Raw genomic sequence first — 115,343 nt, 5'->3', positions numbered from 1 at the left:
CACTTAATTGAGCCGGAAGAGTTATGCCGTCATAATAACCATCCATCAAATGAATAACACCGCCCGGTTCAACGCTATTAACAGCCGTTTCGAAATCAACCGGTGATTGTTTGGTACCTTTATTATCCTTTTTACCTTCTGGCGAAACAATAATATTAGATAAATTTTCAATCGATGATTTATTTAGATTAATTGTAAAAATTTGAGTATTATTTTTAGCATTATCAGTAAACTCAACAGTAAAGGTATTAGTTCCATCTTTTAGCTGAGCTGGAAACTGTAATAACTTACCAACTTCCGCATTCAACGTTTTATTAATTTCTTTAACAAATACGGTACCTGAAGTATTTGGAAAAAATTGTAATGTATAATTTTTACTATATACATCATTTGGTGATGATAAAATTAACGTTGGTTTAACATCAACAATTACCTCAGGTTTAGCGGGTAATTTATCATAATCAACCGTTATATCACTGAGGGTTAATTTAGAATTTTTGAACTCAACTTTTGCGTTTCTAGAAGCAAAAAAGCCGACATAAATATTTTTGTTATCTTGTTGATTTAAGAATCCTGAATAATCATTGGTTGCCCACTGTTTCTCTTCACCAGTCGCATTATTTTTCATCGATAAGATAAATTGATCTGCCGTTCTGGTCATTGTTAAATGCATACTTTTAACATCAACATAATTAACATTTTCAACATAACCAACTTTCTCAATTGATATGCCTTCATTACCCCATGCTTTTTTTACACCATCACGTACTAAGCCGGTTACTTTTACTAAATTATCATTTTTTTGATTTTGAGTAATTAATGCATTCATAATTACATTTGAAGCATTTGGAAACTCCTCATAACCAGCCGGCTGAGGATCACTTCTAGCTACACCAATAGTATCACGAGCAAATAAACCAACCGCTTCTTGAGCGGCAGGCGTTTTTCCATCCACTTCAGGTCCTATTTGCTCTAAGGTAACATCACTTTCTAAAGTAAAAGTTTGATTAACGGGTAATTGAGTATAAAAAACCACCATTCCATCATGCGAGTTAGCAATTTTACCGCCTCGACTTTCTAAATAGAAATCTGACGGCAATTGATAAGGTTGATTTGGAACTAAATAATCTTTTTGACCAGCTATCCATGCATTATTGGTTCCCACTTTTTCAGGCTTGATAAGTGAGGCAAAATTTAAGTCAGTCGATTGGCCAAATGCTATCGCTTTCCACTCTTGTGCAGAAGCTGCGCTAACATAAAGCGAAGACAGACAAAGTATTGAAGTTAATATTTTTTTCATTGTGGGTCCTAACATTTTTGTTTATTTCAATAATTCTAAAGCTTTCCACTACCGACTAATCGTCTATAGTTTTTACTAAATTGCTTAATATCATCCACGCTATATTGATAAGGCACAGACCAATTCAAATTATCAACAAAACCACATGATGATAATTTCAACTTAGATTGATTAAATAGAGAATTATTATCCCGAAGGTTATCGCCTTTAAACTGTTTAGCTACTTTGCAGTTATCTTTTAAACCATCAATCATAAATTGATTATTTTCCGAAAGCACGCTGCCTTTATAGCCTAAGCCAATAGAGTATTGATATGGGTATACAGTTTTAGATTTATTAACCGATCCTTTAAACAGGTTGTTATACATGTGGATTTTGCCGAACCTTACTCTTGGTGCGCGTTGAGTGATGTCTAAAAAAACATTATGATGAAGCGTGATATTTAACTTATTCTCATCCTGATCAGCATTTTTATCACTATGGCCAATTAACATAGTTTTATCATGGTTTTCAAATAGACAATAAGAGATAGTAATGAAATCACTACCACGCTTAATATCCAATAAACCATCATGTTGTACATATTTCCAGCCATCTTTTTCCTGGTACATATCATCGGTAAATTTACCATCAGTTAGAGTGACATGATCAATCCAAACATAAGTTGAGGTAATAATATTAATCCCATCCCATTCAGCATTCCATCCATCTCCCTCTTCAAATTTTGGCGCAACATCAATTGGTGCTTCAATTTTTAAATTTCGAATAATGACATTATTTACTTTAGACAACATAAGTGAACCATTGATAAAACCAGCATTATTACCAACACCAATTAATGTGGTATCACTAGGAATTTTGATCAACGAACGAGATTTTTGATCATCAAAGTCTTTGTAAGGTTTGCCTTCACTAATATCTATAATCCCAGAGACTTGAATAATACGAGGCTGATTTTTATTGATCGCAATCGCATCTAAAAGATCTTTTTTGTTATTCACCATAAAGATCATTTTTTCATTTGCTTTAGCGCCACCGATCGTGCCCGTATTTGTCGTTAAATCATAACCACCAAAACCGTCTCTAGGTGCAACATCACGAGCTTCTCTAATTTTGATAGGAGACGGAGATAATGCATGACATGCAGCAATAGATGAATTAATTGCCAAAGGAACTAATAGCGCAATGATTAATTTTTTCATTTAACAAATACCTTTTTATTAGTTAATCTGAGTTTGATCGAAAGTGATTCCTTGCTGTAACCAAGGATCGTTGTTTATGGCATTAGCAATAATTTTGGCGATAGCTAATGCGCCTTTTTCTTGAAAATGCGTTGCATCAGGATTGTTAATCACGCCAGAAGTTTGATTTTTATAATAAGGATATTTAGGATCATTAGGATCTACAGCTAACCAGTAAGACTGCCAGTCATCTTTGTGTTGGTTCGCAAAATCAATACTAAATGACTCCAAATCAATTAAAGCAACTTGATTAACTTTTGCCGTATGTTTAATCGTATTCGAATAATCTCCCCAATAAGCAAAACCTGGTTTATTGGCGGTATAATGCATATGACTAACAGGATTAGTATTTTGATAAGCAATGTTATTATTCTTATCTTTATAACGGGTGACTGGTGTCATTAAAATTGGCGTCATATCCAACGCTTTTGCCACAGAGAGATAACCTTCTAAAGAGGATTGGAATGACATATTTTCTTGCGTTGATGGATACTGTTTTTGGTTATTATCATCATTAGGATAAGTGCATAAATTAGCAACATCCACTTTACCTCGTTTCGGATTGTTACCGTTACATTTTTCATCATTATGTCCAAAAGCGATGATCATATAATCGCCTTTTTTCATTAAAGGGATCAGTAAATCTAACCATCCTTCAGTTTTGAAACTACGGCTTGAACGGCCTGACTGTGCGCCATTGATGACAACCGTATCAGCCTTATCATCAATAAACTGATCAAAAACTTGGCCCCATCCCATTCTTGGATAAACTTTTTTATCATAATTGGACGCAGTCGAATCACCTAAAATAAAAATACGTTGCTTAGCATTTATATTTCTTTCTTTTTGCTTAACTGCCTGATCATAATCAAAAGGTGAATCTTGGCTAATGGGTCTTAAACGCATATCAAACAATACAGTACCACTTACTTTACCAGTAGAAGAATCGTATCCACGATTAAAGTACATTACATTAAGTAACTTGTTAATATCTGGATTTTCGGTGGTAAGTGGATCAAAAGAATTAGCAATAATACCTACTTGGCGTAATGCTTTATCAAACAGCAAATGATAATTTTTATAAGCATGGCTTAATGCAGCATCATCTATTGAAAAAGATAATTGATTATCAGTAAATTGTTCTGGGCCTAGAAGATTGATTTGTTTAGCTAGTTCACTAGTTAAAAAATCAGTTAATGGATTAATATTAACAGTATTTTTTTCATCTTTTTGTAAGGTATGAACGTATGAAACCAAACAATTACCGTTACACATTTGCCCTTCATCCGCTTTTCGGGCAAGTGAGTTTTCATTACTAAAAACAATTAGTGGTGGAGTCAGTTCAGAAACATCTTGTTGATAAAACCCATCGCTATTAGTCGCCGTTTTTAAAATTTTATTATTCACATCACGGACTATCACCGATGAAACAACTGGTTTATTAACATAAACATAACCTTGTATTACAGTACTTGCCAATACTTGATTGATTGAAGTGACAACCAATAAAAATCCGAAAAAAATTTTCTTTATCATTTTTTCACCACTAACTGTTTTTAACACTTTTATCGATTAAAACAAATAAGATAATCCTAGTGCTAACTTAGCTTCCCTTGCGTCAGAATGAACACTTTTTGCCACATCTTCTGCAGCAAAGTTAACTTGCCAAACTTTGGTTGCTTGCCAATTTATATCCAGTTCTTGTTGATAATCATGCTTTTTATCATTGTGTAATACATAGTTCCCTTTTAAGTATGAGAAGCGATAGCCAATGTTCCAATCAGGAGTTAGATTAATATCAGTACCTATATCAAAACGATTGCGCGCTCGATTATCGACATAACCTTGAATACTATCTTCGCGTTTACTTCTTGAAACTTTGCGATATTCAAATCGATATTGGCCATAAAAAGATAGATCATCACTTTGTAACCAAGTCAATTTTAAAGCGGGAGAATAACGAACACCTGGACGTTGTGAATCACTTACATCACCTAACTGATAATGGGGTAAGTTTTCTTTACTTTTAGCTTTATAACCACCACCTGAATAGAATCTAACTTCCATATTTGGTGTTAGTACCCAATTATCAGCTAAATAAAAATTGTAACCTCCATAAATTTGATAATGACTAGAAACAATATCATCAAAGAATAATCTATTTTTTAATTGGTTATAGGTATTTACACTTAGACCAACATAGCCTTTTTTATCAAAATCTGTATAAAGACCAAAACTATCACCATGGTAATGTGAAGTTAAACCATAATGATGCGCATATTTGAAATAGGTTTTATAAGCGAAATTAGAATCTTTGCTATTTGATTGACCGAATGCGTAATTGAAACCAACTTTAAACTTAGCTTGTCGAGTATTTGTGGTTTTATTTTTTGATACATCAGAAATGGAAAAATAAGGACGGAACAATTTTGAATAATTATAGGTAATTTTAAATTCTTGCTCATAATCAGTTTTTTTATTGTTATAAGCTTTATATTCATTTTTAGAAAAACCTTTTTTCAAGGCTTTATAAGAATTGTTAGTATAATCACCAATATAATAGTTAAAGGTATAGGCAAAATTAAATGCTTTTATACCAGAATACATTAATGCCCAATCTAAACGATTCCTTCCTGTATTACTACTAGCAACATATTTAACTTGTTTGCCAGCTATTTTGGCTCTTTTATAACGTTCAGCATGAGATATTTTTTTCCATTCATAACGATAGCGCAAACTTGTTGACCAATCACTATTAATTTTATAACTATATTTCAATCCTGGTTGATAAAGAGTTGAATCCTTGCTAAAACCTAATTCTAATGATGGAATAATCGATCCCCAGCCATCATCAAGCGTAAATGTTTTTTGAATAACGACACCACCTGATCCACCTTGCATATCATCATATAAAACATCACGTTTGTTCCCGCCACCTTCAGTAACACCAAATTTAAATTCATATTGCCAATTATCGTCGGTTTTATGGATTAACTTAATTGTATCCCCATGAATCCTATCCATAGATTTCCAGTTATGTTCATATTGAAAAGTTGTTTGACCAGCAAAAGAATAAATAGGAAAGGTAGACAGAAACATTAAAAGCGGTATTTTTTTTAATTTAAATTGACTCATTATTGTTTTCCTAAATTTTTAAATTTATTTTTGAAATACTGTTTTATATTTTTTATTATTTTATTAATTTTTTCTGTTAATAAGATCACAGTTTCAGAAAACAATTCAAAAAAAACAATAACTACATGATATATTTAGTTTTTGTTTAAAATAATATTAATATATATACCTTAAAAATCAAAATAATTTGTTACCAACGTCACATTTCTAAAAAAAAATTAAAATTAATTTGTATAAATTTAGTATTATTTCAATAATAATTTTAAAACAGTATTTCATAATTATTAAAGGAAATAGATTTATGGCTGATAATCAGAAAAAAATAACCACACTCACTCGATTTTCGTATGGTAGTGGTAATTTGATAGGAAGTGGTGCTCTAGCAATTAGTGCCGCTTGGTTACTATACTTTTATACAACATTTTGTGGACTTTCGGCATTTCAAGCAACGTTAATTTTTTCTATAGCTACCTATTTAGATGTAATTTTAAATCCACTAATGGGTTTTATTACTGATAACTTTAACCATACAAAACTTGGACGTCGATTTGGTCGCCGTCGATTCTTCATCCTATTTGCTATTCCATGTATGATTATTTACCCATTACTTTGGGTAGATGGGATGAATTTCTGGTACTACTTAACTACTTATATTTTATTTGAATTCATCTATACCATGATTATGATTCCATACAATACTTTACCGGTAGAGATGACTAAAAACTTCGATCAAAGAACTTACCTAGCAGGTTCCAAAGCGATGTTTGGTAAAGTAGCAAACTTCTTAGCTGCAGCTATTCCTGGTGTATTTTTCTATCTATTTGATGGTAAAGACTCTCCACTACCATTCTTATTAACAGGTATTACTTATGCATCTATTATGGCGATAGCACTAATTTTGCTTTATTTTAATAGCTGGGAAAAATCAGTTGATGAAATTGAAGATGAAACAACTTCTGGCCTTTGGGAAAGTATTGTTAAATTATTTTCAGATGTTTTTTCAACTTTCCGTTTAAAAACTTTTAGAAACCATTTAGGTATGTATCTATTTGGCTTTGGTGCTGAATGGTTATTTGCAGCAACATTTACTTATTTTGTGGTATTTAACTTAGGCCAACCCAAAACCTTCGTTTCACAAATGAACAGTTTAAGTAGTATTTGCCAATTAATCTCAACAGCCTTTTTCATGGCTTGGTGTGTCAAACGTGGATTCAAAAGACCATTTGTTATTGCAATATTGATAGTAATATCTTCGGTAATCGGCTATATCGGTGTCTACTACTTTAATATGCCTCATGTTACATGGATTGTAATTGGTATTACTATTTGGTTTGGATTAGGAACGGGTGGTGTTTATTATATTCCTTGGAGTGTATACACATTCTTAGCAGATATCGATGAAGTACTAACAGGAAGACGTCGCGAAGGTATTTATGCTGGTGCTATGACCATGGCCGGTAAATTAATGCGTGCAACTATCGTCTTTGTCTTAGGTATTGTATTGAAATATTCTGGTTTTGTGTCTGGCGTAGATGCTGTTCAACCAGAGAGTGCCGTTACTGCAATTAACTTAGTATTAATCTTCGGTGTGTGTGGAATGGCACTATTAGGTATCTTCTTCACATATCGTATGAAATTAGATAAATCGACTCATGCACTTATTATTCAAGAACTTGATAGATTAAAAAATGGTGGCAAAAAACAAGATGCAACACCAGAAATAAGAAGTTTAGTTAAAGAGTTAACAGGCTTTGAGTATGACAACTGTTTTGGTAATAATAATGTAGGCTTTAAACAACACCACTAAACAAAAGTAATATAATTAAACTTAAAATCATCTAATCTAAACAATTAGATGATTTTTTTTATCTTAAATTAATCCAAACTTTTTCAATGCCTTCGCTATGCCATCATTATTATTGGTATCAGTGACATATTCAGCTTTTTCTTTTAGCTGATCAACCGCATTGCTCATTGCTACAGGATGGTCAACGGTTAGGAACATTTCAAAATCATTCATACCATCACCAAAGGCATAAGTAGGCACGTCATTAAAACCTTTAGTTTTTAATAATTCTTTAATGCCATTACCTTTAGAACCGCCATGATTAAAAACATCAACACAATAATGTGTATTACGGATAAACGTCAATTCAGGAAAAACTTCTCTATAAGGTGATTCGCTTTGTTCACAAAGCAGTAATAACATTTGAATCGGTTCTTTTAAGTAAATTTGATCATCAACAGGAGGTACTTGTTGTTTTAAAGAAGTATAGAATTTTTGAGCTGGAAGACTGTTTTCACTCACTCGCATAGTCTTATAGCTATAGAAAGATAATGGAATATTCATCTTTTCTCTTGAATATTCATATAATCGAGTAATGAGATTTTTATCAATATTGTTTGTGAAAACGACCTCTTTTTCATAAATAACTACTTGGCCATTCATACCAATAATTGAATCTATACCAGTATCCCTCATCAAATCAACCGCTTCAGGTGGTGTTCTACCAGTTGCAATTATTGGTACAATATTATTTTGTTTTAGTTTTCTAATTGCATCATAAGAACTAGGTAACACATCTATATCTTTATTAAATAAGGTTCCATCTAAATCGAAAAAAACAATAGCTTCAGGTTTCTTTTTCATTTCATAAATCCAAAATATGTTTAATAAAAGGAATGGTTAATTTGCGTTGTTGAGCTAACGTAGCTACTTCAAACTCTTCCATTAGAGAAAATAAAGTTCGCATATCGCGATTAACACGTTTTAACAAAAATAATCCAACTTCCGTTGATAGCTCAAATCCACTTAGCTTAGCCCTAAGTTGTAAAGCTTTTAATTTATCCTCATCACTTAACTCTTTTAACTGATAAACTTGCCCCCACGTTAACCTTGATACCAAATCAGGTAGTATAAAAGGAACTTGTTTTGGAGGGGCACTGGCAGTTATCAATAATTTACTAACGTTTTTTTCGGTTAAACGATTAAAAAGATCAAATATTGCTTCTTCCCAATCACGATGACCTGCTATCGCATCAATATCATCTAAACAAACCAAATCATAATTATCTAAACCTTGTAAAATCTCAGGTACAAGTAGAACATGCTGTTTTAAAGGAATATAGCTTGCTAACTTATTTTGACATGAAGCATGTAATAGATGAGTACGACCAGCGGCACTTGCTGACCATATATAAAAGACGTTGAAGCCTTCCTTATCAAGTAAGGTTTGCAAAGATTCAAACAATAATTGATTATTACCTACATAAAAACTATCAAATGTTTCGTTATTAGGTAATATAAAAGGTAAAGGCAACTGTGAAAGAGTAATAAAATAACCTCACAATAAAAATATAATCTTACTAAGTATAAATTTGCTTTTACAAAAATCAATCACTTTTACAGCAAACAAATAAGTTAACGAAAGTAACTATCAAAAATTAATATATCAATTCTAAAAAACTAAATAATAACCTAATTAAAAATTCATTTAGATATAGAAATTAACCCATTTTATTATTATCTAACACTTAAAAAAACATTTTAACCTTTTCCTAAATAGCTTTTAATAAGTACTATTATTTTAAGTGATGATGGTACTGCCACCTCACAGCACTTCCGAATTAAAAGAAACAAATATTTATAATCCTACTTTTAAACATTAGTTACATTAGCTTTCTACTAAAAACACCAATATCTTTTAGAAAAATCTCTTTTTCAGGTATTTTAAAAAATTAATAAAATGATAATTAATTACCCTATTCTTAGTTATTTTTAAAATTTAAATTAATAAAATAAATGTCGCTAAGTATGATCAAAGATCATATTTCGAACTTTATAATGATCATTAAAACTCATAATTACATTTTTATTGATCATAATATTTAAGATGTATAACTTTTTTAACCAAAATGATCTAAATAATTAAGATTAAATTATAGACAATAAAAGATAAAATTTAAGCAAACAAATTTATTTTTTGTGGATAACTCTGTGATAAACCCACTATATAAGCTGTTATAATCATATTAATAACCTTAAAAGGAAAAAAGGTTGTGGATAAAAATAAGAGTTATAAACAGGATTAACTAAAAAAAGATCCGATCAATTAACAGCATTAGACGATCATTAAGATCCTATAAAATAATCATAAAAAAGAGTTATCAACAAAAATGATCCAAACTAATAATAGTAAAAATAAAAAAGATCACAAAAAGATCTTATTTAATTTAAATGATGATCAAAATAGATCATTTGACGTAATAAAAAAGATGAGTAAAATTCCTTACGCTAAATAAAACCAAATCACCTGATCAAAATAATGATCATCTATCTGTAAAATAAAAAACGAGGCTTTATATGTTTTATCCAGATCTTTTTGATGTCATCGTCGTTGGTGGTGGCCATGCCGGAACAGAAGCAGCAATGGCATCAGCAAGAATGGGCCGAAAAACATTACTTTTAACCCATAATATCAATACGTTAGGACAAATGTCATGTAACCCTGCTATTGGTGGTATTGGTAAGGGACATTTAGTAAAAGAAATTGATGCAATGGGTGGATTAATGGCACATGCTATTGATCTTTCTGGGATCCAATTTAGGATCTTAAACAGCAGCAAAGGTCCTGCTGTAAGAGCAACACGAGCTCAAGCGGATCGATCTTTATATCGTAAAGTAATACGAACAACCCTTGAAAACCAAGAAAACTTAATGTTATTTCAACAATCAGTTGAAGATGTGATCATTGAAAACGATCAGATCACAGGCGTGGTTACACAAATGGGTGTTTCATTTAAAGCAAGATCTGTTGTATTAACTACAGGCACTTTCTTAGATGGCAAGATCCATATAGGACTTGATAATTATAGTGGCGGTAGAACTGGTGATCCTGCTTCGATAGGTCTTTCCAAATCGCTGCATCAATACCCATTTAGAATGGGTCGTTTAAAAACAGGAACGCCACCTCGTATCGATGCAAGAACCATAGATTTTTCTAAATTAGGTACACAATACGGTGATGATCCTGTGCCTGTATTTTCATTTTTAGGTGATGCTAAACAGCATCCTAGACAGATTCCTTGTTATATAACAAGTACTAATGAAACCACACATGATATTATTCGAAACAGCTTAGATCGTAGCCCTATGTATACAGGTGTTATTGAAGGTGTAGGTCCACGATATTGTCCATCAATCGAAGATAAAATAATGCGTTTTGCTGATCGTAACTCGCACCAGATCTATTTAGAACCGGAAGGTTTAGACAGTAATGAAATTTATCCAAATGGAATATCAACAAGTTTACCTTTTGACACACAATTAGCTTTTGTTCGCAGTATGAAAGGACTGGAAAATGCCAATATAGTCAGACCAGGTTATGCGATTGAATATGATTACTTTGATCCTCGTGATCTCAAACCTACTCTTGAAAGTAAAGTGATCAAAGGCTTGTTTTTAGCAGGACAGATCAATGGTACTACAGGTTATGAAGAAGCCGCTGCTCAAGGTATGCTGGCAGGATTAAATGCAGCTCGTTTTGTTTATGATCAAGATCAATGGTATCCAACGCGTGATCAAGCTTATTTAGGGGTTTTGGTTGATGATCTTTGTACTTTAGGTACTAATGAACCTTATCGTATGTTTACTTCACGAGCTGAATATCGCTTAATGTTACGTGAAGATAATGCAGATATTCGTTTAACAGAAATTGGACGACAACTTGGAATGGTTGATGATTACCGTTGGCAACGTTTTAACGAAAAATTTGAAGCTATTGAACAAGAAAGAGCACGTCTTCGTGACATTTGGGTTCATCCTCACATTGAAACAATTGATGAAGTTAATGCGGTATTAAGCGCTAACCTTACCAAAGAAGCCAATGGAGAAGAGCTGCTTAAACGCCCTGAAATGAGCTACAAAACTCTACAATCCTTGTCTTTATTTGCACCAGGGCTAAGTGATGATCAAGCAGCAGAACAAGTTGAAATTCAAGTTAAGTATGACGGCTATATAAAACTACAAATTGAAGAAATAGAAAGACAAAAACGAAATGAGGAAACTCTCATACCTGAACATATAGATTATGCTGAAATATCAGGGTTATCTAACGAAGTTGTTGCTAAATTAAAACAACATAAGCCGGTTTCAATTGGCCAAGCTTCACGTATTTCAGGTATTACACCAGCTGCAATTTCAATGTTATTAGTTTATTTAAAAAAGAAGAACTATGTTAAAAAAGAAACTCATTAATCTTATTGATCAAACGGATCTTCCAATCAATTGTCAGCAAATTGATCAACTGATCAATTACGTTGAAATGCTTAATAAATGGAATAAAGCTTACAACCTAACAGCGGTGCGTGATCCTAATGAAATGTTAATAAAACATATTATGGATAGCTTAGTTGTTTCACCTTATTTAGTTGGTAGCACGTTTATTGATGTAGGTACAGGCCCTGGATTACCAGGGATTCCTTTAGCAATTATCAATCCAGACAAACAATTTGATCTCGTTGACAGTTTAGGTAAAAGGATCCGTTTTTTAAAACAAGTTCAATTTGAATTAAAGCTAGCAAATATTCAACCAATTCAAAGCCGTATTGAAGAATATAATCAAAAAAAATTCGATGGGGTAATAAGTCGAGCATTTGCTTCTTTACAAGATATGTTAACCTGGTGTAAACATCTTCCTAATGAACAAGGATTATTTTATGCGTTAAAAGGCAGTGATCTTGATCCTATCCCTGAAGGATTTACACTGAAACAAGATATAAAACTTACTATACCTGAATTGAATGCTGAAAGACGATTAATGATCATTGAATAAAAAACAAATTGATCTAATCACTTTTTAGATCAATTTTTACGTCTTTTCAAATAATCCTTAATACCATCAACTATGGCTTTAGAAACCTGATTTTGGAAGGCTGCTGTTTTAAGTTTTTGCTCTTCAGCTATATTACTAATAAAGGCTGTTTCAACTAAAACTGATGGAATATCTGGCGCTTTTAACACTGCAAAACCTGCTTTTTCTATCGATGGTTTATGTAATTTATTCACATTTTTCATTCGATTTAAAATAGCACTTCCTAATAATACACCATTAGAAAGGGTTGTTTTTTGAACTAAATCTAAAATAGTGTTATCTAAATATTTATCACCACTTCGACTAACACCACCTATTTGGTCTGCATCATTTTGAGTTTGGGCTAAATAACTTGCAGCAGAACTACTAGCTCCACGTGTTGATAAAGCAAATACAGATGACCCTCTAACAGATCGACTCGCAAAAGCATCAGCATGGATAGAGACAAATAGATCCGCATGTAAAGATCTCGCTTTCGCTACTCGAACTTTTAATGGAATAAAAACATCTTCATTACGAGTCATATAAACTTTTATATTTGGTTCTTTTTTTAGCAAACTATATGTTCGTCTGGCAATTTGCAAAACAATGTCTTTTTCTCGTGTTCTTTTGTAGCCAATCGCACCAGGATCCTCACCACCATGACCAGGATCGAGCATAACAATAACAGGCGAGTTTTTATTTTTATTCGTTGGCGATTTTATTTGCGCTTGTTTTTTATTTAGATCCCCTTTTTGATACTCTTCTAAAAGAGCAAGTAAAGGATCATCATTAGCTGTAGCCGGTTTAGACGGATAAAGATCAACGACTAATCGATGTTTAAATTCAGCAATCGGTGGTAATGTAAATGTATTAGGATCAATACCCTGTTTTAATTCGATCATAATACGTACAGTTTTAGGATCTAACTGTAATGCACGTATAGATTTAATAAAAGGATCACGGCTTAAAACTTTTGTCGAAACGGCTTTTAATATTGGATTTAAATTGAGATTATCAATATCAATCACCATACGATCAGGGTTATATAATTGTGCGCTTTTATAATTAAGCTTAACGTTTGATTCTAACGTTATTCGTGTATAGGTTGATGAAGGCCAAACACGCACAGCCACAACTTGAGCCATTGCCGCAGCAAAGCCAACTCGTGTAACAGATAATAGACAAGTAGCAATAATGCCTTTGATCAAAAAGCGCTTTGTTGGACTAAAAGTTTTCGACATACCTAGACACTTTTATATTAGTAATATTAATAGGCCAAGAATAATAGCATAAAATAAAACGATATTAAAAAGAATGATTATCATAATCAGTTGTTTTTTCGATAGATTAATTACTAATTAGACATTATTTTCTAAATAAAGCATATAAATATAGTTTTTTATATTAATTATAGACCCTACAATCACAAAGGATTACAATATGGCACGCTAAAATCACGGATTTAAACCCGTTTTCATTTTAACAATTAAATATAGCTGAGTTATTGATGAGCAAAAAATTACATATCAAAACTTGGGGTTGCCAAATGAATGAATATGATTCAACAAAAATGGCAGATCTCCTTGAATCCACCCATGGTTTAACTTTAACAGAAAATGCCGAAGAAGCAGATATTTTACTATTAAATACTTGCTCTATTCGAGAAAAAGCCCAAGAAAAAGTCTTTCATCAACTAGGCCGTTGGAAAAATTTAAAACAACATAACCCTGATATCATCATTGGTGTAGGTGGTTGCGTAGCATCACAAGAAGGTGCACATATCCGTAAGCGTGCTCCTTTTGTTGATATTATTTTTGGACCACAAACTTTTCATCGTTTACCCGAGATGATTGAACAAATTCGTAGTGGTAATGGCCATCATGTGGTTGATGTTAGTTTTCCTGAAATTGAAAAATTTGACCGTTTACCCGAACCTCGCAGTGAAGGTCCAACAGCTTTTGTTTCAATTATGGAAGGATGTAATAAATACTGTACTTATTGTGTGGTACCTTACACCCGTGGTGAAGAGGTGAGCCGACCTTGTGATGATGTAATTTATGAAATAGCTCAACTTGCTGAACAAGGTGTACGCGAAGTTAATTTACTGGGTCAAAATGTAAATGCTTATCGAGGGCCAACTTTCGATGGTGATATTTGTTCTTTCGCTGAACTACTACGCTTAGTTGCTGCTATTGATGGTATTGATCGCATTCGCTTTACAACCAGCCATCCAATTGAATTTACTGATGATATCATCGATGTATATCGTGATACGCCAGAACTGGTTAACTTTTTACATTTGCCGGTACAAAGTGGTTCTGACCGAGTGTTAAATTTAATGAAACGCACTCATACAGCAATTGAATATAAATCAATCATTCGCAAATTACGCAAAGTTCGTCCTGACATTCAAATTAGTTCAGACTTTATTGTTGGATTCCCTGGTGAAACCCAAGAAGATTTTGAACAAACCATGAAACTCATTGCTGATGTTAATTTTGATTTAAGTTATAGCTTTGTCTATTCAGCACGACCAGGTACACCTGCTGCTGAAATGGAGGATAACGTTTCTGAAGAAGAGAAAAAACAAAGGCTCTATATTCTCCAAGAACGAATCAATCAACAAGCAATGCAATTTAGTCGTCGCATGTTAAATACTGTGCAACGTATTTTAGTTGAAGGTCCTTCTAAAAAGGATCTTATGGAATTAACTGGACGAACAGAAAATAATCGTATTGTTAATTTTGAAGGTAGTCCGGATATGATTGGTAAATTTGTTGATGTTGAAATTACCGATGTTTATCCTAACTCATTGCGTGGTAAAGTAGTAAGAACAGAGGATCAGATGAATTTACGTGTAAGTGAATCACCAATATCGGTCATCTCTCGTACCCGTAAAGAAAACGATTTAGGTGTGGCTATCTATCAACCATAATTAAATAATGATTGAAATAATAATATATAACATGTTGATAAATTTTGGCTCAAAAGAACGTGTTTAAAATAAACGATTTGGGGACATATCTTTGAATATTACGACATATGAAACAATGCTTGAACCAGCAGATAATCAGCGGCTTAATAGTCTTTGTGGTCCTTATGATGACAATATCAAACAACTTGAACGACGATTAGGATTAGAAATAAACCATCGGGGTAATCAATTTGCTATTACTGGCGATACAATTTGCGCAAAAGCGGCAACTGAGATTTTACAATCGCTGTATAAACAAACTAAAGTAAAAGACAGTATTGTCGATATAGAACCAGAGCAGATACATTTAGCTATTAAAGAATCAGGTGCGTTAGAAAAAGCTAATGAACACGCACCTAGTTATGTTGATCTGCATGGTAGCAAACAAGTGATGATAAAGACCAAGCGAGGAGTAATAAAACCCCGCACGCCTAATCAAGCACAATATATTGCTCATGTATTAGATTATGACATCTCTTTTGGTATCGGTCCTGCTGGTACAGGTAAAACCTATTTAGCTGTAGCTGCCGCAGTTGATGCACTTGAAAAACAACAAGTTAGACGAATTGTATTAACACGCCCTGCAGTTGAAGCCGGTGAAAAATTGGGTTTTTTACCAGGTGATTTAAGCCAAAAAGTCGATCCTTATTTGCGTCCGCTTTACGATGCTTTATTTGAAATGCTTGGTTTTGAAAAAGTCGAAAAACTAATTGAAAAAAGTGTGATTGAAGTTGCACCGTTAGCTTATATGCGTGGGCGTACACTCAATGATGCATTTATTATTCTTGATGAAAGCCAAAACACAACAATAGAACAAATGAAAATGTTTTTAACGCGCATTGGTTTTAATTCTAAAGCGGTAATAACGGGAGATATAACCCAAATAGATTTACCTCGTCATCAAAAATCTGGGTTACGTCACGCAATAGAAGTATTAAATGAAGTTGAAGATATTAGTTTTAATTTTTTCAAGAGTGAAGATGTAGTTCGCCATCCTGTGGTAGCTAGAATTGTTAATGCTTATGAAAAATGGGAACAAAAAGAACATCTATAAACAGAATTTAGAGGAGTTAGATTATCTCTATTTCAGGTAAAACAAAAAAAGGCTATATTCGCGATCACTCCGCAGAAACAAACTTATTTTTGCGTAGAGCACTGTTTGCATTTGTCGTAATTATACTACTAATTTTTGTATTATTAGCCAATTTAGCTGATTTGCAAATATCGAATTTTAGTTATTACAGCACCAAATCGAACAATAATCGTATTGAAATTATCCCTATTCCTCCAAGTCGCGGTATGATTTATGATCGTAATGGCACGCCATTAGCGATAAATAATATTACCTATCAACTTAATATTGTTCCTGACAAAACTAAAAACCTTAATGAGCAATTTGAACAATTAAAAAAGATTGTTGATTTAACTGATGAAGATATTGAAAACTTCCAAAAGGAGCGACGAAATTATCGATCTCATCGTCCTGTACCACTTAAAGAAAACTTAACCGAAAAACAAATTGCTCGGTTTATTGTTGATCAGCATCGATTTCCTTTTGTATCGATTGTAAAAATTCAACATCGATATTATCCATACGGTGCTTCACTTACTCATATTCTTGGTTATATATCTAAAATAAACAGTCAAGATAAGCAACGTCTAGAAGAAGAAAATAAAGCTAGCAATTACGTGGCTACCTTTAATATTGGAAAAATGGGGATTGAACGATATTACGAAGATGTTTTACATGGCACGGCGGGTAACGAAAAGGTTGAAGTCAATAGCCGAGGTCGTATTGTTCGCTTACTTGAACAACATCCACCACAAGCGGGTGAAGATATCTATTTATCCATTAATCTCAAATTACAACTCTATATTGAATCACTGCTTGCTGGCCGTAAAGCATCGGTTGTTGCTATTAATCCAAATAATGGTGAAATATTAGCAATGGTATCAAGCCCAAGTTATGATTCAAACGACTTTGTAGGTGGTATTTCAAGTAAGAAATATAGTGAGTTACTTAATGATCCAAGTAAACCACTATTTAACCGTGCCTTGCTCGGTGCTTATCCCCCAGCTTCAACTGTTAAACCATTTATTTCGATAGCAGCATTAAGTGAAGGCGTTGTTTCACCAAAAAGTGTGGTTAACGATCCGGGTTGGTGGCAATTACCGGGTACTGAAAGACGTTATCGAGACTGGTTAAAATGGGGACATGGTCATGTCGATGTATTACGAGCGATAGAAGAATCAGTAGATACCTATTTTTACCAAGTTGCATATGACATGGGGATAGATCGCTTAAATTTATGGATGACTAAGTTTGGTTATGGCCAGCGAACAGGCATTGATATCTCACCTAGTGAAGAGACACGAGCTGTCATGCCAAGTCGTGAATGGAAATTAAAACGCCATAAAAAATCTTGGTTACAAGGAGACACTATTCCTGTCGGTATAGGTCAAGGTTATTGGACAGCAACGCCAATGCAAATGGCTAAAGCATTAACTACACTAATTAATAATGGTAAAACCTATACACCACACTTTTTATTATATAAAAAGAGCGACATTATTAATACCAATCAAAATCAACCACTGATTGATCCATCAAAATATATTGAAAAAAACAGTCTTGTTGATGTTAATCCAACCTATTGGGCATTAGCAAAAGAAGGTATGCACCGAGTAATGTTTGGTGCTCGAGGCACCGCGCGTAAAGTTTATGCAGGCGCTAAATATCAAGCCGCGGGTAAATCAGGTACTGCTCAAGTTTATGGTTTAAAAGAAAACGAAACCTATAACGCACATAGAATACCTGAACATTTACGCGATCATGCTTTATTTATTGCTTACGCACCTTACGATAAACCGAAAATAGCCTTAGCGATTGTTCTGGAAAATGGGGGAGGAGGAAGCTCCAACGGTGGTGCAGTCGCACGTAAGATACTAGATTATTATCTTGAAGGTGATAACTCAACGGAATTAAACGATGAATCACCTAATACAGGACATGAAGATTAATGATGAATAATATTAAGAAATCTTTTTGGCAAAAGATACATATCGATCCGCTTTTTTGCTTATTTATCTCTTTACTACTTGGTTATAGCCTTTATATTCTATGGAGTGCTAGCGGCCAAGATATAGATATGATGCAAAAAAGAGTGATCCAAATATTACTTGGTTTTTTTGTGATGATTGTCTTTGCACAGTTTTCACCAAGAAGTTATGAACAGTGGGCACCTTATCTTTATATTGCCTGTATTTTTATATTACTATTGGTTGATATTTTTGGCTACACCAGTAAAGGCGCTCAACGCTGGTTAGACTTAGGAGTTATTCGTTTTCAACCCTCAGAAATTGCTAAAATTGCTGTTCCTTTAATGGTAGCTAAATTTATTCATCGTGATGGTTGCCCTCCACCGCTAAAAACCACCTTACAAACATTAGCTATTATCGGTGTGCCAACACTATTAGTGGCAATGCAACCCGATTTGGGAACTGCTATTTTAATTGTCATGTCTGGTATTTTTATTATCTTTTTGGCTGGTATTAATTGGCGATTTATTCTTGTTGCTTTGATATTGTTGGCTATCTTTGTACCGATTATGTGGTTCTACTTAATGCACGATTATCAACGTGAACGAGTATTAACGCTAATTAATCCTGAACGTGACCCTAATGGTACTGGCTATCATATTCTTCAATCTAAAACAGCAATTGGATCAGGTGGAATATGGGGCAAAGGCTGGCTAGAAGGTACCCAGTCACAGTTAGAATTTTTACCTGAACGCCATACTGATTTCATTTTTTCAGTCATCGCAGAAGAGTTTGGCTTTATTGGCTCGATTATTTTGCTAGTCTTATTCTTATGCTTAATAATTAGAGGTTTGATTATTGCCTCTCAAGCACAAACGACTTTTGGCCGAATCCTTTCTGGTGGTTTAATTTTGGTCTTTTTTGTCTATGTATTTATTAATATCGGTATGGTCAGTGGAATATTGCCAGTAGTTGGTGTACCATTACCACTAATAAGTTATGGTGGCTCATCATTAGTCGTTTTAATGGCAAGTTTTGGCATTATGATGTCTATTCACACTCATCGATATATGTTATCTAAAAACATTTAACGGAATTTTTATAAATGAAAAAGAAATTTAAATTATCTTTTGGATTATTAGTGCTCGCAATATGTTCTTCTGCTTCTGCGGAAATGGCTTTTCCTATACCGGCTATTCCACAACTAGATGCTGAAGCGTATATCTTAATGGATGCCAAATCTGGCGAAATTTTAGCGCAATATAATGCGGAACAACAACGCGATCCAGCAAGTTTAACTAAAATGATGACAAGTTATGTTGTTGGTCAAGCCTTAGAATCAGGCCGAATTAAAAATGATGATATGGTATTAGTGAGTAAAGATGCGTGGGCAACAGGTAACCCAGTATTAAAAGGCTCATCATTAATGTTTTTAGAAGTCGGTAAGACTGTTTCGGTCTCTGATTTAAATAAAGGTATCATTATTCAATCGGGTAACGACGCATGTATTGCTATGGCTGAACATGTTGCAGGTAGCCAAGGTGCTTTCGTTAATTTGATGAATGAATATGCGAAAAAAATTGGATTACAACACACTCATTTTGAAACTGTGCACGGACTTGATGCACCGGGTCAATATACCACAGCTAAAGATATGGCATTGTTAGGTCAGGCTTTAATCCGTGACTTACCAAAAGAATATGCAATTTATAAAGAAAAAGAATTTACCTACAATCTTTCTAAACCTCAAATGAATCGTAATGGATTACTTTGGGATACTACATTAAATGTAGATGGAATTAAAACTGGACATACTAACGCAGCCGGTTATAACCTTGTTGCTTCTGCTGTTGATGGTAATACACGTTTAATTTCAGCGGTATTGGGTGGTCGAACATTTAAAGGTCGTGAAGAAGAAAGTAAAAAATTACTTACGTGGGGATTCAGATTCTTTGAAACGGCAAATCCAGTAAAACCCAATGATCCACTCGCGATTGAGTCAATTTGGTATGGTGATGAAAATAAAGTTAAATTAGGTGCGATCAATGGCGCTTATATCACAGTGCCGAAAGGTCGTTCAGCAGATGTTAAAGTGCAATATACCATTGATGATTATATTTATGCACCAATAACCAAAGGAACCGCGGTTGGTAAAATTCAATTTTTATTGGATGATAAAGTTATCAATGAACAATCTTTAGTTGCGCTTGAAAATATTGAGGAAACTGGATTCTTCGGCGGCATTTGGGATTGGATATGTTTACAATTCCATAAATTATTTAATTAATTTTTTCTTAATAACCGCTGTGTGACTTTTGTTTACGCAGCGGTTTTTTATTTTAAGCAAAATTTGATTTTATCAAGCATTAATTATCTCTAATTTAGGCGTTCAAAAACCCCGTTCCTCAACTTTTTTTACTAAGTAGATACATCAGCAAGATAGATTAAGATTCGAGAAATTGTTGAAAAGATCTGTTCTAAAATTGATTCGACAAACAATGGTAAAGCAGAAAATAGATACGATAACATCGTTAGCCCACATAATAATGTAAGCGGGTAGCCGACCACAAAAATTGATAGTTGCGGTGTAAATCTATTTAATAAGCCCAATGACAGATTAATAATAAGTAATAATGTCATTAATGGTAATGCCAACATAATACCGTTATTAAATAATAGACCCGTTATTTCGATTAAGGCTAAATAGCCGTTTTGTTTTAAAGGATAGACCGTAATAGGAATGATATCAAAACTGTTAGCTAATCCGTAAAGTAACCATAAATGACCATCTAAACTAAGAAATATCAACATAGCAATAATATTAATTAAACGTGATAATACCGAGGTTGATGGACCGCTGATAGGATCATAAAAAGTGGCCATTCCTAATCCCATTTGCATACTAATTAACTCCCCCGAAAATCTAACCGTCATAAAGGTAAGTTGTATTGCAAAACCAATTAGGATGCCAATCATGATTTGCTGAGCAATAATCCAGATGCCCATTAATGAATAAAGGGTAAGGTTGTCGTCTAACTTTGGTAAAGGTAACACAATGACAATAAGTATTGCTAAACCTATTTTTACACGGTTTGGTACTTCTTTTTCGCCAGTGATTGGTGCGACCATAATTAAAGCTAAAATACGAACAAAAGGGAGAAAACTTGATTGAACCCAAGCAAAAAAATCAATATTCAATAGATCGACAATAGCTAAATCCATTAAGGTTAACTTGTTAGGTTGGGAATGCTAGTGATGACAAGGCGAATATAGTCGATCATTGTGGTTAGCATTGATGGACCTAAAATAATTAATACTAGGATAACAGCCAAAATTTTTGGGATGAAAGATAACGTCATCTCATTAATTTGGGTTGCTGCTTGTAGTAAACTGATAATTAATCCTGTGACCAGTGCCGCTATTAATAAAGGACCAGCAAGCGATGCTGCAACCTTGATGGCTTGTATGGCGAAATGGCTAATATATTCAGATGGCATTATATTCCTTTACTTTAACTAAAAAAACTTTGTGCTAACGAACCTAATAGTAAGTGCCAGCCATCAGCTAATACAAACAACATAATTTTAAATGGTAGAGATACCGTTGCGGGTGGGACCATCATCATCCCTAACGCCATTAAGGTACTGGCGACAACTAAATCAATTACTAAGAAAGGAATAAACAGTGTAAAGCCAATTTGAAAAGCGGTTTTGAGTTCACTAACGATAAAAGCCGGCACCAAAATTCGTAGTGGGATATCTTCACGAGTTTGAATTTCATTCGTATGAGACATATTTACAAATAACCCTAAATCGCTTTCACGAGTCTGAGAGAGCATAAATTCACGAAGCGGTTTTGTTGCTTCATTTAACCCTTCTTGCATGGTGATTTGTTGTTTCGAATAAGGCACATACGCCTCTTGATATATTTTATCGAGTGTTGGTGACATGATAAAAAATGTCATAAATAACGCAATGCCTATTATCACTTGATTAGGTGGTGCAGATTGTGTGCCAAGTGCACTTCGCAATAATCCTAATACAATAATGATCCGAGTAAAACTCGTCATTAGTAGTAGAATAATAGGGATAAAAGTGAGTAAAGTTAAAAAGACTAAGGTTTCAACAGGTAAAGACCAACTTTGTCCTTCTTGATAGGGTGTTTGAGAAACAATTGTTAATGGTGATAATTGAGCAAAACTACATTGACTAAAAAACAGTACGTTTAGCAAAATAATATGTATTAACCGCACTATCTTACCTCTTGTCTAACACAGATTGTAATATCTGATTAAACAGGTTACTTTTTGACAATTGCTCAACCTCAGCGGGCTCAGCTAATAACATTTCAGTGCGTTGTTCATTTATGGTATGCAGTAATGTCATTTGTTGTGCAGTAACACCAACTACCAGTAATTGATGATCAACATAAACCAGAAGAATGCGCTCTTTAGCACTTATATTATAAGTTGCTTTAATATCAATGAATTGTTTGGTAGACTTTTTCCAACCAATTCGTTTTATTATCCATGCTAAAAATAAGATAACAGCAATTACACAAAAAAATGCCATGCCGATCTGGCTATATAGGCTTGATTCTACTGGAATGGCGGATAAAGTTTGGTTCATGGTTATCTCATTTTTAACGGCTTAATCTACGAACACGTTCTGATGGAGTAATAATATCGGTAATTCGTACTCCATAATTATCGCCAACTACAACGATTTCACCTTGCGCAATTAAATAGCCATTAATAAGGATGTCTAAAGGTTCACCAGCTAAACCGTCTAAGGCTATAACTGAACCCTGAGTTAAATTTAAAAGATCTTTAATGGCCATTTTGGTTCGACCAAGTTCTACGCTTAGATTAACTGGAATATCTAGGATAAGGTTAATATCTTGCTTTTTTACGTCTGTTGGTTGTGGTGAAAGGGTTTCGAAAATAGCTTCTTTCATTACTGATTCATCACTAATATTTAGTTGGCTATCATCACTTGGTATATCACTCATTGAACACTCCTTCATTCAATTGTTCTAAAACTGGATTGCTTATCTGATCTACTTGGATTGCATACTGTTTATTTACGCTACCATAATGACCTTTTAATACTGGTACACCGCCAATGGTGACATCAAGGCTTGTTGGTTTTTCGATATCCAAAATATCACTGACTTTTAATGCTAATAATTTGGCAACAGTTGTTTGAATGTTTGTAAAGTTTGCGACTAACTCAACGGTTGATTGTTTAATACCACTCGTCAGTGAGCTCATCCACACGTTATCATCTTGGTGAGTTTGGTTTTCTATCGGTGGTTTAATTAATAGCTCTTTAATTGGTTCAACCATTGCATAAGGAATACATATGCAAAATGTTCCTTTAAAATTACCAATTTCGACTAAAAATGATGAAGTTAACACAACATCGTCAGGCGAGCTGGTAATGTTGGTAAATTTGCTTTCTACTTCAGAGCGGATGTATTCGGTTTCAATATTGTATACATCAATCCAGGAGCTTTGATAAGTTGTTAAAGCAAGACTTAATACTCGTCGAATAATCTCTTGCTCAGTATGAGTAAACTCTCGTCCTTCAGTATCAACATTAGTAGTATGGCCATCCCCACCAAAAAGAGTATCAACAACAATAAATACTAATTCAGGTGAAAATGAAAATAAGCAACTTCCCCGCAAAGGGTTAAGATGAACTAAATTTAAATGATTGGTTGCTGAAACATGTGAAAACTCTTTAAACGTTTGAGGCTCAATGGGTGAGGTTATAACATCAGTATTTCGGCGTAATAAATTAAATAATCCAATTCTAAATTGACGCGCAAAGCGTTCATTAATAATCTCTAACGCGGTTAGTCTTTCTGGGATAAAGCTATGTTTAACTGATATATCATAAGGCTTAACTTCAGTCCGTTTACTTTGTTGTAAATGATAATTTTGCTCAACATCATTTTTTATACTGGCTGAATTATTTTGTGAATGCAAAGATTCACTTTTATCGGTATTAGGTTGAAGCTTATCAGACATGATAATTACCTTACAATGAAATCAGTAAATAGAACTTCATCAATTTTTACTGAATGTTTTGCATCATATTGGCGAGATAATGCCATTTTTATCTGCTCTTGTAATTCAAGTTTGCCTGACTCTTTCTTTAAATTATTAACGTACTGTTTTGAAGTTAACAAAAGTACGTCACTTCTTACTTCAGGAAGATAATCTAATAAAACGGTTTTTTGTTCTTCATCAGCGACGCGTAACACCATACCAACGTATAGAATTTTATTGATTTCTAAATTTTCTTTAGATGGTGGAAGTGAAATTGTGAAAGGTTTTAATGTTAAAAAAACCGGTGATAACACTTCTGGTTCTACATGGGGCGTCGTTTTAGGAGAGTCTTGTAACCATAAATAAGCAGCAAAACCTGTTGCTAAAAGGGTAATTAAAATAAGTACTAGATTTAAAATACTTATTTTTTTCTTGGTAGTTTGCATATTTATTATTGTCTCAATGAAAATTAATGAAATGTCTATTTAAATAGCCAAAAATTACCAAAATAATAAATCATGCTTTGAGAATTAATTGGAAGAATAGGCAGTAAAAATATGACCTATTCAACCTTTTTAATCTCTAGCTATCAAAACATAGTACTGTTTTAAATACTATTATTTAGGCAAAAATACTTAATCCTGATTGAACAATGTTTGATGGATGATCAAGTTCATGAAGTGTTTGATTTTTATCGCCCATTAATTGCTCTATTTCAAACTCTTGTTTATAAGGTGATGAGGAGTCATTCATCATTGAAAAATCACTAATATCGGTCTGCTCTAACATAATACCTTGTTCTTCCAATGAAGTTCTTAATTGCGGTAAAGCTGATTCTAACACGCTTTTAACCATATTATGTGCAACAGCCATGTGAAGATTCATTTTGTCATCAACTATTGCCAATTTAATATGCAGCGAACCCAATTCTTCAGGGTGTAATTTGATTTCCGCATTTTGGATACCTTGACGACAAACGAGACTAATTTTTTCGTTTAATGTTTTTTGCCATTCAGTAATATCCATTGGCATAGGCAAATTTATATTTAACGTTTTTTGACTTTCAATTAATGGTGTTGATGTGGTTAATTGATTTGGGCTATGGACTAGTAATGTAGGTTCTTGTTCAAAGTGGTTAATATCAAAATTGGTGATAGGTAAATCGATATTATTATTTTGAGTATTAGTAAGAGTTGGTAATGGTTGATTTGAGGTTTTAACTGAATTTATATTGGTTGATATATTATGTTCATCATTCGTTAGCAAGCTTGTTTGTTCATTTGCTTTAATGATCACTTGTTCACTACTATTAATAATAGTGAGTATTTCTGCTGCTTTTTCATCTACATTGATATCATCAGAAACTGGTGCCTTTAAAAGTATATCATTAGCTGTAGTATTAATTTTTAATTCACGTATTGCTGGCTGTTCAGTATGATTATGCTCATTATTAATTATAGGCTCTTCATCGACTTGCAAAGTTAGTGGAAATAGTGTGAATAATTCATCACTATCTTCCTCTTCTTGATCATCTAATTGATGATCGAGTTTGCTCTCGAGAATATTAGCTTTGGCTAGGCTATTATTTTCGCCTTGTTTTTCATTAAACTGTAATAAAAGCTGAAAAAAATCGTCTTCAATAATTGATACTTCATTCAATTCTATAGGTGATATTAATGGGATATCACTAAATTGATTAATATTCATTCAACATTCTCCTTGCTAACTGCTGCTGTGCAAATTCATCGGTTAATTTTTGTTGTAAACGGCTTTGCTGTAGCAGTCGTTTTTTATCTTGTTTATCCAATAATGTGGTGTAAGTATTGAGACTTTTTTGTGATTGATTTAGCTCATTGGTGATCTGTTTTTGTTTAATTTCTAAAGTTAACAATAACTTTTTTTGTTGTGTGATCCCTTGCTCAATAGCAGTAATAAAAGCATTAAAATTGTTCAGTTCTGATCCCGTAATGCCAACTGATAATGCTTTATTCAAGCGCTGTTGGTACTCATTATAGTAATCATTTAATACATTTAGTTGTGATTGAGCATTACGCTTATTATCATGCGCATTTTTTAATTTAATCAATTTGTCGTCGACTGATTTTTCAGCTAACTTTTTTAATGTTAAAAAGGCAAATTTACCATTATATTGATTGGCCATTGTTCTTTCCTAAGTTTGAATCAACAATTCTTGCTAACTGTTGATAAGCGTCTTGATAACTACAATGTTCATAAATTCCTTGTTGTAAAAATTGTTGCATAGCAGGAAAAAGCGTTATTGCCTTATCTAATAAAGGATCGGTTCCTGCTACATAAGCGCCAACATTTATTAAGTCACGATTTCGTTGGAAACTTGAAAATAATTGCTTAAATAACCGTGATTTTTTTTCGTCTTTGGTTAGTTCTGTCATCACGCGACTTATTGATGCTTCAATATCAATAGCTGGATAATGACCTGATTCGGCAAGAGAACGGGATAAAACAATATGTCCGTCGAGAATTGCTCTAGCTGAGTCAGCGATAGGATCTTGCTGGTCATCACCTTCGGTTAGCACGGTATAAAAAGCGGTAATAGCGCCTTTGCCTTCTGCGTCATTACCGGCTCTTTCAACTAATGCTGGTAATTTTGCAAATACTGAAGGAGGATATCCTTTAGTCGCTGGTGGTTCACCGATCGCTAAGGCTATTTCACGTTGTGCCATGGCGTATCGTGTTAATGAATCCATAATGAGTAATACATTAAATCCTTGGTCACGAAATTTTTCAGCAATTTTAGTCGCGTAGGCTGCACCTTGTAGACGTAATAATGGCGATACATCAGCAGGCGCGGCAACAACAACAGATCGAGCTAAGCCCTCTTTACCTAAAATATTTTCAATAAAATCTTTTACTTCTCGACCTCGCTCACCGATTAAACCAACCACAATAATATCGGCTTTGGTGTATCTTGCCATCATGCCAAGTAAAACACTTTTACCAACGCCTGAACCTGCAAAAAGCCCCATTCGCTGACCTTGACCAACGGTTAATAATGCATTGATTGCACGAATGCCAACATCGAGAACTTGATGAATTGGTGTTCGGGTTAGCGGATTTAGTGTTTTATTAATTAATCCTTCATATTCGATATCTTCAGGTAATGGTTTGCCATCGAGAGGTTTTCCCATTGCATCGACAACTCGGCCTAATAACCCCATACCAATTGGTAAAACTTTGTGGCTAAAATGTGTTAAATCATATTGTGATGTATAAACTCTTGCATCGAGTAATATACCGTCTGTTGATTCAAACGGCATGAGGTATAGTGTTTTTCCCTTAAAACCAATTACTTCACACTCAACGGCTTGGATTTTTCCATCTAATTGTCGTTCAACAAAACAGTTGGACCCTAATGGTAGTTTTAAACCAATAGCTTCTAGAACAAGACCAGACGCTTTAACCAATCGACCATATTGACGAATTAAAGATGCAGACTCTAATTTCTGTTTAGCACTATCAATTTTAGTTGCCCATTGCGTACAAAAGCTCACCTTAACGCTCATCTCCATGCACTGTGTCTGAAATAATTTGCCAGTGATTGGTTATACTTGCGTCGATCTCATTTGTTTCAGTAAATATTTTGCAGCCACCTAATTCTATATTTGCATCGGCAATAAATTGCCATTCGTTTTTTAGTTGATCATCTAGCAGTGGCTCTAGCCATAAAAAATCATTCGGATTGATTCGAACCACAATCGGTGTAATTGTATTTTGTTCAATTAATGACTTGATCGAATGCATTAATTGCTTTTGTTTTACTTTGGATAACGAACCAACAGTTTTTTCAGCGGCAAGTAAAGCGAGATCAAATAGCTTTGGTACAATTTTTTCATCAATTTGATTAAGTGACTGCTGAAAATGAATTGCTAGATTTTTGATGGATTCAACAGTATTTAATTTTTCTTCGTTTATCTGTTGTTCTATTTTCTCCAGCCCTTCTTGTTGGCCTATTGTTAACCCTTCCTCATACCCTGTTTGTTTACCAATATTGAAACCTTCTTCTTTACCTAGATTAAAGCCTTCTTGATAGGCTTCTTCTTGTGCTTGTTGTTTGATATTTTCAAGTTCTAGCGTTATTTCAGGGCTATTAATATCAATAAAATTGGTATCGGCCTCATCGACTATTTCAAGTTCTGGTTCACTCTCTTCTAGCTCATCGGTTTCTGGTATAAGTGGTGATGATTCTGCTAAATCTTGAAAGTGTAATGGTTTCCAAGTTAAGGTACTAGCTTGATTATACATATTCATCATCACCGCTACTTAAGATCATCTCACCAGTTTCAGCTAAACGACGAGCAATAACCAAAATTTTCTTCTGTTCGGTTTCAACTTGTGACAAGCGCACTGGTGGTCTGTTTTCTAAATCTTCACGTAATATAGATGCAGCACGTTGCGACATATTCGATAATAATTTTTCCCGTAATGGTTCTGTCGCACCTTTCAGGGCAATAATTAAGGTTTCATTATCCACATCTTTGAGTAGACGTTGGATACTTCTATCATCCACATCAACCAGATTTTCGAATAAGAACATTTCATCAATGATTTTTTGAGCTAACTCATTGTCATAATCACGTAATGCATTGATAACCAATTCTTCTTGTTGTGATTTCATCAGGTTGATGATTTCTGCTGCGGTGCGGATACCACCCATATTATTAAGTTTAATATTTTGTCCATGTAGTAAAGTTGATAACGATGTTGATAAAACTTCTAACGCTGAAGGCTCTACTCCACCGAAGGTTGCAATACGTAGCATTACATCATTACGCAGATCATCATCAAATAGATTTAATATCTCAGCAGCTAAGTCACGATTTAAGTGAACTAAAATTGTGGCGATAATTTGTGGATGCTCTTTCTTAACCAAATCAACAGCTCTGGCCGCATCAACAAAGTTAAGCATTTTTAAGCCATCGGTAGTATCTTCAATATCGGTATCTAACAGTTCATCAAGTAGACGGCTGGCTTTATCACTACCAATTGATTTTTCGAGAACTTTTCGTAGATAGCCATTAGTATCGGTATTTAATACGGCACAATCATCAAGTGTGGTTTGACAATCATTAAGAATATTTTTGAGTTGTTCTTGGGTTAATTGTGGTAATCCCATCATGGCACTACTAATTTGTTGTACCTCTTTATGGTCTAAAAATTGCATTACTTTTGCAGCTAATTCTTCACCTAAAATCATTAAAATTGTCGCTGCTTTTTGAGATTCACTTAAATTCATTACTCGGTGTCCTTCTTGTTCATCCAACCACGAATAATGAGAGCCATTACACGAGGATCTTTTTCGACAATTTTTCGGATGTATTGCTGTTGTTGCATATTATCTTCAAAAATTTTCTGTTGCAGTTTACTGTGTGCTTTATAATCAAGCTTATCTTCAGCGCCCATCGTGCCGTCAGATTTATCCGTATTGAGGTATTGTCTTTGAATCTTAATCCATACCGAACGCAGTACTTTTCGCCATGCATACCATATTATTAATATATAAATTAGATATTTAATTGCCGTTTTCAGCATGTTGTAAACTTCATGTTTTTGTAAAAAGGTGATGGCGTCATTTTCATCATCTATTTGATCTGTAAATTTCAAATTTGCCACCGTTAATGAATCACCGCGCAAGTCTGAAAATCCCATAGCTTGACGTGCTAGCGCCTCAATATGAGTAAGCTCTTCTTTATCGAGTTTTACCCATTTTTCGACCGCTTCATTTTTTTGATTTTCTTCATTTGACGATGCAACTTCATTGATTGTCGCAAATTTGTAATTAACTAGAACCGCGACAGATAAGCGCTTGATACGACCTTCAGGAATTTTGCTATGAATAATTTGACGATTAACTTCAAAGTTCAACGTATTATTGGATTGTAAATGATACATTTTTTGCTTGTCGTCTTTATCTTTTACTTCATTCTCTCCATCAATTGGTGCACTTGGTGTTGGTACTGGTTGGTTAGATAAAGCCCCTGGTACACCACCAATAGCATTGCTTGATGCTAATTGACGGTTTTCAACTTGCTGCTTACTGCGAATGGTTTGATTGTTAACATCGCTATTAGGATCATAGATTTCGGATGTTGATTCCTGACGGCTAAAGTCAATGTCAGCATTAACTTGAACTTTAACATTTTGTTTACCTAAAATCGGTATAATGATTTTTTCTACGCGTTCACGCACCAAATTTTCGATTCGTTCACTATATTCTAATTGGGCAACATTAACGTTAGTATCGCGGTATTTTTCTCCAGTCAATAAATTACCGTTTTGATCGATGATAGTGACTTTATCCGCTTGTAATTCCGGCACACTACTTGAAATTAAGTGGATAATAGCGTCAATTTGACCTTGAGATAGCGAGCGACCCGGTAATAAAGTTAATGCGACTGATGCAGAAGGGAATTTTCTTTCTCTAACAAATAAAGAGGGTTTTGGCATAGCCAAATGCACTCTGGCATCATCAACACTACTAATGATTGAAATTGTTCTGGATAATTCGCCTTCTAATGCTCGTTGATAATTGATTTGTTCATTGAACTGGCTCATTCCAAAGCTTTCTTTATCGAGTAGTTCAAAACCGATAGCACCGCCTTTAGGTAAACCTTGTTGAGCAATTCGTAGGCGAGTATCATAAATTTTATTTTCGGGAATTAAGATCGTTGTACCGGATGATGAAAACTTATAAGGAATATTCATTTTATCAAGTTGGCTAATGATTTCACCGCCATCTTTATCATTCAAATTACTAAATAGCACACCGTAAGCATCACTCTTAAGCCATAAATAGGTGATACTACTTATAGCTATTACGATCACTCCTACAATAAGGAGCAGCATTTTTCGATTTTGTTTTAATTGATTGATAAATGGTAACTTATTCAATATTGATTCGCCTTTGTTACCTACTGACTGGCTATCCATATGTATCCTAATTCTAAACAGGTTAGATTAATTCTAGGGTCTATTATCTGTGTATTTATAAAAATCAATAGCTAAAAAAGCACATGCTTTACCCTTTAGTTATCGCTTTTAGATTGTTATCTTTGTGATAATTTAAGCGGTAATTTTATTAAGATGAATATAATTAATATGATGAACAGTATCGAGGCTTTTAATCCGGCAACTAAATTGGATTTTTCTTCGAATCAACAGGTAAGTAAAGAGCAAAATTTTGTTGCTGAATTAAAAATGGCATTAGATAAAATTAGCCAAACTCAAATTGAGGCAAGTAAGCAAGCTAAAGCGTTTGAGATGGGTGAACCTAATGTTTCATTAAATGAAGTAATGGTTAATATGCAAAAGTCTTCGGTTTCATTGCAATTTGGCGTGCAAGTTAGAAATAAGTTAGTAGCAGCGTATCAAGAAATCATGAATATGAATGTTTAATTTATTAATGATTCTATTTGTTTAAAAATCGTCATTCATTAGCTGCCAATTCTTATCAAAAATTGGTTTTCATCTATATTGTTAAAAAGTCAGCCTACTATTCACCTTTTATAACCTTAACAAGTTTAATTTAATAATAAAAAAAGTTTGAGGAGCGGGGTTTTTAGCGATTCTAATATGCAAAAAACCCCGCTCCTCAATTATTTTTAGTCGATCTTTTTGATTACTTAGTGAATTATGCTAGGTTGGCAATTTTTTGGTAACTATCTATTTTAGTTTGATAATTAACCTGCTCGCCAATGAGTCTGGTAAGTTCACCATGCCGTAGATGTATTAATTGTTCTAATTGCTCTTGATAACCCAAAATATTATTGATATACATTCGAATAATATCTTGCTGAGGTAATGCTATAGTATCTGTAACATTTAGTTGGATATCTTTAGATAATTGGTGGTATTGAGCTTGCCAGCTGATTAATGATTCCCAGTTTTCTTTTTGTGCATTAATTAGCATTTGCTCAACAACATAATTAAGCTTTTCATATTGTTCTAATAATAAATTATTATTTAAAACTGATATTCCCATAACTATGCTATCTCCCGCCAAGCTTGAGCAATGTTATCAAGCAAATTAAAACAGACTTGCAGTTTGTCTTTATCATTATGTAAATTGGCTAAAACCAACTGCTGACTGATGTATTGATATAATTGATCTAAATTTTCGGCAATTTCACCACCTTGCTCTAGATCAAGTGAACTCTTAAGTCCATTATCTATAATATTAATTGCTTTCGAAATGGCTTGCCCTTTGCCTGCAATATTCCCTTTTTCTATATATAACTCAGCTAAACGAATAGCATTAAGTGCGCCCTCGAATAATAAAACAATAAGCTGATGTGGCGAAGCCTGATTAACACTCGTTTCTAAATTAACTTGCTTATAAGCTTGAACTCCCATTTTTATATTCCTTATTTTTTCATGTTCGCCATCATTTCGAATTGTGTGGTTAAGTAATTGCTCATACCATTTAATTCATTGATCAAGATATCTAATTTAGTAAACTGTACACGATAACGTTCAATAGTTTGGTCAATAGAGTTGTTAACTTGATCATAGCGTTTATCTAATGATTTTAAGGTTGAGTTTAAGCCGTTAGTTGCGGTATCAATCATGCCATCACTATCAATGAAGCTACTCACTTTGGCACATACTTCGTTAGCTATGCCTGTCGTTTCACCATCACCAATAAATAGCATGGCGACTGCTTCACTGTTTTCTTTGAGGGCTTTTTCTAATTCGTTTTCTTTAATAATTAGCTTGCCATTACTATCCATATTGATACCGATTTGAGCCAATACAGAGATTTCACCAGCTTGACCTTTCGAAAAGATAGATCGGATACTTTGATCTATATTACGTAGTGTTGAATCACCAACCAGTGGTCCATTATTACTATTTAATTCATCTGAATTGGCATCACTAGCAGTAAATTGAGTTAAGGTTGATATCGTTGATTGTAATTGATTAAATGCCTCCACCCACTCTTTAAGTGCCTCTTGGGTTTTTTCGTTATCTGCGTTAATAGTTAAATTTTGCGATGTGGTGGTTACTGCTTTTAAAGTGATATCAACGCCAGGGATGACATCTTTAACGGTATTTGATGCACTATTGACGGTAATACCATTAAAACTAAATTTAGCATCTTGCGCTTTAGCGACTTCGCTCATTGCTGATGAATCAGCTTGATTAATATCAAAACCAACTAATGAATTGAGTTTTTCATCATCGGATGATATTGAAGTTATAGTTTGTTGTTCACCCGTTTCTTTAGATGTGATAACCAGTTGATAGCTATCGGTTCCTGAACGAACAATTGTTGCATTAACGGGAGATTCACTGATTGAACCATCTTCATTAACCACTTTAGCTTGGTTAATTGCATTTGCGATTGATTCTAAGGATGTTTCATCTTTACCTAAAGTGACATTTAATTTTTGACCATTAGCTTGTTCGATGGTGATTGTTCGCGTTTCATTATTGTTACCTAACGCTGTTTGTTTATCGTTTATTGTATTAGTAGCAACGCTGTGTGCGCTTGCAAGTTGTTGCACACTCACTGCATAATTACCTAATTGAGCATTGCTACTTACGTTAGTAGTAAAGTAGTTGTCATTGCCCGATACTGTTCTAGCTTGGAACAGCTCTTTTTTTTGTAGTTTTGCTGTTGCGCTATTAAATGTTGATAATGCACTTTTTAATTTGCCAAAACCGCTTATTTTATTATTAATTGTTTTTTGCTGTGCTTTTATTGGCGTAAGACGGTTTTTTTCTACCGCTTCTAATTGATCTAATACTTCATTTAAATCAATACCAGAACCAATCCCCAATATACTCATTGCCATGTTTTATTATCCTATTATAAATTCTTTCATCTCTTGTTTTATCGACTGATGTAATAAAAAGTTTAGATATTTTTACTAATAAATAATTAGGTTTTGGCAATGCATATATTGCTAGGCGATTTTATCTATTCAAAAACCAGTTATTTATTCAGTTATCAATGTTATATCCATATCAATTTTGCTCTGTAAAAAGATGTAGGTGACTTATCGCTGCTGGAGTTATAAATTATCTTTTTAATCAATGAGCTTTGATATTCCAGAGTGTTAAAAGCTAAATGTTTTTCTAAATGGTTTTAAGGATGGCAGTCGTAATTTAAAAATAAAATTAAGTAGTGATCTTTCTAATATAATTTCTATTATTAGTAAATATATTGCAATTATTTAAATAGATAGGAGGTTAGGCACTTTTGCCGCGGCCTTTATTAAATAAGGCTATCAACTGTTTTTTACCGATTAATTTACATATAAAAATGTATTAGGACCTCTGATCGTTTTATCAAACTTAATTAGTTATTCGGTTTTATTCGACGACATAAAATAAAAATTAAAAAAATATTAAAGTTTCTTTTTTTAATACCGATAACTAAATCATCAGCAAAAGTATTGAATAATATTTTCAATATCTCGTTGATCTAACTAATCATATTAAAGGAGATAAAAATGGCACAGGTAATTAATACCAATACTATGTCTTTAATGGCAAGAAACAATCTGAATAATTCTCAAAGTGTTCTTGGAACTGCAATTGAGCGTCTATCATCAGGTATGCGTATCAACAGCGCTAAAGATGATGCAGCAGGTCAAGCAATCGCTAATCGTTTTTCTTCAAATATTCGTGGTTTAACTCAAGCTGCACGTAATGCAAATGACGGTATCTCTTTAGCTCAAACAACTGAAGGTGCATTAAACGAAATTAATAACAACGTTCAACGTATTCGTGAATTGACTGTTCAAGCGGCAAATGGTACAAACTCTCAAAGCGATTTAGAATCAATTCAAAACGAAATTGATCAACGTTTAGAAGAGATAGACCGTGTATCTAAACAAACTGATTTCAATGGTACTAAAGTATTATCTGCTGATAAAACACTTAAAATACAAGTGGGTGCAAATGATGGTGAAACTATTGAAATCAATTTGAAAAAAATTGACAGTACTGAACTCGGTTTAGCTTCATTTAATGTTTCTTCAAGCCCAACAGCAGATCCTTTAAAAACACTTGATGCTGCATTATCAAAAATTGATGAATTACGTGGTGAGCTTGGTGCGGTACAAAATCGTTTTGAGTCAACTGTGACTAACATCAACAATACAGTAAATAACTTAAGCTCAGCGCGTAGCCGTATTGAAGATGCAGATTATGCTGAAGAAGTATCTAATATGACTCGTGGTCAAATTTTACAACAAGCAGGTACTTCAGTATTAGCACAAGCTAACCAAGTACCTCAATCTGTACTGTCTTTATTACAATAAAGTATATCTCTAAAATTTTACTTTAATTTTTATACTATAGTAATAATGGTATTTTTTAATACCATTATTGCTAATAATGTTAATTACCTATTTTTTAATACTTTATTCTTGCCATTAACTCAGTCAATTATCGTCATAATATTCCTTAGCATTTTTTACAATGGTTTAGGAAATGAGTGATAACCTGTATAACTCTCAGGGTGTAGTGAATCAAATCGATTGGCAACAATATATCTATTTAGTTCGTAATGAAGCGTTGAAATTAGCTGTTCGTTTACCAACGACGATTGAGCTTGATGACTTGTTACAAGTTGGTTATATCGGTTTATTAGAATGCATAAAACGTTATGATGCAGCACAAGGTTATACTTTTACTACATTTGCTATTCCTAGAATAAAGGGAGCAATGTTAGATGAGTTGCGTAGTCGTGACTGGCTACCAAGGCAAACCCGAAAAAAAATTAAAGATGTCACTAACGCCATTAATGAATTGGAACAAATTCTAGGTGTCCCACCTAATGATCACCAGATAGCTGCACATCTGCAATTGTCTCTTACTGAATATCGCAAGGTGTTATTAGATTCAAATTATAGCCAAATCTGTTCTTACGATGAGATACAAAAAAAACTCGGCGATAATTTGGATGCGCTGATTGAGCCTGATTCCGATAACAATCCTTTTGCTTTTATTATTAATGATGAAATTCGCAATATTATTGTTCAACAAATTGATAACTTACCTGAAAAAGAAAAAATGGTTTTAGCGCTCTATTATCAAGAAGAGTTGAATTTAAAAGAGATTGGAAAAGTGTTAGATATTAGCGAATCTCGCGTAAGTCAATTACATAGCCAAGCAATAAAACGAATACAAAGTAAAATTAATATATAAAAAACAGAATAAAACAGTAAAACATGAAAAAATAAATTGAAAATAAATCGAAATGATTTTTTTATTGACCTTTTGCTTTTAAAAATGTAACTTTAAGTGAAAAAAAACGAATTAAGATATTTTTTACTGATTTCGCATTTTTTTATGCGAGAAAAATATAAATTTTGGTGAGTAAATTGGGAAATATACAAGAAGACGATATTTTGAAATGTATACATCATTTAAATCTTTCAACGCTTTTATTAAGCCAAAGAATGATAGAGAAAGATAAAGTGATGGCAATGTATCGATTAGGAATTGATGAAAAAACCGCTGATATTTTGAGTAATTTAAGTGCTTCTCAAATGTTGGTTTTATCTGAAACCAATCAATTAACGTTTCAATTTCGATTTAAAAATTCAGCAATGATGGAAAAATTAACTGAAGAGTCTCGCGTTAGTGATATAAAGCAGATGCATACAGGGATCCTTCTATCAAGCTTACTTTTAGATTCTATTAATAAGTAGGTAAATGATAAAAATGAGTAGCAAAAGCATTATCCAAAAATATAAAGAAGTCCAATTAGCTATTCGATTAATTACACTCGGCGCTAGAATTCAAATGTTGGAAAGTGAAACCAATTTAAGCCGTGGAAAGCTGATTAAATTATATAAAGAAATCCAAGGATGCCCACCACCTAAAGGTTTACTTCCTTTTTCTACCACGTGGTTTATGACTTGGGAGCCTAATATTCATTCAAGCATGTTTTATAATGCTTACCGATTTTTAGTCAAGCATGGTACTAAATCTGGAGTTCATGCAATTGTTAAAGCTTATCAACTTTATTTAGAGCAATGTTCCCTTCATCACGATGAAGAGCCGGTTTTAGGCTTAACTCGTGCATGGATTTTAGTTAAATTTGTTGAAAGTAATGTTATGCAGCAATCGTGTTGCAAAGAGTGTAAAGGGCGATTTATTACACACGCTTACCAGCCACATAATAGTTTTGTTTGCAGTTTATGCCAACCGCCATCAAGGGCCGAAAAAAATAATAAAACGCATAAAGAAAGCCAAGCAAAATGCTTACAAGTTTTATCAATACCTAGTGCATTCAACTTAGTCACCGCAAATCAGGTAACGGTTTAGATAAGCAATTAATTAAAAAAGTTTAGTTACATTTTATAGAGATAAAGGAAAGCCAATGCTAATAATTATAGGATATATTGTTGTTATCGCTTCTGCTTTAGTTGGTTATGTGCTAAGTGGAGGGTATTTGGCAGTACTTTTTCAACCATTAGAGTTTTTGATAATTGGTGGTACAGCTATTGGTGCTTTCATTGTAAGTAATGAAAAGAAAGCAATAATTGCTACACTTAAATCGTTAGGTAGTTTATTTAAAACATCAAAATATAATAAAACTCTTTATTTAACATTAATTAATTTAATGTACACCATTTTAACTAAGATACGTCAAAATGGGGGGTTATCTATTGAAGAAGATATTGATAATCCAAAAGAGAGTGAGTTATTTAAAAAGTATCCACTTATTCTTGCCAATCCACAAATATGCGATTTTATCACTGATTATTTACGCTTAATGATTAGCGGAAATATGGAAGTTTATGAAATTGAAGCATTAATGAATGAAGAAATTGAGACGTATACCCATGAATTAGAAAAACCTGCAGATGCGATTTCTAGTGTGGGCGATGGGTTACCTGCTTTTGGGATTGTGGCTGCGGTTATGGGAGTGATTAACACATTAGCACAAGCAGATAGGCCTGCTAGCGAGTTGGGTGAACTTATTGCACATGCTATGGTTGGAACCTTTTTAGGAATTTTACTGGCTTATGGGTTTGTTTCGCCACTAGCTGCTTTATTAAGACAGAAGAATGCTGATACAGTAAAAATTTTAGAATGTACTAAAGTTATTCTTATTGCCAGTATGCATGATTATGCTCCACAGATTTGTATTGAGTTTGGTCGAAAAACTATTTTTTCGCATGAGCGACCATCTTTCTTTGAATTAGAAAAATATATTCAAGAAGTGAAAGATAAAAATGCTAACCCAACAGAAAATAATGAATAATGAAAGATAAGCCAGTAAGAATAATTATTTCTAAAAAAAAGTCAGGGCATGGCGGTGGCCATCATGGTGGTTCGTGGAAGATTGCTTATGCAGATTTCATGACTGCTATGATGGCACTTTTTTTAGTCATGTGGTTGATAGCCAAATCCAGCCCACAAGAATTACAAGGAATTGCCGAATATTTCAGAACGCCATTAATACTAGGTCAAAATGGTGGTAAAAATATTAGCGATAGCGAAAGCCCTATTCCTGGTGGTGGCGATGATGTCAGTAAAAGTTTGGGCGAAGAGCAACAGAGCATAATAAATGAACAACCAATAGATCCCAATATAGTTGAAAGAAATCAATTGATCGAAACTGCTCGTAAAATTTATGAGGCGTTTGAACTTGATCCTCGACTGCAAAAATTAGCGGCTAATCTTATTGTTGAACTAACTGAAATGGGGTTAAGAATTCAGATTTTAGCAACTGATGATAAACCAATGTTTGATGTTGGTAGTGCAGTTATTCATCCTAATATGCAAGAAATTCTTCACGCTCTAGCACCAATAATAAACGATTTACCCAATAAAATGACCTTATCAGGGCATACTGATGAGCGTCAATATATAACAGGTGATAGAGGTTATAGTAACTGGGAGTTATCTGCTGATAGAGCAAATTCGTCAAGACGAGAACTTATCGCTGCTGGATTAGATTCAAGCAAAATTATTCGAATTATTGGTTTAGCTGATACGGTAGGTTTAAACAATCCTAATTATAGTAAAGATGCTAATCGCCGTATTAGTATTTTAATTTTGAATAAGTCAGCTCAAAAATATATTGAAGATGAAAATACAATGACGGGAATAGATTTTTTAAAACAAGCAACTAAATCTGAAAAATAGCATTGGAATTACACAGGTTAAGCCTGTTAAAAAATTAAATTTCAATTATTTTCTAAAAATAACTAAAGTTTTATCTTTTTTATCCGATATAAGAATAACCCTTTAAGTTAATAATTTGATTATTGACTAAATATATTTAGGAGCTTTTATGTCAAATTCATTGATGAATACCGGTATTAGTGGATTAAATGCTGCGCAAAATATGCTTAATGTTATAAGCAATAATATCAGTAATGCGCATACCGTTGGTTACAATCGTCAACAACAAATTTTGCAACAAGCAAATGGCACTAAATATAATTATGGTTTTGTTGGTAACGGTGTATCTGTATCATCAGTTAATCGGGCATATAATAGTTTTGTGGTTGGTCAATTACGTCAATCTCAATCACAAAATGGCTCTATAAAGGCTTATTACAATGAGTTGTCAAAAGTCGATAATTTATTAGCGGAGAATGATAATAGTATTTCCTCGCAACTAAATAGTCTGTTTGCAAGTTTAAATAAACTTTCTTCAAATGCGGGTGATGCCGCTTCCAAGCAAACAGTAATAAATGATCTTAGCTCGTTAGTCAGTCAGTTTAATAAAACGGAATTGAATTTAAAAAATCAGATTGCCAATATCAATACTGAAATTGTTAATAATGTTGATACCATTAACTCTTATACCCAACAAATTGCTGATCTTAACCAAAAAATAGCAAGATTACAGGCAGTAAGTGGTGGTCATGAGCCGAATGCATTGCTTGATGAACGCGATCAACTGGTTAATGAATTAAGCGAGATGATAGGCATCACTGTTACTGAGCAAAATGGACAATACAATATTTCACTACCTAATGGTTTAAGTTTAGTGCAAGGGTCATCGGCAACTCAGTTATCTGTACAGCCGTCTAAAGATGATCCTGCTTTAAATACAATTATTTACACTCATAATTCTGGTGCGACTCAAGAACTATCAAGTCAAAATATCGCATCAGGCCGATTAAATGGATTATTAGCTTTTCGTGATGGACCACTCCTAGAAGCTCGCAACCAATTAGGTTTGATTGCGTTAAATCTAGCAGAACGATTTAATGAAGTACACATGTCAGGGGTTGATATTAATGGCGAACCAGGTCAGAAATTATTTGATTATCATAGCCCAACTAGTATTGCTAACGCCCAAAATCAAGGTAATGCCACTGCTAAAATTAACTATAACTCAGTGACAGACGTCAAAGCATCTGATTATAAAATTGAGTTTGATGGTAACGATTGGGTCGTAACCAGATTATCTGATAACAAGCAAATTACCCCTCAAGTTGAAGATGGTAAGTTGTTGTTTGATGGGTTATCTATTGAAATAAATGGTGATCCAGTAGCGGGTGATAGTATCTTACTTAAACCTGTTGCAGATGTAGCATCATCACTCCAGCTACTAGTTAAGGATGTCAACAAACTAGCAACAGGTATTAATGATGATGAAAATGGTAATGGCGATAATCGTAATGTAGCTAAATTGCTTGATATCCAAAATGAAAAATTAATTAATGGCACTAAAACGTTAAATAGTGCTTATAACGCCTTAGTTAGTTATGTGGGAAGTGAAACACAGACAGCTAAAATTTCAGCGCAATCTAGTCATAATATTACTCAAGAAATTTATGAGCAAAATCAATCAATATCAGGCGTTAATATTGAAGAAGAATATATCTCTATGCAGGTTTATATGCAGTATTACCAAGCTAATGCAAAGATTATTGATGCGGCAACCACAATATTCGATACCATTTTAGGTTTAGCTAAATAATAGAAGGGTTTAAATATGCGTGTTAGTACTAATGCAATGTATCAAAAAAATTTAACGAGTATTTTAAATACCAACAGTAAATGGCAAAAATCAGGATTGCATTTAGCAACCGGTAAAAAAATCTTATCACCTTCTGATGATCCTATGGGGTCATCGCAAGCATTAATTTTAAAACAGGCTCAATCAAGAAATACTCAGTATCAATCAGCTCGTGAAAGTGTTAATAACTCGTTAAGTCGCCAAGATACAGTACTAAAAGAAGCGAATACTGTTATCCAATCAATTCAAGAGACACTAGTTTATGCGGGTAATGAGACGTTAAACGATGAAAATAGACGTGACTTAGCCAATAAATTACAAGGATTAAAAGATCAATTAATCTCGTTAGCTAATGCTAAAGACACAAATGGTAATTATATCTTTGCTGGAAATAAAAATGATACACCTCCTTTTGTTGTGGATGAATCAGGTAAAGTTAATTATGTCGGCGGTTCTACAACGATTAATATTTTTATTGATGATACGCGTGAAGTGTCATTAAGTTTCACTGGTGATCAGATTTTTATGTCAGGCGCCAATAGTTCTGTGGAAAGTGATGTTTTTGCTAGCATTGACTATGCATTAGAAGTACTGCAAATCGGGTTAGATGATAATGACCATGATGCGATTACGCAATTCAGAGAAGGTTTATCGAAAGCTAGTCAAGGCGTTGATAATTCGTTTGAAAATATCTCAACAGTTAGGGCTGCAGGTGGTAATGTGTTGTCGGAAGTTGAGCGATTAACTGCACTAGGTAAAACCTTGGACATTGATTTTCAAACACAAATTAGCCAAATTGAAGATGTTGATTGGTATGAAGCCATTGCAGATTATGTGATGTTACAGGCGAATTTACAAGCAGCTCAATATACTTTTATGAATATGCAAAATATGTCCTTATTTCAAATGAAATAACTTTCTGTCATCACTTATTTAAATCGTTAATAAACAGGAGGCTTATGCCTCCTATTTATTAACTTCATTAAAACTTAGTTAATTTATTTAGTTATTATTTAAAGGCAATTTGTCTAAAACCTGATATTGATTTTTGCGGTGTATTTCTAGCAATTTCTTCAATTCGACTAATAATTTGAATTAACTTTTCGCTATAGTTAGGATCGGTTGCATAGTGTGCATCTTGCAGTGCTTTGGCTGCGGTTCTTGCATCAGGTGCGTTAACAACGGCACGATAACGTGGGCTTTTGGTAAGTAAATCAAGATAATCTGCTAATGCATGTTGTTTACTTTTATAAACTCTAAATTCATCTTGAATCTTAACCATATTGTTATTTAAAAATTCTCGTGTTGTTAACCGAGTTGAATTGCCTTTCCATGATGATGTCGCTTTTATGCCAAAATAGTTGTGACTTGGTTGATTGTCGGCTGTTTTTATCTGCTTTTTACCCCAACCTGTTTCTAAGGCCGCTTGTGCAATGATAACCTCATAAGGAATACCTGACATTTTGGATGCCTTTTTAGCTGGCTCAAACCACTCGACTATAAATTGCGTGATATGGTCTTTATCAAAATCATTAACTGCTGGTGGTAATGGTTTGACGTTAGTATTAGTTAATTTATTCGTTTGCTGGTAAAGCATTTGACCTAATGCCGCAGGCGATGAATTTGAATCACTAAATAAAGATTGTGCTAATTCTATATTATTAGCCTGAGATTGTGGGGTAATAGATCTATTTGGCTGATTATTTAATTGTTTGGCAATAATATTGGCAAGACCTAATCCTTTACCTGCAGCCTGTTGAGCAATTTGCTGATCAAACATCGAAGTAAATAACTGCATTGCAGATTGATTAAATAATCCACCATTAGGAACGGCTTTTCGCATAGATTGCATCATCATATTGACGAATAGTGTTTCAAACTGATCGGCAACTTGCTTGACACTTTCACTTGATCCACTAACAGCGTTACGCCTTAATTGGCCAATGCTCGAAAAATCATAAGCAAAGCGATTAATAGACTGATTAACTAGGTTTTTCATAATAATTATGCTTTAAATCGTTTCTAATGCAGCGTGCAAACAACCAGCGGTTTTTAATGCCTCAAGTATCGACATTAATTCTGTTGGATTTGCGCCTAATAAATTAAGTGAGCTAATTACTCGGTTTAAATCAGCGCCAGAAGCTAAATTATGTAATGCTCCGCCATCTTGTTCGATGCTAACCTCATCATCAGGAACAACTACGGTTTGTCCTCCGGCTAACGGAGTGTTAGGCTGGCTAACTTTTAATTTGTTATTGACCACCACAGACAAATTACCATGAGCAACGGCACAATTGTCTAATTGAACTTTTTGATTCATCACCACCACGCCAGTGCGTGTATTAATGACTACTTTTGCTGAAATTGGTGAAGCACTAATTTGTAGGTTTTGAATCTTCGATAATAATTTAACTCTTGCCTGACTATCTTGTGGCATGTTCAATTTAACCGTCATACCATCTAAAGCAACTGCGATATTTTTTTGTACCTTGTTAATTGCTTCAGCGATTTTTGATGCCATGGTAAAGTCAAAATGGTTAAGGTGTAAGTGAATGGAACTTTTTTCATCTAAGCGGGTTGTTAATTCCCTCTCAATTGTCGCTCCACTCGGGATAGTTGCACCAGCCATTTGATTAACTGTTACACTACTCCCTTTGCTGCTTGCGCCCATACCACCAACAAAAAGATTACCTTGAGCAATGGCATAAACTTGATTGTCGGCACCTTTCAATGGCGTCATAATCAATGTGCCACCGCGAAGGCTTTTGGCATTACCTAATGAAGAGACAACAACATCAATTTGTTGCCCAACTCGTGCATAAGATGGTAATTTAGCCGTAACCATTACCGCAGCAACATTCTTTAATTGCATGTTACTACCTGATGGTACGGTAATACCTAATTGCGAAAGCATGTTGGTTATACTTTGAATGGTAAATGGTGTTTGTGAAGTTTGGTCTCCAGTACCATCTAGCCCAACAACAATTCCATAGCCTACTAAGGCGTTTTCACGCACGCCTTGAATAGTTACTAAATCCCTTATTCGTTCGGCATAACTATAGGGTGTGCCCACTATCATTATTAAAATAATAAAAGTTCGTAATTTATTAAGCATAATCAGATTCATTAAAAAGGTGAAAGATTAAAAAACAGGCGTTGTAACCAACCCATAGTTTGAGCTTCATCAATGTAGCCATTACCTACATATTCAATGCGAGCATCGGCAACTTGAGTTGAAATAACGGTATTGTTACCACTTATTGTCCTTGGGTTAACAACGCCTGAAAATCGAATAAATTCTGTTCCCTGATTTATTGCAATTTGTTTTTCACCAATTACTTTTAAATTGCCATTAATCATGACATCTTGAACGGTGACGGTGATGGTTCCACTAAATGTATTTTTTGCATTAGCGCCACCAGAACCTTTAAAATCGTTACTGCCTGAGATATCAGTATCTACTTTGCCTCGACCAACTAGCCCATCTAAAAAGTGAGGAACAGTTTTTACACCTAAATTTACCCCACCATTACGGCCAGCATTAATAGATGAACTTTTGCTCGCACTCACATTTTCTTGTAATACAATAGTTAATACATCACCAATATTGCGAGGTCTACGATCTTCAAACATTGGTTGATAGCCAAAACTACTTGGTTGTGATGCTTGATATATTGAGCCACTTGAATTAACAATTTCTGGCATTTGAGGAACAATACTGGTTTGCCCTTCAACTAATGCTTTTTTAGGTAATTGGCTACAACCGACTAATAACATCATTACTAAAATATAAAGATATCTCATTATCATAGTTTTATAACTGATTTAAACGTTGCAACATTTGGTCAGACGCTGATATTGCTTTACTGTTAATTTCGTAAGCACGTTGTACTTGAATCATGTTAACTAACTCTTCTGCGACATTTACGTTAGAGGTTTCGATATAACCTTGATACAGCAATCCAGCACCATTTAATCCCGGTGTATTTTCAGTTGGAGCACCAGAGCTTTCGGTTTCTAAATAGAGATTTTCCCCAACACTTTCTAACCCAGTGTCATTAATAAAAGTATGTAATGTTAATTGACCAACTTGCACTTGAGTTGATTGATTGGCTAAGGTCACACTAACAATACCATCCCGTGCCACGGTCATTTTTATCGCATTTGATGGAATGTTGATGGTTGGTTGAATTTCGTAACCAGCAGCCGTAACTAATTGACCATTTTGGTTAACTTGAAAAGCACCACTTCGAGTATAAGCTAGCGTTCCATCAGGCATCAGAACTTGGAAAAAACCTTGTCCATTAATAGCGATATCACTGCTATTATCAGTTAATTCTAAATTTCCTTGGCTATGGATTCGTTCGGTAGCTACAGGCCTAACACCGGTACCAATTTGTAATCCAGAAGGTAGTGTTGTTTGTTCAGATGATTGAGCGCCAGGTTGGCGAATAGTTTGATATAACAGATCTTCAAAAACAGCACGTTGGCGTTTAAAGCCACCAGTACTAACGTTGGCTAAATTATTGGAAATTATATCCATATTCATTTGTTGTGCAGTTAGCCCAGTTTTTGCAATCCATAATGATTTAATCATTGCTTTTTCCTATTTTAATTATGTTAACGATAATATTTGATTGGCTCTTTGTGCATTTTCATCTGCTGTAGTAATTTGCTTCATCTGCATTTCAAATTGACGAGAATGGCTAATCAAATTCACCATTGCAGTAACAGGATTAACATTACTGCCTTCTAATACTCCAGACATCAGTTTTGCGTTAGGATTATCTATTAATACTGCACCACGATTGTTAACAGTTGTTGCATGAAAAAAACCGTCATCGCCACGTACCAACTCATTAGGTTCAAGGTGAACTTTCTTTATTTTTCCAACTTGAGCAATGGTTGTGCGTTTATCACCTGCACCTAACGCTGATAAAGTTCCGTCGGCACTGATACTAACTTGTGAACGCTGAGGAACTGTTAATACGCCATTATCACCAAGTAATGGATGACCTTGGATATTAAGCGTGCCATTTTCATCAATTTGAATCGCACCATTACGGGTATATGCTTCACTACCATCAGCTAATTGTACAGCTAGCCAATCATCTTCAGATAAAGCAACGTCTAAATCTCGCCCAGTGTAATTAAATGCACCCATTGTTGAATCATAGGTAGGCGTGGTTGCTGCAACCATGGTCCTTGTTGGCATACTATTACCCACAATAGGAACGGCTTTCATTGCCGTTAATTGAGCACGAAAGCCTGCTGTTGATACATTAGCTAAGTTATGACTGGTTATGGATTGTTGATTTAATGTTTGGCTAGCGCCAGACATGGCAGTATAAATAACGCGATCCATACATATTCCTTAAATTATCTTAAATTAACTAATGTATTAAGAATTTGATCTTGTGTCTTAATGGTTTGAGAATTAGATTGATAATTACGTTGGGCAACAATCATATTGACTAATTCTTGGCTCATATCAACATTGGATGATTCAACGGCACCACTGGCTAATGATCCAAAAGTACCAGTATTGGCTGAGCCTAATACTTCACCACCAGAATTTAGTGTTGAACGCCAGTTATTATTCCCTGCTGACTCTAATCCATTAACATTGGCAAAATCAGCCATGGCAATTTGACCTAATAACATGGTTTGTTGGTTGGAATAAACACCATAAATAGTGCCATCATTGTTAATACTATAACCAACTAAATCACCTGCTGCATAACCATCTACGATAGGCGTTTTTATGCTACCGACTTCTTTACCCATATTTTGTTGCGTACTGTTTGCAAGTGATAATGTAAAGCTATTATCTTCTGATCCATTTATGCCATTAATATTGATAGTCATTTCGGGATCGCTGATTAATTTGCCTGATGAATCAAATTCCATTTTTCCTAATGCTTGTAGAGTTGCATTAGGATCGCTACTATCAAGGTAATGAACATCCCATTGGTTATCTGCTGTTTTTACATAAAAAAGCTGAACATTACGTTGATTACCTAATGAATCATAAGTGGTGATAGTGGTTGAATAATTGAATGTGTCAGCATCTGTTGCATTAATCGGTTGTTTTTCAGGAACTTTACTATTTGAATTTAGATTTGTTTGCAAAGCAGCTTTATTGGTTGCTGATGCATTTAACATTTCTTGTGAAATTTTTAATGGGCCTGGTGCTGAACCTTGTTGAATTTGTGGTGGAGTACCTGTCGCAAGATAACCAGTCAAGTTGAAACCGTCAGCAGATACGATATTACGTTCAGCATCTAATTGAAACTGACCATTACGGGTATAGTAGATTTGTCCACTACTATCAACTAATCTGAAAAATCCATTACCTGAAATCGCTACATCTAAACTGTTGTTGGTTGAGGTTGTTGTCCCGTCATTAAAATTTTGCATAACAGCAGCAACTTTAACACCCATCCCTACTTTTGAACCGGCATAGATATCAGCAAATGAAATACTAGCACTTTTAAAGCCAACTGTTGCAGAATTGGCAATATTATTACCAATAACATCTAATTGTTTAGAAGCGGCATTCATACCACTGATTGCTTGAGAAAATCCCATATAAACTTATTCCCCTTTAAAGAATTTGACGCACTTCGTCAATACTAATTGAACCAAGTATCCCTAAATCAAGTAATACTTTATTATTAACTTTGCTATTAATTACTCCGTAAACAACAGAGTAAGCTAATGGTGTTGATGTGACTTTTTGCCCCTCGTAAGTAGCATTAACTGAAAACGTGTAGCTACCATCTGGAGCTAAAGTTCCATCGTTAAGTTCTCCATCCCAAGTAAAAGAGCTGACACCAGCAGGGATGGATCCAAGATCGACTTCTCGTACAACATTACCATTTTCATCTTTTATGGTGATAACAACTGAATCAGCATCACGCATAAGTTCAAAACCAAACGGCGTAGTAATGGTCTCTTTATCACTTTTTGAACCATCTATTTCTGAAGTTGCGACTAATATTTTATTACCAGGAACCATAACGCCTTTACCAATCATATTGCTCGCGTTGACTGATAAACTATCGTCAATCTGGCCTGAAACCATACCTAACGTTGTATTAAGTCGTTCAATGCCTGCTAATGTATTAATTTGCGCCAATTGCGAGGTTAACTGACTATTATCCATTGGATTAGTTGGATCTTGATTCTTCATTTGGGCAATAAGTAATGTTAAAAAGTTATCTTGTAATTCCTGACTAGAATTACCATCAGATGAACCTTTCCTCACTGCTTGTGGACTAGCCATATTTGACGATTCTGAAACTGGTACATTCGAAATACCCATGAATTAAGCCCCTTTATTGCCCTAAGGTAAGTGTTTTAAGCATTAAGCTTTTTACGGTATTAATGACTTCCACATTTGCTTGGTAGCTACGAGATGCTGAAATGGTATTGACCATCTCTGCCACTACATCTACATTAGGTTTTTGAATGTAACCTTTCTCATCAGCTAAAGGGTGCTTAGGGTCATAGACTAAATTCATTGGTGATGGGTCTTCGATGACCTCAGATACTTTTACTCCAGCTATGCTATTGGGATAATTGTTATCATCGACTTGGAAAATAACTTGTTTAGCTCGATAAGCTTGACCTGAAGTACTTGTAACACTATCAGCATTTGCTAAATTACTCGCACTAACATTCATTCGTTGAGTTTGTGCCATTAATGCAGAACCAGAGATAGAAAAAATAGAGAAGCTCATAATGGTTATCCTTGCTGTAATACGGATACTACATTTTTAAATTGTTCACCTAAAAATGTTAAATTACTTTGATAATGGATACTGTTATCCATAAAAGCTGTTCTTTCTTGATCCATTTCAACAGTATTACCATCAGCAGATGATTGATAAGGAATGCGATACAGAAGTTGATAATCTGCTGAGCCGATGGTTTGGATATGCTTTGCTGATGTTATATTAAGCTTTATATTATTAAGCGTATGTTGATTATTGATAGCTTTTTTTAATTCAATATTAAAATCAATATCTCTAGCTTGATAATTAGGCGTATCACTATTGGCAATATTGGTCGCAAGTATATTTTGTCGTTTTTCACGAACACTTAATGCTTGTTGATGAAAGTTAACAAAAGTATCTAATTTATTTAGCATAAAATCATCTCATCTTTTTTTATGTAGAGAATTTTAAGCAAATCAAAAAAAAATCATCGTATAAATAACGATAAAAATTGCCCTTATTTCAACATTCAATAAATAAGCTGATAAAGTAAAATTTAGTTACCAATAATGTTGTGAACAAATATGTCTCAGTTTATAAAATATCTAAGCCTTTTAGGTGTGTTGTGTAGCTCAAAAATAGCTTTGGCTAACTCAATGGAAAAACAGATTAGCGATCTAATCTATCAACAAATTAGCGAAACTAATATTGATAATATTGCTATTGATTACCTCACTTTGAAACCTCAGTTAAATTGTGATTCACCAACATTTGCGATTTTAAATAAAAATAAGCAGTGGGGTAATTTAACCATCACTGCTAAATGTGAAAATATCACTAAATATATTCAAGTTTATGTTGCTGTTACTGGGAGTTATGTTATGGCGAATCAGCCGATAAGTGCAGGAACATTAATGACAGAGCAGCAAGTGAAAATGCAATCTGGGCGGTTAGATAAATTACCACCTGCTGTAATTTTGAATAAATCAGAGGTTATCAATCATATTGCTTTAAGAAATATTAATAATGGTGAGCCAATTAAAAATTCAATGTTACAGAAAAATTGGCATGTTAAAGCAGGTCAAACTGTAAAAGTAATTGTTAATGGTGAGGGTTATTCAATTGCTGCTAATGGCAAAACACTAAGCAATGGTGCCTTGGGTGAATTAATAAATATCAAACTTAATACAGGTAATATTGTTCAGGGTGTTGTTACAGAAAAAGGTATCATAATTTTAAACAAATAAAATTAATGATTTTCTAATTTTTGCCGATAATTAGATTAAACCTCCCCTATAAACCTCAACGTTAATTGAAGGAATTTTATGAGTATAGATGCAACAAAAATGGTTACCGCCGTATCAGGGGTACTTAATCGTATAAATGAGCAAAATAAAAAAACTAATGCATCTGTGCAAAACTCAAATAACTTAACGTTGAATGTTAAGTTAAGCCAAAATACTATAGCTTTGTTGCATTCAACTGAAAATGATATCGATACTAGTAAAATTGAAAAGATAAAACAGGCCATTACTGAAGGTAAATTAGTGATCAATCCAAATAAAATTGCCGATGAAATTATTAAGCAAACTTTCGAAAATATTGAAATCTAATTGATTTTGAAGGAATGTCGTCATGTTAGAATTAGATAACATTTTTAATAATGTAACAGTTATGTTACAAGCCCTGTCAGATATTTTAGAAGCTGAACAACAAATATTATTTAAAAATAATTCAGTAAATCAATTGAGTGAAATTATAAACCAAAAAAGCCAATTACTTATTGAGTTAAAATTACTTGATGAAAAAAGACTAAAAGTTAGTCAGCAATGCAATATTCAATCACCTTATAGTGAAAAACAAGAGTTAGCATTAAAATGGCAAGCTATCACAAAAATGACTCAGCGATTAGCTCAAATCAATCGGGAAAACGGAGTGCTTATTCAAAACCGAATGAACGTGACGCAACATTCAATAGACTATTTAAAAAGCATGAATAATCCTGCTGTTTATACCCATAATGGTTATCAACAACCAGAAACTATTTCATCTAAACGCGCTAAAGTTTAATCATTTTGAAGTTGTTTTACGGTAAACGAGATAAATAACTATTAAATTAGGGTCTTATTAAGCCAATAACTTTATCAAGTTGCGTTCATACTGTGCTGTAAACGGTAATTAGGCAATAAAATTGATTTAATTAAGATATGGCTGATGATAGTGATCTAGATAAAAGCGAACAACCCACCGATAGCAAATTAAAAAAAGCCAAGGAAAAGGGACAAATCCCACGATCTCGCGAGTTAACATCGTTAATTATTTTGTTGGTTAGTATCCTATTATTTTGGATGATGGGCAGTCATTTTGTTGCTAATTTAAAAACAATTATTCAACACGCTATGTTGGTTGCATACCGAACAGATGATGATAAACAAATTATTTTCAATTTAATTAATTTATTAACCGCTGGATTTTGGTCGATTTTACCTATTTTTTTCGGATTAGTCATTATTGCCATCATTGCACCTATGGGGGTTGGTGGTTTACTTTTTAGTTTGCAATCAATTAAACCCAATTTTGGTAAATTGAATCCGATTAGCGGATTTAAAAGAATTTTTAGTATTCGAATTTTTTCAGAGTTATTTAAAAGCCTGCTTAAAGTTGTTTTAATCGGTTTTGCCGTGACATTGTTTCTAATCAATCAATTTCCAAATATGCTTTCGCTGCCAAATATGTATTTAAATAGTGCATTATCTAACGTTATGCAACTGCTTATTTATTCAGGAATATTAACTATTTTAGCTTTAATTCCTATGGTTGGATTTGATATTTTTTATCAAATCTGGAGTAATTTAAAAAAATTAAAAATGTCTAAACAAGAGATTAAAGACGAGTTCAAGGAGCAAGAAGGTAATCCACAAATTAAAGGCCGGATTCGCCAGATGCAACAAGCAATAGCCAGACGTCGAATGATGAAAGATGTACCAAAAGCCAATGTTATTATCACTAACCCAACTCATTATGCGGTTGCACTACAATATGATGATAAAACTATGTCTGCCCCTAAACTGATAGCTAAAGGTACCGATAATATCGCTATCAAAATTAAAGAAATTGCCCAAGAGCACCGCATTCCACAATTAGAGGCTCCTCCTCTCGCTCGGGCTTTATATCGCTATGGTGAAATAGGACAAACCATTCCAGCCGAACTCTATGCTGCCGTTGCGCAAATTTTAGCCTGGGTTTATCAATTGAAACGTTGGCATAAACATGGTGGTGATAAGCCTCAAAAACCAACGAATATACCGATCCCTGAATCTTTATCCGTAAATGAGTAAAAGTAAATCTCTATGATGAAATCAAAATTAGCCAATTTATTATCAGTAAATCTATCAAAAAGTGGTCATTATCGAATTTTAACAGGGCCAATGCTTATTTTATTGATTCTTTCAATGATGGTATTACCTTTACCTGCATTTATATTGGATCTGTTTTTTACTTTTAATATTGCATTATCAATTATTATTTTGATTGTTGCCTTGTTTACTAAGCGGGTTTTAGATTTTGCAGCGTTTCCTACCGTTCTGCTTTTTGCAACGTTATTACGACTATCGCTAAATGTTGCTTCAACTCGGGTTGTACTGTTAAAAGGTCATACTGGTAGTGATGCAGCTGGTAGAGTTATTGAAGCTTTTGGGCATTTTTTAGTGGGTGGTAATTTTGCTATTGGTATTGTTGTCTTTATTATTTTAGTTATCATCAACTTTATGGTAATCACTAAAGGTGCTGGTAGGATTGCTGAAGTTGGTGCTCGCTTTGCGTTGGATGGTATGCCAGGTAAGCAAATGGCAATTGATGCTGATCTCAATGCTGGATTAATTGGTGAAGATGAAGCCAAAGCACGGCGCGCAGAAGTTACACAGGAAGCCGATTTTTATGGCTCAATGGATGGTGCGAGTAAGTTTGTACGTGGTGACGCCATCGCTGGATTACTAATTATGGCCATAACCATTGTTGGTGGATTATTAGTTGGGGTAATGCAGCATGGTATGACATTTTCAGATGCAAGTAAAACCTATGTATTACTGACTATTGGTGATGGTCTAGTTGCACAAATCCCTTCACTGATTATTTCTACCGCTGCGGGTGTAATTGTGACTCGGGTTACCTCACAAGAAAACATTAGCGATCAAATGCTCAAACAGTTATTTAATAATCCTCAAGTATTAATCTTAACTGCGGTTGTTATTGGTTTGCTTGGACTTATTCCAGGGATGCCAAATTTAGTATTTTTAATGTTTACTGCGGTATTATCAGTAATTTCTTGGTGGTTAACCAAACAAAAGAGAGTTGAGAAAACAGTTGCTACTCCACCAAAAAGTGTTGCAGCGCCAACAAATGTTGACGCTTCATGGTCTGATGTCAATATTGAAGATATCTTAGCGATGGAAGTTGGATACGGGCTCATTCCTATGGTTGATCAAAACCAAAATGGTGAATTACTTGGTCGAATTCGTAGTTTGCGTAAAAAGTTTGCGCAAACATTAGGCTTTTTACCGCCTCAAGTTCATATTCGCGATAATCTCTCGTTATCACCTTATCAATATAAAATTTTTATAAAAGGTGGTGAAATTGGTCAAGGCGAAATAATGAATAATAAATGGTTAGCGATCAACCCCGGCACAGTAACCGAAACTATCGATGGCATTGAAACTATTGAGCCGGCTTTTGGTTTACCTGCTGTTTGGATAGATGAAAATGACAAAGAAAATGCACAAATATTGGGTTACACTGTTGTTGATACTAGTACCATGATTGCCACCCATTTCAATCATTTGTTACATCAATTCGCCAGTGATTTATTGGGACGATTAGAGACACAAGAATTATTGGATCGAATAAAGCAGGATATTCCTAAATTAGTCGAAGATTTTATTCCTGACGTAGTGCCTTTAACTACTTTTCATAAAATTCTACAAAACTTACTTTCTGAAAAAGTGTCGATTCGTGATATGCGCACAATTATTGAGACGATTTGTGAACAAGCACCAAACCAAAATGATGCCTATCATTTACTCAGTATTGTTAGAATAGCGCTAGGGCGTGTGATTACCCAACAATGGTTTCCTGGGGCAGAACCGATAAGAGTAATTGGATTAAATATTGATTTAGAAAGAATATTACTGCAAGCTTTGCAAAATACTAGTAATGTTGAACCGGGACTAGCAGAACATATTCTTCAACAACTCAAACAAGCATTAAATCAGCAAGATGCAATGGGAGCGCCGCCTGTTTTATTGGTTAATCACACATTAAGAGCTATGCTCTCCCAGTTTTTAAGACCTAATTTTCCTCAATTAGCCGTGTTATCTAATTTAGAAATACCTGATAACCGAAAGATCCAAGTGACATATCAAATTGGCAGTGAATTATGATAAATTTACTGCACAATATTGATCGTCATTTAATCTATTTTTTTTCAAATATTGTCCCTTTTTTGAAAGGTGAGTTTTTAAATGAGAATTTGGTGAGCAATATATAACTTATACCACCAACAACAAAGCCGACAATCCATGTTAAGCTCACTTCATAAAATGCAGCTGCTGATCCAATAAGCATCGCTAGAATAGCAGCGGGGTTAAATCCAGCAAATTGACCGTTGTTATCATATAGTGTATTTACATCAATTTTTTGGCGACGTAACAGATAGTATTCCACCAACAAAATTGCCACAATTGGTCCCAAAAATGCGGAGTAAATTAGAATAAATAAACCTAATCCTTTTGCTGAGGTATCCTGAACAAGAACCCAAGGAAAAGAAGCGATAGCTAATAATCCTGTAATGGTTACTGCTACTTTATATTTAGCTTTTGTTAATAACGTAATTACGTAAGCTGGTGGGATAATATTAGCAACGATATTTACAGCAATGGTGCCTAATACAATAAAGGATGATACCACGATGGTGATATATGGATTATTTACTACAATCGCAAATGCTTTAACTGGATTAGAGTTACCTGTGACTGAAGCCAACATCACACCAATGGTAATAATAAAACCGTAAGCAACAAAAATTGGTAGAAAATAGAGGAGCCCTCTTTTTCTATCACTAAAGCCAGCTTTTAGTTCTCGTGAGTAATCAGCTGCACTAAGAAAAATTGCGGCGTAATTACCTAAAAACATCATAATGAAGCCACAGAATGGTAATCCCCAAGTCCCTTCGGTATTTACCCATTTGTCTATAATAATCTCTTGATGATTATTGAGTAATATAATAAAGACATAAATTAACGCACAAAGAATAACAATTGAAATTAACGTTTCTACCCATTTTATTGCATGGAATCCATATAGCGACAAAGCGATTTGGAAAAATTGTAAAATAAGAAAGCAGATAAATATATTATTAAAATCACCATTAGATAATATTCTAATAATTTCATTGAGCGCAGTTGCACCTATCCAACTTTGAAATCCATACCAAACAATAGCAGGAATACCACGGAGTAATGAAGAAATAATAGCGCCTTTTATACCAAATGACATGCGAAGTTGTACCACATAAGGAATACCTGTGCGATATCCTAAGCGATCATTAAAAACAAAAATTGTCGTGATAATCAATATTGCAATTAATGTTGCGGCAAAAGTTTGGAAAATATTCATGGTGGCCACACCAGCTACAACTAAGCTTGCACCTAAGGTCATATTACCCAAATTCATGCCATCGCCAATCCACATAAAAGAATAGGCTAAAGGATTCATAGTTCGATCTTTGCTAGATTTGGGTAATAAAGAACTATCAATCTGCATAGATGTATTTGGTGATTGTGCTGTATTATTCTTCATGACTTTCCTTCCCTACTTATTTCTATCGTTTCAATTCCATTATTAACGCCGAATAAATTCACCTCTTGGTATTGAACTAATACCGGCATTAATTTGATAAATAGTTTTGCCTCGTAATAATGTTTGAACAACTTGTGCGCCAATTTGTCGTCCTACATAAGGACTAAATTTATTACGATATTCGAGATCTTGCTCTTTTAATACATAGTTAGAATGAGGTTTAATAAAGATGATGTCAGCATCTTTACCTACTTGAATTGAACCTTTAGTTGGTAAGTTATATCTTTCAGCTGGGTTTTTAGCGATGATATCGGCAAATTGTTTTAATGACATACCCCGTTTTTGTACGGCTTCATCAAACATAATATCTACATTATTTTGCACACCAGAAATTCCGCCCCAAGCATCAAAGGCATTGGCTTTGTCTTTTAAATCGTAAGTACATGGTGAATGGTCAGACACCGCAGTGATGATGTGGCCAGCAAATAGATATTTCCATAATCCTTCTTGAGCTTGCTGATCACGGATTGGTGGAGAACATTTTGCAATTGGTCCAATAGCATCCAATTGGTCTGTAGTAAAATAGAGGTAATGGATACAGGTTTCGCACGTCACATTAATGCCTTCTTGGCGTGCTTTGATAACCTCTTCAACTCCTTCAGGACAAGCGACATGGCATATATGAATCGGGCACCCAGTTTGTTTAGCGAAAAAGATTGCTCGACGAATTGCTTCAACTTCAGTAAATGCCGGACGGGTTGCTACATATTGTGATAATTTACTTTCGCCTCGTGCTTTAGCTTGTTGCCCTAAAATATCAGTAATTGCGGCATTTTCTGCATGGATAGCTAACACTTTACCGGTTTTAGCAATTTGGCGCATTCCTTCCCATAATGCGTAATCATTTACATTGGCAAAATCACCGTCAAGGTTTGGATCACCACAGGTTGCCATAAAACATTTAAATGCCGCGACACCTTCTTCGACTTGTTCTGCAATACCATTATTGGTCAGGTTATAAGGAACTAATCCACCATAAGAAGCTACATCGACATAAAGTTTTCCCTCACCAGCAGCATATTTGGTACGAAGAGTTTCGCCACTAGTAGTGGCAGGGAGTTGGTTAAGAGGCATTTCAACAAAGGTTGTTACGCCACCTTTTGCACATGCTTTTGTTCCTGTGATATAGCCTTCCCACTCATGACGAACACCACCAGGTTCACTAATATGAACATGAATATCAACCATTCCGGGACTAACAATTAAGCCATTAGCATCAATAATTTCATCGGCTTGCACTAAATTAGGGCCAATTGCTGCAATTTTGCCATTTTTTATTGCAATATCGGTATAAGTTTCGCCAGATTCGAGAATGACAAGACCATTTTTAATAATGAGATCGTACTGCATAATAATTTTCCCAACTGAATTGATTACAAATTAGACATATACTAATTCATATTATCAGTATTATTTGTTTTATCAAATTTTCATAATAATCTTTATACTTATGCAATAAACGTGCCACAAAATCAAAAAGTAAGTCATAACTGACATGATTTGGTTTTCTGTAAGTGTAATTGCACTAAAATGATCCATTTAAATCAGTTTGGTTAATTTTTTTGCACCATTTTGGGTGATTAGATAGGAAAATCGAATAAAACATTGGAATGATTAGATTATGTGCCTTACATTAAAGTAAACCTTTTAGGTATCGCTAGTAATGTAAGGCCTTGAAAATATTATTTAGTAGCTACAGTAAAACGTTGTTTAATGTGTTTTGCATTCTCTGCTTCATCAATCATCGCGATTGCATAGTCAGCATAGCTGATTTGACTTTTCCCTTGGCTATTAACCAAAATTTGCTCGCCACCAACAATGTAATGACCAGTTCTTGGGCCATCAGCAATAAACTCAATTGCTGGGCTTAGATAGGTCCAATTTACATCATTACAAGTTCTTAATTGATCTAAAGCTTTTGCCATGTTATTGGCTAATGGTTTAAATTCATCTGGGAAATCCGGAGAGTCAACTAAACGAATAGTATGCTCAGGATTGACATATAAACTACCTGCACCGCCAACAACTAATAAACGATTAGGTTTACCGCTTAAAATATCAGTTAAGTGTTTTAAGCTAGTTTGATGTTGTGGAAGGGTTTCTGGCGTCCATGCCGCAAAAGCATCAATAATGACATCAAAAGGTTTCAAATCTTCATAAGTTAGATCAAACAGATCTTTAACTAGAATTTTTGCCTTAGGGTCAACATGAGCGTTTGGATTACGAACAATCGCCGTTACATCATGTCCACGCGCAATTGCTTCTTTAACTATCAGACTACCTGACTTACCACTAGCACCAATAACCGCAATTTTCATTTTTTACTCCTTTATTAATTTATAAGTATTGTTTGATTCAGGTTTTAAATTGGAAAAATCTTTTAACAATTTGATATTTTTAGGTTAATATTCTAAGTATCTATTGTAAAGTAGGTACCAAGCAGTAATATAGTTACCGAAATGATACTATTATTGAATTTAAAGGATTTTTAACTAATGTCACTCAACGGAATTTTACCTCCTTGCCCTGTCGAAATTACCCTTACGTTAATGGGTGATAAATGGAAAGTCTTAATCGTTCGTGATTTATTAACAGGTACAAAACGCTTTGGAGAATTAAAAAAATCACTAAACGGTATATCTCAAAAAGTCTTAACTCAACATCTAAGAACAATGGAAAAAAACGGCTTAGTCAGCCGCAAAGTCTATGCCCAAGTACCACCTAAAGTGGAATATACATTGACCGATGTCGGGCAAAGTTTAAAACAAGTGCATGATGCTATGTTAGCGTGGGGAAGTGCTTATAAATCAAAACAAAGTGCTAATAAATAGGTTTCATTTATAAAATAATTTTTCTATTTATACATAAGTAATGTTAGTAAACTAATAGCATGATTTTCATTAAGCAGAAAATTATGGCTAATTAGCCTCAAATTTAGAACATATGAAATAAAATTCATCCGGCTTTGAGTCTTTATCCTGACCAATAACGATTGTATCTGGGTAGAGATTATTGTCGGTAATCGGGGTAATTTCCTTTTGGAATATGTCTGTATCATTCAAAGGAATAGGTTCTTCACAGCTGCGTAATATAGGGTTAACCTCAATCAATTTAGCGAACTTGTACATATCACCTTTGGCTTTAGCATAAAAAGATGTGACAAAATTATCGCTTTCATAACGAATCATATTAACCCATACATTCTTAACTTTGATAGGTTGCTCAAAATAGTATTCGATTTCATTTATACTATCTCGTTTTTTTATAGTAATTTTTTGTTTTGCAAGTTCAGCAATGATCTTTTTATCTTCTATGGCAAAAGGCTTTGACTGACATAATAAAGCTGATCTAAATTGTTCTGTTATAGTCTTCGTGTCATCACTAGACGCATAGCCAGATAAACTCAAAAAAAATAGCGTGTAACCTAAAAGTAAATATGATTTTTTCATAATTCATTGTCTATATGAGGTTATTAATGCTTTGTTGATTCTGTTTTATTCCTCTGTCAAATCTCAATCTAATTATAAATGAAGAATAAGTAATAGTTAATAATTTTGATATTAACTTACTAGCCACCCTATCGCCATTTTGTTAAAACTATATTACTATGATTTAATTGATTTTCATTATAAAAATTGATTATGAATAAGCCATCACCGAATTTAACCATTAAAGATATTGCCAAATTGAGCGGGGTGAGTAAATCCACTGTTTCGCGAGTTATTAATCACGACCCAATGGTGAAGGAATCGACACGTAACAAAGTGATGGCAATTGTTGAACAATATCAATTTACCCCATCCAAATCAGCTAGAGCAATGCGTGGTTATGGTAATAAAGTGATTGGTATAATTGTTACTCGCCTAGATTCCATATCCGAAAATCATGCAGTTCGAAACATGTTGCCTGTTTTTTATGCAAATGGGTATGATCCGATTATCATTGAGAGCCAATTTAGCCCGCAAAAAGTCGAAGAACACCTGACAATGTTAAAAGAAAAGCAAGCTGACGGTGTAGTGATTTTTGCTTTTACAGGATTGAATAGCTCTCGACTGACATTTTGGCAAGATAAATGTGTGGTTATTGCTAGGCCTTTTTCTGATTATACTTGTATTTGTTATGATGATGTAGGGGCGGTAAACAAAGCATTAACCTATTTATATCAAAAGCATAAAAAAATTGGCTATATTGGTATTACTAAACAAGATCAGACTACTGGCGAATTACGCTACCAAGCGTATACTAATTTTTGTCATACTCATAAACTTAAGCCAAATGCGGTGCTTGGCAAATTAAGTTATTATTCTGGTTATGAACTTGCCGAGTCAGTATTGGTTGATTCACCAACAGCAATCGTTTGTGCTACCGATTCAATTGCTTTAGGCCTAAATAAATTCTTATCTGAAAAAAATATCAATAATATTGTTGTTATTAGCATTGGTAGTAGCGATCTGCTTAAATTCTTGTTTGCCAAAACGATTACAGTCGATCTTGGTTTTGATAAAGCGGGTACTTATGCTGCAAACGAGTTATTGCAAATACTACAAAGTGGAGCAAAACCTAAAATTATTACGGTTCCTTCCCAAATACTTCTTTAACTATTTTTGAGTGATATATTGCCTAAAATTGTGAGGTTTATCACAAAAAGGGAACGTTCCCATTTATTTAAATAATAATTCAATTTATGCTTAATTGTTACCAAATTAGGGTCGAAATAATTAAAAAATTTTGGCTTAAATTGAAAATAAGGAGACTTAACAATGGCAAAAGCACCTAAAGTTTCAACAAAATCAATTATGCAATTGATTGAACTTGTTGGAGGAAAAGAAAACATTGCTAGTGTTACCCATTGTTTGACAAGATTAAGGTTTGCGCTTGCTAATCCCAAATTAGCCAATGTTGAAGCGATTGAAGGATTGTCTTTTGTCAAAGGATGCTTTAATAATGCAGGGCAGTTTCAAGTTATTATTGGAACGGATGTGGATAGTTATTACAAATTATTGATTGAGCAATTAAATATTGACGAAGCGACCAAAGAGCAAACAAAAGCCGCCGCTAAACAAAATATGTCATGGTTTGAACGGTTAATCTCAAATTTAGCTGAAATTTTTGTACCATTATTACCTGCACTGATTGCGGGTGGTTTATTACTCGGCTTGCGTAATGTAATTGGTGAGATGCCAACTATTAACGATAAACCGCTTACTGACACGTATACTTGGTTGGTACCTATTCACAGTTTCCTTTGGTTACCGTGTGAAGCGATTTTCCACTTTCTACCGGTGGCTATTTGCTGGTCTACAGTCAAAAAAATGGGCGGTTCTCCTGTGTTAGGGATTGTTTTAGGCATAACACTGGTTTCTCCACAACTGATGAATGCTTATAATTTAGGGAAAATCGTTCCTGAAGTGTGGGATTTTGGTTGGTTTACGATTCAAAAAGTCGGCTATCAAGCACAAATGATTCCATCTATTTTTGCTGGTTTGGCATTGGGATGGATCGAAACTCGATTACGTAGAATTGTCCCTAATTACCTAACTTTAGTGATTGTACCAATCGTATCACTACTATTAGCCGTCGTCCTTGCACATTTTCTTTTAGGGCCAATCGGACGAATGTTAGGCAATGGTATTGCTTATGTGGTTAAATACTTAATGACTGGTGATTATGCCTTCATTGGTTCGGCAATTTTTGGATTCTTTTATGCACCGTTGGTTATTACTGGAATTCACCATACTACATTAGCTATCGATATGCAGATGACAGAAAGTATGGGCGGTACACCAATTTGGCCAATCATTGCTTTATCCAATATTGCTCAAGCTTCAGCCGTTGTTGGCATCATTTTGATCAGTCGAAAACATAATGAGCGCGAAGTTTCCATTCCTGCTGCTATATCCGGCTATCTAGGTGTTACTGAGCCAGCTATGTACGGTATTAACTTACGCTATAAATTCCCAATGTTCTGTGCCATGGTTGGTGCAGCTAGTGCTGGCTTAATCTGTGGTTTATATGGTGTATTATCTAATGGTATCGGTGTGGGAGGATTGCCTGGTATCTTATCAATAAAACCTGTTTATTGGTCAATTTATGCCTTAGCAATGCTAGTAGCGATTATTGTTCCAATCGCATTAACCATCATTGTTTATAAAATAAAACAGAAAAAAGGCACACTAAATATTCAATAATGATAATAAATAGTAATTCACCCGTTTTATGTGAATTTAATTTTACTGATTAAAAATAAAGAGCAAACAATGAATACGAACGAAATCCCTTGGTGGCAAAATGGTACTATTTATCAAATCTATCCCAAAAGTTTTCAAGCCAGTGGTGCGAGTTCAACGGGGGATTTATTAGGTATCATAAGTCGATTAGATTATCTGAAAAATCTGGGAATTAGTGCGATTTGGTTAACGCCAATTTATCCTTCTCCGCAAGTAGATAATGGTTATGATGTATCGGATTATTATGATATTGATCCGGCTTATGGCACGATGGACGACTTTGAATTATTGGTTAAGCAGGCGCATGAACGTGATATCCGTATTATGATGGATATGGTATTTAACCACACTTCAACAGAGCATCCATGGTTTAAATCCGCCTTAGATAAAACCAGCCCATTTCGATCGTTTTATATTTGGAAAGATGCCAAAGCTGACGGATCAGAACCCAACAATTGGCGATCTAAATTTGGCGGCAAAGCCTGGCAGTGGCATGAGCAATCAGGACAATACTATTTACATCTATTTGCAAAACAGCAAGCCGATCTTAACTGGGAAAATCCAACCGTCCGCCAAGAGATTAAAAACGTCTGTCAATTTTGGGCGGATAAAGGGGTTGATGCATTAAGGTTGGATGTGATCAATTTGGTTTCTAAACAGCAAGACTTTCCGGATGACGTACAAGGTGACGGACGAAAATATTATACGGATGGCCCGAAAATACACGAATTTTTACAAGAGTTAAGTCGAGATGTTTTTCAACCTAATGGTTTAAAAACCGTGGGTGAAATGTCGTCCACTACGCTTGAAAACTGTCAAAAATATGCCGCATTGGATGGCAAAGAGTTGACCATGACGTTTAATTTTCATCATTTAAAGATTGATTATCCAAATGGGGAAAAATGGACGCTGGCTAAACCCGATTTACTTGAACTCAAAAAGATACTTGGCTATTGGCAAGTGGGTATGCACGGTAAAGCATGGAATGCGATTTTCTGGTGTAATCACGATCAACCCCGCATTGTGTCACGTTTAGGTAATGAAGATCAATACCACAGCGAATCGGCCAAAATGCTGGCAATGATTCTTTATGGGCTACAAGGCACGCCGTATCTTTATCAAGGTGAAGAGATTGGGATGACCAATCCCCATTTTACCCATATTTCGCAATATAAAGATGTGGAAAGTCTTAACATCTACCAAGAAAAAATTGCCGAAGGTGTGTCAGAGTCTGATATGTTAGCGATTCTTGCCAGTAAATCACGGGACAATAGCCGAACGCCAATGCAATGGGACAACACCGTCAACGCCGGATTTAGTCAAGGTAAACCTTGGATTGAGGTGGCAAACAATTACCCAAAAATCAATGTGAAGGCAGCACTTGACGATCCTAATTCCATTTTTTATTGCTATCAAACTTTAATCAAATTACGCAAAACATACCCGATCTTTATTTTCGGTGACTATCAAGATCTAACGCCTGATAATGCTGATTGTTGGTGCTATGTCAGACATTGGAATAATCAAACATTACTTGTGATAGCCAATCTGACCGAAAATACGGTTAAATGGCAATTGCCTAAAGCATTAGAAAATAGTTCTTGGCAAAAATTGTTAAGTAATTACTCAAATCAAACAGTGCTCGAAGGTGAAATGGTATTACAGCCTTATGAAGCAACGTATTTGTTGCACGAAAATAATTAGCAATTTTTAACATACTAAAATTAACGCAGAATTGAATGGTTCAGCTGGGTCTGGTGAGTTATTTTTCTGCTGGCTTTTGCAAACAATAAATATGTTTACCATGTTTATTGTTTGGCAATTTTTGATTATAAATTAACGCTCGTTTCAGCTCTGAGGGTCTTAATCCGAAACTTGCAACACAAGTTCGGCTAAAGTGAGCTGAATCGGCAAAGCCCATATCATTAGCTAAAGTTGTTAATGTTGCCGATGCGTCAAGCGTGTTAATAACATCACGCAATCTTTTCCATAACAGGTAGCCTCGGAAATTGATACCTAGATTTTCTCGAAATAGATGTAAAAAACGACTTTCGGATAAATAAATTTTATCAGCAATTTCTTTTGAGGATATCTGTTTTACCGGCAATAACGAAATTATTGAGGTCGCTTTAACTATGCGACTATCTTGCCGACAAAGACAACTGGTATTAGGGCGATATAATAGATTAACAATATGCTCGATATCGAATACCTGTTTATTTTCAATAGTATGTATAAAATATTGTGCCAGTATTGAGGCTTCTTCACGCGATAAACGATAAATAGGATCGTTTTCGGTAAAATGTGACAACAAATGAAAATAAGGCGCGTCGGGTTCGAGTAAAAAATTGATAGCGCAAGTTGTATTTAATTTATGTGACAGATTTGAACGAATAATAAAACCAAATTCACGATACTTTTTATCTTCTGTACTTAAAAAAATATCGTTTAGTGATATCGTTAATTGTAAACAAGGATGGCGATGAAAATCGGTATTAACGTTATGGAGAAAGTACAAAGTTGCTGAATCTTGTTCATCTAATTGAATCACTGAATCAATATGCAAAATGCGCTCTCCTGCTTATTTTATATCTGAATACTATACGAATGATTGATACTTAACTCCTGCCACAAAATAAAAATCACGTTGATTTAATTAGCCTGGTATCAATTAACCTTCACTGAAGATTTTGCTAACCATACTATACCAATTAAACCTAAAAATATCATACCATATAGCCAAAAAATTTCATTAATGCCAATTAATAAGCCTTGATTGGTAATCTGTTTTGCCAGCATAGCTGACACTTGCATGTTAGATAAATCTAGTTGATTGAACTGTTGATAAGTGTAATTTAATGCTTGGGAATTTTGATAAATTATATCAGTCAATTGACTGTGATGAATCACTTCACGACGCTCCCATAAAGTAGCGGTTAACGAGGTACCAACTGATGTCGACAACGTTCTAAAAAAGTTAAAAATACTGCCGGCAATTGCTAATTTATGAATAGGAATATCAGATAAAATAATGATATTTAATGGCATAATAAAACACGCTATCGCAAAACCTTGATAAAACTGCGGCCATGCTGCATCAGCAAAAGTCATGTTTGATTCAAATGTATATGCTCGCCAAAAAAAACAGAGTGCAAACACAATAAAGCTAAACGTCACCACTTTACGCATATCAACATTTGAAGCAAATCGGCCAATTATTGGCGCAAGAAAAATAGGAACCAAACCAATTGGCGCCAACACTAAACCGGCGTAAGTTGCAGTATAACCAAACACACGTTGTAATAATTGTGGTTGAATAACCAGCGTGCCAATATGGAGTAAAAATGCCAAACTGATACAAATTGTGCCAATGGTAAAATTTCGGGATTTAAAAACGGATAAATCAATAATTGGATAATCTGTTGTTTGTTCCCAAATAATAAAATAACTAATAAAAACAACAGCTAATACAGAAAGAATAATAATCTGATTAGAATTAAACCAATCAAGCTCTTTTCCTCTATCTAATACCAGTTGTAAACACCCCACGCCAGCTATAAATAAAACTAATCCAATTCTATCAATGGGTAATTTGCTGGTAGCCGTTTCACGATCTTTTAATAAAAGGTGAACACCAAACCAAATGATGATCCCGAAAGGAATATTGATTAAAAAGATCCATCCCCAAAAATAATTATCACTAATCCAACCACCTAGAATTGGACCACAGATTGGCGCAATAATAATTGTCATTGACCATATGGCTAATGACATATTTTTTTTGGCCGGCGGGCAATACGCTAATAGCAAGCTTTGCGATAGAGGGATGATTGGTCCAGAAACCATACCTTGCAATAATCTTGAAAAAATCAGCATGGCTAAACTATTTGAAATACCACAAAGCCAAGAAGTGACTACGAAAAATAAGATAGAATAAGTAAACAATTTCACTTCACCAAAACGCTGAGCTAACCATCCCGTTAAGGGGATCGAAATAGCATTAGCAACGGCAAAAGAGGTGATAACCCACGTTCCTTGCGAATTTGAAGCACCAAGATTACCCGTAATGGTTGATAACGCCACATTAGTAATTGTTAAATCCAAAATCTGTAAAAACGCGATTACCGCTAATAAAATAATTAGTAAGATAAATCTGATGCCAGTTAAAGGCAATGAGGACGCTTTACTTTGATTCATTGAACAATCTGCGTAGCGTAGAAATTGGTTTTTACAATATCCTCAACGAGCTGCTCAAATTCACTTTCATCAAAAGAAAGTGAATCCGTTTGATATTTTATCGTCTTCGCTGGAATATCGGTTAAAAGCTTACCTGACGTATCATGCGTATCCACATTAACATTCATTGATAAGCCTATACGTAATGGAAATTGTTTAAGTTGCGCTTTGTCTAATTCAATCCGTACCGGTAAACGTTGAATCACTTTGATCCAATTTCCTGTCGCATTTTGTGCAGGTAGCAAAGAAAAAGCGCCACCGGTGCCCATCGCAATACCACTTATCTTTCCTTTATACTCAACTTTTTCACCATAGTAATCACTTTCTAAGGTAACTGGTTGACCGATACGAATATCGTTTAACTGTACCTCTTTAAAATTTGCTTCTACCCATACTTGATCTAATGGAACAATAACCATTAAACGCTCACCTTTAGTCACTTGTGTACCAACTTGGACACTTCGCCTCGCGACATACCCAGTTACAGGTGCGGTGATTTTGGTTCGCTTTAAGTTAAGCCAAGCTTGTTTTAATTTAAAAATTGCTTGCTGAATACTTGGTTGTTCTAATAATGGCGTTTTCATTAGTAGCGCATTATTAATGGCTAATTCATGCTGAGATATCTTTAAATCATTAATAGCAAAATCGACATCTTGCCTTGCATGAATAATCTCTTCTTTTGAAATGACCTTTCGTGACCAAAGATTCTCCCGGCGTACAAGATCTTGCTTAAGTTTGTCTAAGGTGACTTGTTTTAACTGAATGCTGGCTGAAAGTTTTTCATTTGTGATCTGAATTTGATGCAACTCTCTAATCGCTTTGATTAACGCATTTTTGGCATAACCAAATTCATTTTCTGCATCAACTGCATCAATCGTTGCTATCACATCATTTTGTTGAATAAAATCGTTATTATCGACATTAATCGTCAATATTCCACCATTTACTTGCGCATCAACCGGGACCTGATTACCCATAACATAGGCATTATCAGTTGATTGAGTAAATCGACTAAACATAAACCAATAAACGCCATAAGCCAAAGCAAAAAAAAGAAATAATAGCGTTAATATAATCAGCTTCTTTTTACGTTTAATTGGGTGCGGTGGCGAATCTATCTCTTTATCCATACTTTTGTCCGTCTAACTACAACATAATTAAGGGTAGAAAACAGTAGTATTAGATAGATAATTGGCTTTGTCTTGAATAAAGTAGCTAACTTGATTTTAAATTGATATAGCTGATTTATTTGAATGAATTTTGGTTAATATATCGACTATAGAATGTAGAAAGCAAAAACAGCAGTCAAAATTCTATAATCGCGATTTTAAAGAGAAATCATTTAACGTGCTGATTGAAACGGTATAGACTCCTCAATCTTTTTTACAAAGATATGAATCAAAAATGTGATTTATGCCTAAAACGAGAGCCAACGGTGGGTAAAAATGTTGCTCCGGCTTTAACATCTAACCAAATTTGCCGATAACGTTGGCGTCGCTTTACTCGGCAATAATTCGCCAATATGGAAAACCCTTGCTTTTCCATTATCCATAGAAAACAGGACTTCCATTTAGCGGCGGTATTGGAGTTAATCCCTAATTGCTGATTAGCGGTTTTGAGGGTTTCACCTTGTAGCAATAAGTCAACAAAAGGCAACCACAGTTCGCAATGAGATAAATGATTTAATTGATATTTTTTGAGCGGATTAAACGTACGTCGACAGCTTCGGCAACGAAAATTAAGGCGGTGACCAATACGAACCGTCAGAGGTGATTCGCAATAATCGCAAGGCATGACGAATGTACTGAGCAAATCTTTAAGCCATGATTTAAATGCTTGCGCTTGCTGACTGACTTGGTTAGGGGTGGTTTTCTCAAGGTCTAATACCGCTTGATAAAGGTCAGGCTCATGCTGTTCCAGCAATTGTCGAATAACATTATCCCGCCTACGAGCTGCTCGTGGTGACAGGTTGAACTGAGCTGCAATAAAACTGTGGGGCTGAGCCGTTAAGGTGTACGGAGCAATATCAATCAGCAATGATGTCGGTTTAAGGCGCTGGCATAATGGACTTGCTGCAACTAACTTTGGCAACTGTTGCAAAAATCGCTCTGCAGCAGGCTGTTGCCTACTCGGTAAAATTGCATGATACATCATTACGCTCCTTATAACGGTATAGACTCCTCAATAATTTTCACAAACACTATAACCTAAAAAGTAAACTCTTGGAATTGTTTAATTAACAACTGCCCAGCCTAAACAGAATATGCTATATTATTTTTTAACTGATTTTACAAGGTGATAAGATGGATATAAAACTCACCAAGTATGATGAAGGCACGGACGATGTGTACAGCATTATGCAACGTGTGTTATTGCGTGATAACCCAATCGACCACCTAATTATCGCCCCTAAATCCTATATCAGCTCTCGCAGTACTAAGCTTATGGACGAGTTAGAACAAAGCCTAAAATACGTACCGACTTATCAAGTGGTTGAACGCATCCGCAACGAAGAAAAGTTGATTGCTAAAGAGAAGTTGGCGGTTGAAAAGGATAAGACAAAAACAGAAAAAGCACGTCGAGAAAAAGCAGAGTCTGAAAAGAAAATACTGATAAACGCCCTACTACAAAAAGATGGCTCAATTGAAAATATTGCGAAGATTTTAAAGATAACGGTTAAAGTGGTTGAAAAAATAATAGATAAAAAATAAATAACAGGATAAGCGAGATGATTGATTTAAAAGCAGAATTACCTAAATTAAATAATTTAGCCAAGCGCCATAAAAATAATTCATTACTGTTTAATTTTTTCTTTAATGAACTCAAAATTAAATGTATCTTTTTTTCACAACCACAAACGTTAATGATTGGAGTTACAGATAAAAATGTAGCGTGGCAAAGTGAAATATCAAATGGAATGTTAAGTGAAAAAATTCCCAATGAAGCCTATCAAGTAATTCGTGACTTTTTAAAATTTGATGATCAATATTCAAATAAGGCTTTTTTTGAAAAATTAAAACAGCAACTCAATCTTCTCAATGAAAATACAAATTCCCCAAAAAGTGATGAGATAAACCAATTAATAAGGCAGTGTATAACAGCCGACAAAAAATATGATTCAGAAGGTGATCGCCCGTTTTTTGACCACTGGAGACGCTCAAGACCAAGTCCCGATTCATTAAATAAAATTCAACGTTATTTTGGTAAAGAGATCAAAGACTATTGCAGTGAACAAAGCATTACTGCTGTTTGGTCAGAGACACCGAAAAGAGATAGTTTAACCTTTGCTGATCCTAAAGATAAAATCATTCAGTCAATGCCAACAAATATTAATAAAAAAGGTTATATACAAAGGATTCAAACGGTAATACCAAATTCAAAAAAAGAAGTCGACATTAATTTAGAGGGCAAAAATTTAATTCTAACTGGTAAAAATGGTTGCGGAAAAACTCAGCTCATCAATCTAATCCATGATTATTTAGTAAAACGGATCGTTGAAAAACAAAATCCAGATATAGATGGCTCAAAAAGAATTTTACAAGATCTTCGATTTAGTCTTCAAAACACTAAAAAATCAAGTACAGATTATGATTATTACCTTCGGAACATAGAATTCTACGAAACTCAACTAAAAGAAGCATTGAATCAGATCATAAACCCAACAGAACTTGAGCAATTAACTGCTAATTATACCGATGGCAAAGTGGTGTGTTTAAAATTTGAGGCAACTCGCCAAGTTAAAATAGCAAAAACAGAATCCGTTGTAAGTGTTGAAAGCTTAAAAAATAAAGAAATTCAAAATAATAGAGGATCAGCTGCTGATTACTTTGAACAATATTTAGTAAGTTATAAAACTCAACAAGCTTTTGCTGATTCAAAAAATATTGGTAATAATCCGCAAGAAGCCCAAAATATTCAACATTGGTTTAACAAACTGGAAGATGATTTTAGAGAGTTATTTGAAGATAATCAGCTATCAATAAATTTTGATCACCAAAATCACCGATTTTTTATTCAACAAGTAGATAAAGAACCTTATGGTTTTCAGCAATTATCTTCAGGATTTTCATCTATTTTAGCGGTTTATGCTGACTTGTTAATGAAAGTGAGATTAAGAGATCTTACACCCGATGAGCTAGAAGGAATTGTTTTAATCGATGAAATTGATGCACATTTACATGTATCCTTACAACGAAAAATCTTCTCGTTTTTAACCAATGCTTTCCCTAATATTCAATTTATTATCACGACTCATTCACCCTTTATTGTCTCTTCGGTAAACGATGCAGTCATTTATGATTTATCGGCTCTTCAAGCTGTTAATGAAAATTTAGCTATGTACTCCTATGAAGCGATCCTTGAAGGCTTATTTGGCGTGTTGCCTATTTCAGATATGTTAAGCGACAAAATTGAGCAATTAGGAAAGTATATCAGTAATAATAATTGCGAAATTAATGAACTAAAAAACTTAGTCAACGAAATTGAACCGCATCAAGCAAAGCTAGATCCTGAATCTCTTTCCTTTCTAAAAAGAGCGCAGTTATTGATTAACAAATGTAGTAGGAATAGCTAAATGTTTAATGTTGATAGAACAAAAGTTGATGTGCCAGTCTCTTTGCAGAATAGAAAAAAATACGATGAAGAAGATGTGTATGAAGCATTGAAAAAGATTTTTTTCGAAAAATGTTACTTGTGTGAGACCAAAAGACCACTATCAATAAATATCGAACATTTAGATGCTCATCAAGGTGATCCAGATAAAAAATTTAATTGGAACAACCTTTATTATGTTTGTGGGCGATGTAATAACATCAAGCTTGCAAATTTCAATGATATTCTAGATTGTTGTGACGAACAAACAGATGTATTTAGAGCTATTAAACTCAGTGTTCCTTCGTCGCCAAGAGCCAAAAGAGTTGATATCCAAGCGATGAATGCTGATCCTAAAACAATTAAGACAGCAGAGCTACTAAAAGAAATATTTAACAATAATAATACCATCAATAAACACATAACAGCCGCCTATCTACGAGAATTAGTTTTTAAACGATACAATGAGTTAATAACCCAATTAAATAGATATTATGGCCAAGATTCCAGTGAAAAAGAAAGACAAGACTCATTAGAAAAAATGAAAGAGATAATCAAACGCAATAAACCTTATTCTGCATTTGTTAGATGGTGCATTTTAGAAGATGAGGAATTAGCACCACTGCTTGAACCATTGATGGATTGATTCATACTTTTTTAAGATATCTCACAAAAATTTATCTTACTTGAGCTTTATGTATAGCGATATCATTAATTAGCTGATAAAACAACTAATCGCCCATTAATTTTTCAAATATTCGCCCTTACGCCCCACGCGCAGTGGAACGGGGAGCCAGAGGGGTTGGTTTGAACCCCTCGGTCGCCTGAACACCTGAACTTCAATATTGCACGGTGGCTTTCAAGGCGAAACCCATTGCAATAACCTAAAGGGAGGATCTGTAAGGATCTTATTGAAGAGAAAACTAATGCAATTACAGTGCTTAGTAAGTTTGGCAATTTAAAGTTGATAGTAGTAAAGATTAAATAAAAATCGAGGATTTCATTAATCACATTAGCATCTTTTCGACATTCGACATGTGCCGTTGCTTTGATTTGATCTTTAATGGTAAATCTGTTTCTCGTCGCTGTTGGGTTTATCATTCACAACACAATGTGAACAGGAGCAGAAACTATCTGCTTTGACCAGTTATTGTAAAATAGAGCTTTTTGCGATTTCGAGAACCAAAAAACAGAAGAGTAATGATGCCGACAGGCTGAAAAAATATTTGGTGGGCTGAGTTGGGATGAGATTCAACAGCCCCTAGAGCAAATTAGAGATTATGAATTAAAGACCAAATAATTGCTTCACCATTTGTTGATTGTATTTATCCTGACCACGCCAATAAGTGGCATATACCCAATCGTGTTTTCCCCTTGTTGGGCGTTCATAAGAAGCGGGTTGTAAAATCCCCACACAAGCCAAAATCTCAATAATGGTGTTACGTTCATCCTGATTGGATTTAAAGTTAGGTACATCCGTCAGTTTATCACTCAGTGAACCCGGATAATCATCTTGCTGACAGGATGCAATAATGGCTAATATCCCTTTTAAAATAGCTATATCATCTTTGGTCGGTTCAGAGATTGCCTGTTTAGTGAATTGCATGAGATCAAAGTAGGTATAAAGTAAATCACCATGACGCACTCCTCCCCACTTTATTCGTTCAAAGTTTAAGATATTTAAATCTGCTTTGACGTAGTTTTCATTACCAATCATGCCATATTTGAGATCACGGCAGACCTGACACGTATGGGATGAATGAATCATTTGGCCATCTTGATAAGATTGACCAGACACGACTGGCGTATATTGATGCGCTGTCATTAATTTGGCGATAAAGTATGATGCAATACCTGAGCGCCAATCAAGTCGCCGCGTTGATAAGCTGCTCAAAAAGGCCTTGGCAACGTGTTCAAGTGTGATTGTGGAGACGATGTTTATGATTTTATTGACACAATCATCGTGTGATATGGTAATGGGATCAAACATTAATCCTTTTTCTTTCGCATACGCGAAGTCGTTCGGCTCTGTTTTTATCTCCTTTCTGTCCTTCCAGCCATTTTTCCAATAGGTTTGAAACAGAATCTTTTTTGCTTTTTTGTCCATTTAATCACCGTATTTGTCTATTTTACTTTGAATTAGCACGAGTGAACCCTCTAGCCATTGAGTTTAACTCATTGCGATAAATGATCAGATTCAGCAGTGATGTGATGTTTTTCTTTTACTTCAATTAGCTTCGATCCGTCATTCAAAGTCACGTGATAATCTTTAGCAAGCAAATAGTGTGTTAACACTTGCACAAGCCCAAAGCCAAATTTCCAAAGCATAGGAAAACCTTCCCAATATTTGGATTGAAAAATACAAATCATCACCCAAAATGATCGGCTGTTTTTGCATATCAATCTGCCAAGGTTGACCATCAATAACACCTTTTAAGATTTAAATAAACTTCATCAATTTATCGGTGAGTTTGCTATTTTAAAGCAAATGAGCGAGTCATAAAAATAAATTTATCAGACTTACTATATCAATTTTATCCTTTACAAATAAACAATCAGCGTATAAAATTCACCCGCTTTCCTGAATAGTGCTGCTGCAGGAAAACAGTAATTATCTTCTCAATTTGAGTAGACGCTTTTTTATTGTTTTCTAGGTGGCTATTATGTCTACATTTTCCCGTTTACAAAAACGTTTGTCCCGTCTTGGGATTGAAAGTCATTTTAATAATGATATTTATACTTTAAATAAAGAAAGTACATCTGCTCAGATTTTGTTACCGAGTCCATTGCCTTTAGAGCAAAAAGCGGTAGAACAGCTACTGAACTTTGCATCTGTGAGCGTTCCTAATAGTGTAGGGAAAGTTTGCATGGCTCGTGCTACACCTGATTTTCATCCGGGTGCGGTTGCGCCTGTTGGTAGTATTGTTGCAACTACACAGGATTTAGTTATTCCGGCAGCAATTGGTACCGATATTAATTGCGGTATGCGGCTTTTTACCACGGGTTTAAGCTTTGATCAGGTGTGTGAACAAAAATCGACAATTATTGCACAATTAAAACGTGTGTTATTGCAAGATGAGCGTGATGTACCTGTTACGCCGCAATCTTTTCAGGCATTATTCGATCAAGGTCTTGGAGCATGGTTATCGGCGTTACCGCAGCAAGGTTTGTGGAATTCAGTTAATTATGAACGGTTACACGCAGAGCTTAATAAAATATCGGGTAATCACTTAATTAAGGCAGATAGTCAGTATGCGCCTGAAGCCTTTTTTGAAAAGCGCGATATTATTCGCCCAGCGAGTTTAGGTACTGTCGGATCTGGTAATCATTTTGTCGAGTTACAAATTATTGATGATATTATCGATCGGCATTTAGCTTATCAATTAGGTCTTGAAAAAAATAGTGTCGTCGTCATGATTCACACCGGATCGCGTGATGTTGGTTTTTACATTGGTCAGCGTTGGCAAGATAGAGCAAAAGCTTTATGGCCGATTAATGAAAAACAACCAAAATCAGGATTGTTTGGTTTAACAGATAGTCACGCACAGGCCTATTTACAAGCTATGGGCGTTGCTGCGCGTTATGCTTGGATTAATCGAATTGTGATTACCGAATTGATACGTAAATCGCTTGCAACTATTTTTCATCAAGATGATAGTCAACTTGTGGTCGATATTTCACACAATATCATTTTGCCTGAACATGAGATGAATATTCATCGTAAAGGGGCAACGCCTGCTTATGCTGGTCAGATAGCTTTAATCCCTGGCTCAATGGGTGATCACTCTTATGTGGCAGTAGGTAAAGGTAATGCAGATTGGTTATGGTCTTGCTCACACGGTGCAGGTCGAGCAGAAAGACGACAAGCTATGCGTAGCAAAAAAGTCGAATATGATAAGGTTAATTTGCCATGGCAATGTATTACCTTAAAAGAAGAACGCCTACGTGAAGAGGCTCCTACAGCCTACAAACCGATCACACCGGTGATTGACGCACAACAAAACGCCGGTTTGATTCAAACAGTGGTTAAACTTAAGCCGTGGATTACGTTTAAGGTGTAATTTTTATACAACAACCGCATTGAATTGGCTTGATGCGGTTTTAAAAATTACTTTGTTTGCGCAAGCATTGGCTAAATCAGCAAAAAAACTCACAACAACTTGTTTATAGCAAACAATACCAAGCCAATAGTTATTGCTTATTAAAATTTGTAAAAAATATTGAGGAGTCTATACCGTTATCCGGTTTAAGGTTTCCAACATTTAACGGTGGAAACCTTAACAAGATTATATATAGTTTAAAAGGGATTTTTCTGTGTTTAGCAACTTTATTTAATAGCTATACCCAAATAGTATCAATACCCAGCCGCTAAACCATCCCCTCTCGGGTCGGTGGCGCCCATTAGTAGATGATGATTGGTATCGATAAGAATGGCACCGGCATGACCCATGGTATCGGTGTAATCATCAACAATTTGCACATCATGCCCACGTAATTTGAGGGAATGAATTACATCGTTAGGTATGCGCCCTTCCACTTTAAGATTATTGGAAGATGCACCCCATGTGCGGCCATGTAACCATCTTGGTGCATTAATGGCATCTTGTGGTGTCATGCCAAAATCAACAATTCGTGTCACAATTGCCGCTTGCGTTTGTGGTTGTCCTTCTCCGCCCATGGTGCCATAAATCAGATAAGGTTTATTATCTTTTAAAAGCATGGCTGGATTTAACGTATGAAAGGTGCGTTTATTTGGCTCTAAACGATTAATATGGTTAGGATCTAAGGAGAAAAAACTACCACGATTTTGCAATAAAATTCCTGTATCTTTAGCAACAATGCCAGAACCAAAATCATGATAAATACTTTGAATAATAGATACCGCATTTCCTTCTGCATCAACAACACCAAACCAAACGGTATCGCCTTTAGGATCTAATGGCTTTATTTCTACACGAGCCTTTTGCATATCAATCTGTTTTGCTTGTTGCTGACCATGTTGGGTAGATAATAAGAGATCAAGCGGAATCTGATTAAAATCGGGATCAGTAAGGTATTTATCTCGATCAGCAAATGCTTGTTTTGTTGCTTCAATTATTAAATGGTAATAATCCGCACTGCCTTCCCCCAAAGATTTTATATCAAAATTATTGAGTATATTTAGAATCTCTAACGATGCCATACCTTGTGTATTGGGTGGTAGATTATAGGCAGTATATTGTCGATAATTAACATGGATCGGGGCTACCCATGTAGCACGATGCTTAGCAAAATCATCTAAAGTCAATACACCACCATGGCTTTGCAGATCGTTGACAATATTTTTGGCAATATCACCCTGATAAAATTCCTTAGCGCCTTTATTTGCAATAATTTTTAATGTGTTAGCTAAATCGGGTTGTTTAAGGATTTCGCCAATTTGGTAAGCTTGCCCATCGTCTTTTAAGAATACTTTTTTAAACTCCGAAAAACGCTGTAAATTCCGAAACTCTTTGTCTTTTGGATCAATATTGATTGTTGTCCAATAATTTAGGCTAGGTGAAACCGAAAATCCATTTTCGGCATAATCAATTGCTGATGCAAATAACGTGTTCCACGGTAGTGCAGTTTTCATATTTTTAGAGGCATATTGGTATGCTTCATCCCAACCGGAAACCACCCCAGGAACGGTATTGGCTGCCAGATAACCTCGTGAGGGAATTTTATGGAAACCTTGATTTTTATAATAGTCTATCGTGGCTAAACTACCAGAACGACCGCTGGCATTTAGCCCTTTTAGTTCTTTGGTTTTAGCGTTGTAGATTAACCAAAAGTTATCGCCACCTATGGTATTCATTTGAGGATAAACAACAGCAAACGTTGAGGCTACGGCAATCGCTGCATCAACCGCATTGCCTCCTTTGCGTAATACATCAATTCCAGCTTGAGTCGCTAAATAATTGGGGGACGTTACCATAACATTGGTCGTTATCGGGTTAAGACAACGGGAAGGGGTATCACAGTACTTTCCTGTCTCTGATAGCGGTATATCAGCAGCACCAGATAAAGGATTAATAAGCAATAAACTTAATAATATTGGGTGTCTTTTCCACATTTTAGTCGTTCCTCAATTGTTAACAGTAACATTTTGAGGAATGCATTTTCTATGCCAAGAATAAACTAATTAAATTTTGCAGCTAAAATGATTATGACCAATGACAATAATACCGATCTTAATTGCCTTATAATGCAAGCGGTGTTCCGCGATACTGCAAATCCGGCTGTTTAATCCACTGCTGGGCATCAATAATCGCCAGCTCTCGGGCATTTTTTTGTTTGGTGATATCGAGCACGTGATTTGCAGCATTGGCAGCGAGTTCAAAGGCGGTTAATTGGGATTGTCCATTCACTAAATGGGCAGTAAACAGACTACAAATTAAATCGCCCACGCCCAATGGACGGTGTGGAAAATCATATAATGGTCGAGCCAGATGATAGCTTTGCGATGGTGTGGCTAAAATCATTTCAAATAATTCCGTCGTTTTACCGGCATGTAGCAGATTTTTAACCAATATGGCTTGAATCGGCTTATTTTGCAGTGTTTTTATGGCGTTAAGCACATCGTTAAAGGTTTTAATTTCCAGATTCGATAATATCTGTAATTCCAATAAATTTGGCGTGATATAGTCAGCGTATTTGATTGCTTGCTTAGTGAAGAAATCAATAATATTTTGTGGCAGAGAGCTGCCTTTATTGATGTCGCCCCCCATCACCGGATCGCAAACATAAATCGCATTAGGATTATAAAATTTTATCTTTTTTACGGCTTCAAGGATTTCTTCACCTTGTTCGGCAAGTCCAATATAGCCCGAAATAATGGCGTCAATGGATGACAATACGCCAATTTTTTCTAAACTATTGACGATTCGAGTGATTTGCTGAGCGCCCAGCACAATGCCGTCATAATGTGGATAAACCGTATTACTCGATAACTGAACGGTGTGAATTGGCATCACTTCGACACCTTGCAATTGCATCGCTAGCGTCGCCACTTTATTACCGGCATAACCATAAACAACATTGGACTGAATTGATAAAACAGTTTTCATATATTGACCTTATTATTCATCATAATAACGATATTTGCTTAACAAGTAGATGCAGATAATGGATATCAGTGCTAAACCGCAATAAAACAAGGCTAAGGGTAACCAAAAACTTTTGAAGGTATAAATAACATAACCACCTATCATCGGAATTAAGCTACCAAAAATAGCTGCACACCCTTGATAACTCATTGATAACCCAGTATAACGCATTCTGGCAGGGAAAATACGACTCAAATACCCAGCTATTACACCATAAAAACCGCTGTAACAAATCACATTTAACGAAATCCCAATAATAAAACTGGTTTTTGTGCCTGAATTTATAATCGGGAATAACAAGAATACCGATGCCATTGCCAACATTGCTGTACAAATCAAAAAGCGTGTTGCCGAGAATTTTTCTGACCAATAAGAGATAAACGGTTGAGCAACAAAATGGACAATAGCGATCCAAAACAGTGCATCAACTATCACTGATTTTTCGACACCAAGTACCAAAGTAGTATAACCAATCATTAAGGTATTGGAAAAGATACCGCTAAATGACAGCACATTAGCACCAATCGCTAATATTAATAATGGCAATGCTTTTTTAAATACTTCAATAATCGGTGCTGACTCTTGCTTTAAGTCCGCTTGTTTTTTAGATGCTTCAACAAAAACCGGCGATTCGGTTAACGTCACTCTAGCAATAATGCCAATAATTAACAAAATCGCACTGGCTAAAAAAGGAATACGCCAATAACCACTATCAATCAGTTCATTAACAGGTAAACGAATAATATAAGAAAAAACCAGTAATGCTAAAATATTGCCTGCTGGGCTTCCCCACTGAGCAAAGGATGAAAAGAAGTTTTTCAACCCTTTAGGCGCATGTTCATTCGTCATCAACACGGCACCACCCCACTCACCACCAACGGCAACACCTTGTAAAATTCGCAATGCAACCAATAACGTTGGTGCCAAAATACCTGCTTGTTGATAAGACGGTAATAACCCAACAAAAGTGGTCGCCGTCCCCATTAAAAGCAAAGTGATAATAAGTGATTTTTTACGCCCTAAACGGTCACCAATATGCCCAAATAACATCGCACCTAAAGGACGGGATAAAAAACCTACTGCAAAGGTAGCAAATGCCCCTAAAATTTGTACAAACTCGTTATCAGACGGAAAAAATAGCTGACCAAAAATCAATACCGATGCTAACGCATAGATATAAAAATCATACCATTCAATAGTAGTACCAATAAAAGCAGCAAAAGCCACTTTTTTTGCAGATGAATTTGACATAAGTAAACCTTGGGTAGAGGAATGTATGACCAATAATGAATAATAAAACTAGCACAAAGCTATCAACATCACAATTCGTTATCTGAAAAGAGATTAAAAATTATATATAGAAATTTAATAATATTTCTATTTTACTAAATACGTTCAACTTGATGTATGCGAATTAATTATAACACTTTAGCTTTGGGCTTCCGATAACTTTTATCTTATTGTAGTGATAACATCTTCAATCAATTTTGAATATGCACAAATCGCATAATGGTATATAAAATTGATATTTCCTTATTTATCGATAATCGCTTTTAATTAGATTTAATAAAAATATCGGTAAGGAATCATTATGGGATTGATCGCGCCTCATGCTAGTGACAGTTTACAACCTTTACAGGTTAATGACGATGAACGGCTAGCCCTGCAACAATATGCAAAAAATTTACCAGCCATTACCTTATCCAGTCGTGAAACTGGAGATTTAGTCATGTTAGGCATCGGGGGTTTTACACCTCTGTATGGCTTTATGCGAGAAGAGGACTGGCGTAGCGTTTGCGATAATATGCATTTAGCGAACGGGGTTTTTTGGCCAATTCCCATAACCGTATCCGTGACCGATGCTCAAGCTGATACCCTAAAATTAGGTGATGAAATCGCTTTAAAAACACCAGATGGGCAGATAATCGGTATTTTGAATGTGGATAGCATTTATCGTCCAGATAAACAATATGAAGCTAATCAGGTATTTACAACGACAGATCCAAGCCATCCTGGTGTTGCAATGCTGATGGCTCAACCACCGGTTAATTTAGGTGGTAAAGTCCGGGTTCTGCACGATAATGGCTTTAAAGCACAATTTGGTCAATATGCTTTAACGCCACAACAGACACGGGAACGCTTTAATCAATTAGGTTGGAAAAAAATAGCGGCCTTTCAAACTCGTAATCCAATGCATCGCTCACACGAATATTTAGTTAAAACCGTGTTAGAACTTTTTGATGGTGTGCTTATCCATTCATTATTTGGTAACTTAAAACCCGGCGATGTACCGGCCAACATTCGTCTTAAAGCAATTAATAGTTTAATTCATAATTACTTTGTGCCAGATTCCGTTATTCATTCCGGTTACCCTTTAGATATGCGCTATGCTGGGCCGAAAGAGGCGTTACTACATGCCCTTTTTAGACAAAATTATGGTTGTAGTCATCTTATCGTCGGCCGCGATCATGCTGGGGTTGGGGATTTTTACTCACCGTTTGCTGCACAAGAGATCTTTAGCCATTTGCAAGACAACGATTTACTCATTAAGCCAATTAAAATTGATTGGACATTTTATTGCCATAAATGTGACGGTATGGCATCAACGAAAACCTGTCCACACGGTAGTGCTGATCACGTTCTTATTTCAGGCACGGAGGTCAGACGGCGTTTACAAGCCAAAGAGCCGATACCAGAAACATTTAGTCGGCCAGAAGTCGTTGCTGAGTTATATCAATGGGTAAATCAGTAATCAGCTAAATAGTTAATCATCCATAAATCAATAAAGGGAAAAGCCATGCTAGATTTAACTAAAGTTAACCAAAAATTGCAAAATCAGTCACCGTTAACCATTATTGAATGGGCACTGAAAAAACAACAAGATATTCCAGTTAAAAGTATTATCAGTACCCATTTTGGACCTTATGAGGCAGTACTTTTGCACCTTGTTACCCAAATCGATCCGAATATTAAGGTTGTTTGGGTTGATAACGGCTATGCAACCAATGCAACCTATCGTGTAGCCAATGAAATTACTAAGCAACTTAATCTTAATCTACATATTTTTGTCCCACAAAGGACGACTGCTTATTTAAATGTGCGATATGGCGGGCTACCTGAACTTGATACGCCGGAACACACCGAGTTTACACAAATTGTTAAAATTGAGCCGTTTAACCGTGCTTTGTCTACGCTTAAACCCACATTGTGGTTTACTGCACTACGCCGTGAACAATCTGCGCTAAGGCAAGAACTCAATATTGTAACAAAAGCAGGGGACAATTTATTTAAGATCGCCCCACTACTCGATTGGACGAGTCAAGATATGCAGAATTATATCGAAAAACATAATTTACCTAACGAAATGGACTACGTCGATCCAACTAAAGGACCACAAGGTAGAGAGTGCGGTCTACATAAAATAACTTTTTGATTTTTTATAAATAAACAACATTAGACTTTACTGGCAAAAGGTAAGTGAATCTAAGTTGGTTGGATTTACCATAGCACGTTAAGGTTACGAGCCAATAGCAATTTAACGATAGCTAAACGCTATCAGATAAGGTCATCGTATGAGTACACAACAATTTCCTTTTAATTGTGATGAATTAAAAAAAATTATTGAAAATTACAACGATAAGCAGCTAGCTTGGTTATCGGGTTATTTATGGGGGCGGGCGGAAAAAAGTTCCGTCGAACAAGTTTTACCGAGTACCACTCTCCCCTCCAATATGACACAAGCTGAGCAAAAAGTCACAATTATATCGGCATCACAAACTGGTAATGCCCGCCGAGTAGCTAACGAGTTAAGTCAGGATATTGAACGTTTGGGTATTGCGGTGACTCATCTGCCGGCAGGAGAATATAAAGCTAAAAAACTCAGTCAGGAAGAGATATTAATATTGGTGACCTCAACCCAAGGTGAGGGAGAGCCACCGGAAGAAGCGTTGTCACTCTATAAATATCTGTTTGCAGCTAAAGCGCCTAAATTAACTCATTTACAGTTTGCGGTTTTTGGCTTAGGCGACGCTTCTTATCCAAAATTTTGTCAAGCCGCTAAAGACTTTGATCAACGATTCGCTGAATTAGATGCTCAGCGCCTGCTAGTACGCGTAGATGCTGATACAGATTTTCAAACCGTAAGTACCTCTTGGCGACAGGCAGTGATTGATAAACTTAGTCAATTACAACTATCAAACACACAATCGCCAACAGAAAATTCAACCAGTATAGCCGTTAACAGTAGCCTTTATCACCGCGATAATCCATTTATTGCAACCGTTAACGTTAATCAAAAAATCACCTCACGCGATTCAGATCGTGATATTCGTCATATTGAGCTTGACCTGTCCGATTCGAATCTTCATTATCAACCTGGTGATGCGGTAGGTGTTTGGTATCAAAATAGTAATGAACTTGTGGAGGAGATACTAAGTATCACCCAGCTTGCAGGTGAAACGCCAGTTGAACATCATGGACAACAGATCGCTTTAAAAACGGTTCTGACTGAATATGTTGAATTGACTCAAAATACGCCGATCATTATTGAAAAATACGCTCAAGCCGTTCAACATCCCGAACTTCTTACCTTAATGGGCGATCGAGAAGCCTTATTGGAAATGAGTCAAACATTACCACTGGTTGATATGCTTAACCGCTATCGTGGCAAGATAACGGCACAGACCTTTGTTGAATTGCTTCGACCTCTTACTCCGCGTTTCTATTCCATTGCTTCTGCGCAAGATGAAGTTGGCTCAGAAGTTCATCTTACCGTAAATGTAGTACGTTATCAGGTCGACGATAAGATCCGTATGGGCGGCGCATCTGGATTCTTAGCAAATCAAATTGCAGATCAAGATCAAGTCAAAATTTTTATTGAGCATAATGATAATTTTCGATTACCTGATGATACTCATGCACCAATCATTATGATTGCTGCCGGTACGGGCATTGCCCCCTTTAGGGCGTTCTTACAACAGCGTGCGAGTCAAGGTGCTACCGGTAAGAATTGGTTATTCTTTGGCAATCCACATTTTATATCCGATTTTCTCTATCAAGTGGAATGGCAGAGCTATGTTAAAGATGGTCTGTTAACTCACATAGATCTTGCTTGGTCACGAGATCAAGCTGAGAAAATCTATGTACAAGATAAATTAATTGCTCAAGCCAGTGATATTTGGCAATGGCTACAAGAAGGTGCCTTTATCTATGTTTGTGGGGATGCTAAACGTATGGCAAAAGCGGTTGATTTAGCGTTTCAACAAATTTTGATGACTCAAGCACAATATAGTCAAGAACAAGCTATCAGTTATTTGGATGAATTAAGAAGTCAAAAGCGCTATCAACGAGATGTTTACTAATGATAAACAGATACAACAACTAATATTAATTTATCGAGTGATGTAATATGAGCAAATCTAAAACAGTTACCCTGACTCAAACAGTCAATTTAACACCGCCACAAAATGATGTCTCTGATCTGCCTTTATCGGATTCTGAACGATTTAAGCGAGAAAGTAATTATTTGCGAGGCACTATCGTTGATGATCTTAATAACGGTTTAACGGGTGGCTTTAACAGCGATAATTCTCAGCTAATTCGCTTACATGGCATGTATCAGCAAGATGATCGCGATATTCGTAAAGAACGCACAGAACAAAAACTCGAGCCACTGATCTCCATGATGTTACGTTGCCGCCTGCCCGGTGGTATCATCACCCCAAAACAGTGGCTGACTATCGATAAATTTGCTACTGAAGCAACAAAATATGGCAGTATTCGACTCACGACTCGACAAACTTTCCAATTTCACGGACTGTTTAAACGCAGCCTTAAGTCTGCTCATCAGCTGTTGCATAAGATAGGGCTAGATTCGATTGCCACTGCCGGTGATGTGAATCGTAACGTTTTATGTACTTCAAATCCTGTGGAATCAAAAGTTCATCAACAAGCTTATCATTGGGCAAGTAAAATCTCAGAACATCTTTTACCGAAAACCCGTGCTTACGTTGAAATATGGCTGGATGGTGAAAAGCTTTCTACACCCGATAGTGAGCCAATTTTAAGTTCGACTTATTTACCGCGTAAATTTAAAACTGCCGTTGTCATTCCCCCGATTAATGATGTGGATGTTCATGCTAATGATCTTAGCTTTGTGGCAATAGCAGAAAAAGGCGAACTGATTGGTTTTAATGTATTAGTTGGTGGTGGTTTGGCAATGACGCATGGTGATAAAACAACTTACCCACGCAAAGCCGACGATTTTGGTTTTATTCCTGTCGAAAAAGTACTGACGTTTGCTGAGGCCGTTGTGACCACCCAACGTGATTGGGGTAACCGCAATAATCGAAAAAATGCCAAAACTAAATATACGCTTGAACGTGTTGGCGTGGAAAACTTCAAAAAAGAGGTTGAACTACGTGCCGGAAGTAAATTTCTAAGTAGTAAACCTTATAACTTTAGTCGACGAGGTGATCAATTTGGTTGGTATAAAGGTATTGATGATAACTGGCATTTAACGCTATTTATTGAAAATGGTCGGTTATTTGATTATCCCAATAAACCATTAAAAACCGGCGTTGCAGAAATTGCCAAAATTCATCAAGGTGATCTGCGTATAACCGCCAATCAAAACTTAATTATAGCTAACGTGCCAGAGGAACAAAAAGCAGCCATTGAACAAATTGCACGTCAATATGGTTTGCTTGACGATACTGTCACATTACAACGTAAATATTCCATGGCCTGTGTGTCTTTCCCGACTTGCCCACTAGCTATGGCTGAAGCAGAACGGTTTTTACCGACGTTTGTAACTAAAATAGAACAGATGTTAACTCAGCATCACTTATCCGATGATTATATTATTTTGCGTGTAACCGGTTGTCCTAACGGTTGCGCCAGAGCCATGTTGGCGGAAGTGGGCATGGTGGGTAAAGCACCTGGTCGCTACAATTTATATCTCGGCGGTAATCGAGAAGGCACACGAATTCCTCGCTTATATAAAGAAAACGTGAATGTAGAGGAGATTTTATTAGCACTCGAACCACTTATTGCCGCATGGTCCATTCATCGCAATAAAGAAGAAGGATTTGGTGATTTTGTTATTCGTCATGAGATTGTAAAACCGGTACTCAATTCAGCGATCGATTTTTATCAAGAGGCGAATTGAGATGAGTATAAAAGTTGTTGATTGATAATTTTAAACTATGTTTATTGACTGTAGGCATATATAGCCATAATTCATATGGTTATTACTTTATCATATTTGTCTTTTTTATACGTTCTTTTATACTGAAATTACTTATCAAAGTACATAATTTTACTAATAAAATTACGAATAAGCATAATTTATAAATTAGACAAAATGCTTATAACCAGTTTCATCATATTGCTTATGCTTGCTGGCGGTCTGAAATTTTTTAAATAATTCACTTTTTAGTTATTAATTATATACAGCAACTTACACATAAATAATACAACTATCTAACGGGAATAAAGTAATTTTTACTAGGAAGATCGTCATGAATATACAACAATTAAGGATTATTCACGAAGCTGCGCGTTGTAATTATAATTTAACCGAAGTCGCAAATTCTTTATACACATCTCAGTCTGGTGTAAGCCGACATATCAAAGAGCTAGAAGAAGAGCTGAATATTGATCTTTTTATTCGTCAAGGTAAGCGCTTGATTAACATGACTGAACCTGGTTTAGAATTGGTGGTTATTGCCGAGCGAATTTTAAATGAAATTAATAATATTAAGCGGTTATCAACCATTTTTTCTAATACTGATGAAGGTTCATTAGTGATAGCGACCACCCACTCTCAGGCCCGTTATATTCTCCCAAATATTATAAAATCTTTTAGAATGCTTTTTCCTAAAGTTCATATCATTATCAATCAGGGATCATCTAGTGAAATTATCTCTCAGCTTCTTTCTGGCGAAGCAGATATTGGTATTGATAATGAAAGAGTGGATAACAATTCACTTGCTATTTACCCTTTTTATCGTTGGCATTACTCTATAGTTACTCCTAAAGATCATCCTTTGACTAAAGTCGATAAAGTGACGTTAGATATGTTACAAACATTACCTATCATCACTTATCGTCAAGGAATATTTCCTCGTAAAAGTATTGATAAAGCCTTTTCGGCTATTGGATTGACACCCAATATCTCGCTCAATGTTCAGGAGCCTGATGTTATTAAAACTTATGTTGAGTTAGGTTTAGGGATTGGTATTTTAGGTAATAAAATGTATAACCCTGATCATGATATCAATTTAGTTGAATTGGATGCGAAACATCTGTTTGAATCACATGTTACATGGCTAGGATTAAAACGACATAAATTACAACGTAATTATATTTGGCGCTTTATTCAATTATGCAATCAAGAGTTGTCACTGGAAGATATCAAAAGTCATGCATTAATTGAGCAAACTCATTCCAAAATACTAGATTATCAGATTTAATTTATAGGAATCATTCTCCTTAAATCATAAACTCTAATAGTTCATCTTGCATAAAAATATTAACGAGTGCAGGTTGCCAGTAGACAGTATCACCAATTTCAACTTGCTGTTGTTCATATTGTCGATAGCTAATAGATACATCAATATGCTTTGGTTGTCCGGCTACAGCAATTTCCAGAAAGACGGTTGGACCAGCAGTATGTATACGTACAACTTCTCCTTGGATATCATTTTTTCGGGCAATTTTAGCAATACTGATTTCGTGAGGTCGAACATAAGCGATAGCAGACTGATCAGGCCAGGTACCTTGTTCCCTCATATCTTTGTGAAAATCACCAATGATTAATGTATTATTTTCAATATAACCATATAAAAGGTTAACATCCCCTAGAAAATGCGCAACAAAGGCGGTTTTTGGTTGCTTATAGACTTCAGCAGGGGTACCTATTTGCTCTATGTGACCTTGATTCATTAAAATTATTCTATCAGCAACTTCCAGTGCTTCTTCTTGATCATGGGTAACAAAGATGCTGGTAACATTAAGTTCATGATGAAAATCACGTAACCAACGTCTTAAATCTTTACGGACTTTAGCATCTAAAGCACTAAATGGTTCATCAAGCAACAACACATTAGGTTTCGAAGCCAACGCACGCGCTAACGCAACTCGCTGACGCTGACCACCTGACAGTTGGTCTGGATAACGTTTGGCAAAATGGTCAAGTTGCACTAATTCGAGTAATTGATTAACGCGTTCATCAATTGCTGTTTTATTTAATCGTACAGATCTTGGTTTCATTTTTAGTCCAAATGCCACATTTTCAGCTACATTCATATGCCGAAATAACGCATAATTTTGAAAGACAAAACCAATATCTCGTTGCTTGGCGCTCAGCTTAGTTACTTCCCTATCAGCAAAATAGATTTGCCCTGAACTGGCAGTTTCTAAACCCGCTATAATGCGCAGTAAAGTTGTTTTTCCACAACCAGATGGGCCTAATAGTGCAACTAATTCACCTTGTTTTATGCTGAAATTGATATTTTCTAAGACATTAACGTGTTCAAAACTTTTATTGATATTGTGTAGTGTAATACTCATATCTACCTCTTAGTTCCCGTAATGACATTCATTGGCTAAGCGCCTTTCAATCCATTGACGAATCAAGAGTAACGCAAGCGACATAATTAATAGCAAAATAGCGACACTAAATGCGGCAACAATATTGTATTCATTGTATAAAATCTCAACATGAAGCGGTAAGGTATTGGTGTAACCACGAATATGCCCAGAAACAACCGATACCGCGCCAAATTCACCGAGTGAGCGAGCGGTGCAAAGAACAACACCATGCATTAAGGCCCATTTAATATTGGGTAAAGTAATGTGGAAAAAAATTTGCCAGCCATTCGCACCAAGGACGCTGGCGGCCTCTTCTTCATGAATGCCTTGTAATGCCATTATCGGAATGAGTTCTCTTGCCACAAAAGGAACGGATACAAAAATCGTTGCTAAGATAATTCCTGGAATCGCATAGACAATTTGAATATTCCACGCCTGCAAAAACGGATACAACGCACTTTGTGCGCCAAATAGCAATACATAGATTAAACCTGCAACAATGGGGGAAATCGAGAACGGTAAATCAATTAATGTGACTAATATTTGTTTGCCTTTGAATTGATATTTAGTTATGACCCAAGCTGCACATACACCAAATATCACATTTAATGGCACCGCTACACCAACGGCAATCAGTGTTAATTTAAAAGCGGATAAGGTATCTGGCTCAATAATCACTTGCCAAAATGCATTTACACCATTAGCTAGCCCCTGCGCGAGCACCACAACTAGCGGCAACAATAAAAGTCCGAAAAACAGTAATACCGCCAACAAGATTAGCAATAGCTGTAAACGGGTTACTCTCTTTTTTTCTGTTATTGATTGTAATATCTGCATAATCTTATATTAATGGTTTTTATTAATCTTACGGTTAATTTTTCGCTGTAAACTGTTCATAATTAATAACAATACAAAAGCAATCAGTAACATCGTTACGCCAATCGCGGCAGCGGCATCATAAGCATATTGATCAAGTTTTGAGACAATTAATAACGGTAATATTTCGGTCTTAAATGGAATATTACCGGCAATAAAGACCACTGAACCATATTCGCCAATAGCACGAGCAAAAGCGAGGGTAAACCCCGTTAGCCAAGCAGGTAAAATGGCAGGTAAAATAATATGCATAAAAATTTGCCTAGGCGATGCACCAAGTAAACTCGCCGCTTCTTCTTGTTCACGTGGTAAATCAGCCATAACCGGTTGCAAAGTGCGCACAACAAACGGCAATGTAACAAATAACAGCGCTAAGGTAATGCCAATGGGGGTATAAGCAATTTTAAAACTGAACCATTGCCCAATTGGCCCGTTTTTGGCATAAATTGCGGTTAACGCAATGCCAGCAACGGCTGTTGGTAAAGCAAACGGGATATCAATACAGATATCCATTATCTTACGTCCTGGAAATCGATAACGTACCAGTACCCAAGCCAATAATAAACCAATAAAGCTGTTTAAACCGGCGCTGATAAATGCGGTACTTAATGAAAGAGTTAATGCCAATAAAAACTGTTTGCTGACTAATAACCGATGCCACTCCTCAAAAGACAGCTTTGTTGAATAAAGAAACAAACCTAATAACGGAATAAGCACAATCAAACTAAGAAAGGTTAAAGTATAACCTAACGTTAAGCTAAAACCTGGGATGATCCGTTGTTGTTTAATGCTTGCAACTTTCATAACATTCACCTTTATACCGCAAAGCTAAGTGAGCACACACATAAAATTGCCAGAATAAGTAGTAATTAGTTTATCTCAGCATAAATTGCATCAAAGATGGCCCCATCACTAAAAAATTTTTTTTGCACTGTTTGCCATCCTCCAAAATCATTATCAACCGTAACTAACTTAATGGTAGGAAACTGATCTGCATATTGTTTAAGGATGTCAGGATTAACAGGACGGTAAAAATGCTTGGCTATAATATGTTGTGCCGGATCGCTATATAAGTATTCCAAATAAGCTTGCGCTTGCTTACGTGTACCTTTGCTATCAACAACTTTATCGACTAAAGCCACAGTCGGCTCAGCTAAAATGGATAATGAGGGCATAATAATTTCTAATTGATCGCCACCTTGCTCTCTTAACGCCAAATAAGCCTCATTTTCCCAAGAAATTAAAACATCACCTAAGCCTCGCTGTACAAAGCTAATGGTTGCGCCTCTGGCACCTGTGTCTAAAACCGGAACATGTTGATATAATTTGGTGACAAAATCTTGAGCTTGTTCATCGTTACCATAGGTACTTTTAGCATAAGCCCAAGCCGCCAAAAAATTCCAACGAGCCCCACCCGAGGTTTTGGGATTGGGTGTTATTACCTCAACATCATCTTTTATGAGATCACCCCAATCATAAATCTGTTTTGGATTACCTTTACGCACTAAAAAGACAATAGTTGAATGGTAAGGCGCACTATTATTTGGCAACCTAGCTTGCCAATCAGGTGATATGTTAGTTTGATAACGGTTTAACGCATCAATATCACTCGCTAAAGCAAGCGTCACCACATCGGCCTGCAAACCATCAATGACCGAACGCGCCTGTTTACCAGACCCACCATGCGAATTATTTATCGTCAACCGTTCACCGGTTTGCTGCTGCCAATGCTCGATAAAAGCCTGATTATATGCTTTATAAAGCTCTCGCGTGGGATCATAAGAAACATTGAGTAATTCAATTGCTTGCGCTTGATGCATAAAAGTGCAAATTGCCAATAAGATTAAGCTGATCCCATGCCTATATAATTTTTGAAAAAGAGGTAAATTTTTCACTCGACACCTCACGCTACACGACTAATGTATTGGATTAGTAATGATAAAAATATGAAATAATTAGACCAAATTATGGTGAGATGCGAAAACGATTATTTTGCATTTAGTTATAACAAAAATAGATATATAGGTGTGGAGGGAGATGAGGAGAGGTGAATATAAAAATTAATATATTTATAATATTTAAAGGCTCGGCTTAATATTCAATATATCAAGTAAATCCTGCTTAATATATTTTTCACGTTCTAAAATAAATTCTTTGAAATCTTCAAAATCAAGAGAAACATTCTCAGATAAATGATGTTGTTTTAAAAAATGATGAATAGCATTTTGGTTATCAAAATTTTGTTCAATCGATCCTTGTAATGCCTTATTCCTTTAAAAATGAATTTTTTTACGATTAAGATAGAACTCATCTAACTATGTTAGTCGAGGGTAAAGGATATGACCAACAATAGAACAAATCAGCCTTTGATCTTTTAGATAAAAAATATCATCGTTATCTTCATCTTGTTCGCCGATAAAAAAGACCCAAGCTTTATCTTTCTTATTTTCTTTTTTAGCCTGCTTTGCCTCGTCTTGAGCGGCTTCGAGTTCATTCAATAACATTGTTTTTTTAGCTTTAGACCATGTAGACCAATCGATGTGAATTTTATAAGTACGTTCTGGTTTATTGTCAGTCCAAATTCCAGCAGTCAACGGTATAATCAATAACTCATCATTATGTATGATTTTATTCCATTGCAATGGAGAATAAAAAATTTTCTTTTCGTGATATTTTTTAATCGCATTATTTTCAATTTTTTTGAAAATTGTCATATAATTATAACCAGAAACTTCGGGAACATTTAAAGACATATTACGATCGTAAGGAAAGTTGACAAAAGCCCGACATATTGGACGAATAGTATTAGCAGCCCGCCTGGATTTTTTATTAAGATCATGATTTAGATCTTGGTTTTTACTATTTGTATTAACTGATGAGGATGTCTTTTTGCTATTTGGATTTACTGAATCCCCCACATGCTCTCTTTTTTCAATCAGAACTAATCCTGAAGGCGATAATCCAGGAGTGTTTTCTAATTTATCTTTGATACTCTGTTTTTTTCCTATCCCTTGATTAATAATTTTCTCTTCTGCGTCTGCATCACAATTTTCAGCATGAGATTGATTTGGATATTTAGAGAAATTTGGACGCAATTTATTTTCTTTACGCCATGAACGGGGTGCCATATCAATACCGCACCCCCAACATTCATAACCTTTAGGGTCAACAACATTTAGCTTCCATAAATCCTCAGCTTCAACAATTTGTCTTGTCAATTTATCACGAGCAGATTCCATATTATTTCCCTTTTCTATATTTAATAATCGTTGTATTGGATAAATGCTGGAAAAATTTATCGGAGCAACGGTTACTAATTCCGCATTATTTTTCATTTTGCGTTAATAAAGTATCGATTTATGATGACATTAAACTCATATAGGAAATACCTTTTACTAAACCTCCTCAAAGTAATCACTATCAATTTGCTTTACTTCATAAGTCTGCTTTGTTGAAACCCCAACATTGTGATCAATCATTAACTCTGCTAACTGACTACCATTAATTAAAATAATTTTAGACTCTAAATGTGTTACGTAATCAATTGCTTCATTGCTAAAATTGGAAGTTGTAATAAACACGCCTTTTCTAGCTTTTACACCCTGTAGGGCGCCAGCAAATTTTTGTATTTCAGGTCGGCCGACAGTACCTTCCCACTTTTTAGCCTGTAAATAAATCATATCAAGTCCAAGCTTATCTTCTCGGATGATCCCATCAATTCCACCATCTTTTGCTATGCGAGTTGCCTCCCCTGCATCACGGCGAGAGCCACCATAACCTAAAGCAAGCATGACGTCCAAGACTAACCGTTCAAAAAATGCAGGTGAACACGTTTTAATTGAACTCAGTAGATCAGTGACAAGTGAGCCTCGAATTTCTTGATAGGATGAATCCATAAGTTCTGTCGGTGTGTTTTCTGATTCAACGTTAATTGGCTTTGTTTGCGTTGGAGTGGCAGACGATGATTGTTTAAATGATACAAATTCTGGTATGTGCATTAACTCTTCATTTGTTAATCGCGTAGGCTTGCTTTGTAAAAACTTTAATCCCAATTCACTTATTTGCCAAATACCTCGTTTAGCGTTATCAATTAATCCTGCTTTTTTCAAATAGGTTTTAGCCCAACCGATTCTATTTTCAATAATCGCTTGATTGCCATTAGGGAGTAATTGATTTGCTTCATCAGGTGTTAAGTTGAATAGTTGAATCAAATGATCATACGTTTGCCTTGTTGTATGCGCTTTTCCATCGGATAACCATTCTAAAAGTGGTAGCATAAGCGTTTGATAATCGGGAATAGCCATTTATTGCTCCTTAATATAATGGATGATATTTTTAAGCTTATAACAACCATCTATATCGGTCCCATTAAATTCAACTTATTCATATCAATAGAGAAAAAAACTCTATAATCTGTTGTATAACGTTACAAAACGTTATGAGTTGAATCGAAAAAACCAAAGTTTGTCGTAATGGTTAGATTAAAACTTATTTAAAAAATTTAATTTGAAAAAATCCCTGCAAACAACGTCATCTTAAAGATCATCTGTTCGTGAAAAAATAAATTGTTTCAAAAACTGTTCAATGCGAATATTGAGCTTAAACAATGATATTGTGATGCCGTCTTGTTTTTCAAAATAGGCTTTCGCCTTTGCTTTATCGACCGTTTCTTTTAAGGCATCGAATCGACCAAAATCATTGAGATTATTCTCATTCACTCTATCGCTCATTAACTTTAAAAGTAGTCTTTTATCTAAACCAAACGCATCAACCACCATATTCACTTGCGCATTTTCAGCGTTATCTTTGTAAATATTGATATAATCTCTAAAAGTGTGACCATCTATTAACCGCGCATCACCACGTTGTAAATCATGTAAAAAAAGTTTAGCGTACTTTTGCTCACTTTGAGAAAGTGAAGCAAATGACTTATGCAGCTCATTTAAGGTGTTTTCAATATTGATTGAATTTTGATTCAGCTCTTTCAAATATTTATCAAATCGACTATTCATATAGTTGGCATCGATTTTACCGGTATCGATTTCCGTTAAATAACCACTGACATCAAAAGGGACATCCCCACCTCTCGCACCAATGCTTTCGCCTTTTGCAACCAACTCTCTGTAACGTAAAATGAGACTCAAGTAAGTTTGTTCGTCTATAGCTAATGTTACCTCATACGGTTTATCCTTTTCAGTAAAGGAGTAGATCGACTGTTTCCAATTAAATCCTTGTATTTTTGCTGCTTCTAAGTGTTGATTAAACGTATTAAATAGTTTTGCAAATTTAGCACAAGCATCAATATCTTCTGGCAGTTTTTCAAAATTATCAATACCTGCGTTAATAAACAGCTCACGCATATCTGCGACAAATTCATTCATAGCTTCAAGGTTGCTTGCCAACTTATCAACAAATAGACCAATCGGCTTATCACCAGAGTAGAGTTTTACCGCATCGTTGATGTGCCGCTCCATGGTGTGTGGGTAGCGGTAATAACGAATAATGCCATGAGGTTTATCAGGACCAAACAGGCGATTAGTACGTGAGAACGCTTGAATGATATGTTGATATTTAATCACCTTATCTAAATATAACGTATTGAGCCATTTAGAATCGAAACCGGTAAGCATCTGGTCTACTACAATCAATAAATCTAACTGTTTTGCAGGCTCAGTATGTATATGTTTGTATTGTTTTTTATGAGCAAGACGATCCGCTAAATCTTTTTTGAAAGCAGCATGGCGGGCAAAATCAAAATTCTGACTGTAACGTGCGTTATAATCGGCCATTATTTCTTCTAAACCATCACCTTTAAAGGTTGGGCCTCGATTTTCATCACCACTGTTATCAATATGTGGATCAAATAAGGCGGACACTTTCAGTTCCGGTTTGGCTGCTTTTAATCGTCGATAATAATCAATGGCTTCGGCGATACTGCTTGTAGCTAAAATAGCATGAAACTTATTGCCTTGACTGAGTATTTCCCATTTATCTAAGATATCACTGATAACCTTTTCTTGATGCGCATCGGATAAATATTGGCTTTTCGGTATATAGTCTTCAATGCCTTTGTGATATTTACCCATAGCATCTTTATAGCCAGCCATAGGCACATCATTCATAAAATAATTAAATTTTTCTTTCTTTACGGGATCGTTCATGGCCTCTATAATGGTGTTAGCTTTAGCTTGCTCAAGTGCTACCTTTTCCCTCAAATCAATATCTCTAAACGTAGAAACTTTATAGGGATCAAAACCCAGTACGTTGCCATCGCGTATACCATCGGCGATACTGTAACGATGTAGTTCGTTACCAAACACATCAGCGGTCGTATTGAGATTAATCTGATTTTCCTCATGAATCGGTGTGCCAGTAAAACCAAAAAAGAGTGCCTTAGGGAAAGTTCTTTTTATTCGCACCAACATGCCTTCTTTATCTTCATTACCGCCACTCATCGTTGATCGATGTGCCTCATCGATAATGAACACTAAGCGATTGGTACGAATTTTTTCAATATCGGCAGAGTTAGTAGCTGTCCCTTCATCGTTAACCGCTTCAAAAATATTACTCATTTTTTGAATAGAAGTAACAATTAAAGTATCGGCTGGATTACTACTTTTTAATTTGGTAATGAGCGTATGGGTATCTTCCGTAGCTTGAACGTCTTCACCATCATTGGCAAAATTGCGGTACTCTGCAAGGGATTGTGTACCGAGTTCAACACGATCCATTAAAAAAATTACTTTATCGGCATCTTTGGATTGAGCAATTAACTGCGCCGATTTAAAACTGGTCATGGTTTTACCTGAGCCAGTAGTATGCCATACATAACCACCGAGGCGATCTGAATTATTTGCAGTATTACTAAGTTGTTGCCAATTGGTTTTGGCAACTTTGTCCGATATTGCATTGGCAGCATAATACTGATAACTACGCATCACTTTAAGGATGCCATCAGTATCGTCAGCAACAGTGTAAAAGCCAATCAATTGGTGTGCCATAGGAATAGACAACAAGGTCGAAGCAATATCTTTCCAATGATTCATCGGCTCATTATTAAAATCAGCCCAGTGAAATTGATAATCAGGGTTAAAATTGCCCTCTATCCCCGGATTGGCAAAGTATTTCGTTTCCTCTGGTTCCATCGCCACAAATACTTGGATAAGCGAAAACAGCCCGCTAAATATTCCCTCTTTGCTGTACTTTTCAATTTGGTTAATAGCTTGGCTAACCGGAATACCACTGCGCTTTAGCTCTACATGAATCACCGGCATTCCATTAATGAGTAGCATAACATCACCACGACGGTCATTACGCAAAGGGCTACCACGTTCAAATTTGGGTTGTTGTACAATTTGGTAACGGCTTTGACCGGCGGCAATTTCTTGGCGATCGTAAATTTTTAAGCTGACCTCTTTACCGAAATGCAAGGTATCTAATGGGTTATCTCGCTTGATGGCAATAGTTTTACCGTTAATTAAGCCATTTAGTTTGATCGGTGTTTTAAGCTCTTTGATTTGCTCAATGATTTGCTGCATTTCGGTATTGGTTAAGGGCACATCATTTAACCGATCCTGTTGGCGATTATTTTCAAACAAGATAGTTGCCCAGTTTTGCAACAATTGCGCCTCAGTTTTGTTTTTAAGTATTTCCGATTCCCACCCTTTTTGGGTAAGGACATCAATAAAGGCCTGCTCAAATTCGGCTTCAGTTCTAAAGGTTATCATTGTTTCTCCTTAAACAAACATTTTGCTCAAGCAGGCTTGCTTGATATTATTGAGTTTGGTGATTTGTTGTTGGTGTTGGTTGATCAAATTGTCGAGTTTTTGGAAATAATTGCTAATGGCGTTTTGTTCTGCAATCGAGTTAGGAATTGTTATTTTAATTGTGCTCATAACATTATTCATCAATTTAGGATTTCCAACATGTGAAACATGTCTCCAAGCTTCTTTGTTTAATATTTCTGCAATAGCTTTATTAGCATAACCTTTATTAGATAAAAGAACACCGTTTACATTCGTACTATAAAATTTACTATCTCTAAAATTAACTGTTCCTGCATTTGCTCCATCTGTTGTCCATGTAATTGCTGTTTCAAATAAATATTTATCATAGAATCCCATCAATCCATTGTTTTTTGTTTGTGATGAATATACGGGGTAGCACATAGAAGTAGTTGGAATCGGACTGGTTTTATTTGCCGACAACACATTTCCACGAGTGATAGTAAACAGTTCGTAAATAGCTTTTTCTTCCCATTGTCCACTAAAATCTTTAAAACGGATTTCTGGAATCGTTTTACCTTGCTTGGGGAACATTTTTTCCAGCATGGCTTTTTTAATATTGCAAAGCTTATCATGCTTTTTTTGGTGTTGGTTGATAAGGGTGTCGAGTTTTTGGAAGTAGTTGCTTATAGAGACTTGTTCTTCTTCGTTACATATATTTATTGGTGTTGCTTTAGCTTGTTCAATTGTGTAGTGCGCAATCGTTCCTGTATGAGAAATGCTTTTAATATGTTTTTTGAAACATTTGCTAAAGAAAAATGTATATAGAAAGTATCCATTGAAATTTTTATCGTTCTTTAGCCATAGTAAGTCTGCATCCTTGAAATATAAAGGATTATCGTTCCGAATTAGATAAGGGATACCAATTGAACCTCCACCAGTTATAAGTAGATCATTTTTTGTTACTCTGCCGATTTTTTCAGATAGCTGTTGATAAACCTCATAAGGTATATAGGCTTTACTATTATTCTGTCCCTTGTAAATAGATATAACATCGCTTGTTCTAAAAAATGGTACTCCTGCTTCAGTCCATTGTTTTTTATGAACTCTTGCAGCAGATCTAATATCTATTAATTCACCTAGCTTATTTTCAAACCACTCTTTATGAAACCCTTTAAACCGAATCTCTGGCACTTTTCTATCCGCACTCATCCTATTCACCTTTTAGTAATTTCGCGAGTTCATTAAGACCCTGCATATCAAACTCATTACCAGTGAGTTCACCTATCATCTGTGCCAACTCTTGCTCAGTGGTTTTAATTTCATTGGCTATTTGCGAATAGGTCACAGCATATTTATCGGCAAGCGCTTGTACTTGATTAGTGAGTTGGTTAATTACTACGTTTGGCATTGTGGCAAGTTCATTGCATAATGGGGTAATCCATTTAAGGCATAGTAGATTGTTCACCTGTTCATCAGTTAAACTTTCAATAGTCGTTTTGGTTTTTAGATGCAACTCAATAGCGGCGTCTTTAACCGTTTTCTTTAATGTTTTTTCTTCATCAATCAGCCGACTAGCTTGAATTATTTTGTGCTCATAACTTTCTTCAGCAAACTTGATTTTGCTCTCTTTTTGCTCTTTTAAGAAGTTTTTGGCTGCTTTACTAACTTCGGTGTTGGCAAAACCATCTTGGCTCTCTTTAATGGTATCTTGTTCTTTTTCTTCTTCGGTGAGCGATTCTAGAATCGCTTCCAGCAAACTCGCAATTTCAGCTAAGCGAGTTTCCTTTTCAGCTAATGCCTGTAAAGCATCATTCAAACAAGTCTTTTGTACTAAATCAAACGGTAAAATATGGCCTTTCCAACCGTCTTGTACGTCAGTGTCTTGACCGTTTTTTTTCTTGATCACCATATTGGGATCAACTTGTTTAGTGGCGGAAAACCCCTCTGTTTGCATCATTTCTAAATCAGCGCTGATGATTTGCCATTGATCACTTAAAAACTGATAAGCTTGATATTTGTCGATTAGATTATTTGACGCTAAACGGTTAAATAATTCAGCACTTAACGCCGATTCACACTGATTACGTTTAACACTCTGCCAATTTTCAATTAATTGCGTTTGTAAGTATGTATCAAAACCGTTAAAGGCTTGATTATAGGCGTCAATAAATGCCAACACTTGTGGATGCTGCACAATAGTGACATTGACGTCTTTTTTATCGATAGCTAGCTCACTATAAGCCGCTGATTTAGCAGCAAACAGTTTGTTACGCAGCGCTGGAAAAGTTTGCCAATAGTGCTGTAATTCAGCAATTTCACTGTTAGGTATACCGCCCAGCATAGTGGCATGTAAATCCCAGTTTGGTGTCGCTTCTGAAGAGTCCACATAGCGAGGAATATTAAGGTTAAAGTCGTTAGCACGTATAGTATCCTTGCTAACAAGTTGTGAGAACTTATCGATACTTTCACGATTAATCACCGCATCTGTAATACGTTTGATATCACTAATTTGCAGTTTGTTATTTTTTCCTTCTTTAATAAAATGTTTCGAGGCATCAATTACCAATACGTCAGTATTTTGACGTTTTTGTTTAAGTACTAAAATTACCGTCGGAATACCGGTACCAAAAAAGATATTTGCCGGCAAACCGATGATCGTATCAATATGATTCTGTTCAATAAGTTGCTTACGAATCTCGCCCTCTTCACCCCCTCTAAATAAAACACCATGAGGAAGAACAATTGTCATAATGCCATCGGGTTTTAAATGGTATAGATCATGCAACAAAAACGCAAAATCGGCTTTGGTTTTGGGGGCGAGCCCAAAACGAGAATAACGAGGATCGCTCTCTTTAAAACTTGGATCCCAGCTTTGGGAGTAAGGTGGATTTGATACTACTGCATCAACATGCAAAGGGTCATATGAACCTTGTGGGTCACTGTCGTCAACATAAGGCCAATCTTCTTCCAATGTGTCGGCATTACGGGTTTTAATGTTGCTGGCTTTAATACCCCGCATAATTAAGTTCATACGAGTAAGATTATAAGTGTTCGCTTTTAATTCTTGAGCATAATAGGTAATACTGTCTTTATTTTTGCCGTATTTCTGGAACGCCTCACCGATATTAATTAACAGAGAACCTGACCCCGATGTTGGGTCGTAAATTTTAATAGTATTTTTATGTTTTAATTCATGAGCGATGATGTTTGACATCAGTACTGAAACTTCATGCGGTGTATAAAATTCACCAGCTTTTTTACCCGCATTCGCCGCAAATTTTTCAATCAAATATTCGTAAATGTAACCCAATACATCGTATCCTTGATTAGCATTCATTGGAATACTTTTGATTAATTGAAGTAAATCACTGATAGCTTTGGTACGTTTACCTGCACTTTCACCGAGCTTACTTAAACCGGTTTCTAAAGTGGTAAAAATTCCCTCAAAGAGCTTTTTATAGGTTGGTGAAATTAAACGGCTAAATGCTGATAGTGCATCACGTACATTAGATTCATCGAATGGATATTTGGGATCTATCCAAGTGGAAAATAAATTATCATAGGCAATAAAGTAACCTAAGTTATCTTGCACGAACTTTACCGTGTCTGTATCTGTTTCAGTAAGCAATTTGATATCGTCTGGTGTCATGCCTTCTTTGGAAACAAATTGTACTAACTGATCACTTAAATATTTATAGAAAATAAAACCAAGAATGTAATCTTTATATTCATTCGCCTCAATTTTAGAACGCATCTGGTTGGCAGATTCCCAAATCTTAGCGGCCAATTGTTGTTTATTCATTTTTATCCTGTTTGGTGATGTTATCGAAATCAGATAAAATCTAACAATTATCTTTACAATATAAATTTTGATAATTTTTATCAAAATGAACTAATTTTTTTAATTGAATCGTTTAGGCGCCATAATGCCAATCCGCAATTTTTTAACTTGCTAGCCGAGCTAGTTCATGATTTTGACGAACAACCTAATTGACTTATTTTGAGTATAATAATACAGGCGAATACCGCAAAAATCTATAAACGCCATTATTAGCCATATACCATAAATAAGTTATTCTATATGTTGCTATTATCGTTTTTGTTTCAATTGCTGCTTAAGTTTATTGATACTTTTTATTTTATCTATAATAATTTAACTGATATGACTGCTAATTAGAACTAGTGGATTAATCTTATTTTAGTTTATTTTTTAAAGTGAATTTCCAAGCATCATAATTGTCATTGGTAATACAACGGAAATGCTTAAAAAAGATAGATAATATATTTATTTAGCGGAATTTCAGACACAAAAAAACCAGCTTTCGCTGGTGTTCCTTTTTCGTAATTGGTGCCCGGACGCGGAATCGAACCACGGACACGGGGATTTTCAATCCCCTGCTCTACCGACTGAGCTATCCGGGCAACAATGGAGGTGTATTAAACACGATTCGCGATTATCAGTCAATCCCTTTTGTAAGATATTTTGAAAAATATATGTCGTTTGGTTGAAATTTAACTAGTTATTACTATATTAGTAACTTATTATGACATAATATCACTCTATACTTAGAGGAATTTTATATGCGAGTCTTTGGATTTATTGTTTTTTTTATTTATGCTTATTTGGAACTCAGCTTTTTTATAAAAGTTGCTGATTCAATAGGTGTTTTTCTTGCTTTAATTGGCATTATTGCCACTTCGATTATTGGGTTTTCTTTAATTAAAAAGCAGGGTTTAAATAACCTAAGTATTATGCAACAAAAAATCGCTAATAATCAAAGCCCTAAAGATGAAATTATTAAGAGTGTGTCCTTACTCTTTGCGGGTTTTTTATTGCTAATTCCTGGTTTTTTAACCGATATGCTTGGCGGGATTTTGTTAATTCCACGCGTTCAAGATTATATTGTTCGCTTTATTGTTAAAAAATTTCCTTTCAAAGTTCGATCATTTTCTTCTAGCAACAATGCGCAACTTAATGATGTAATTGAGGGTGAATTTGAGCGTAAAGATGACTAATAATTAATCAATTAAAAAATTTTTTAATGTTATTCTCTTGAAGAATTTAAAACAACCCCCATTTAATGTTCACTATATTATATAGATCATAATTTTATGATTTATTGTTAATAATTATTTAATTTATATTAGTGCTAGGAGATAACTAATGAAAATTCGTCCATTGCATGATCGTGTGATCATTAAACGCAAAGAAGTAGAGTCAAAATCAGCTGGCGGTATTGTTTTAACAGGCTCAGCTGCGGGTAAATCAACACGTGGTGAAGTTTTAGCTGTTGGTAATGGTCGCATTTTAGAAAATGGTCAAATTCAACCACTCGATGTAAAAGTTGGTGATATCGTTATTTTCAATGAAGGATATGGCGTTAAAACAGAAAAAATTGATAACGAAGAAGTGCTTATCTTATCTGAAAGCGATATTTTAGCCATTGTTCAAGCGTAATTGGCAAATAATTTAATTTATAGACAGAATTTAGGAGAAATACAAAATGGCAGCTAAAGATGTAAAATTTGGTAATGACGCTCGCGTTAAAATGCTTAAAGGCGTCAATGTATTAGCTGATGCAGTTAAAGTCACTTTAGGTCCAAAAGGACGTAACGTAGTATTAGATAAATCATTCGGTGCACCAACTATTACTAAAGATGGTGTGTCAGTTGCTCGTGAAATCGAATTAGAAGATAAATTCGAAAACATGGGTGCACAAATGGTTAAAGAAGTGGCTTCAAAAGCAAACGATGCTGCTGGTGACGGTACAACTACCGCAACAGTACTTGCTCAAGCTATTGTTAATGAAGGTTTAAAAGCGGTTGCTGCGGGCATGAATCCAATGGATTTAAAACGTGGTATCGATAAAGCAGTTGTTGCAGCAGTTGAAGAGCTTAAAAAATTATCTTCACCATGTGCTGATTCTAAAGCGATTGCTCAAGTAGGTACAATCTCTGCTAACTCAGATGAAACTGTTGGTACTTTAATTGCTCAAGCAATGGAAAAAGTGGGTAAAGAAGGTGTTATCACTGTTGAAGATGGTACTGGTTTACAAGACGAGCTTGATGTTGTTGAAGGTATGCAATTTGATCGTGGTTATTTATCACCATATTTCATCAATAAACCAGAAACAGCTACTGTTGAATTAGATAGCCCATATATTTTATTAGCGGATAAAAAAATCTCTAACATCCGTGAATTATTACCAGTATTAGAAGCAGTTGCTAAAGCAGGTAAATCACTATTAATCATTGCTGAAGATGTTGAAGGCGAAGCATTAGCAACTTTAGTTGTGAACACTATGCGTGGTATTGTTAAAGTTGCCGCAGTTAAAGCACCTGGCTTTGGTGACCGTCGTAAAGCAATGTTACAAGATATCGCTATTTTAACAGCCGGTACTGTAATTTCAGAAGAAATTGGTTTAGAGCTTGAAAAAGCAACTTTAGAAGATCTAGGTCAAGCTAAACGTGTTGTTATCAATAAAGACAATACCACTATCATTGATGGTGTTGGTGAAGAGTCTTTAATCAGTGCACGTGTTGAACAAATTCGTAAACAAATCGAAGAATCAACTTCTGATTACGATAAAGAAAAACTTCAAGAACGTGTAGCTAAATTAGCTGGTGGTGTTGCTGTGATTAAAGTTGGTGCAGCAACTGAAGTTGAAATGAAAGAGAAAAAAGCACGTGTTGAAGATGCATTACATGCAACTCGTGCAGCAGTTGAAGAAGGTGTGGTTGCCGGTGGTGGTGTTGCGTTAGTTCGTGCTGCATCTGCAATTTTAGACCTTAAAGGTGCAAACGAAGATCAAAACGTTGGTATTAAAGTTGCCCTTCGTGCAATGGAAGCGCCATTACGTCAAATCGTGACTAACTGTGGTGAAGAAGCATCAGTTGTTGTTAACGCAGTTAAAGGTGGTAAAGGTAACTATGGTTACAATGCTTCAACTGAAGAGTACGGCGATATGATCGCAATGGGTATCTTAGATCCAACTAAAGTAACTCGTAGCGCATTACAATATGCTGCATCTGTTGCTGGTCTTATGATCACAACTGAATGTATGGTTACTGATCTACCTAAAGATGATAAAGCTGATTTAGGTGCTGCTGCAGGTATGGGCGGCATGGGTGGAATGGGCGGAATGATGTAATTCTGCTGTTTCTCCTAATAAAAACCACTCCGTTATGTGAGTGGTTTTTTTATACCTAGCGATTGATTATATAAAATATTCAAAATTAACTTGTTAAGTGCTGGTAAAGTGTTATTGAACCAATGATGATAAGAACTATACCGCCAATAAATGATGCTTTTTTCCCAATTAAACAACCAATTTTTTTACCTAGCAATAACCCAAGGGTAACCATAATACAAGTCGCTAACCCGATCATTGTTGATGCGAAGTAGATATTGACACTAGCAAGGGCTAATCCAACACCAATTGCAAAAGCATCAATACTAGTTGAAATAGCCGTAAGGACTAATATTAGAAATGATTTTGAGGAGAGGGGTTTTTGGTCGTCATTTTCATCGTTTTCTTCTTTAAAACTATGATAAATCATATTAAGACCTAACAAAAGCATGACGGCAAAAATGATCCAATGATCCCAGTTTTCAATATATTGAAGTGCAATATAGCCAATAAACCAGCCTAGTATAGGGGTAATAGCTTCGATAAAGCCAAATAAAACGCCTACTTTTAATGCACCGAAAAAGGGTGTTGATTTAAGCGAAACGCCACGACAAACCGCTACCGCAAATGCATCAGTCGACATGGCTAATGCTAATAATAAAATAGCCCCAAAACTCATGATATTTACTCTTGCTTCTAATGATTTTTATTTTAATTTTTATAATTTATTTTTTTGATATTAAAAATAGATAGTTAGCTATCTTTTTATCGCCTTTGTTTTTATAAAATTCTGCTGTTTTTATTACATTATTTCGGCGGTTTGAATCATATTCAAAAAGTTGTTTGAACATAAGATCTGCCGTTTTTGTATCTCCATTTTGAATCGCACAATAACCATATTGCTCGTAGGTATCGGCTTTCCAGCGGTGTCGATCAAATTCTAGGCTTTTGCTAAATTGTTCTTTGGCTTCTTGATAACGATTCCTGCCACATAAAAAGGAGCCATAATGGACATGAAATAAGCCATTACCAGGTTGCATTAATGTAATACGTTTGTAGATCATTTCTGCTTCATTATATTCACCAACATGCTGATCAAACATTGCCATTGCCAGCATCACTTGTGGATTATTGGGTGAATACTGAGCGGCTAATTTTAGATTATAATGTGCAGCTTTAACATTATCCTCGGATTCATTGGCTTTAGCTAAGTAGCCTAACCCCAATCGCATTCTAGCGAGTGCCGCTGCTTCAGGATCAAATTCTTCACGAGCATTTGTTTGACAGCCAGCTAGTATTAACATACTAATTAATGCAATTAATACGCCTTTCATCCACAACTCCTTTTTATTGTTGAATAAGGTTTTGTTTCTTATACAGTGTGCGTTTAGTACGATCAACCACTTCTCCAGCAAGTTGCCCACAAGCCGCATCAATATCATCACCGCGTGTTTTACGAACAATAACCGTAAATCCATAACCCATTAATGTTTTCATAAAGCGATCAATTCGGGTATTTGAACAACGAGAATAAGGTGCTCCAGGGAATGGATTCCATGGAATTAAATTGATCTTACTAGGCACATTTTTTAAGAATTTTGCCAGTTCATGCGCATGTTCAACACTATCATTGATTTGATTGAGTAAAACATATTCAATTGTCACCTTACCGTGATTAGCATTTGATGTTGATAGATAACGTAAAATTGAATCACGTAGCATTGCCATATTATATTTTTGGTTGATTGGCATAATTTCACTTCGGATTTCATCATTTGGTGCATGAAGTGAAATAGCTAAAGCAACATCAATCATTCCTGCCAATTTATCTAATGCCGGTACTACGCCAGAGGTTGAAAGTGTGACCCGTCTTTTTGATAAACCATAACCAAAATCATCTAACATGATTTCCATTGCTGGTGCAACATTAGATAAATTAAGTAAAGGCTCTCCCATACCCATCATAACAACATTCGTGATAGGCCGATCGGCTAATTTACCTGTAACACCAATCGCATTTGATGCTCGCCAAACCTGGCCAATAATTTCAGAAACGGTTAAATTGCGATTAAAACCTTGCTGAGCAGTTGAACAGAATTTACATTCAAGCGCACAGCCCACTTGTGATGATACGCACAAAGTTGCTCGATCACGTTCAGGGATATAAACCGATTCAATCATCTGATTATTACCCACATCTAACGCCCATTTAATGGTACCATCCGATGATCGCTGTTCAAGAGCAATTTTAGGTGCTTTAATTTCAGCTAATTTTTTTAGTTGTTCACGGAGCTTTTTGTTGATGTCGGTCATCAGATCAAAATCATCTATCCCAAAATGATAGATCCATTTCATCACTTGATCAGCTCTAAATGGTTTTTCCCCTAAGGAAATAAAAAACTCTCTTAACTGTTGTCTAGTGAAGTTAAGCAAGTTAATTTTTTCGTTGGTTGGATTTGTGGTGTTTTGATTGGTTGTCACATCTGAACAATCGCCAGACGATTTTTGTGTAGCTGGTGTTAACATATTGCCTCGTTTTTACACATTATGGCTATTTCAATTTTTAGGGAAAGGATTATACTGTTTTTCACCTTGTCTGGCTAATATAATATTAATTACAATTTGAATGATGAAAAAAATAATAAAAACAATTGCCAATTTTACTCAAACTTTAACTCTACTTTTATGTTCAACATTTGCTATGGCACAATCAATTCCATTAAATAAACTTACTGGCCAATTTGATGAGAAAAAAGACAGCGATTTTATTGCTCTGGATTCAACAATATTACCAGTAAATAAAAAAGGCATGTATCTTCAAAAAGAGCCCACTCAGCAGCTAATTAAAGCTTATAACGATTTTAAAAAATCTTATCCAGATATTCCGTTTATAGTTGTGAGTGCAACACGTAATTACACGTATCAAAATGGCATTTGGCAACGTAAATGGGACGCCTTATTACCTAAGTTAAAAGTGCCACAAAAAATTGCCGAAGAAATTTTAAAATTATCTTCAATGCCTGGCACATCAAGGCATCATTGGGGAACAGATATTGATATTACCAGCGTGTCATCTGAATATTTTAAAAATGATAAAAAGGGTATTATTTTGTATCAATGGCTTCGTGAAAACTTACCAAAATATGGTTTTTGCCAGCCATTTAATGAAGGAAGAAAGGGTGGATATTTACCAGAAGAGTGGCACTGGTCTTATAAACCAATTGCAAAGCAATATATAGCTGAATATAAGGCGATACTTGAAACTAATCCACAAACAATTATGAAAAATTTGAATTTTACTGGTTATGATAAAATTACACTTGAAAGTCTTGTGAAAGAGTATGTTTTAACTGTTAATTCAGAATGTTATTAATGCTTTCGCCAATAAGGTAGTTTTATTGTTACCACTAAACCACCGCCATCTCGATTATTAGCTTGAATAGTACCGTTATGCATAATAACGGTCTTTCTTGCAATCGCCAAGCCTAGCCCATAGCCTTTACCTAATTGTGCTGATTGAATACGGACAAAAGGTTCAAAAATGCTTGATAATTTACTTGAATCTACACCAGGACCGCGATCTTTAACCTCTATTTGTAAATATTTTCCTGCTTCTTTTAACGATACTTCAACAGTCTGACCGGCTTTAGAGAAGCGGATAGCATTACGAATAATATTTTCAATCGCTCGTCGTATTTGTTCTGAATTACCTTTAACAATAGAATGTGAAATCGATGATATGCTAAATACTACTTCAATAGATTGATGATTTGCTTCATAGTTAGCATCATTAACAACAACACCAATTAACTCTTTTAAGTCAAAATATTCATCGGTTCGATTATTCATTTCTGCGCGTGAATAATTCAAAATTTCACCTATTAATTGATCTAGGCGTTCCGACTCTAACTCAATCCTAGCTAATGAAGTATCTATGTTTTGTTTATTTTGCTGTGCAAGGCCGATGGCAAGCTGCAAACGGGCCAGTGGCGTTCTAAGTTCGTGTGAAACATCATGAAGTAATGCTTGGCGATCAGAAATTAAGATATTGAGCTGTTCAACCATCATGTCAAAATCTTTACCTAATTCGCTAAGCTCATCACGACGAGGTTTTAATTTTTTGAATAGGCGGACAGAAAGATCGCCTTGAGAAACTCTAAAAAAACCTTGCCTTAATAACTTCATTGGTCTGGTTAAGTTCCATGCTAAAAAAAGGCTGAATACTAACCCAACACATATCCCCATTAATACAATGGGAGTTGGCATATTGAATAAAGTTTTCCTATTATTGCTATGATCTGTTTTATCGTCTTTAAATGATACCGAGTAAAGTGTTCCGTCTGGTGCAACCGCCATCCTTTGATATAAATAACTGGTTGATTCTAATTCATCTGTGATGATATTGACTTGATCATTTTGAGGAGAGACCAATTTTATCGACAATAAAACTCGCTCACGTTCGGGGAGATGTGCGATAAAATTGAGAGTCTCATCTTCACCAGCAACATGTAGTAATTGTGCAATCATATCCACTTTAGTTGGCATATGATTTAAGAATCGTTGATTTTTATTCTCTATATAATAAGAGAAAGCAATCCAAGTTAATTGGAAAGTAAGATAAAAGATTATCCAAAAGATAATCAGAATTTTCCAAAATAATCGACGATTCATGTCAAACCTACATTAACGAATACGGTAACCAACGGCTCTTATCGTTTCAATGGTCACATCATTTTGTGCGACTTGATGTAATTTTTGGCGAATATTACTGATATGGACATCTACACTACGGTCATAAAGCTCTCGTGCACGACCAAGCCCAATTTCAGATAATTCTTCTTTAGTTACCACTCGCTCACTATGTTTCACAAGTAAAACTAATAAGTTAAATTCGGTAGACGTTAAATCAATAGGTTGACCATTCCAAGTGCATAATCGCTGAGGAATATCTAAGGTTAAACCATTAAAGTGATATTTTTTATCATCGACTAATTCAACCGAACGTTCATCAAAACGACGTAAAACCGCTCGTAATCTAGCTAATAATTCACGTGGATAACATGGTTTTGGAATGTAATCATCTGCACCTAATTCTAACCCTAACACGCGATCAATATTATCACCTTTAGCCGTTAGCATAATTACTGGCATATTACATTGTTGACGAATGCTTTTAAGGACATCAATTCCATTAATATCAGGTAACATTACATCTAAAATTGCTACACGGTATTTACCTGAAAGCGCTTCATCAATACCATCTTTACCCAAATAAACACTTTTAATATTAAAACCTTCATTGGTTAAATATTCGCTAAGCATTTGTGATAATTCTACATCATCATCAATTAATAAAATATTTATCATACGTCGCCATTATTATTTAATTTTAGATAGTTACATTATTGCAATAATAAAAAAAAAGTCAGGTGGATTTACTAAAATATTACATATTTTGAACTATTCCTGATTAATTTATTTACTATGCAACTAAGTATAGAAATTTAGATTTACTCTATTTTCATAGTATATATTTCAATCAAAAAACGATTGAATAAGGAACTGTTAGTAGTGATGTAATTTATTAATAAAAGCTATGTTTCATTAATATTTTTTAACTAACTTGTTATGTAATATGTGAGCAGTACATTCAGTTTTCAAGTTAAATAGAATAAAATAGTCACATTATTTATAAATTGAACGTTTCACTATTTATTGTTAGCTATATGGAGATAATAAATGAAACTAACTTGGCAACAATTAATTAAATTGGTGAAACACGAAGTTTTACCGGCTCTTGGTTGTACAGAGCCTATCTCGCTTGCTTTGGCTGCTGCAGTTGCAGCTAAATATATTGATAAAAATAATATTAATCGTATTGAGGCTTTTGTTTCGCCAAATTTAATGAAAAACGGCATGGGCGTTACTGTTCCAGGTACCGGTATGGTTGGATTACCTATTGCCGCAGCAATAGGGGCAATAGGTGGCGATGCTCAAGCTGGCCTTGAAGTATTAAAAAATATTAAACCAAAACAAATTACTCAGGCTAAAACACTAATTAGTGAACATAAAGTTAATGTACAAATTGCTGATAATAATACTGCTATTTATTCTGAAGCCAATATTTATACGAATACCGATCATGTTAGGGTATGCATCGAAAACTCACATACTAACGTAATTCTGATCGAAAAAAATGGTGAAACTATTTTAAAAGCAGATAAAAAAACGCAAAGTGAATCTAAACAAGAGTCGATCATAAATCATATGTCAGTCAAACAGATATATGAGTTTGCAACGCAAGCTAATTTTGATGATATCGAATTTATTTTACATTCGGCAGAATTAAACAATGCTTTATCACAAGAAGGATTAAGGCGAGAATATGGTTTAAGTATTGCTGCAACATTGTATGAACAAACAAAAACAGGATTGTTAGCAGATGACTTGCTGTCCAAAGTGATGATTCGCACCGCAGCAGCATCTGATGCACGAATGGGTGGTGCGACTTTACCTGCAATGAGTAACTCCGGATCGGGTAATCAGGGGATAACAGCAACTATGCCGGTAGTTGTTGTCGCCGATTATTTAAATGCGACGCCAGAGCAATTAGCTAGAGCATTAATTTTATCTCATACTATTGCGATCTATATACATAGCAAATTCCCACCTTTATCAGCACTTTGTGCAGCATCAACGGCTGCAATGGGCGTTGCTGCTGGTATGGCATGGTTGCTTGGAAAAGAGCAATATGAGCCAGTAGATATGGCAATATGCAATATGGTTGGTGATTTGTCTGGAATAATATGTGATGGTGCATCAAATAGTTGTGCAATGAAAGTGTCAACATCGGTTTCATCTGGATTTAAAGCTGTATTGATGGCTTTAAATCGGATTCGAGTAACCGGTAATGAAGGCATTGTTTGTGATAGTGTTGAAACGACCATTAATAATCTAGGGGCGATTGCAAGTAATAGTATGAAAGCATTGGATACTCAGATAATTGATATTATGTCACATAAAGTCTAATGTTATCCCTGATGGTAAAAGAATAGACTTTAAGCGCTTTTAATATAACCAATTAGCATTATTTTTAAAAAATATACTGGACAATATTATTTTTTATGCGTAATATTTCGTCCTACTTCATATGGTGGCTATAGCTCAGTTGGTAGAGCCCTGGATTGTGATTCCAGTTGTCGTGGGTTCGAATCCCATTAGCCACCCCATTTATGCAAAGTATGAAACATCTAACGGCGAGTAGCGCAGCTTGGTAGCGCAACTGGTTTGGGACCAGTGGGTCGGAGGTTCGAATCCTCTCTCGCCGACCAATTTTATATAAAAAAGCCTGCTCAATGAGTAGGCTTTTTTATTATCCGCTTTATCGCTTGTATTCTCAGCAATAGCATATAAACAGTTGCTTTATAGTGTTTATTTAACGCATTATCTGCTGCTATTTTACCCCACTGTCAACCCTAATTAATATTCATTTAATTGATTTTATTAAATTTCTCATAAAATTTGTGATCTCCCTTACACTTTTGGTACTTAAAATTGACAACATGTATTTTTTTATCTATTTTTTGAGCTATATTATGTGATTTAAGATATATCTGTGAATTAAAAAAGCCCAGTAATGGAGAGTGATCTTTGGAATACCGAGATATTGCGTCTAAAACCGATGTAGAAGAACAAATAAGAGCAAATCCTAAAATTATTACGGAAAAATCGACTGAGCGAGGACTTGCGGAATTTTTTAAGGTAAGCCGAACAACTGTCAGGAAAGCCTTGCATGATTTAGCTATGGAAAGTTATATGTTTCAAACAGATAACTACAGCCCGGAACACAATGTTTTTGAAATCAATATGCTAAAAATGTCTTCGTTTAGTGAAGAGATCCAAAAAGAAGAAAATGTTCAAATTGAAATAAAAGTATTGTCCAATCAAATTATAAAGATGCCTGCACAATTGCGTACCTTTTTCGGATCTAACCAGCAACTAATTAGAATTATCAGACAACGTCTCTTGGGGAAAATACCGCTTTCTTATGAAATCAATTATCTCCCTTCAGAAAAATTTACCGATTTAGAAAAACAGGACTTAAATAACATTTCGCTCTATGAATACCTTAAAGAGCATTATCATTTTACACCAAGCCATGGACGGGAAGAGATCACCTACGAAGCGGCGACCGAAGATAAAGCAGAGTATTTAGCTATTGCCGAAGGAACACCTATCTATAAAGTATCAAGTTATAGTTACGATAATAATTTTCAACCATTTGAATATACTGAACAATATTTGATTGGTAACCGATTTCGGTATCACTTATCGGCCAAAAATATCTTCAATTATGAGGAAAAACATAAATGAAGCTATTTGAAAAAATTGCCGCTCAATTACTCGAGCAGATAAATACCGGACGATATGGCGTTGGTGCTGAGTTACCACCCGAAGGGCAATTGCAAAAAGATTATAATGTAAGTCGAACAACTGTTCGTAAAGCAATAGATCGATTAGTTGATCAAAATATGGTGGTTAGGAAAAAAGGAGTTGGTCTGTTTGTTGCGCCAACGCTCTCGACCCAAAATATTTTAGAGATGACAGGTATCATAAAACCATACATCTACCCCAATCACAAAAAAGTAATCAAAGAAGCTTACTTAAGACAAGCAGGTGCATATTACAGTCAATTACTAAAAATAAAACCGGCTGAACTGATCTATTACATTAGCTTCCTTGAAGTGGCAAAAAACAGTATTACGAAAGAGATTTTTGTCCTGCCATTAAATAACTTTCCCGATTTTCAAATTTCAATTATCAAAGTGTTATCTGCGCTCGAAATCATCAATTCAGGCAAGAAAAAAGTCGATAAATTAGAACAAGATTTGCAACTGATTGTGGCCAACTCCGAGCTCGCTAAACAACTTCGAATCCAGATTAACGACCCATTATTTAAAATTTCTAATCACTATTTTGATACTAATAGCGAACCGATTGCTCTCGAGTATAAGTTTGCTAGTAATACCAAATATGTGGTCGATTTCACTTAGGAGGTACACCAATGATTAAATTGTTACGCGTTGATCATCGCTTATTGCATGGTCAAGTTGTTGTTTCATGGTTCGAAAGTATGGATGCAAACACGATTTTAGTTGCTAATGATGTTGTAGCCAACGACGAACTACGTAAATCTGCGATTCGTTTGGCGAAGCCAGAGCATGCAAAATTAGTGATGAAATCAATTGATGACAGTATTGAGGCGATAAACTCAGGCGCAACTGATAAATATCAAATGCTGATAGTCGTTGAATCAGTAGCAGATGCTGAAAAATTAATCCGTGGCACGCAAGGCAAAATAACCAGCCTTAATTTAGGTGGTACTAAACCACGTGAAGGCACAAAAAACTACTCTAAAACCATCAATTTAACCGATCTTGAAGCAGATTTACTGACCAAATTGCAACAAGACGGTATTGATATCTACATTCAGCAAATTCCAAGTGAATCAAAGCAGAAATTTGAGAAATAGTTGAGAGGTACAAAATGAGTATCGAATTAACCGCATTACTGTTAGCTTTGATTGCGATGTTAGCAAATGGTGAATACTTTTTAGGTTCATCAATGTTATCCAGACCGTTAGTGACTTGTACCTTAGCTGGTTTAGTCATGGGTGATATCACACAAGGCATTATAATTGGGGCAACGTTAGAATTAGCGTTTGTCGGATCGTTTTCAATCGGTGCATCCATTCCACCGGAAATAATTTCCGGCAGTGTTTTAGGTACCGCTTTTGCCATTGGCGCAGGGAAAAGTACCGAAATCGCCTTAGCACTGGGCATTCCAATTGCATCACTGGTTTTATTAGTCAAAAATTTATGTTTTCTTTTTATTCTTCCTTACTTTGTTCACAAAGCCGATAAATACGCCAGCGAAGGCAACGGCAAAGGTATGGATCGAATGAACATACTCGGTGGTTTCTTTTCAATCAATCTGCCAATTGGTTTAGTGGTTGGATTCTCCTACTTATTCGGTAGTTCAGCGGTCAATGGCTTATTAGAAATGATTCCTCGCTTTATTATCGATGGTTTAGGTATTGCCACCGGCTTATTACCGGCGTTCGGTTTTGCTATGTTAATGAAAATTATGATTAAAAAAACCAATGTCACCTTTTTTGTTCTTGGTTTTGCTTTAGCCGTTTATATGAAAGTGCCTGTTACTGGCGTGGCCATTTTTGGTGCCTGCCTAGCACTTATTTTGACCGGTTACTCCTCATTTAATGGAAAAAAAGGCGTAACAGAGCAAGACAGTCAGAAGCTAACAACTGGCAACGTTTTAGGTGCACAGGAGATCGATTATGAAAACGAAGAATTCTAAATTAATAACCAATAAAGAATTAACCCGAACTTTTTGGCGCTCTTTCACCGCTGAATGGTCATGGAATTATGAACGGCAAATGAACTTAGGCTATGCCTATGCCATGCGCCCGGCTTTAGATAAAATTTATAGTGATAATCAAGTTGACCTTACCGATGCCTATCAACGCCACTTAGAATTTTATAATGTTACCCCTTGGCTAATTACTTTCCCTTTAGGCATCTGTATTGCGATGGAAGAACAAAATGCCACCGATAGTGAGTTTGATAAAAGTTCGATTAATGATGTCAAAATTGCGTTAATGGGACCGTTAAGTGGTTTAGGTGACTCTTTCTTCTGGGGGACATTACGTGTTATTGCCACCGGCATTGGCACCTCTTTAGCGCTGGAAGGCAATATTTTAGGTCCATTGTTATTCCTGCTTATCTTTAATGTGCCGGCGATTTTAGCACGATATTTTGGCTTATTAATTGGCTATAACATTGGTGCTTCCTTTATTGAAAAAGTGCAAAAAACGGGCTTAATGGATAAATTGTCCTATGGTGCTTCAGTACTCGGGCTCTGTGTGGTCGGGGCAATGGTTGCCACCATGGTGACACTCAATATGCCATTGAAAATAGGTACCGGTGATGATTCGGCATCCTTACAAGATATTTTTGACGGCATTGTGCCACAGATCCTACCGTTACTCTTTACGCTATTTATGTTTGTATTGGTGAGAAAAGGCGTTAAAGCACATTGGATTCTTCTACTCATTGCCGCCATTGGTATTTTCGGTGCCTGGACTGGGTTATTAGGAAGTTGAGGAATTAACAATGAAAAGTATTGCTGATTATGTCGCATTAGAGCCGAAATATTATCAAGCTGTTTTAGATAATTATCAGACTTTATTTGCCGATCATATCGATTTAAGTCAAATAAAACAGCTTAATGCCATTGTCATTTTTGCCACTGGCTCCAGTGCTAATGCTGCTTATGGTGCAAGACCAATAATGAGCGAACTGTTGAAGATTCCTGTCTATATTGAAGATCCTTCAATGGCGGCTAATTACCTGCACTATAACGATCCAAATACACTCTATTTTGCCATTTCACAAGGTGGAGAGAGTTATTCAACCATTCATTTAGTTAAGGAATTTATTCACCATAACAAGACGATATATAGCCTGACCAGCAATCCACAAAGTCCTTTGTATCAAGTTAGCAATCACGTTTTATCTATGGGGATGCCGATTGAAGAAATGCCT

105 protein-coding genes, 3 tRNA genes and 1 pseudogene (2 of these 109 cut by a window edge) are annotated in these 115,343 nt (G+C 35.2%); 48 read left to right on the top strand and 61 right to left on the bottom strand.

All coding sequences use genetic code 11. From position 1 onward, the window contains the following. The 4 genes in view from J3U23_RS09025 to J3U23_RS09010 are tightly spaced (at most 36 nt apart) and all read right to left on the bottom strand, a layout consistent with a single transcriptional unit that may run on beyond the window. Positions 1-1,300: the 5' portion of a right-handed parallel beta-helix repeat-containing protein gene (locus J3U23_RS09025; RefSeq protein WP_267339067.1), read on the bottom strand. The gene continues 944 nt to the left of window position 1, outside the view; the window shows 1,300 of its 2,244 coding nt (coding positions 1-1,300); it begins with the start codon at positions 1,298-1,300; its stop codon lies beyond the left edge, outside the window. A 35-nt stretch (positions 1,301-1,335) separates the two neighbouring features. Further along, positions 1,336-2,502: a pectate lyase family protein gene (locus J3U23_RS09020; RefSeq protein WP_267339066.1), complete on the bottom strand. Its 1,167-nt coding sequence runs from the start codon at positions 2,500-2,502 to the stop codon at positions 1,336-1,338. Between the two features lie 18 nt (positions 2,503-2,520). Continuing rightward, entirely contained in the window at positions 2,521-4,077 is a 1,557-nt protein-coding gene (locus J3U23_RS09015) for an SGNH/GDSL hydrolase family protein (protein WP_267339065.1), read from the bottom strand. 36 nt (positions 4,078-4,113) lie between these two features. Next, entirely contained in the window at positions 4,114-5,676 is a 1,563-nt protein-coding gene (locus J3U23_RS09010; RefSeq protein ID WP_267339064.1) for an oligogalacturonate-specific porin KdgM family protein, read from the bottom strand. A 301-nt stretch (positions 5,677-5,977) separates the two neighbouring features. Between J3U23_RS09010 and J3U23_RS09005 the strand changes: the two genes are divergently transcribed. Beyond that, a complete protein-coding gene (locus J3U23_RS09005; RefSeq protein WP_065561888.1) occupies positions 5,978-7,483 on the top strand; it encodes an MFS transporter in 1,506 nt (501 codons plus the stop codon). Positions 7,484-7,546: 63 nt separating this feature from the next. Here the strand turns inward: J3U23_RS09005 and J3U23_RS09000 are convergent, their stop codons facing one another. Further along, on the bottom strand, positions 7,547-8,326 hold the full coding sequence (locus J3U23_RS09000) for a Cof-type HAD-IIB family hydrolase (protein WP_220225486.1): 780 nt from the start codon (positions 8,324-8,326) through the stop codon (positions 7,547-7,549). Position 8,327: 1 nt separating this feature from the next. Beyond that, entirely contained in the window at positions 8,328-9,011 is a 684-nt protein-coding gene (gene hda, locus J3U23_RS08995; RefSeq protein ID WP_065561886.1) for a DnaA inactivator Hda, read from the bottom strand. Between the two features lie 1,028 nt (positions 9,012-10,039). Here hda and mnmG point away from each other — a divergent pair. Together mnmG and rsmG are read left to right on the top strand one after the other, a co-directional pair. Further along, entirely contained in the window at positions 10,040-11,932 is a 1,893-nt protein-coding gene (gene mnmG / locus J3U23_RS08990) for a tRNA uridine-5-carboxymethylaminomethyl(34) synthesis enzyme MnmG (RefSeq protein ID WP_065561885.1), read from the top strand. After that, positions 11,910-12,509: a 16S rRNA (guanine(527)-N(7))-methyltransferase RsmG gene (rsmG, locus tag J3U23_RS08985; protein WP_267330856.1), complete on the top strand. Its 600-nt coding sequence runs from the start codon at positions 11,910-11,912 to the stop codon at positions 12,507-12,509. Before mnmG ends, rsmG begins: the two co-directional genes overlap by 23 nt. Before the next feature lie 29 nt (positions 12,510-12,538). On the opposite strand, the gene J3U23_RS08980 is transcribed toward rsmG, so the two are convergent. Beyond that, positions 12,539-13,771, bottom strand: coding sequence for an N-acetylmuramoyl-L-alanine amidase (locus J3U23_RS08980; RefSeq protein ID WP_267339063.1), 1,233 nt, complete (start codon positions 13,769-13,771; stop codon positions 12,539-12,541). Between the two features lie 266 nt (positions 13,772-14,037). Between J3U23_RS08980 and miaB the strand changes: the two genes are divergently transcribed. The 5 genes from miaB (at position 14,038) to J3U23_RS08955 (ending at position 20,830) form a co-directional block, all read left to right on the top strand. After that, entirely contained in the window at positions 14,038-15,465 is a 1,428-nt protein-coding gene (miaB, locus tag J3U23_RS08975) for a tRNA (N6-isopentenyl adenosine(37)-C2)-methylthiotransferase MiaB (RefSeq protein ID WP_220225482.1), read from the top strand. Between the two features lie 91 nt (positions 15,466-15,556). Then, on the top strand, positions 15,557-16,558 hold the full coding sequence (locus J3U23_RS08970) for a PhoH family protein (RefSeq protein WP_267330854.1): 1,002 nt from the start codon (positions 15,557-15,559) through the stop codon (positions 16,556-16,558). 29 nt (positions 16,559-16,587) lie between these two features. Continuing rightward, a complete protein-coding gene (mrdA, locus tag J3U23_RS08965; protein ID WP_370632650.1) occupies positions 16,588-18,525 on the top strand; it encodes a penicillin-binding protein 2 in 1,938 nt (645 codons plus the stop codon). Beyond that, positions 18,525-19,634 carry a peptidoglycan glycosyltransferase MrdB gene (mrdB, locus tag J3U23_RS08960; protein WP_065561879.1) on the top strand — a complete coding sequence of 370 codons (1,110 nt, stop codon included), beginning with the start codon at positions 18,525-18,527 and terminating at the stop codon, positions 19,632-19,634. Before mrdA ends, mrdB begins: the two co-directional genes overlap by 1 nt. Before the next feature lie 14 nt (positions 19,635-19,648). Then, positions 19,649-20,830 (top strand): serine hydrolase, encoded by a 1,182-nt coding sequence (locus J3U23_RS08955; protein ID WP_065733601.1) that lies wholly within the window; start codon positions 19,649-19,651, stop codon positions 20,828-20,830. 131 nt (positions 20,831-20,961) lie between these two features. On the opposite strand, the gene fliR is transcribed toward J3U23_RS08955, so the two are convergent. The 13 genes from fliR to fliF form a co-directional block, all read right to left on the bottom strand. Then, positions 20,962-21,765, bottom strand: coding sequence for a flagellar biosynthetic protein FliR (fliR, locus tag J3U23_RS08950; RefSeq protein WP_065561877.1), 804 nt, complete (start codon positions 21,763-21,765; stop codon positions 20,962-20,964). Positions 21,766-21,770: 5 nt separating this feature from the next. Continuing rightward, positions 21,771-22,040 carry a flagellar biosynthesis protein FliQ gene (gene fliQ / locus J3U23_RS08945; protein WP_065561876.1) on the bottom strand — a complete coding sequence of 90 codons (270 nt, stop codon included), beginning with the start codon at positions 22,038-22,040 and terminating at the stop codon, positions 21,771-21,773. A 14-nt stretch (positions 22,041-22,054) separates the two neighbouring features. Next, positions 22,055-22,798 (bottom strand): flagellar type III secretion system pore protein FliP, encoded by a 744-nt coding sequence (fliP, locus tag J3U23_RS08940; RefSeq protein WP_267332238.1) that lies wholly within the window; start codon positions 22,796-22,798, stop codon positions 22,055-22,057. Between the two features lies 1 nt (position 22,799). Beyond that, a complete protein-coding gene (fliO, locus tag J3U23_RS08935; protein ID WP_267339062.1) occupies positions 22,800-23,171 on the bottom strand; it encodes a flagellar biosynthetic protein FliO in 372 nt (123 codons plus the stop codon). Positions 23,172-23,184: 13 nt separating this feature from the next. Further along, positions 23,185-23,499 carry a flagellar motor switch protein FliN gene (fliN, locus tag J3U23_RS08930; protein WP_370632649.1) on the bottom strand — a complete coding sequence of 105 codons (315 nt, stop codon included), beginning with the start codon at positions 23,497-23,499 and terminating at the stop codon, positions 23,185-23,187. A 46-nt stretch (positions 23,500-23,545) separates the two neighbouring features. After that, positions 23,546-24,577: a flagellar motor switch protein FliM gene (gene fliM / locus J3U23_RS08925; RefSeq protein WP_267339061.1), complete on the bottom strand. Its 1,032-nt coding sequence runs from the start codon at positions 24,575-24,577 to the stop codon at positions 23,546-23,548. A 5-nt stretch (positions 24,578-24,582) separates the two neighbouring features. After that, complete coding sequence (locus J3U23_RS08920) at positions 24,583-25,044, bottom strand: flagellar basal body-associated FliL family protein (protein WP_065561871.1); 462 nt, start codon at positions 25,042-25,044, stop codon at positions 24,583-24,585. A gap of 175 nt (positions 25,045-25,219) precedes the next feature. Further along, the gene (locus J3U23_RS08915) at positions 25,220-26,305 is read right to left on the bottom strand and encodes a flagellar hook-length control protein FliK (RefSeq protein ID WP_267339059.1); all 1,086 of its coding nucleotides are present in this window, start codon (positions 26,303-26,305) and stop codon (positions 25,220-25,222) included. Continuing rightward, positions 26,295-26,759: a flagellar export protein FliJ gene (fliJ, locus tag J3U23_RS08910; protein WP_220225476.1), complete on the bottom strand. Its 465-nt coding sequence runs from the start codon at positions 26,757-26,759 to the stop codon at positions 26,295-26,297. Before fliJ ends, J3U23_RS08915 begins: the two co-directional genes overlap by 11 nt. Then, a complete protein-coding gene (fliI, locus tag J3U23_RS08905; protein WP_416380098.1) occupies positions 26,743-28,140 on the bottom strand; it encodes a flagellar protein export ATPase FliI in 1,398 nt (465 codons plus the stop codon). Before fliI ends, fliJ begins: the two co-directional genes overlap by 17 nt. Continuing rightward, positions 28,130-28,879, bottom strand: a complete 750-nt coding sequence (locus J3U23_RS08900; protein WP_267339057.1) for a FliH/SctL family protein — start codon at positions 28,877-28,879, stop codon at positions 28,130-28,132. Before J3U23_RS08900 ends, fliI begins: the two co-directional genes overlap by 11 nt. Beyond that, the gene (gene fliG / locus J3U23_RS08895; protein ID WP_065733610.1) at positions 28,872-29,870 is read right to left on the bottom strand and encodes a flagellar motor switch protein FliG; all 999 of its coding nucleotides are present in this window, start codon (positions 29,868-29,870) and stop codon (positions 28,872-28,874) included. Before fliG ends, J3U23_RS08900 begins: the two co-directional genes overlap by 8 nt. Then, positions 29,870-31,564, bottom strand: a complete 1,695-nt coding sequence (gene fliF / locus J3U23_RS08890) for a flagellar basal-body MS-ring/collar protein FliF (protein ID WP_267339055.1) — start codon at positions 31,562-31,564, stop codon at positions 29,870-29,872. The genes fliG and fliF overlap by 1 nt, the downstream gene beginning before the upstream one ends. A 153-nt stretch (positions 31,565-31,717) precedes the next feature. Between fliF and fliE the strand changes: the two genes are divergently transcribed. Beyond that, positions 31,718-32,029 (top strand): flagellar hook-basal body complex protein FliE, encoded by a 312-nt coding sequence (gene fliE, locus J3U23_RS08885; protein WP_065561864.1) that lies wholly within the window; start codon positions 31,718-31,720, stop codon positions 32,027-32,029. 235 nt (positions 32,030-32,264) lie between these two features. On the opposite strand, the gene fliT is transcribed toward fliE, so the two are convergent. The 3 genes from fliT to fliD are packed head-to-tail and all read right to left on the bottom strand — an operon-like array spanning position 32,265 to position 34,431. Then, positions 32,265-32,615 (bottom strand): flagellar protein FliT, encoded by a 351-nt coding sequence (fliT, locus tag J3U23_RS08880; RefSeq protein ID WP_065733612.1) that lies wholly within the window; start codon positions 32,613-32,615, stop codon positions 32,265-32,267. Between the two features lie 2 nt (positions 32,616-32,617). Further along, complete coding sequence (gene fliS, locus J3U23_RS08875; RefSeq protein ID WP_065561862.1) at positions 32,618-32,986, bottom strand: flagellar export chaperone FliS; 369 nt, start codon at positions 32,984-32,986, stop codon at positions 32,618-32,620. Between the two features lie 11 nt (positions 32,987-32,997). Then, on the bottom strand, positions 32,998-34,431 hold the full coding sequence (gene fliD / locus J3U23_RS08870; RefSeq protein ID WP_220225471.1) for a flagellar filament capping protein FliD: 1,434 nt from the start codon (positions 34,429-34,431) through the stop codon (positions 32,998-33,000). A gap of 660 nt (positions 34,432-35,091) precedes the next feature. On the opposite strand from fliD, the gene J3U23_RS08865 reads away from it, so the two are divergent. From J3U23_RS08865 to flgL, 8 genes are all read left to right on the top strand, one after another. Then, complete coding sequence (locus tag J3U23_RS08865) at positions 35,092-35,904, top strand: flagellin (RefSeq protein WP_065562537.1); 813 nt, start codon at positions 35,092-35,094, stop codon at positions 35,902-35,904. A gap of 172 nt (positions 35,905-36,076) precedes the next feature. After that, entirely contained in the window at positions 36,077-36,793 is a 717-nt protein-coding gene (locus J3U23_RS08860; protein ID WP_065562536.1) for an RNA polymerase sigma factor FliA, read from the top strand. A gap of 185 nt (positions 36,794-36,978) precedes the next feature. After that, positions 36,979-37,299, top strand: coding sequence for a flagellar transcriptional regulator FlhD (gene flhD, locus J3U23_RS08855; protein ID WP_141673924.1), 321 nt, complete (start codon positions 36,979-36,981; stop codon positions 37,297-37,299). 13 nt (positions 37,300-37,312) lie between these two features. Beyond that, entirely contained in the window at positions 37,313-37,918 is a 606-nt protein-coding gene (flhC, locus tag J3U23_RS08850; protein WP_081299485.1) for a flagellar transcriptional regulator FlhC, read from the top strand. A 55-nt stretch (positions 37,919-37,973) separates the two neighbouring features. Continuing rightward, a complete protein-coding gene (motA, locus tag J3U23_RS08845; RefSeq protein ID WP_065733614.1) occupies positions 37,974-38,861 on the top strand; it encodes a flagellar motor stator protein MotA in 888 nt (295 codons plus the stop codon). After that, positions 38,861-39,748: a flagellar motor protein MotB gene (motB, locus tag J3U23_RS08840; protein ID WP_065733615.1), complete on the top strand. Its 888-nt coding sequence runs from the start codon at positions 38,861-38,863 to the stop codon at positions 39,746-39,748. The genes motA and motB overlap by 1 nt, the downstream gene beginning before the upstream one ends. A 148-nt stretch (positions 39,749-39,896) precedes the next feature. Then, the gene (flgK, locus tag J3U23_RS08835) at positions 39,897-41,540 is read left to right on the top strand and encodes a flagellar hook-associated protein FlgK (protein WP_267337174.1); all 1,644 of its coding nucleotides are present in this window, start codon (positions 39,897-39,899) and stop codon (positions 41,538-41,540) included. Between the two features lie 15 nt (positions 41,541-41,555). After that, positions 41,556-42,494 (top strand): flagellar hook-associated protein FlgL, encoded by a 939-nt coding sequence (gene flgL / locus J3U23_RS08830; RefSeq protein WP_267339054.1) that lies wholly within the window; start codon positions 41,556-41,558, stop codon positions 42,492-42,494. Between the two features lie 94 nt (positions 42,495-42,588). Here flgL and flgJ read toward each other — a convergent pair whose 3' ends face one another. Genes flgJ through flgB form a run of 9 tightly spaced genes read right to left on the bottom strand, consistent with a single transcriptional unit; the run spans position 42,589 to position 49,734 of the window. Next, on the bottom strand, positions 42,589-43,578 hold the full coding sequence (flgJ, locus tag J3U23_RS08825) for a flagellar assembly peptidoglycan hydrolase FlgJ (RefSeq protein WP_065733618.1): 990 nt from the start codon (positions 43,576-43,578) through the stop codon (positions 42,589-42,591). A gap of 12 nt (positions 43,579-43,590) precedes the next feature. Beyond that, the gene (locus tag J3U23_RS08820) at positions 43,591-44,694 is read right to left on the bottom strand and encodes a flagellar basal body P-ring protein FlgI (RefSeq protein WP_267337176.1); all 1,104 of its coding nucleotides are present in this window, start codon (positions 44,692-44,694) and stop codon (positions 43,591-43,593) included. 11 nt (positions 44,695-44,705) lie between these two features. Continuing rightward, the gene (locus tag J3U23_RS08815) at positions 44,706-45,383 is read right to left on the bottom strand and encodes a flagellar basal body L-ring protein FlgH (protein WP_081299484.1); all 678 of its coding nucleotides are present in this window, start codon (positions 45,381-45,383) and stop codon (positions 44,706-44,708) included. 10 nt (positions 45,384-45,393) lie between these two features. Then, on the bottom strand, positions 45,394-46,176 hold the full coding sequence (flgG, locus tag J3U23_RS08810) for a flagellar basal-body rod protein FlgG (RefSeq protein WP_065562527.1): 783 nt from the start codon (positions 46,174-46,176) through the stop codon (positions 45,394-45,396). 18 nt (positions 46,177-46,194) lie between these two features. Beyond that, positions 46,195-46,944 carry a flagellar basal body rod protein FlgF gene (locus J3U23_RS08805; RefSeq protein WP_267339053.1) on the bottom strand — a complete coding sequence of 250 codons (750 nt, stop codon included), beginning with the start codon at positions 46,942-46,944 and terminating at the stop codon, positions 46,195-46,197. Positions 46,945-46,958: 14 nt separating this feature from the next. Continuing rightward, positions 46,959-48,170 (bottom strand): flagellar hook protein FlgE, encoded by a 1,212-nt coding sequence (flgE, locus tag J3U23_RS08800; RefSeq protein ID WP_065562525.1) that lies wholly within the window; start codon positions 48,168-48,170, stop codon positions 46,959-46,961. A 16-nt stretch (positions 48,171-48,186) separates the two neighbouring features. Beyond that, entirely contained in the window at positions 48,187-48,867 is a 681-nt protein-coding gene (gene flgD, locus J3U23_RS08795) for a flagellar hook assembly protein FlgD (protein ID WP_370632648.1), read from the bottom strand. Positions 48,868-48,919: 52 nt separating this feature from the next. Continuing rightward, positions 48,920-49,327: a flagellar basal body rod protein FlgC gene (flgC, locus tag J3U23_RS08790; protein ID WP_141673923.1), complete on the bottom strand. Its 408-nt coding sequence runs from the start codon at positions 49,325-49,327 to the stop codon at positions 48,920-48,922. Between the two features lie 2 nt (positions 49,328-49,329). Further along, on the bottom strand, positions 49,330-49,734 hold the full coding sequence (gene flgB, locus J3U23_RS08785) for a flagellar basal body rod protein FlgB (RefSeq protein ID WP_267339052.1): 405 nt from the start codon (positions 49,732-49,734) through the stop codon (positions 49,330-49,332). A gap of 150 nt (positions 49,735-49,884) precedes the next feature. Here flgB and flgA point away from each other — a divergent pair, with 150 nt between their 5' ends. From flgA to flhA, 5 genes are all read left to right on the top strand, one after another. After that, on the top strand, positions 49,885-50,547 hold the full coding sequence (gene flgA, locus J3U23_RS08780; protein ID WP_267339051.1) for a flagellar basal body P-ring formation chaperone FlgA: 663 nt from the start codon (positions 49,885-49,887) through the stop codon (positions 50,545-50,547). A 78-nt stretch (positions 50,548-50,625) separates the two neighbouring features. Further along, the gene (flgM, locus tag J3U23_RS08775; RefSeq protein WP_267339050.1) at positions 50,626-50,913 is read left to right on the top strand and encodes a flagellar biosynthesis anti-sigma factor FlgM; all 288 of its coding nucleotides are present in this window, start codon (positions 50,626-50,628) and stop codon (positions 50,911-50,913) included. A 22-nt stretch (positions 50,914-50,935) separates the two neighbouring features. After that, positions 50,936-51,370, top strand: a complete 435-nt coding sequence (locus J3U23_RS08770; protein ID WP_065562519.1) for a flagella synthesis protein FlgN — start codon at positions 50,936-50,938, stop codon at positions 51,368-51,370. Between the two features lie 137 nt (positions 51,371-51,507). Further along, on the top strand, positions 51,508-52,638 hold the full coding sequence (gene flhB / locus J3U23_RS08765) for a flagellar biosynthesis protein FlhB (RefSeq protein WP_065562518.1): 1,131 nt from the start codon (positions 51,508-51,510) through the stop codon (positions 52,636-52,638). A 15-nt stretch (positions 52,639-52,653) separates the two neighbouring features. Further along, the gene (gene flhA / locus J3U23_RS08760) at positions 52,654-54,735 is read left to right on the top strand and encodes a flagellar biosynthesis protein FlhA (protein WP_416380101.1); all 2,082 of its coding nucleotides are present in this window, start codon (positions 52,654-52,656) and stop codon (positions 54,733-54,735) included. A gap of 34 nt (positions 54,736-54,769) precedes the next feature. Here the strand turns inward: flhA and J3U23_RS08755 are convergent, their stop codons facing one another. The 3 genes from J3U23_RS08755 to J3U23_RS08745 form a co-directional block, all read right to left on the bottom strand. After that, positions 54,770-56,152, bottom strand: coding sequence for an NCS1 family transporter (locus J3U23_RS08755; RefSeq protein ID WP_220225460.1), 1,383 nt, complete (start codon positions 56,150-56,152; stop codon positions 54,770-54,772). A 42-nt stretch (positions 56,153-56,194) separates the two neighbouring features. Further along, positions 56,195-57,562, bottom strand: coding sequence for an allantoinase AllB (gene allB, locus J3U23_RS08750; protein ID WP_267339048.1), 1,368 nt, complete (start codon positions 57,560-57,562; stop codon positions 56,195-56,197). Positions 57,563-57,894: 332 nt separating this feature from the next. Further along, complete coding sequence (locus tag J3U23_RS08745; protein ID WP_065562515.1) at positions 57,895-58,530, bottom strand: NAD(P)-dependent oxidoreductase; 636 nt, start codon at positions 58,528-58,530, stop codon at positions 57,895-57,897. Positions 58,531-58,707: 177 nt separating this feature from the next. Here J3U23_RS08745 and J3U23_RS08740 point away from each other — a divergent pair, with 177 nt between their 5' ends. Continuing rightward, the gene (locus J3U23_RS08740; protein ID WP_267339047.1) at positions 58,708-59,043 is read left to right on the top strand and encodes a winged helix-turn-helix transcriptional regulator; all 336 of its coding nucleotides are present in this window, start codon (positions 58,708-58,710) and stop codon (positions 59,041-59,043) included. Between the two features lie 87 nt (positions 59,044-59,130). Here the strand turns inward: J3U23_RS08740 and J3U23_RS08735 are convergent, their stop codons facing one another. Next, entirely contained in the window at positions 59,131-59,661 is a 531-nt protein-coding gene (locus J3U23_RS08735) for a hypothetical protein (RefSeq protein WP_267339046.1), read from the bottom strand. 192 nt (positions 59,662-59,853) lie between these two features. Between J3U23_RS08735 and treR the strand changes: the two genes are divergently transcribed. The 3 genes from treR to treC all read left to right on the top strand — a co-directional run bounded on the left by treR (position 59,854) and on the right by treC (position 64,143). Next, positions 59,854-60,810 carry a trehalose operon repressor TreR gene (gene treR, locus J3U23_RS08730; protein WP_267339045.1) on the top strand — a complete coding sequence of 319 codons (957 nt, stop codon included), beginning with the start codon at positions 59,854-59,856 and terminating at the stop codon, positions 60,808-60,810. Between the two features lie 162 nt (positions 60,811-60,972). Then, positions 60,973-62,400, top strand: a complete 1,428-nt coding sequence (treB, locus tag J3U23_RS08725) for a PTS trehalose transporter subunit IIBC (RefSeq protein ID WP_267339044.1) — start codon at positions 60,973-60,975, stop codon at positions 62,398-62,400. 69 nt (positions 62,401-62,469) lie between these two features. Further along, on the top strand, positions 62,470-64,143 hold the full coding sequence (gene treC, locus J3U23_RS08720; RefSeq protein ID WP_267339043.1) for an alpha,alpha-phosphotrehalase: 1,674 nt from the start codon (positions 62,470-62,472) through the stop codon (positions 64,141-64,143). A 58-nt stretch (positions 64,144-64,201) separates the two neighbouring features. Here the strand turns inward: treC and J3U23_RS08715 are convergent, their stop codons facing one another. From J3U23_RS08715 to J3U23_RS08700, 4 genes are all read right to left on the bottom strand, one after another. Next, positions 64,202-65,005, bottom strand: a complete 804-nt coding sequence (locus J3U23_RS08715) for an AraC family transcriptional regulator (RefSeq protein WP_267339042.1) — start codon at positions 65,003-65,005, stop codon at positions 64,202-64,204. 101 nt (positions 65,006-65,106) lie between these two features. Next, positions 65,107-66,636, bottom strand: coding sequence for a DHA2 family efflux MFS transporter permease subunit (locus J3U23_RS08710; protein WP_267339041.1), 1,530 nt, complete (start codon positions 66,634-66,636; stop codon positions 65,107-65,109). After that, positions 66,633-67,805, bottom strand: coding sequence for an HlyD family efflux transporter periplasmic adaptor subunit (locus J3U23_RS08705; RefSeq protein WP_267339040.1), 1,173 nt, complete (start codon positions 67,803-67,805; stop codon positions 66,633-66,635). The genes J3U23_RS08710 and J3U23_RS08705 overlap by 4 nt, the downstream gene beginning before the upstream one ends. A 268-nt stretch (positions 67,806-68,073) precedes the next feature. Next, positions 68,074-68,829 (bottom strand): hypothetical protein, encoded by a 756-nt coding sequence (locus J3U23_RS08700; protein ID WP_267339039.1) that lies wholly within the window; start codon positions 68,827-68,829, stop codon positions 68,074-68,076. A 149-nt stretch (positions 68,830-68,978) separates the two neighbouring features. Here J3U23_RS08700 and J3U23_RS08695 point away from each other — a divergent pair, with 149 nt between their 5' ends. Genes J3U23_RS08695 through J3U23_RS08685 form a run of 3 tightly spaced genes read left to right on the top strand, consistent with a single transcriptional unit; the run spans position 68,979 to position 71,911 of the window. Next, positions 68,979-69,386, top strand: coding sequence for a hypothetical protein (locus J3U23_RS08695; RefSeq protein WP_267339037.1), 408 nt, complete (start codon positions 68,979-68,981; stop codon positions 69,384-69,386). A 17-nt stretch (positions 69,387-69,403) separates the two neighbouring features. Next, the gene (locus J3U23_RS08690; protein WP_267339036.1) at positions 69,404-71,248 is read left to right on the top strand and encodes an AAA family ATPase; all 1,845 of its coding nucleotides are present in this window, start codon (positions 69,404-69,406) and stop codon (positions 71,246-71,248) included. Further along, positions 71,249-71,911 carry a hypothetical protein gene (locus tag J3U23_RS08685; protein WP_267339035.1) on the top strand — a complete coding sequence of 221 codons (663 nt, stop codon included), beginning with the start codon at positions 71,249-71,251 and terminating at the stop codon, positions 71,909-71,911. A gap of 350 nt (positions 71,912-72,261) precedes the next feature. Here the strand turns inward: J3U23_RS08685 and J3U23_RS12100 are convergent. From J3U23_RS12100 to J3U23_RS12095, 3 genes and pseudogenes are all read right to left on the bottom strand, one after another. After that, positions 72,262-72,400: pseudogene (locus J3U23_RS12100) on the bottom strand (RtcB family protein); the annotation flags it as partial. A 150-nt stretch (positions 72,401-72,550) separates the two neighbouring features. Further along, the gene (locus tag J3U23_RS08680; RefSeq protein WP_416380099.1) at positions 72,551-73,372 is read right to left on the bottom strand and encodes a hypothetical protein; all 822 of its coding nucleotides are present in this window, start codon (positions 73,370-73,372) and stop codon (positions 72,551-72,553) included. A 162-nt stretch (positions 73,373-73,534) separates the two neighbouring features. Next, a complete protein-coding gene (locus J3U23_RS12095; RefSeq protein ID WP_416380100.1) occupies positions 73,535-73,663 on the bottom strand; it encodes a hypothetical protein in 129 nt (42 codons plus the stop codon). Between the two features lie 265 nt (positions 73,664-73,928). Between J3U23_RS12095 and J3U23_RS08670 the strand changes: the two genes are divergently transcribed. After that, positions 73,929-75,326 (top strand): RtcB family protein, encoded by a 1,398-nt coding sequence (locus J3U23_RS08670; RefSeq protein ID WP_267339031.1) that lies wholly within the window; start codon positions 73,929-73,931, stop codon positions 75,324-75,326. A gap of 293 nt (positions 75,327-75,619) precedes the next feature. Here the strand turns inward: J3U23_RS08670 and ggt are convergent, their stop codons facing one another. The 3 genes from ggt to J3U23_RS08655 all read right to left on the bottom strand — a co-directional run bounded on the left by ggt (position 75,620) and on the right by J3U23_RS08655 (position 79,643). After that, positions 75,620-77,359, bottom strand: coding sequence for a gamma-glutamyltransferase (gene ggt / locus J3U23_RS08665; RefSeq protein ID WP_267339030.1), 1,740 nt, complete (start codon positions 77,357-77,359; stop codon positions 75,620-75,622). 127 nt (positions 77,360-77,486) lie between these two features. After that, entirely contained in the window at positions 77,487-78,353 is an 867-nt protein-coding gene (pdxY, locus tag J3U23_RS08660; protein ID WP_267339029.1) for a pyridoxal kinase PdxY, read from the bottom strand. A gap of 12 nt (positions 78,354-78,365) precedes the next feature. Next, positions 78,366-79,643 carry an MFS transporter gene (locus J3U23_RS08655; protein ID WP_065733644.1) on the bottom strand — a complete coding sequence of 426 codons (1,278 nt, stop codon included), beginning with the start codon at positions 79,641-79,643 and terminating at the stop codon, positions 78,366-78,368. A 340-nt stretch (positions 79,644-79,983) separates the two neighbouring features. Here J3U23_RS08655 and sat point away from each other — a divergent pair, with 340 nt between their 5' ends. The 5 genes from sat (at position 79,984) to J3U23_RS08630 (ending at position 86,866) form a co-directional block, all read left to right on the top strand. Beyond that, positions 79,984-81,144, top strand: coding sequence for a sulfate adenylyltransferase (gene sat / locus J3U23_RS08650; RefSeq protein ID WP_267332204.1), 1,161 nt, complete (start codon positions 79,984-79,986; stop codon positions 81,142-81,144). Between the two features lie 45 nt (positions 81,145-81,189). After that, entirely contained in the window at positions 81,190-81,825 is a 636-nt protein-coding gene (locus J3U23_RS08645; protein ID WP_267339027.1) for a phosphoadenosine phosphosulfate reductase family protein, read from the top strand. A 139-nt stretch (positions 81,826-81,964) separates the two neighbouring features. Further along, a complete protein-coding gene (locus J3U23_RS08640) occupies positions 81,965-83,752 on the top strand; it encodes an assimilatory sulfite reductase (NADPH) flavoprotein subunit (RefSeq protein WP_267339026.1) in 1,788 nt (595 codons plus the stop codon). A gap of 47 nt (positions 83,753-83,799) precedes the next feature. After that, complete coding sequence (gene cysI / locus J3U23_RS08635; protein ID WP_267339025.1) at positions 83,800-85,560, top strand: assimilatory sulfite reductase (NADPH) hemoprotein subunit; 1,761 nt, start codon at positions 83,800-83,802, stop codon at positions 85,558-85,560. 352 nt (positions 85,561-85,912) lie between these two features. Continuing rightward, the gene (locus tag J3U23_RS08630; RefSeq protein WP_065733648.1) at positions 85,913-86,866 is read left to right on the top strand and encodes a LysR substrate-binding domain-containing protein; all 954 of its coding nucleotides are present in this window, start codon (positions 85,913-85,915) and stop codon (positions 86,864-86,866) included. 19 nt (positions 86,867-86,885) lie between these two features. On the opposite strand, the gene J3U23_RS08625 is transcribed toward J3U23_RS08630, so the two are convergent. The 10 genes from J3U23_RS08625 to J3U23_RS08580 form a co-directional block, all read right to left on the bottom strand. Continuing rightward, on the bottom strand, positions 86,886-87,965 hold the full coding sequence (locus tag J3U23_RS08625) for a sulfate/molybdate ABC transporter ATP-binding protein (protein WP_267339024.1): 1,080 nt from the start codon (positions 87,963-87,965) through the stop codon (positions 86,886-86,888). A 9-nt stretch (positions 87,966-87,974) separates the two neighbouring features. Continuing rightward, positions 87,975-88,823 carry a sulfate ABC transporter permease subunit CysW gene (cysW, locus tag J3U23_RS08620; protein ID WP_267339023.1) on the bottom strand — a complete coding sequence of 283 codons (849 nt, stop codon included), beginning with the start codon at positions 88,821-88,823 and terminating at the stop codon, positions 87,975-87,977. 9 nt (positions 88,824-88,832) lie between these two features. Then, positions 88,833-89,651 (bottom strand): sulfate ABC transporter permease subunit CysT, encoded by an 819-nt coding sequence (gene cysT / locus J3U23_RS08615; RefSeq protein ID WP_416380102.1) that lies wholly within the window; start codon positions 89,649-89,651, stop codon positions 88,833-88,835. A gap of 80 nt (positions 89,652-89,731) precedes the next feature. Beyond that, positions 89,732-90,715 (bottom strand): sulfate ABC transporter substrate-binding protein, encoded by a 984-nt coding sequence (locus J3U23_RS08610; protein ID WP_267339075.1) that lies wholly within the window; start codon positions 90,713-90,715, stop codon positions 89,732-89,734. 462 nt (positions 90,716-91,177) lie between these two features. Next, positions 91,178-92,101 (bottom strand): hypothetical protein, encoded by a 924-nt coding sequence (locus J3U23_RS08605; RefSeq protein WP_267339021.1) that lies wholly within the window; start codon positions 92,099-92,101, stop codon positions 91,178-91,180. 156 nt (positions 92,102-92,257) lie between these two features. Next, positions 92,258-93,166 (bottom strand): restriction endonuclease, encoded by a 909-nt coding sequence (locus tag J3U23_RS08600; protein ID WP_267339020.1) that lies wholly within the window; start codon positions 93,164-93,166, stop codon positions 92,258-92,260. Between the two features lie 231 nt (positions 93,167-93,397). Beyond that, positions 93,398-96,589, bottom strand: coding sequence for a type I restriction endonuclease subunit R (locus tag J3U23_RS08595; RefSeq protein WP_267339019.1), 3,192 nt, complete (start codon positions 96,587-96,589; stop codon positions 93,398-93,400). A 9-nt stretch (positions 96,590-96,598) separates the two neighbouring features. Then, positions 96,599-97,798, bottom strand: coding sequence for a restriction endonuclease subunit S (locus tag J3U23_RS08590; RefSeq protein ID WP_267339018.1), 1,200 nt, complete (start codon positions 97,796-97,798; stop codon positions 96,599-96,601). A gap of 1 nt (position 97,799) precedes the next feature. Continuing rightward, positions 97,800-100,391, bottom strand: coding sequence for a type I restriction-modification system subunit M (locus tag J3U23_RS08585; protein WP_267337213.1), 2,592 nt, complete (start codon positions 100,389-100,391; stop codon positions 97,800-97,802). Between the two features lie 544 nt (positions 100,392-100,935). After that, a tRNA-Phe gene (locus J3U23_RS08580) sits at positions 100,936-101,011 on the bottom strand. Between the two features lie 159 nt (positions 101,012-101,170). Here J3U23_RS08580 and J3U23_RS08575 point away from each other — a divergent pair. The 3 genes from J3U23_RS08575 to groL all read left to right on the top strand — a co-directional run bounded on the left by J3U23_RS08575 (position 101,171) and on the right by groL (position 103,740). Further along, a complete protein-coding gene (locus J3U23_RS08575; protein ID WP_065562752.1) occupies positions 101,171-101,605 on the top strand; it encodes an FxsA family protein in 435 nt (144 codons plus the stop codon). A gap of 148 nt (positions 101,606-101,753) precedes the next feature. Then, entirely contained in the window at positions 101,754-102,047 is a 294-nt protein-coding gene (locus J3U23_RS08570; RefSeq protein ID WP_220225436.1) for a co-chaperone GroES, read from the top strand. A 46-nt stretch (positions 102,048-102,093) separates the two neighbouring features. Further along, complete coding sequence (groL, locus tag J3U23_RS08565; protein ID WP_065562751.1) at positions 102,094-103,740, top strand: chaperonin GroEL; 1,647 nt, start codon at positions 102,094-102,096, stop codon at positions 103,738-103,740. A gap of 85 nt (positions 103,741-103,825) precedes the next feature. On the opposite strand, the gene J3U23_RS08560 is transcribed toward groL, so the two are convergent. Genes J3U23_RS08560 through J3U23_RS08550 form a run of 3 tightly spaced genes read right to left on the bottom strand, consistent with a single transcriptional unit; the run spans position 103,826 to position 106,245 of the window. Continuing rightward, the gene (locus J3U23_RS08560; RefSeq protein WP_267339017.1) at positions 103,826-104,398 is read right to left on the bottom strand and encodes a manganese efflux pump MntP family protein; all 573 of its coding nucleotides are present in this window, start codon (positions 104,396-104,398) and stop codon (positions 103,826-103,828) included. A 46-nt stretch (positions 104,399-104,444) separates the two neighbouring features. After that, on the bottom strand, positions 104,445-105,053 hold the full coding sequence (locus J3U23_RS08555) for a hypothetical protein (protein WP_220225435.1): 609 nt from the start codon (positions 105,051-105,053) through the stop codon (positions 104,445-104,447). Between the two features lie 13 nt (positions 105,054-105,066). After that, positions 105,067-106,245 carry a bifunctional tRNA (adenosine(37)-C2)-methyltransferase TrmG/ribosomal RNA large subunit methyltransferase RlmN gene (locus J3U23_RS08550; protein ID WP_081303311.1) on the bottom strand — a complete coding sequence of 393 codons (1,179 nt, stop codon included), beginning with the start codon at positions 106,243-106,245 and terminating at the stop codon, positions 105,067-105,069. 100 nt (positions 106,246-106,345) lie between these two features. Between J3U23_RS08550 and J3U23_RS08545 the strand changes: the two genes are divergently transcribed. Then, positions 106,346-107,092, top strand: a complete 747-nt coding sequence (locus J3U23_RS08545; RefSeq protein WP_081299501.1) for a M15 family metallopeptidase — start codon at positions 106,346-106,348, stop codon at positions 107,090-107,092. Here the strand turns inward: J3U23_RS08545 and J3U23_RS08540 are convergent. Then, on the bottom strand, positions 107,089-108,390 hold the full coding sequence (locus J3U23_RS08540) for an ATP-binding protein (protein WP_065562747.1): 1,302 nt from the start codon (positions 108,388-108,390) through the stop codon (positions 107,089-107,091). The two genes, J3U23_RS08545 and J3U23_RS08540, sit on opposite strands and share 4 nt — an antisense overlap. 12 nt (positions 108,391-108,402) lie before the next feature. After that, positions 108,403-109,083, bottom strand: a complete 681-nt coding sequence (locus tag J3U23_RS08535; RefSeq protein WP_065562775.1) for a response regulator transcription factor — start codon at positions 109,081-109,083, stop codon at positions 108,403-108,405. A gap of 375 nt (positions 109,084-109,458) precedes the next feature. Between J3U23_RS08535 and J3U23_RS08530 the strand changes: the two genes are divergently transcribed. The 9 genes from J3U23_RS08530 to J3U23_RS08490 all read left to right on the top strand — a co-directional run. Beyond that, positions 109,459-110,748 (top strand): serine dehydratase subunit alpha family protein, encoded by a 1,290-nt coding sequence (locus J3U23_RS08530; protein ID WP_267339015.1) that lies wholly within the window; start codon positions 109,459-109,461, stop codon positions 110,746-110,748. Positions 110,749-110,872: 124 nt separating this feature from the next. Next, positions 110,873-110,948: transfer RNA gene (locus J3U23_RS08525), tRNA-His, on the top strand. A 25-nt stretch (positions 110,949-110,973) separates the two neighbouring features. Next, a tRNA-Pro gene (locus J3U23_RS08520) sits at positions 110,974-111,050 on the top strand. A 319-nt stretch (positions 111,051-111,369) separates the two neighbouring features. Beyond that, entirely contained in the window at positions 111,370-112,092 is a 723-nt protein-coding gene (locus J3U23_RS08515; RefSeq protein ID WP_267330806.1) for a GntR family transcriptional regulator, read from the top strand. After that, positions 112,089-112,772 (top strand): GntR family transcriptional regulator, encoded by a 684-nt coding sequence (locus J3U23_RS08510; RefSeq protein WP_065562745.1) that lies wholly within the window; start codon positions 112,089-112,091, stop codon positions 112,770-112,772. The genes J3U23_RS08515 and J3U23_RS08510 overlap by 4 nt, the downstream gene beginning before the upstream one ends. 11 nt (positions 112,773-112,783) lie before the next feature. Further along, entirely contained in the window at positions 112,784-113,251 is a 468-nt protein-coding gene (locus J3U23_RS08505) for a PTS sugar transporter subunit IIB (protein WP_065562744.1), read from the top strand. A 14-nt stretch (positions 113,252-113,265) separates the two neighbouring features. Beyond that, positions 113,266-114,096 (top strand): PTS mannose/fructose/sorbose/N-acetylgalactosamine transporter subunit IIC, encoded by an 831-nt coding sequence (locus J3U23_RS08500; RefSeq protein ID WP_220225430.1) that lies wholly within the window; start codon positions 113,266-113,268, stop codon positions 114,094-114,096. Then, a complete protein-coding gene (locus J3U23_RS08495) occupies positions 114,077-114,901 on the top strand; it encodes a PTS system mannose/fructose/sorbose family transporter subunit IID (protein WP_065562742.1) in 825 nt (274 codons plus the stop codon). The genes J3U23_RS08500 and J3U23_RS08495 overlap by 20 nt, the downstream gene beginning before the upstream one ends. A gap of 10 nt (positions 114,902-114,911) precedes the next feature. Then, positions 114,912-115,343, top strand: partial view of an SIS domain-containing protein gene (locus J3U23_RS08490; RefSeq protein ID WP_267339014.1) — the 5' end (the start) only. Its footprint extends 654 nt past the window's final position; only the first 432 of its 1,086 coding nucleotides appear in the window; its start codon is at positions 114,912-114,914; its stop codon lies beyond the right edge, outside the window.

Origin of the sequence: Gilliamella sp. B3367, from assembly GCF_026536825.1 — a bacterium.
Taxonomy (GTDB): Bacteria; Pseudomonadota; Gammaproteobacteria; order Enterobacterales; family Orbaceae; genus Gilliamella; species Gilliamella apicola_E.
The sequence above is the reverse complement of the archived record's forward strand: the minus strand, read 5'-3'. Positions and strand labels throughout refer to the sequence as shown.

Excerpts from the sequence above, each read along its gene's own strand:
- J3U23_RS08685 (WP_267339035.1), top strand. The coding sequence starts at position 71,249 with ATGTTTAATGTTGATAGAACAAAAGTTGATGTGCCAGTCTCTTTGCAG.
- J3U23_RS08745 (WP_065562515.1), bottom strand. The coding sequence starts at position 58,530 with ATGAAAATTGCGGTTATTGGTGCTAGTGGTAAGTCAGGTAGTCTGATA.
- sat (WP_267332204.1), top strand. The coding sequence starts at position 79,984 with ATGGGATTGATCGCGCCTCATGCTAGTGACAGTTTACAACCTTTACAG.
- flgK (WP_267337174.1), top strand. The coding sequence starts at position 39,897 with ATGTCAAATTCATTGATGAATACCGGTATTAGTGGATTAAATGCTGCG.
- J3U23_RS08860 (WP_065562536.1), top strand. The coding sequence starts at position 36,077 with ATGAGTGATAACCTGTATAACTCTCAGGGTGTAGTGAATCAAATCGAT.
- J3U23_RS08655 (WP_065733644.1), bottom strand. The coding sequence starts at position 79,643 with ATGTCAAATTCATCTGCAAAAAAAGTGGCTTTTGCTGCTTTTATTGGT.
- flgA (WP_267339051.1), top strand. The coding sequence starts at position 49,885 with ATGTCTCAGTTTATAAAATATCTAAGCCTTTTAGGTGTGTTGTGTAGC.
- J3U23_RS08700 (WP_267339039.1), bottom strand. The coding sequence starts at position 68,829 with ATGATGTATCATGCAATTTTACCGAGTAGGCAACAGCCTGCTGCAGAG.
- J3U23_RS08570 (WP_220225436.1), top strand. The coding sequence starts at position 101,754 with ATGAAAATTCGTCCATTGCATGATCGTGTGATCATTAAACGCAAAGAA.
- rsmG (WP_267330856.1), top strand. The coding sequence starts at position 11,910 with ATGTTAAAAAAGAAACTCATTAATCTTATTGATCAAACGGATCTTCCA.
- miaB (WP_220225482.1), top strand. The coding sequence starts at position 14,038 with ATGAGCAAAAAATTACATATCAAAACTTGGGGTTGCCAAATGAATGAA.
- fliQ (WP_065561876.1), bottom strand. The coding sequence starts at position 22,040 with ATGCCATCTGAATATATTAGCCATTTCGCCATACAAGCCATCAAGGTT.
- fliE (WP_065561864.1), top strand. The coding sequence starts at position 31,718 with ATGAATATAATTAATATGATGAACAGTATCGAGGCTTTTAATCCGGCA.
- J3U23_RS08670 (WP_267339031.1), top strand. The coding sequence starts at position 73,929 with ATGTCTACATTTTCCCGTTTACAAAAACGTTTGTCCCGTCTTGGGATT.
- J3U23_RS09005 (WP_065561888.1), top strand. The coding sequence starts at position 5,978 with ATGGCTGATAATCAGAAAAAAATAACCACACTCACTCGATTTTCGTAT.
- J3U23_RS08955 (WP_065733601.1), top strand. The coding sequence starts at position 19,649 with ATGAAAAAGAAATTTAAATTATCTTTTGGATTATTAGTGCTCGCAATA.
- J3U23_RS12095 (WP_416380100.1), bottom strand. The coding sequence starts at position 73,663 with ATGCAAAAACAGCCGATCATTTTGGGTGATGATTTGTATTTTTCAATC.
- J3U23_RS08555 (WP_220225435.1), bottom strand. The coding sequence starts at position 105,053 with ATGAAAGGCGTATTAATTGCATTAATTAGTATGTTAATACTAGCTGGC.
- treC (WP_267339043.1), top strand. The coding sequence starts at position 62,470 with ATGAATACGAACGAAATCCCTTGGTGGCAAAATGGTACTATTTATCAA.
- flgM (WP_267339050.1), top strand. The coding sequence starts at position 50,626 with ATGAGTATAGATGCAACAAAAATGGTTACCGCCGTATCAGGGGTACTT.
- J3U23_RS08695 (WP_267339037.1), top strand. The coding sequence starts at position 68,979 with ATGGATATAAAACTCACCAAGTATGATGAAGGCACGGACGATGTGTAC.
- J3U23_RS08540 (WP_065562747.1), bottom strand. The coding sequence starts at position 108,390 with ATGAATCGTCGATTATTTTGGAAAATTCTGATTATCTTTTGGATAATC.
- J3U23_RS08805 (WP_267339053.1), bottom strand. The coding sequence starts at position 46,944 with ATGGATCGCGTTATTTATACTGCCATGTCTGGCGCTAGCCAAACATTA.
- J3U23_RS08920 (WP_065561871.1), bottom strand. The coding sequence starts at position 25,044 with ATGCAAACTACCAAGAAAAAAATAAGTATTTTAAATCTAGTACTTATT.
- flhA (WP_416380101.1), top strand. The coding sequence starts at position 52,654 with ATGAAATCAAAATTAGCCAATTTATTATCAGTAAATCTATCAAAAAGT.
- J3U23_RS09020 (WP_267339066.1), bottom strand. The coding sequence starts at position 2,502 with ATGAAAAAATTAATCATTGCGCTATTAGTTCCTTTGGCAATTAATTCA.
- treR (WP_267339045.1), top strand. The coding sequence starts at position 59,854 with ATGAATAAGCCATCACCGAATTTAACCATTAAAGATATTGCCAAATTG.
- J3U23_RS08640 (WP_267339026.1), top strand. The coding sequence starts at position 81,965 with ATGAGTACACAACAATTTCCTTTTAATTGTGATGAATTAAAAAAAATT.
- J3U23_RS08735 (WP_267339046.1), bottom strand. The coding sequence starts at position 59,661 with ATGAAAAAATCATATTTACTTTTAGGTTACACGCTATTTTTTTTGAGT.
- J3U23_RS08505 (WP_065562744.1), top strand. The coding sequence starts at position 112,784 with ATGATTAAATTGTTACGCGTTGATCATCGCTTATTGCATGGTCAAGTT.
- J3U23_RS08705 (WP_267339040.1), bottom strand. The coding sequence starts at position 67,805 with ATGGATAAAGAGATAGATTCGCCACCGCACCCAATTAAACGTAAAAAG.
- J3U23_RS09015 (WP_267339065.1), bottom strand. The coding sequence starts at position 4,077 with ATGATAAAGAAAATTTTTTTCGGATTTTTATTGGTTGTCACTTCAATC.
- J3U23_RS08550 (WP_081303311.1), bottom strand. The coding sequence starts at position 106,245 with ATGTTAACACCAGCTACACAAAAATCGTCTGGCGATTGTTCAGATGTG.
- J3U23_RS08690 (WP_267339036.1), top strand. The coding sequence starts at position 69,404 with ATGATTGATTTAAAAGCAGAATTACCTAAATTAAATAATTTAGCCAAG.
- J3U23_RS08980 (WP_267339063.1), bottom strand. The coding sequence starts at position 13,771 with ATGTCGAAAACTTTTAGTCCAACAAAGCGCTTTTTGATCAAAGGCATT.
- flgB (WP_267339052.1), bottom strand. The coding sequence starts at position 49,734 with ATGCTAAATAAATTAGATACTTTTGTTAACTTTCATCAACAAGCATTA.
- J3U23_RS08820 (WP_267337176.1), bottom strand. The coding sequence starts at position 44,694 with ATGCTTAATAAATTACGAACTTTTATTATTTTAATAATGATAGTGGGC.
- J3U23_RS08545 (WP_081299501.1), top strand. The coding sequence starts at position 106,346 with ATGATGAAAAAAATAATAAAAACAATTGCCAATTTTACTCAAACTTTA.
- fliS (WP_065561862.1), bottom strand. The coding sequence starts at position 32,986 with ATGGGAGTTCAAGCTTATAAGCAAGTTAATTTAGAAACGAGTGTTAAT.
- motB (WP_065733615.1), top strand. The coding sequence starts at position 38,861 with ATGAAAGATAAGCCAGTAAGAATAATTATTTCTAAAAAAAAGTCAGGG.
- J3U23_RS08710 (WP_267339041.1), bottom strand. The coding sequence starts at position 66,636 with ATGAATCAAAGTAAAGCGTCCTCATTGCCTTTAACTGGCATCAGATTT.
- J3U23_RS08530 (WP_267339015.1), top strand. The coding sequence starts at position 109,459 with ATGAAACTAACTTGGCAACAATTAATTAAATTGGTGAAACACGAAGTT.
- flgG (WP_065562527.1), bottom strand. The coding sequence starts at position 46,176 with ATGATTAAATCATTATGGATTGCAAAAACTGGGCTAACTGCACAACAA.
- J3U23_RS08630 (WP_065733648.1), top strand. The coding sequence starts at position 85,913 with ATGAATATACAACAATTAAGGATTATTCACGAAGCTGCGCGTTGTAAT.
- groL (WP_065562751.1), top strand. The coding sequence starts at position 102,094 with ATGGCAGCTAAAGATGTAAAATTTGGTAATGACGCTCGCGTTAAAATG.
- J3U23_RS08680 (WP_416380099.1), bottom strand. The coding sequence starts at position 73,372 with ATGGACAAAAAAGCAAAAAAGATTCTGTTTCAAACCTATTGGAAAAAT.
- fliD (WP_220225471.1), bottom strand. The coding sequence starts at position 34,431 with ATGGCAATGAGTATATTGGGGATTGGTTCTGGTATTGATTTAAATGAA.
- J3U23_RS08575 (WP_065562752.1), top strand. The coding sequence starts at position 101,171 with ATGCGAGTCTTTGGATTTATTGTTTTTTTTATTTATGCTTATTTGGAA.
- J3U23_RS08645 (WP_267339027.1), top strand. The coding sequence starts at position 81,190 with ATGCTAGATTTAACTAAAGTTAACCAAAAATTGCAAAATCAGTCACCG.
- pdxY (WP_267339029.1), bottom strand. The coding sequence starts at position 78,353 with ATGAAAACTGTTTTATCAATTCAGTCCAATGTTGTTTATGGTTATGCC.
- J3U23_RS09000 (WP_220225486.1), bottom strand. The coding sequence starts at position 8,326 with ATGAAAAAGAAACCTGAAGCTATTGTTTTTTTCGATTTAGATGGAACC.
- fliT (WP_065733612.1), bottom strand. The coding sequence starts at position 32,615 with ATGGGAATATCAGTTTTAAATAATAATTTATTATTAGAACAATATGAA.
- flgL (WP_267339054.1), top strand. The coding sequence starts at position 41,556 with ATGCGTGTTAGTACTAATGCAATGTATCAAAAAAATTTAACGAGTATT.
- J3U23_RS08560 (WP_267339017.1), bottom strand. The coding sequence starts at position 104,398 with ATGAGTTTTGGGGCTATTTTATTATTAGCATTAGCCATGTCGACTGAT.
- flhB (WP_065562518.1), top strand. The coding sequence starts at position 51,508 with ATGGCTGATGATAGTGATCTAGATAAAAGCGAACAACCCACCGATAGC.
- cysW (WP_267339023.1), bottom strand. The coding sequence starts at position 88,823 with ATGCAGATATTACAATCAATAACAGAAAAAAAGAGAGTAACCCGTTTA.
- J3U23_RS08590 (WP_267339018.1), bottom strand. The coding sequence starts at position 97,798 with ATGAGTGCGGATAGAAAAGTGCCAGAGATTCGGTTTAAAGGGTTTCAT.
- J3U23_RS08595 (WP_267339019.1), bottom strand. The coding sequence starts at position 96,589 with ATGATAACCTTTAGAACTGAAGCCGAATTTGAGCAGGCCTTTATTGAT.
- J3U23_RS08900 (WP_267339057.1), bottom strand. The coding sequence starts at position 28,879 with ATGTATAATCAAGCTAGTACCTTAACTTGGAAACCATTACACTTTCAA.
- J3U23_RS08865 (WP_065562537.1), top strand. The coding sequence starts at position 35,092 with ATGGCACAGGTAATTAATACCAATACTATGTCTTTAATGGCAAGAAAC.
- fliN (WP_370632649.1), bottom strand. The coding sequence starts at position 23,499 with ATGAAAGAAGCTATTTTCGAAACCCTTTCACCACAACCAACAGACGTA.
- flgJ (WP_065733618.1), bottom strand. The coding sequence starts at position 43,578 with ATGAAAAACCTAGTTAATCAGTCTATTAATCGCTTTGCTTATGATTTT.
- J3U23_RS08495 (WP_065562742.1), top strand. The coding sequence starts at position 114,077 with ATGAAAACGAAGAATTCTAAATTAATAACCAATAAAGAATTAACCCGA.
- J3U23_RS08755 (WP_220225460.1), bottom strand. The coding sequence starts at position 56,152 with ATGAAGAATAATACAGCACAATCACCAAATACATCTATGCAGATTGAT.
- fliI (WP_416380098.1), bottom strand. The coding sequence starts at position 28,140 with ATGAGCGTTAAGGTGAGCTTTTGTACGCAATGGGCAACTAAAATTGAT.
- J3U23_RS08600 (WP_267339020.1), bottom strand. The coding sequence starts at position 93,166 with ATGGCTATTCCCGATTATCAAACGCTTATGCTACCACTTTTAGAATGG.
- J3U23_RS08740 (WP_267339047.1), top strand. The coding sequence starts at position 58,708 with ATGTCACTCAACGGAATTTTACCTCCTTGCCCTGTCGAAATTACCCTT.
- J3U23_RS09010 (WP_267339064.1), bottom strand. The coding sequence starts at position 5,676 with ATGAGTCAATTTAAATTAAAAAAAATACCGCTTTTAATGTTTCTGTCT.
- J3U23_RS08585 (WP_267337213.1), bottom strand. The coding sequence starts at position 100,391 with ATGAATAAACAACAATTGGCCGCTAAGATTTGGGAATCTGCCAACCAG.
- fliF (WP_267339055.1), bottom strand. The coding sequence starts at position 31,564 with ATGGATAGCCAGTCAGTAGGTAACAAAGGCGAATCAATATTGAATAAG.
- cysI (WP_267339025.1), top strand. The coding sequence starts at position 83,800 with ATGAGCAAATCTAAAACAGTTACCCTGACTCAAACAGTCAATTTAACA.
- fliO (WP_267339062.1), bottom strand. The coding sequence starts at position 23,171 with ATGAACCAAACTTTATCCGCCATTCCAGTAGAATCAAGCCTATATAGC.
- J3U23_RS08815 (WP_081299484.1), bottom strand. The coding sequence starts at position 45,383 with ATGAGATATCTTTATATTTTAGTAATGATGTTATTAGTCGGTTGTAGC.
- J3U23_RS08500 (WP_220225430.1), top strand. The coding sequence starts at position 113,266 with ATGAGTATCGAATTAACCGCATTACTGTTAGCTTTGATTGCGATGTTA.
- fliR (WP_065561877.1), bottom strand. The coding sequence starts at position 21,765 with ATGGATTTAGCTATTGTCGATCTATTGAATATTGATTTTTTTGCTTGG.
- fliM (WP_267339061.1), bottom strand. The coding sequence starts at position 24,577 with ATGTCTGATAAGCTTCAACCTAATACCGATAAAAGTGAATCTTTGCAT.
- motA (WP_065733614.1), top strand. The coding sequence starts at position 37,974 with ATGCTAATAATTATAGGATATATTGTTGTTATCGCTTCTGCTTTAGTT.
- J3U23_RS08915 (WP_267339059.1), bottom strand. The coding sequence starts at position 26,305 with ATGAATATTAATCAATTTAGTGATATCCCATTAATATCACCTATAGAA.
- fliJ (WP_220225476.1), bottom strand. The coding sequence starts at position 26,759 with ATGGCCAATCAATATAATGGTAAATTTGCCTTTTTAACATTAAAAAAG.
- flgD (WP_370632648.1), bottom strand. The coding sequence starts at position 48,867 with ATGGCTAGTCCACAAGCAGTGAGGAAAGGTTCATCTGATGGTAATTCT.
- fliG (WP_065733610.1), bottom strand. The coding sequence starts at position 29,870 with ATGAATTTAAGTGAATCTCAAAAAGCAGCGACAATTTTAATGATTTTA.
- flhC (WP_081299485.1), top strand. The coding sequence starts at position 37,313 with ATGAGTAGCAAAAGCATTATCCAAAAATATAAAGAAGTCCAATTAGCT.
- mrdB (WP_065561879.1), top strand. The coding sequence starts at position 18,525 with ATGATGAATAATATTAAGAAATCTTTTTGGCAAAAGATACATATCGAT.
- allB (WP_267339048.1), bottom strand. The coding sequence starts at position 57,562 with ATGCAGTACGATCTCATTATTAAAAATGGTCTTGTCATTCTCGAATCT.
- ggt (WP_267339030.1), bottom strand. The coding sequence starts at position 77,359 with ATGTGGAAAAGACACCCAATATTATTAAGTTTATTGCTTATTAATCCT.
- J3U23_RS08510 (WP_065562745.1), top strand. The coding sequence starts at position 112,089 with ATGAAGCTATTTGAAAAAATTGCCGCTCAATTACTCGAGCAGATAAAT.
- J3U23_RS08605 (WP_267339021.1), bottom strand. The coding sequence starts at position 92,101 with ATGGAATCTGCTCGTGATAAATTGACAAGACAAATTGTTGAAGCTGAG.
- mnmG (WP_065561885.1), top strand. The coding sequence starts at position 10,040 with ATGTTTTATCCAGATCTTTTTGATGTCATCGTCGTTGGTGGTGGCCAT.
- flgE (WP_065562525.1), bottom strand. The coding sequence starts at position 48,170 with ATGGGATTTTCTCAAGCAATCAGTGGTATGAATGCCGCTTCTAAACAA.
- J3U23_RS08625 (WP_267339024.1), bottom strand. The coding sequence starts at position 87,965 with ATGAGTATTACACTACACAATATCAATAAAAGTTTTGAACACGTTAAT.
- treB (WP_267339044.1), top strand. The coding sequence starts at position 60,973 with ATGGCAAAAGCACCTAAAGTTTCAACAAAATCAATTATGCAATTGATT.
- J3U23_RS08770 (WP_065562519.1), top strand. The coding sequence starts at position 50,936 with ATGTTAGAATTAGATAACATTTTTAATAATGTAACAGTTATGTTACAA.